At 61.8% G+C, this 111338-nt stretch carries 105 protein-coding genes, 1 tRNA gene and 1 rRNA gene (1 of these 107 running past the window's edge); 51 read left to right on the top strand and 56 right to left on the bottom strand.

What is annotated here, in order from left to right; translation table 11 throughout:
* Nucleotides 1–417: ribosomal RNA gene (locus tag V7Z56_RS03330) — 16S ribosomal RNA — on the bottom strand; the annotation flags it as partial.
* A 648-nt stretch (nt 418–1065) separates the two neighbouring features.
* Here V7Z56_RS03330 and V7Z56_RS03335 point away from each other — a divergent pair.
* A complete protein-coding gene (locus tag V7Z56_RS03335; RefSeq protein WP_334127935.1) occupies nt 1066–2496 on the top strand; it encodes a M23 family metallopeptidase in 1431 nt (476 codons plus the stop codon).
* Between the two features lie 70 nt (nt 2497–2566).
* Here the strand turns inward: V7Z56_RS03335 and clpB are convergent, their stop codons facing one another.
* The 10 genes from clpB to V7Z56_RS03385 form a co-directional block, all read right to left on the bottom strand.
* The gene (gene clpB, locus V7Z56_RS03340) at nt 2567–5155 is read right to left on the bottom strand and encodes an ATP-dependent chaperone ClpB (RefSeq protein WP_334127936.1); all 2589 of its coding nucleotides are present in this window, start codon (nt 5153–5155) and stop codon (nt 2567–2569) included.
* A gap of 262 nt (nt 5156–5417) precedes the next feature.
* Nucleotides 5418–6050, bottom strand: a complete 633-nt coding sequence (locus tag V7Z56_RS03345; protein ID WP_334127937.1) for a DUF4167 domain-containing protein — start codon at nt 6048–6050, stop codon at nt 5418–5420.
* A 235-nt stretch (nt 6051–6285) separates the two neighbouring features.
* Nucleotides 6286–7155 (bottom strand): peptide chain release factor N(5)-glutamine methyltransferase, encoded by an 870-nt coding sequence (prmC, locus tag V7Z56_RS03350; protein ID WP_334127938.1) that lies wholly within the window; start codon nt 7153–7155, stop codon nt 6286–6288.
* Nucleotides 7145–8233, bottom strand: a complete 1089-nt coding sequence (gene prfA, locus V7Z56_RS03355; RefSeq protein WP_334127939.1) for a peptide chain release factor 1 — start codon at nt 8231–8233, stop codon at nt 7145–7147. The genes prmC and prfA overlap by 11 nt, the downstream gene beginning before the upstream one ends.
* 8 nt (nt 8234–8241) lie before the next feature.
* Entirely contained in the window at nt 8242–9492 is a 1251-nt protein-coding gene (hisS, locus tag V7Z56_RS03360; protein ID WP_334127940.1) for a histidine--tRNA ligase, read from the bottom strand.
* A gap of 37 nt (nt 9493–9529) precedes the next feature.
* Nucleotides 9530–10684: a flavodoxin-dependent (E)-4-hydroxy-3-methylbut-2-enyl-diphosphate synthase gene (gene ispG, locus V7Z56_RS03365; protein WP_334127941.1), complete on the bottom strand. Its 1155-nt coding sequence runs from the start codon at nt 10682–10684 to the stop codon at nt 9530–9532.
* A gap of 121 nt (nt 10685–10805) precedes the next feature.
* Nucleotides 10806–12029 carry a RodZ domain-containing protein gene (locus V7Z56_RS03370; protein WP_334127942.1) on the bottom strand — a complete coding sequence of 408 codons (1224 nt, stop codon included), beginning with the start codon at nt 12027–12029 and terminating at the stop codon, nt 10806–10808.
* 188 nt (nt 12030–12217) lie between these two features.
* Complete coding sequence (gene ptsP, locus V7Z56_RS03375) at nt 12218–14482, bottom strand: phosphoenolpyruvate--protein phosphotransferase (protein WP_334127943.1); 2265 nt, start codon at nt 14480–14482, stop codon at nt 12218–12220.
* 15 nt (nt 14483–14497) lie between these two features.
* Nucleotides 14498–15526 (bottom strand): NAD(P)H-dependent flavin oxidoreductase, encoded by a 1029-nt coding sequence (locus tag V7Z56_RS03380; RefSeq protein ID WP_334127944.1) that lies wholly within the window; start codon nt 15524–15526, stop codon nt 14498–14500.
* Nucleotide 15527: 1 nt separating this feature from the next.
* A complete protein-coding gene (locus tag V7Z56_RS03385; RefSeq protein ID WP_334127945.1) occupies nt 15528–16748 on the bottom strand; it encodes an aspartate kinase in 1221 nt (406 codons plus the stop codon).
* Nucleotides 16749–16926: 178 nt separating this feature from the next.
* Here V7Z56_RS03385 and ubiG point away from each other — a divergent pair, with 178 nt between their 5' ends.
* From ubiG to mutT, 3 genes are all read left to right on the top strand, one after another.
* Nucleotides 16927–17688: a bifunctional 2-polyprenyl-6-hydroxyphenol methylase/3-demethylubiquinol 3-O-methyltransferase UbiG gene (ubiG, locus tag V7Z56_RS03390; RefSeq protein ID WP_334127946.1), complete on the top strand. Its 762-nt coding sequence runs from the start codon at nt 16927–16929 to the stop codon at nt 17686–17688.
* 73 nt (nt 17689–17761) lie between these two features.
* Complete coding sequence (gene argJ / locus V7Z56_RS03395) at nt 17762–18994, top strand: bifunctional glutamate N-acetyltransferase/amino-acid acetyltransferase ArgJ (RefSeq protein WP_334127947.1); 1233 nt, start codon at nt 17762–17764, stop codon at nt 18992–18994.
* Nucleotides 18994–19413, top strand: coding sequence for an 8-oxo-dGTP diphosphatase MutT (mutT, locus tag V7Z56_RS03400; RefSeq protein ID WP_334127948.1), 420 nt, complete (start codon nt 18994–18996; stop codon nt 19411–19413). Before argJ ends, mutT begins: the two co-directional genes overlap by 1 nt.
* Nucleotides 19414–19623: 210 nt before the next feature.
* Here mutT and V7Z56_RS03405 read toward each other — a convergent pair whose 3' ends face one another.
* Nucleotides 19624–20040 (bottom strand): hypothetical protein, encoded by a 417-nt coding sequence (locus tag V7Z56_RS03405; protein WP_334127949.1) that lies wholly within the window; start codon nt 20038–20040, stop codon nt 19624–19626.
* Between the two features lie 74 nt (nt 20041–20114).
* On the bottom strand, nt 20115–21008 hold the full coding sequence (locus V7Z56_RS03410) for a methyltransferase domain-containing protein (RefSeq protein ID WP_334127950.1): 894 nt from the start codon (nt 21006–21008) through the stop codon (nt 20115–20117).
* 109 nt (nt 21009–21117) lie between these two features.
* On the opposite strand from V7Z56_RS03410, the gene V7Z56_RS03415 reads away from it, so the two are divergent.
* Genes V7Z56_RS03415 through V7Z56_RS03425 form a run of 3 tightly spaced genes read left to right on the top strand, consistent with a single transcriptional unit; the run spans nt 21118 to nt 23049 of the window.
* Nucleotides 21118–21879 carry a ComF family protein gene (locus V7Z56_RS03415; RefSeq protein WP_334127951.1) on the top strand — a complete coding sequence of 254 codons (762 nt, stop codon included), beginning with the start codon at nt 21118–21120 and terminating at the stop codon, nt 21877–21879.
* A 36-nt stretch (nt 21880–21915) separates the two neighbouring features.
* Nucleotides 21916–22176: a glutaredoxin 3 gene (grxC, locus tag V7Z56_RS03420; protein WP_334127952.1), complete on the top strand. Its 261-nt coding sequence runs from the start codon at nt 21916–21918 to the stop codon at nt 22174–22176.
* A gap of 18 nt (nt 22177–22194) precedes the next feature.
* Complete coding sequence (locus V7Z56_RS03425) at nt 22195–23049, top strand: carbon-nitrogen hydrolase family protein (RefSeq protein ID WP_334127953.1); 855 nt, start codon at nt 22195–22197, stop codon at nt 23047–23049.
* A 15-nt stretch (nt 23050–23064) separates the two neighbouring features.
* Here V7Z56_RS03425 and V7Z56_RS03430 read toward each other — a convergent pair whose 3' ends face one another.
* A complete protein-coding gene (locus V7Z56_RS03430) occupies nt 23065–23517 on the bottom strand; it encodes a class I SAM-dependent methyltransferase (protein WP_334127954.1) in 453 nt (150 codons plus the stop codon).
* Between the two features lie 153 nt (nt 23518–23670).
* Here V7Z56_RS03430 and V7Z56_RS03435 point away from each other — a divergent pair, with 153 nt between their 5' ends.
* Nucleotides 23671–24111, top strand: coding sequence for a DUF1178 family protein (locus tag V7Z56_RS03435; protein WP_334127955.1), 441 nt, complete (start codon nt 23671–23673; stop codon nt 24109–24111).
* A 94-nt stretch (nt 24112–24205) separates the two neighbouring features.
* On the opposite strand, the gene V7Z56_RS03440 is transcribed toward V7Z56_RS03435, so the two are convergent.
* A complete protein-coding gene (locus V7Z56_RS03440; RefSeq protein WP_334127956.1) occupies nt 24206–25216 on the bottom strand; it encodes a peptidylprolyl isomerase in 1011 nt (336 codons plus the stop codon).
* A gap of 331 nt (nt 25217–25547) precedes the next feature.
* Here V7Z56_RS03440 and secA point away from each other — a divergent pair, with 331 nt between their 5' ends.
* The 5 genes from secA to V7Z56_RS03465 all read left to right on the top strand — a co-directional run bounded on the left by secA (nt 25548) and on the right by V7Z56_RS03465 (nt 30885).
* Nucleotides 25548–28226: a preprotein translocase subunit SecA gene (secA, locus tag V7Z56_RS03445; protein ID WP_334127957.1), complete on the top strand. Its 2679-nt coding sequence runs from the start codon at nt 25548–25550 to the stop codon at nt 28224–28226.
* 34 nt (nt 28227–28260) lie between these two features.
* The gene (locus tag V7Z56_RS03450; protein WP_334127958.1) at nt 28261–28722 is read left to right on the top strand and encodes a tellurite resistance TerB family protein; all 462 of its coding nucleotides are present in this window, start codon (nt 28261–28263) and stop codon (nt 28720–28722) included.
* A gap of 115 nt (nt 28723–28837) precedes the next feature.
* Nucleotides 28838–29176, top strand: a complete 339-nt coding sequence (gene fdxA / locus V7Z56_RS03455; protein ID WP_334127959.1) for a ferredoxin FdxA — start codon at nt 28838–28840, stop codon at nt 29174–29176.
* Between the two features lie 273 nt (nt 29177–29449).
* On the top strand, nt 29450–29947 hold the full coding sequence (locus V7Z56_RS03460; protein WP_334127960.1) for a CarD family transcriptional regulator: 498 nt from the start codon (nt 29450–29452) through the stop codon (nt 29945–29947).
* Between the two features lie 122 nt (nt 29948–30069).
* Entirely contained in the window at nt 30070–30885 is an 816-nt protein-coding gene (locus V7Z56_RS03465) for a hypothetical protein (protein ID WP_334127961.1), read from the top strand.
* Nucleotides 30886–30902: 17 nt separating this feature from the next.
* On the opposite strand, the gene V7Z56_RS03470 is transcribed toward V7Z56_RS03465, so the two are convergent.
* On the bottom strand, nt 30903–32414 hold the full coding sequence (locus V7Z56_RS03470) for a M48 family metalloprotease (protein ID WP_334127962.1): 1512 nt from the start codon (nt 32412–32414) through the stop codon (nt 30903–30905).
* Nucleotides 32407–33198 carry a thermonuclease family protein gene (locus tag V7Z56_RS03475; protein ID WP_334127963.1) on the bottom strand — a complete coding sequence of 264 codons (792 nt, stop codon included), beginning with the start codon at nt 33196–33198 and terminating at the stop codon, nt 32407–32409. Before V7Z56_RS03475 ends, V7Z56_RS03470 begins: the two co-directional genes overlap by 8 nt.
* 178 nt (nt 33199–33376) lie before the next feature.
* On the opposite strand from V7Z56_RS03475, the gene V7Z56_RS03480 reads away from it, so the two are divergent.
* The 4 genes from V7Z56_RS03480 to V7Z56_RS03495 all read left to right on the top strand — a co-directional run bounded on the left by V7Z56_RS03480 (nt 33377) and on the right by V7Z56_RS03495 (nt 36728).
* The gene (locus V7Z56_RS03480; RefSeq protein WP_334127964.1) at nt 33377–34123 is read left to right on the top strand and encodes a phosphoadenylyl-sulfate reductase; all 747 of its coding nucleotides are present in this window, start codon (nt 33377–33379) and stop codon (nt 34121–34123) included.
* A 137-nt stretch (nt 34124–34260) separates the two neighbouring features.
* Nucleotides 34261–34575: a DUF2849 domain-containing protein gene (locus tag V7Z56_RS03485; protein WP_334127965.1), complete on the top strand. Its 315-nt coding sequence runs from the start codon at nt 34261–34263 to the stop codon at nt 34573–34575.
* Between the two features lie 16 nt (nt 34576–34591).
* Complete coding sequence (locus tag V7Z56_RS03490) at nt 34592–36244, top strand: nitrite/sulfite reductase (protein WP_334127966.1); 1653 nt, start codon at nt 34592–34594, stop codon at nt 36242–36244.
* Nucleotides 36237–36728, top strand: coding sequence for a DUF934 domain-containing protein (locus tag V7Z56_RS03495; RefSeq protein WP_334127967.1), 492 nt, complete (start codon nt 36237–36239; stop codon nt 36726–36728). Before V7Z56_RS03490 ends, V7Z56_RS03495 begins: the two co-directional genes overlap by 8 nt.
* A gap of 80 nt (nt 36729–36808) precedes the next feature.
* Here V7Z56_RS03495 and V7Z56_RS03500 read toward each other — a convergent pair whose 3' ends face one another.
* From V7Z56_RS03500 to V7Z56_RS03525, 6 genes are all read right to left on the bottom strand, one after another.
* On the bottom strand, nt 36809–37480 hold the full coding sequence (locus V7Z56_RS03500; protein ID WP_334127968.1) for a rhomboid family intramembrane serine protease: 672 nt from the start codon (nt 37478–37480) through the stop codon (nt 36809–36811).
* A gap of 121 nt (nt 37481–37601) precedes the next feature.
* The gene (locus tag V7Z56_RS03505; RefSeq protein ID WP_334127969.1) at nt 37602–38810 is read right to left on the bottom strand and encodes a CaiB/BaiF CoA transferase family protein; all 1209 of its coding nucleotides are present in this window, start codon (nt 38808–38810) and stop codon (nt 37602–37604) included.
* Nucleotides 38810–40906, bottom strand: coding sequence for an acetate--CoA ligase family protein (locus V7Z56_RS03510; protein ID WP_334127970.1), 2097 nt, complete (start codon nt 40904–40906; stop codon nt 38810–38812). The genes V7Z56_RS03505 and V7Z56_RS03510 overlap by 1 nt, the downstream gene beginning before the upstream one ends.
* A 36-nt stretch (nt 40907–40942) precedes the next feature.
* Nucleotides 40943–42751: an acyclic terpene utilization AtuA family protein gene (locus tag V7Z56_RS03515; protein WP_334127971.1), complete on the bottom strand. Its 1809-nt coding sequence runs from the start codon at nt 42749–42751 to the stop codon at nt 40943–40945.
* 4 nt (nt 42752–42755) lie between these two features.
* Nucleotides 42756–43583 carry an enoyl-CoA hydratase/isomerase family protein gene (locus V7Z56_RS03520; protein ID WP_334127972.1) on the bottom strand — a complete coding sequence of 276 codons (828 nt, stop codon included), beginning with the start codon at nt 43581–43583 and terminating at the stop codon, nt 42756–42758.
* A gap of 38 nt (nt 43584–43621) precedes the next feature.
* Nucleotides 43622–44245 (bottom strand): TetR/AcrR family transcriptional regulator, encoded by a 624-nt coding sequence (locus V7Z56_RS03525; RefSeq protein ID WP_334127973.1) that lies wholly within the window; start codon nt 44243–44245, stop codon nt 43622–43624.
* Nucleotides 44246–44449: 204 nt separating this feature from the next.
* On the opposite strand from V7Z56_RS03525, the gene V7Z56_RS03530 reads away from it, so the two are divergent.
* The 3 genes from V7Z56_RS03530 to V7Z56_RS03540 are packed head-to-tail and all read left to right on the top strand — an operon-like array spanning nt 44450 to nt 47922.
* Complete coding sequence (locus V7Z56_RS03530; RefSeq protein ID WP_334127974.1) at nt 44450–45595, top strand: acyl-CoA dehydrogenase family protein; 1146 nt, start codon at nt 44450–44452, stop codon at nt 45593–45595.
* Nucleotides 45596–45606: 11 nt separating this feature from the next.
* Nucleotides 45607–46818, top strand: a complete 1212-nt coding sequence (locus V7Z56_RS03535) for an acyl-CoA dehydrogenase family protein (protein ID WP_334127975.1) — start codon at nt 45607–45609, stop codon at nt 46816–46818.
* A gap of 3 nt (nt 46819–46821) precedes the next feature.
* Entirely contained in the window at nt 46822–47922 is a 1101-nt protein-coding gene (locus V7Z56_RS03540; RefSeq protein WP_334127976.1) for an acyl-CoA dehydrogenase family protein, read from the top strand.
* Nucleotides 47923–47947: 25 nt separating this feature from the next.
* Here the strand turns inward: V7Z56_RS03540 and V7Z56_RS03545 are convergent, their stop codons facing one another.
* Genes V7Z56_RS03545 through V7Z56_RS03560 form a run of 4 tightly spaced genes read right to left on the bottom strand, consistent with a single transcriptional unit; the run spans nt 47948 to nt 54521 of the window.
* Nucleotides 47948–49978, bottom strand: a complete 2031-nt coding sequence (locus V7Z56_RS03545; protein WP_334127977.1) for an NADPH-dependent 2,4-dienoyl-CoA reductase — start codon at nt 49976–49978, stop codon at nt 47948–47950.
* A gap of 19 nt (nt 49979–49997) precedes the next feature.
* On the bottom strand, nt 49998–50807 hold the full coding sequence (locus V7Z56_RS03550; protein WP_334127978.1) for a TIGR03084 family metal-binding protein: 810 nt from the start codon (nt 50805–50807) through the stop codon (nt 49998–50000).
* Between the two features lie 40 nt (nt 50808–50847).
* The gene (locus V7Z56_RS03555) at nt 50848–52842 is read right to left on the bottom strand and encodes an acetyl-CoA carboxylase biotin carboxylase subunit (protein WP_334127979.1); all 1995 of its coding nucleotides are present in this window, start codon (nt 52840–52842) and stop codon (nt 50848–50850) included.
* A 56-nt stretch (nt 52843–52898) separates the two neighbouring features.
* Nucleotides 52899–54521, bottom strand: coding sequence for an acyl-CoA carboxylase subunit beta (locus tag V7Z56_RS03560; RefSeq protein ID WP_334127980.1), 1623 nt, complete (start codon nt 54519–54521; stop codon nt 52899–52901).
* Nucleotides 54522–54788: 267 nt separating this feature from the next.
* Between V7Z56_RS03560 and V7Z56_RS03565 the strand changes: the two genes are divergently transcribed.
* The 3 genes from V7Z56_RS03565 (at nt 54789) to V7Z56_RS03575 (ending at nt 58377) form a co-directional block, all read left to right on the top strand.
* On the top strand, nt 54789–56258 hold the full coding sequence (locus tag V7Z56_RS03565; RefSeq protein ID WP_334127981.1) for a hydroxymethylglutaryl-CoA synthase family protein: 1470 nt from the start codon (nt 54789–54791) through the stop codon (nt 56256–56258).
* A 2-nt stretch (nt 56259–56260) separates the two neighbouring features.
* A complete protein-coding gene (locus V7Z56_RS03570) occupies nt 56261–57466 on the top strand; it encodes an acetyl-CoA acetyltransferase (protein WP_334127982.1) in 1206 nt (401 codons plus the stop codon).
* 107 nt (nt 57467–57573) lie between these two features.
* Nucleotides 57574–58377, top strand: coding sequence for an enoyl-CoA hydratase/isomerase family protein (locus V7Z56_RS03575; protein ID WP_334127983.1), 804 nt, complete (start codon nt 57574–57576; stop codon nt 58375–58377).
* A gap of 9 nt (nt 58378–58386) precedes the next feature.
* Here the strand turns inward: V7Z56_RS03575 and V7Z56_RS03580 are convergent, their stop codons facing one another.
* Together V7Z56_RS03580 and V7Z56_RS03585 are read right to left on the bottom strand one after the other, a co-directional pair.
* On the bottom strand, nt 58387–59928 hold the full coding sequence (locus tag V7Z56_RS03580) for an acyl-CoA synthetase (protein WP_334127984.1): 1542 nt from the start codon (nt 59926–59928) through the stop codon (nt 58387–58389).
* A gap of 42 nt (nt 59929–59970) precedes the next feature.
* Entirely contained in the window at nt 59971–61158 is a 1188-nt protein-coding gene (locus V7Z56_RS03585) for an acyl-CoA dehydrogenase family protein (RefSeq protein WP_334127985.1), read from the bottom strand.
* A gap of 185 nt (nt 61159–61343) precedes the next feature.
* Between V7Z56_RS03585 and V7Z56_RS03590 the strand changes: the two genes are divergently transcribed.
* Nucleotides 61344–62189 carry a crotonase/enoyl-CoA hydratase family protein gene (locus V7Z56_RS03590; protein ID WP_334127986.1) on the top strand — a complete coding sequence of 282 codons (846 nt, stop codon included), beginning with the start codon at nt 61344–61346 and terminating at the stop codon, nt 62187–62189.
* A 52-nt stretch (nt 62190–62241) separates the two neighbouring features.
* Here the strand turns inward: V7Z56_RS03590 and V7Z56_RS03595 are convergent.
* From V7Z56_RS03595 to V7Z56_RS03605, 3 genes are all read right to left on the bottom strand, one after another.
* A tRNA-Arg gene (locus tag V7Z56_RS03595) sits at nt 62242–62318 on the bottom strand.
* 94 nt (nt 62319–62412) lie between these two features.
* Nucleotides 62413–62589, bottom strand: a complete 177-nt coding sequence (locus V7Z56_RS03600; protein WP_334127987.1) for a DUF3012 domain-containing protein — start codon at nt 62587–62589, stop codon at nt 62413–62415.
* 73 nt (nt 62590–62662) lie between these two features.
* On the bottom strand, nt 62663–63535 hold the full coding sequence (locus V7Z56_RS03605; protein ID WP_334127989.1) for an OmpA family protein: 873 nt from the start codon (nt 63533–63535) through the stop codon (nt 62663–62665).
* Between the two features lie 522 nt (nt 63536–64057).
* Here V7Z56_RS03605 and V7Z56_RS03610 point away from each other — a divergent pair.
* Nucleotides 64058–65017: a cation diffusion facilitator family transporter gene (locus tag V7Z56_RS03610; RefSeq protein ID WP_334127990.1), complete on the top strand. Its 960-nt coding sequence runs from the start codon at nt 64058–64060 to the stop codon at nt 65015–65017.
* A 36-nt stretch (nt 65018–65053) separates the two neighbouring features.
* Here the strand turns inward: V7Z56_RS03610 and V7Z56_RS03615 are convergent, their stop codons facing one another.
* From V7Z56_RS03615 to V7Z56_RS03635, 4 genes are all read right to left on the bottom strand, one after another.
* Nucleotides 65054–65464 (bottom strand): hypothetical protein, encoded by a 411-nt coding sequence (locus tag V7Z56_RS03615; protein ID WP_334127991.1) that lies wholly within the window; start codon nt 65462–65464, stop codon nt 65054–65056.
* A 143-nt stretch (nt 65465–65607) separates the two neighbouring features.
* Nucleotides 65608–65826, bottom strand: a complete 219-nt coding sequence (locus tag V7Z56_RS03620; protein ID WP_334127992.1) for a DUF3126 family protein — start codon at nt 65824–65826, stop codon at nt 65608–65610.
* A gap of 16 nt (nt 65827–65842) precedes the next feature.
* Nucleotides 65843–66325: a cold-shock protein gene (locus V7Z56_RS15660; protein ID WP_443023741.1), complete on the bottom strand. Its 483-nt coding sequence runs from the start codon at nt 66323–66325 to the stop codon at nt 65843–65845.
* Between the two features lie 144 nt (nt 66326–66469).
* Nucleotides 66470–67228, bottom strand: coding sequence for a CbiX/SirB N-terminal domain-containing protein (locus V7Z56_RS03635; RefSeq protein ID WP_334127993.1), 759 nt, complete (start codon nt 67226–67228; stop codon nt 66470–66472).
* A gap of 599 nt (nt 67229–67827) precedes the next feature.
* Between V7Z56_RS03635 and V7Z56_RS03640 the strand changes: the two genes are divergently transcribed.
* From V7Z56_RS03640 to V7Z56_RS03670, 7 genes are all read left to right on the top strand, one after another.
* The gene (locus V7Z56_RS03640) at nt 67828–68994 is read left to right on the top strand and encodes an acyl-CoA dehydrogenase family protein (RefSeq protein ID WP_334127994.1); all 1167 of its coding nucleotides are present in this window, start codon (nt 67828–67830) and stop codon (nt 68992–68994) included.
* 27 nt (nt 68995–69021) lie between these two features.
* On the top strand, nt 69022–70233 hold the full coding sequence (locus V7Z56_RS03645; RefSeq protein WP_334127995.1) for a CaiB/BaiF CoA transferase family protein: 1212 nt from the start codon (nt 69022–69024) through the stop codon (nt 70231–70233).
* Nucleotides 70234–70273: 40 nt separating this feature from the next.
* Nucleotides 70274–71815: an AMP-binding protein gene (locus V7Z56_RS03650; RefSeq protein WP_334127996.1), complete on the top strand. Its 1542-nt coding sequence runs from the start codon at nt 70274–70276 to the stop codon at nt 71813–71815.
* Nucleotides 71816–71846: 31 nt separating this feature from the next.
* Nucleotides 71847–72197, top strand: a complete 351-nt coding sequence (locus tag V7Z56_RS03655) for a hypothetical protein (protein ID WP_334127997.1) — start codon at nt 71847–71849, stop codon at nt 72195–72197.
* A gap of 90 nt (nt 72198–72287) precedes the next feature.
* The gene (locus tag V7Z56_RS03660; RefSeq protein ID WP_334127998.1) at nt 72288–73616 is read left to right on the top strand and encodes a deoxyguanosinetriphosphate triphosphohydrolase; all 1329 of its coding nucleotides are present in this window, start codon (nt 72288–72290) and stop codon (nt 73614–73616) included.
* Between the two features lie 86 nt (nt 73617–73702).
* Nucleotides 73703–74815 (top strand): DUF2336 domain-containing protein, encoded by a 1113-nt coding sequence (locus tag V7Z56_RS03665; RefSeq protein ID WP_334127999.1) that lies wholly within the window; start codon nt 73703–73705, stop codon nt 74813–74815.
* Nucleotides 74816–74885: 70 nt separating this feature from the next.
* Nucleotides 74886–75821, top strand: a complete 936-nt coding sequence (locus tag V7Z56_RS03670) for an alpha/beta hydrolase (protein ID WP_334128000.1) — start codon at nt 74886–74888, stop codon at nt 75819–75821.
* Between the two features lie 61 nt (nt 75822–75882).
* On the opposite strand, the gene V7Z56_RS03675 is transcribed toward V7Z56_RS03670, so the two are convergent.
* Complete coding sequence (locus tag V7Z56_RS03675) at nt 75883–76905, bottom strand: Fe(3+) ABC transporter substrate-binding protein (RefSeq protein ID WP_334128001.1); 1023 nt, start codon at nt 76903–76905, stop codon at nt 75883–75885.
* A 162-nt stretch (nt 76906–77067) separates the two neighbouring features.
* A complete protein-coding gene (locus V7Z56_RS03680; protein ID WP_334128002.1) occupies nt 77068–78396 on the bottom strand; it encodes an aspartate aminotransferase family protein in 1329 nt (442 codons plus the stop codon).
* A 158-nt stretch (nt 78397–78554) separates the two neighbouring features.
* Here V7Z56_RS03680 and V7Z56_RS03685 point away from each other — a divergent pair, with 158 nt between their 5' ends.
* Entirely contained in the window at nt 78555–79103 is a 549-nt protein-coding gene (locus tag V7Z56_RS03685) for a cupin domain-containing protein (RefSeq protein ID WP_334128003.1), read from the top strand.
* On the opposite strand, the gene V7Z56_RS03690 is transcribed toward V7Z56_RS03685, so the two are convergent.
* Nucleotides 79100–80170, bottom strand: coding sequence for a quinone-dependent dihydroorotate dehydrogenase (locus V7Z56_RS03690; protein ID WP_443023754.1), 1071 nt, complete (start codon nt 80168–80170; stop codon nt 79100–79102). The two genes, V7Z56_RS03685 and V7Z56_RS03690, sit on opposite strands and share 4 nt — an antisense overlap.
* Before the next feature lie 5 nt (nt 80171–80175).
* Nucleotides 80176–80514, bottom strand: a complete 339-nt coding sequence (locus V7Z56_RS03695) for a DUF952 domain-containing protein (RefSeq protein WP_334128004.1) — start codon at nt 80512–80514, stop codon at nt 80176–80178.
* 166 nt (nt 80515–80680) lie between these two features.
* Here V7Z56_RS03695 and V7Z56_RS03700 point away from each other — a divergent pair, with 166 nt between their 5' ends.
* Nucleotides 80681–81526: a branched-chain amino acid aminotransferase gene (locus V7Z56_RS03700; RefSeq protein ID WP_334128005.1), complete on the top strand. Its 846-nt coding sequence runs from the start codon at nt 80681–80683 to the stop codon at nt 81524–81526.
* A 28-nt stretch (nt 81527–81554) separates the two neighbouring features.
* Here the strand turns inward: V7Z56_RS03700 and V7Z56_RS03705 are convergent, their stop codons facing one another.
* Nucleotides 81555–83144 carry a lysine--tRNA ligase gene (locus tag V7Z56_RS03705; RefSeq protein WP_334128006.1) on the bottom strand — a complete coding sequence of 530 codons (1590 nt, stop codon included), beginning with the start codon at nt 83142–83144 and terminating at the stop codon, nt 81555–81557.
* A 107-nt stretch (nt 83145–83251) separates the two neighbouring features.
* Here V7Z56_RS03705 and V7Z56_RS03710 point away from each other — a divergent pair, with 107 nt between their 5' ends.
* From V7Z56_RS03710 to V7Z56_RS03725, 4 genes are all read left to right on the top strand, one after another.
* A complete protein-coding gene (locus V7Z56_RS03710; RefSeq protein ID WP_334128007.1) occupies nt 83252–86038 on the top strand; it encodes an ATP-dependent DNA helicase in 2787 nt (928 codons plus the stop codon).
* 47 nt (nt 86039–86085) lie between these two features.
* Nucleotides 86086–86493, top strand: a complete 408-nt coding sequence (locus V7Z56_RS03715) for a tellurite resistance TerB family protein (RefSeq protein ID WP_334128008.1) — start codon at nt 86086–86088, stop codon at nt 86491–86493.
* A gap of 86 nt (nt 86494–86579) precedes the next feature.
* Nucleotides 86580–87125 (top strand): NAD(P)-binding domain-containing protein, encoded by a 546-nt coding sequence (locus V7Z56_RS03720; protein ID WP_334128009.1) that lies wholly within the window; start codon nt 86580–86582, stop codon nt 87123–87125.
* An 87-nt stretch (nt 87126–87212) separates the two neighbouring features.
* Entirely contained in the window at nt 87213–88016 is an 804-nt protein-coding gene (locus tag V7Z56_RS03725; protein ID WP_334128010.1) for a sterol desaturase family protein, read from the top strand.
* Nucleotide 88017: 1 nt separating this feature from the next.
* On the opposite strand, the gene V7Z56_RS03730 is transcribed toward V7Z56_RS03725, so the two are convergent.
* Nucleotides 88018–88974, bottom strand: a complete 957-nt coding sequence (locus V7Z56_RS03730) for a CHAD domain-containing protein (protein ID WP_334128011.1) — start codon at nt 88972–88974, stop codon at nt 88018–88020.
* Nucleotides 88975–89060: 86 nt separating this feature from the next.
* Between V7Z56_RS03730 and V7Z56_RS03735 the strand changes: the two genes are divergently transcribed.
* Complete coding sequence (locus tag V7Z56_RS03735; RefSeq protein ID WP_334128012.1) at nt 89061–89891, top strand: FAS1-like dehydratase domain-containing protein; 831 nt, start codon at nt 89061–89063, stop codon at nt 89889–89891.
* A gap of 81 nt (nt 89892–89972) precedes the next feature.
* Here the strand turns inward: V7Z56_RS03735 and V7Z56_RS03740 are convergent, their stop codons facing one another.
* Entirely contained in the window at nt 89973–90545 is a 573-nt protein-coding gene (locus V7Z56_RS03740) for a copper chaperone PCu(A)C (protein WP_334128013.1), read from the bottom strand.
* Nucleotides 90546–90568: 23 nt separating this feature from the next.
* On the bottom strand, nt 90569–91183 hold the full coding sequence (locus V7Z56_RS03745) for an SCO family protein (protein WP_334128014.1): 615 nt from the start codon (nt 91181–91183) through the stop codon (nt 90569–90571).
* A 224-nt stretch (nt 91184–91407) separates the two neighbouring features.
* Between V7Z56_RS03745 and V7Z56_RS03750 the strand changes: the two genes are divergently transcribed.
* Genes V7Z56_RS03750 through V7Z56_RS03765 form a run of 4 tightly spaced genes read left to right on the top strand, consistent with a single transcriptional unit; the run spans nt 91408 to nt 95208 of the window.
* Entirely contained in the window at nt 91408–92358 is a 951-nt protein-coding gene (locus V7Z56_RS03750) for an ABC transporter permease (protein ID WP_334128015.1), read from the top strand.
* Nucleotides 92355–93206 (top strand): ABC transporter permease, encoded by an 852-nt coding sequence (locus V7Z56_RS03755; protein ID WP_334128016.1) that lies wholly within the window; start codon nt 92355–92357, stop codon nt 93204–93206. The genes V7Z56_RS03750 and V7Z56_RS03755 overlap by 4 nt, the downstream gene beginning before the upstream one ends.
* A complete protein-coding gene (locus V7Z56_RS03760) occupies nt 93206–94201 on the top strand; it encodes an ABC transporter ATP-binding protein (RefSeq protein ID WP_334128017.1) in 996 nt (331 codons plus the stop codon). Before V7Z56_RS03755 ends, V7Z56_RS03760 begins: the two co-directional genes overlap by 1 nt.
* Nucleotides 94198–95208: an ABC transporter ATP-binding protein gene (locus V7Z56_RS03765; protein WP_334128018.1), complete on the top strand. Its 1011-nt coding sequence runs from the start codon at nt 94198–94200 to the stop codon at nt 95206–95208. Before V7Z56_RS03760 ends, V7Z56_RS03765 begins: the two co-directional genes overlap by 4 nt.
* A gap of 7 nt (nt 95209–95215) precedes the next feature.
* Here the strand turns inward: V7Z56_RS03765 and V7Z56_RS03770 are convergent, their stop codons facing one another.
* Nucleotides 95216–95701 carry a cupin domain-containing protein gene (locus tag V7Z56_RS03770; RefSeq protein ID WP_334128019.1) on the bottom strand — a complete coding sequence of 162 codons (486 nt, stop codon included), beginning with the start codon at nt 95699–95701 and terminating at the stop codon, nt 95216–95218.
* A gap of 14 nt (nt 95702–95715) precedes the next feature.
* Complete coding sequence (gene msrB, locus V7Z56_RS03775; protein ID WP_334128020.1) at nt 95716–96123, bottom strand: peptide-methionine (R)-S-oxide reductase MsrB; 408 nt, start codon at nt 96121–96123, stop codon at nt 95716–95718.
* Nucleotides 96124–96263: 140 nt separating this feature from the next.
* Between msrB and V7Z56_RS03780 the strand changes: the two genes are divergently transcribed.
* Complete coding sequence (locus V7Z56_RS03780) at nt 96264–96644, top strand: DUF2794 domain-containing protein (protein WP_334128021.1); 381 nt, start codon at nt 96264–96266, stop codon at nt 96642–96644.
* A gap of 7 nt (nt 96645–96651) precedes the next feature.
* On the opposite strand, the gene V7Z56_RS03785 is transcribed toward V7Z56_RS03780, so the two are convergent.
* From V7Z56_RS03785 to V7Z56_RS03800, 4 genes are all read right to left on the bottom strand, one after another.
* Entirely contained in the window at nt 96652–97158 is a 507-nt protein-coding gene (locus tag V7Z56_RS03785; protein WP_334128022.1) for an Mpo1 family 2-hydroxy fatty acid dioxygenase, read from the bottom strand.
* Nucleotides 97159–97195: 37 nt separating this feature from the next.
* Nucleotides 97196–98509 (bottom strand): tetratricopeptide repeat protein, encoded by a 1314-nt coding sequence (locus V7Z56_RS03790; protein WP_334128023.1) that lies wholly within the window; start codon nt 98507–98509, stop codon nt 97196–97198.
* A 3-nt stretch (nt 98510–98512) separates the two neighbouring features.
* Nucleotides 98513–99991, bottom strand: a complete 1479-nt coding sequence (locus V7Z56_RS03795; RefSeq protein WP_334128024.1) for a M81 family metallopeptidase — start codon at nt 99989–99991, stop codon at nt 98513–98515.
* Nucleotides 99992–100116: 125 nt separating this feature from the next.
* Complete coding sequence (locus tag V7Z56_RS03800) at nt 100117–100824, bottom strand: Bax inhibitor-1/YccA family protein (protein ID WP_334128025.1); 708 nt, start codon at nt 100822–100824, stop codon at nt 100117–100119.
* A gap of 355 nt (nt 100825–101179) precedes the next feature.
* Between V7Z56_RS03800 and V7Z56_RS03805 the strand changes: the two genes are divergently transcribed.
* Nucleotides 101180–101407 (top strand): hypothetical protein, encoded by a 228-nt coding sequence (locus tag V7Z56_RS03805; RefSeq protein ID WP_334128026.1) that lies wholly within the window; start codon nt 101180–101182, stop codon nt 101405–101407.
* Nucleotides 101408–101482: 75 nt separating this feature from the next.
* Here V7Z56_RS03805 and V7Z56_RS03810 read toward each other — a convergent pair whose 3' ends face one another.
* Nucleotides 101483–104029: an ABC transporter permease gene (locus V7Z56_RS03810; protein ID WP_334128027.1), complete on the bottom strand. Its 2547-nt coding sequence runs from the start codon at nt 104027–104029 to the stop codon at nt 101483–101485.
* Nucleotides 104022–104744 carry an ABC transporter ATP-binding protein gene (locus V7Z56_RS03815; RefSeq protein ID WP_443023742.1) on the bottom strand — a complete coding sequence of 241 codons (723 nt, stop codon included), beginning with the start codon at nt 104742–104744 and terminating at the stop codon, nt 104022–104024. Before V7Z56_RS03815 ends, V7Z56_RS03810 begins: the two co-directional genes overlap by 8 nt.
* A gap of 42 nt (nt 104745–104786) precedes the next feature.
* On the opposite strand from V7Z56_RS03815, the gene V7Z56_RS03820 reads away from it, so the two are divergent.
* Nucleotides 104787–105425, top strand: coding sequence for an arylesterase (locus V7Z56_RS03820; RefSeq protein WP_334128029.1), 639 nt, complete (start codon nt 104787–104789; stop codon nt 105423–105425).
* Between the two features lie 11 nt (nt 105426–105436).
* Entirely contained in the window at nt 105437–105985 is a 549-nt protein-coding gene (gene thpR, locus V7Z56_RS03825) for an RNA 2',3'-cyclic phosphodiesterase (protein WP_334128030.1), read from the top strand.
* Here thpR and V7Z56_RS03830 read toward each other — a convergent pair.
* Both V7Z56_RS03830 and V7Z56_RS03835 read right to left on the bottom strand, forming a co-directional pair.
* Nucleotides 105951–106568, bottom strand: coding sequence for a class I SAM-dependent methyltransferase (locus V7Z56_RS03830; protein ID WP_334128031.1), 618 nt, complete (start codon nt 106566–106568; stop codon nt 105951–105953). The genes thpR and V7Z56_RS03830 overlap by 35 nt on opposite strands.
* A gap of 10 nt (nt 106569–106578) precedes the next feature.
* Nucleotides 106579–107466: a hypothetical protein gene (locus tag V7Z56_RS03835; RefSeq protein WP_334128032.1), complete on the bottom strand. Its 888-nt coding sequence runs from the start codon at nt 107464–107466 to the stop codon at nt 106579–106581.
* Between the two features lie 82 nt (nt 107467–107548).
* Here V7Z56_RS03835 and V7Z56_RS03840 point away from each other — a divergent pair, with 82 nt between their 5' ends.
* Nucleotides 107549–107845, top strand: a complete 297-nt coding sequence (locus V7Z56_RS03840; protein WP_334128033.1) for a 4a-hydroxytetrahydrobiopterin dehydratase — start codon at nt 107549–107551, stop codon at nt 107843–107845.
* Nucleotides 107846–107851: 6 nt separating this feature from the next.
* Here the strand turns inward: V7Z56_RS03840 and V7Z56_RS03845 are convergent, their stop codons facing one another.
* The gene (locus V7Z56_RS03845) at nt 107852–108613 is read right to left on the bottom strand and encodes a 3-hydroxyacyl-CoA dehydrogenase (RefSeq protein WP_334128034.1); all 762 of its coding nucleotides are present in this window, start codon (nt 108611–108613) and stop codon (nt 107852–107854) included.
* 121 nt (nt 108614–108734) lie between these two features.
* Here V7Z56_RS03845 and V7Z56_RS03850 point away from each other — a divergent pair, with 121 nt between their 5' ends.
* The 3 genes from V7Z56_RS03850 (at nt 108735) to V7Z56_RS03860 (ending at nt 110642) form a co-directional block, all read left to right on the top strand.
* Nucleotides 108735–109127: a YkvA family protein gene (locus V7Z56_RS03850; protein WP_334128035.1), complete on the top strand. Its 393-nt coding sequence runs from the start codon at nt 108735–108737 to the stop codon at nt 109125–109127.
* Between the two features lie 135 nt (nt 109128–109262).
* Nucleotides 109263–109970 (top strand): CoA transferase subunit A, encoded by a 708-nt coding sequence (locus tag V7Z56_RS03855; protein ID WP_334128036.1) that lies wholly within the window; start codon nt 109263–109265, stop codon nt 109968–109970.
* Nucleotides 109971–109997: 27 nt separating this feature from the next.
* On the top strand, nt 109998–110642 hold the full coding sequence (locus V7Z56_RS03860; RefSeq protein ID WP_334128037.1) for a CoA transferase subunit B: 645 nt from the start codon (nt 109998–110000) through the stop codon (nt 110640–110642).
* Nucleotides 110643–110713: 71 nt separating this feature from the next.
* Here the strand turns inward: V7Z56_RS03860 and V7Z56_RS03865 are convergent, their stop codons facing one another.
* Nucleotides 110714–111338: the 3' portion of a DMT family transporter gene (locus V7Z56_RS03865; RefSeq protein WP_334128038.1), read on the bottom strand. It continues 326 nt past the right edge of the window; the window shows 625 of its 951 coding nt (coding positions 327–951); its start codon lies off the right edge, out of view; the stop codon is at nt 110714–110716.

The raw sequence follows: 111338 nt of genomic DNA on the forward strand, positions 1-111338 counted from the left end.
AAAGAGCTTTACAACCCTAGGGCCTTCTTCACTCACGCGGCATGGCTGGATCAGGCTTGCGCCCATTGTCCAATATTCCCCACTGCTGCCTCCCGTAGGAGTCTGGGCCGTGTCTCAGTCCCAGTGTGGCTGATCTTCCTCTCAGAACAGCTAAGGATCGTCGGCTTGGTGAGCCATTACCCCACCAACTACCTAATCCTACGCGGGCTCCTCTCTCGGCGATAAATCTTTGGTCCGTAGACATCATACGGTATTAGCGCCCGTTTCCAGACGTTATCCCGTACCGAAAGGCAAATTCCCACGCGTTACTCACCCGTGCGCCACTCTCCACTGACCGAAGCCAGCTTCTCGTTCGACTTGCATGTGTTAGGCCTGCCGCCAGCGTTCGTTCTGAGCCAGGATCAAACTCTCAAGTTTGATTAGAATTAACTTCTTCCCGTCACAACGTCTAATATATGAGCAGCAAAAACTACCCATACGCTGAACTTAAACCTTACGTATCAGGCTCTCGCCCAATACATAATCTCAAGATACCCGTTGCAACGAAAAGTCGTCTTCCAACAACCCCGCCGCCCAGGCATCCCTTCTCAATCATCAACAATGTCAAACAAAAACCCGAAAGCCCAAAACAAGACCCCCGAAAACCAGCGACCAGAACTCCCTGCCCGCCAGCAAGAGCCGCCTTATAGGACCTCGGAACAAACCAGTCAACACCATAATTTTAAATTTTTTTGCCGGCCATGTTGCTGCCACAAATTTTCCCTAGAAAGCGTCATCCCGGGAGCGGCGAAAGCCATCGCGGGCAATCGGGACATGCGAGCGGAGGCGGCAATGAGGGCCGCCTTTTTGGCGACCTGATTCAGGCGCCGGGCGACCGCTGCGCATTAACGGCGATAATTTAAGAAAAAATTCAGGAATAGTTGACAAAATCTCTATCTCACCGCATCTTTTGACGCGCATTTATGGTTAATTAGCTGCAAGGCAGATAAAACGACACGGGTGGTTTAACGAGTGCAGAAAAAAGTAAAGTCAGGCGCCTTTAAAAGGTCGGCCGCCAAATCCCTGATGATACCTGTTATAACAATGATTGGCGGCGGCGCAGTCGGCGCTCTTCTCGCCACCTTCGTTCTCACCGGCTCAGATGTAAATGTCGAGGCAAGCACCCTCAAAGACGTGCCGGAGATGACAACTCCCGATCTCATGACAGCAGACCTCGGCAATGATGCGCCGGCGGCCCTCGCGCTTAACGCCACCGCCTCCGATCCGCTCGACGAGATCGCCGATGGTGCGGAGGCGGATGAGGAAATCACCGTTGCCGCCTATGTCGCGCCCGCCGCCGAGGCAATCGAGGAGACGACCAAGACCGTCTCCGTCAACAAGGGCGATACGCTGATGACCGTCCTCACCCGGGCCGGCGTGGACCGCAGCGAAAGCCATGAAGCCATCACCGCGCTGAACGAGATTTTCGATCCGCGCAGCCTCAAGGTCGGGCAGGATATCACTCTTTACTTCGGAAACGCCGAAGATACCGAGAGCCGGGACAGTGCCGCGCCGAGCCTGATCCGCGTTGCGCTCAATGAAGATGTTGACCGCCAGCTTGCCGCCGTGCGCACCCCGGGCGCCGGCTTTACGCCGCAGGAAACCATCCTCGAGCTCGACAAGAAAATGACGCGCGCCGGCGGCGTGATCGACAGCTCCCTCTTCCTCTCCGCCGCGCAGGCCGGCATCCCGACCCGCGTGATTGTCGATATGATCCGCATCTTCAGCTATGACGTCGACTTCCAGCGGGAGATCCAGCCCGGCGACAGCTTCGAAGTTTACTTCGAGCGTTTTGCCGATGAAAACGGCAACATCCTTAAAGACGGATCAATCGTCTGGGCGTCGATGACCCTGAGCGGCAAGACGATCACCCTCTATCGCTTCAAGACAACCGATGACGGCATCGTCGATTATTACGACGAGAAGGGCCAGAGCGTTCGCAAGTCGCTGATGCGCACACCGATCGATGGCGCACGCCTCACCTCGAAATTCGGCAAGCGCAAGCATCCGGTTCTCGGCTATACCAAGATGCACCGCGGCGCGGACTTCGGCGCACGAACCGGCACGCCGATCATGGCCGCAGGGAACGGCGTCGTTGAATTCGCCGGCGCGAACGGCGGCTATGGCAACTATGTCCGCATCCGCCACAACGATACCTACAAGACCGCCTATGCGCATATGAGCAAATTCGGCAAGGGGATCCGCAAGGGCGTTCAGGTGAAGCAGGGTCAGATCATCGGCTATGTCGGCACCACCGGCCGCTCCACCGGCCCGCATCTGCACTATGAAGTGCACAAGAACGGCACGCAGATCAACCCGCTCTCGGTGAAGCTGCCGGCAGGGCGCAAGCTCGAGGGCAAGATGCTGAGTGCGTTCAATGCGACAAAGGGAAAGATCGAAAAGGAAGTCGCAAGCGCGGATATGGAAACCCGCCTGGTCGCGAAGCTCAAAGACTGATCCCGTCGCGCGGATAAAACAAAAACGGCTGCCGGAAATGGCAGCCGTTTTCATTTTAAGGAGAGAGCGGTCAGTCGTCCGGGACCGCCTCTCCATTGATCGTCAGGCTATCGCCACTCGCCGATATCTCGACCGTATCGCCGTCGCCAATAGCGCCCTCGAGGATACGCGAGGCGAGCGGGTTCTGCAGATACCGCTGGATCACCCGCTTCAGCGGCCGGGCGCCGTAAATCGGATCATAGCCCCGGTTCGCGAGCCATTCATGCGCCGCGCCGTCGAGATGCAGTGAGATATTCCGGTCCGCCAGAAGCTGTTGCAGATGCGCGACCTGGATATCGACAATCGCCGTCATATTCTCGCGGCTCAGGCGATGGAAAATGATCTGCTCATCCAGCCGGTTCAGGAATTCCGGGCGGAACGCGGCGCGCACCGCCTCCATCACCTGATGGCGGACCAGTTCGTCATCGGCATTATCGGTATTTGCGAGATACTCACTGCCGAGGTTGGAGGTGAGGATGATCAGCGTGTTCTTGAAGTCAACCGTACGCCCCTGCCCATCGGTCAGGCGGCCATCATCGAGAACCTGCAACAGGACGTTGAAAACATCCGGATGCGCCTTTTCCACCTCGTCGAACAGGATCACCTGATAGGGACGCCGCCGCACCGCTTCGGTGAGGACGCCGCCCTGATCATAACCGACATAGCCGGGCGGTGCGCCGATCAGCCGCGCGACGCTGTGCTTTTCCATGAATTCAGACATATCGACGCGCAGCAGCGCCTGCTCGTCATCGAAGAGGAAGGCGGCGAGCGCCTTTGTCAGCTCCGTCTTGCCAACGCCCGTCGGCCCGAGGAACAGGAACGAGCCGATCGGCCGGTTCGGATCCTGAAGGCCCGCGCGGGCCCGGCGCACGGCATTGGAGACGGCTATGAGCGCATCCTCCTGCCCGACGACGCGCCGGCGGAGGTCATTTTCCATGTTCAGCAGCTTCTCGCGCTCGCCCGAGAGCATTTTATCAACCGGGATACCGGTCCAGCGCGAGACGACGCCGGCGATATCATCTTCTTTCACGCTTTCGCTGACGAGCGAGGAGCCTTCTGCCTCTTCCGCTTCCGCAAGCTCTTTCTCAAGCGCCGGGATCACGCCATAGGCAAGCTCCCCCGCCCGCTGCAGGTTGCCCTGCCGCTGCACGGTGACAAGCTCGTTCCTTGCCGCATCCAACTTTTCTTTCACCGACTGCGCGCGGTTGAGCTTTTCTTTCTCGAGCTGCCAGGCTTCGGTCAGATCCGCAGACTGCTTCTCGAGCGCGACCAGGTCCGTCTTGAGTTTTTCAAGCCGCTCCTGCGATGCCTTGTCGGTCTCCTTCTCAAGCGCCGAGGCTTCGATTTTCATTTGCAGGATACGCCGATCCAGCTCGTCAATCTCCTCGGGCTTGCTGTCAACCTCCATCCGCCGGCGGCTCGCCGCTTCGTCGACCAGATCGATGGCCTTGTCGGGGAGGAAGCGATCGGTGATATAGCGGTTCGAGAGCGTCGCGGCGGCGACGAGGGCGCTGTCGGAAATCTGCACGCCGTGGTGAACCTCGTATTTCTCCTTGAGACCACGGAGGATGGAGATGGTGTCCTCGACCGTCGGCTCGGAGACAAAGACGGACTGGAAGCGCCGCGCGAGCGCCGCGTCCTTCTCGATATATTTGCGGTATTCATCGAGCGTTGTCGCACCGACGCAGTGCAGTTCGCCGCGCGCAAGGGCGGGTTTCAGGAGGTTCGAGGCATCCATCGAGCCTTCCGCCGCGCCGGCGCCGACAAGCGTGTGCAACTCATCAATGAAAAGAATGATCTCGCCGCCCGCCGCCGAGATTTCAGAGAGAACCGCCTTCAGCCGCTCCTCGAACTCGCCGCGGTACTTGGCGCCCGCAATCAATTGGCCAAGATCGAGGCTCATCAGCTTCTTGTGCTTCAGGCTTTCCGGCACATCGCCATTGACGATACGCAGCGCGAGGCCTTCGACAATCGCGGTCTTACCGACGCCCGGCTCACCGATCAGGACGGGGTTGTTTTTTGTCCGGCGCGACAGCACCTGGATGGTACGGCGGATTTCCTCATCACGGCCGATAACCGGGTCAAGCTTGCCGCTTCGCGCGACTTCCGTAAGGTCGCGGGCGTATTTGTTGAGCGCATCATAGCCAGCTTCCGCGCCGGCGCTGTCGGCGGTGCGGCCTTTACGCAGGTCATTGATGGCGGCATTGAGATTGTTCGCAGTGATACCCGCGCCGTCCAGGATCTTCGCGGACTCGGTGCCCTTCTCAAGGGCGAGGGCGAGCAGCAGCCGCTCGACGGTGACGAAATTGTCGCCCGCCTTCTCCGCGAGCGTCTCGGCGGAGGCAAAAACGCGCGCAAGCTCCGGGGTCAGCGAGAGCTGCCCTGCCCCGCTGCCGGTCACTTTGGGAAGTTTCCCGATCGCCGCGTCAACGCCCTCCCGGGCACGGCGGGCATCGCCGCCGGCGCGCGCGATCAGCCCGCTCGCCATCCCTTCCTTGTCGTCCAGAAGGGCTTTCAGGAGATGTTCCGGCGTCAGCCGCTGATGATTTTCACGAAGCGCCAGAGTTTGCGCCGCCTGTATGAACCCTTTTGACCGGTCCGTATATTTTTCGATATCCATGCTCGTCCTCGACACATAGGCCGCTGTGTAAGCTGCGCCGCTCACCGGGATCCCGCGAGGCAATCCACATGCAAGCCCGCCAACGGCGTTATTGAACTGAATTACTATGTGGTCAGAGGATGGTTGATTTCAAGGCGGATCCGACACGTCATGACGCCGGGCGAAAGAGAGATCTGCGCGTCTTCTGCGCGCACTCTTTCGCCCGTGAGATTGAGACTGTCATGAGTGGAAGGAGGGCCAAGCCCCTCAATGAGCGGAGCGATTACTCGCTCGTCGCATTTTCCTCCGCTTCCTTGTCGGAAACGTTCCGGCTCGAAGTGCGCCGGCGCAAGGTGCGGGTGCGGCTCACTTTTCGCTTCGGCTTAACCTCCGCCTCGGCGTCGGCCTCCGCGCCGCGCGCCTCGGCGAATTCGGGATCGATCGGCAGCGCGACATCCGGCTGCTCCGCCTTGCTGAGATCAATCGGCGCGTCGTCATCCTCATCGTCGCTGTCATTGTCCTCGAGCGCGACATTGCCGTTCGGCTGCGCGTCGCCGGAGAGCTGGACGACGTCCTCATCGGTATCGCTATCGTCATAGGAGGAGTGGTCGGTATTTTCCGACATCTGCCGGTCGCGGACCGGCACGGAGTTCGCCGCAAGGATGCGGAAATAATGCTCTGCATGCTGGAAATAATTCTCGGCGGCAATGCGATCGCCGGAATTCTGCGCGTCGGTTCCAAGACTGACATACTTGTCATAAACCTGCATTGCCGTGCCGCGAATTTTCCCGTCCGGCCCGTTGCTGTCATAAGACCGGTTCGCGCCGTTAGAGCGGCGGTTGCTCCCTGAGCCCGAGCGATTTCCACCCGTGTTTGCCCGCCCACCGCGGGCACGCCTGTTACTGCTTACTCTCATTATCGCAATGATTCCGTCAATCTAGAGTTCTGTCTAATGCAAGATCATTCAATTCAGGAGCCGAAACATACTCCGCTCCCGGTCCGGGAAGGCATTACCCGAGCGGCTAAGACCTGATTTTGAATTAAATAACGATCACGGACCTTAAGGTGCAGGTCTCATTCTTCAATATGATCGTCAAAAATCCTACCTGCTGTTTTTATAATAATCCATTGTTTTTTTCAAAGAAAGGGCGTTATTTGCGATCTATGGCAGCAATGCAACGCTCTATACCCGCGATATCGCGGAAAAAGCGAACGTCACGCAACCCCGCTTCGGCCAGCAACCGGCCGACATCCGGCGCCTGTCCGGCCCCTGCTTCGAAAATAATGATCCCGTCCGGGCGCAAAAGCCGGCGCGCATCGGCAATGATTGCGCGGTAACAATCGAGCCCGTCCGCCCCGCCGATGAGGGCAAGATGCGGCTCATAGTCACGTACCTCCGGTTGCAGGGAGGCAATCTCCGCCGCCGGGATATAAGGCGGGTTGCTGACGATCAGATCGAACGTCCCCGCAAGCGCCTCCCCCCAATGGCTGCGGATAAAAGTCGCCCGGCGCGCCAGCGAAAGCCGCTCCGCATTTTCCCGGGCGACGATAAGCGCGGCCTCACTGAGATCGACGCCTGTCCCCTCCGCCTCCGGCAGTTCATGCAGTAACGCAAGAAGAAGACAGCCGCTGCCCGTCCCGAGGTCGAGAATATGCCGCGGCGCGAACCCGGCGGCACAATAATCCAGAACCGCCTCGATCAGTGTTTCGCTATCGGGGCGCGGATCGAGAACATCGCCGCTGACGCGAAATTCAAGGCTCCAGAATTCGCGCCGGCCCGTGATATGGGAAAGCGGCTCGCGCGCCGCGCGCCGCGCAACAAGCGCATCGAACGCGGCATGCTCATCCACGGAAAGCCGCCGCTCATTTTCCCGATATATAATACCGATATCACTTTTCAGGAGATGCGCCATCAGCAGCATCGCCTCGCGCCGGGCGCCCTCGATGCCGGCGGCCGAAAGCTGCGCCGCCGCCGCGGTGATGGCGCCTGCGAGCGCCGGCGCGGCAAACTCAGCGGTCACCTTCAATCTCTGCAAGCTGCGCCGCCTGGTCCTCCGCGATCAGTGCCTCGATCACCTCATTGAGCGCTTCGCCCGCCAGCACCTTGTCGAGCTTGTAAAGCGTCAAATTGATGCGATGGTCCGTCACGCGACCTTGCGGAAAGTTGTAGGTGCGCACCCGCTCCGAGCGGTCGCCCGAGCCGACCTGGCCTTTTCGCGCCGCCGATCGCTCCGCCGCGCGGGCCGCCCGTTCGGCCTCGTAAATGCGGGCGCGAAGGACGCTCATCGCCTTCGCCTTGTTTTTGTGCTGCGACTTCTCATCCTGCTGCTGGACGACGATGCCGGTCGGCAGATGCGTAATGCGAACCGCGGAGTCGGTCGTATTGACCGACTGGCCGCCGGGGCCCGAAGCGCGGAAGATATCAATGCGAAGGTCGCTCTCGGCGATCTGCACATCGACCTCCTCGGCTTCCGGCAGAACCGCAACGGTCGCCGCCGAGGTGTGGATACGCCCGCCTGTCTCCGTCTCCGGCACCCGCTGCACGCGATGCACCCCGGATTCAAACTTCAGATTGGCGAAGACATTGCGCCCGGTCACCTTGACGATAACCTCCTTGATACCGCCAAGGTCGGATTCCGAGAGTGACATGACCTCATATTTCCAGCCGAGATGCTCGGCATAGCGCTGATACATCCGCAGGAGATCGGCCGCAAAAAGCGCCGCCTCCTCGCCGCCCGTCCCGGCGCGGATTTCAAGGATCGCGTTCTTCTCGTCCGCATCATCTTTCGGAAGTAGCTGGATCCTGATCGAATGTTCAAGTTCGGGCAGCCGCGCCTCAAGCTCGTCAATCTCAAGCTCCGCCATCTCGCGCATTTCGGCGTCGGTGTCGGGGCTCGTCAGCATCTCGTTCAGTTCCGCGAGCTCTTTTCGCGCCGCGTGAAATTTGCCAATCGCCTCGACAAGCGGCTTGATCTCCGAATATTCCCGGCTCATGCGCACGAAGTCTTCAGGCGCCACCTCGCCCATTTCGCCCGACATCGCCGCTTCCAGCTCTTCCGAGCGCGCGAGGATCAGTTTCAGCTTGTCTTCGGGAAGCATCTGTCTCCTTAACCTCGGCCGAGGGCCGCAAGGGCGGGATCGAGCGCCGTGAGCGCCACCTCTGTCTGCTCGCCCTTATCAAGGTCGCGGAGCGTGCAGACATCGCGGGCAAGCTCATCCTCCCCCAGCAAAATTGCCGCGCGGGCGTTCAGCTTGTTGGCGCGCTTCATTCGCTTCGAGAGGTTGCCCTTGAACGCCATTTCGATGACATGTCCGGCACGCCGCAGCGAATAGGCGAGTTTGAGGGCCGCCGCCTCCGCCGCCTCGCCGACCGGGATGACGGCAATGGGACGGATGGTCTCGGGCGCACCTTCGGCCAGCATCGCGAGCCGCTCGACGCCGCCGGCCCAGCCGATTCCGGGCGTCGGCTTGCCGCCAAGCGCTTCGATCAGGCCGTCATAGCGCCCGCCCGCAATCACGGCTCCTTGTGCGCCAAGCGCCGTCGTGGTGAACTCAAACGCGGTATGGGTGTAATAGTCGAGACCGCGGACGAGCCGCTGGTTCACATGATAGCCGATGCCGAGCAAATCGAGCCCTGCCAGCACCTCGGCAAAGAAGTCCTTCGAGGCGCTGTTGAGATAGTCGGTATAGAGCGGCGCTTTCTCGACGAGGACACGATCGCCCGGATCCTTGCTGTCGAGGATGCGGAGCGGGTTACGCTCAAGCCGGTCGAGGCTGTCTTTGGAGAGGCTCCCCCGATGATCGCCGAAATAGTCGACCAGCACCGCGCGGTAAGCCTGCCGGCTTTCCTGATCGCCGAGGGTATTGATCTCAAGCGTGCAGTCCTTCAGAACACCAAGCGCCTCCAGAATGGCCGCGCCAAGCGCGATCACCTCGACATCGGCGTCCGGTTCGGCCGCGCCGATACATTCCACGTCAATCTGGTGGAACTGGCGCTGCCGTCCTTTCTGCGGCCGCTCATAGCGGAACATCGGACCGGTCGCAAACACCTTAAAGGGCACCTGCTGCTGCAGCCCGTTGCTGATGAAGGCGCGGCAGATGCCGGCGGTATATTCCGGGCGCAGTGTCATGCTCTCGCCGCCGCGGCTCTCGAAGGAATACATCTCTTTCGAGACCACATCCGACGTCTCGCCCATGGTGCGGGCGAACACCTCGGTAAATTCGAAGATCGGCGTCGCCATCTCGAAGTAACCGAAACGGCCAGCCATGTCCCGCGCGATCTGCTGCACACGGGCGTGCCGCGCGAAATCCTCGGGCAACAGGTCATGGGTGCCGCGGACTGGCTGTGGTTGAGACATTTCTTGCTTCCGTAACTGCTGTGGCTGTGGGGAGTATTCAGGCGATGCGCACGGCGGCCGATTTCGCATCATTGGGTGCCGCCGCTTCGGCCGCATCAAGGGCTTCGATTTCCGCTGCCCTCGCCTCGACCAGTTCGACGATGTGATCGACCATGCCGCCGGTGTCGATCCGATGATCGGTGACGCCGCTGAGATATACCATGTGATGGCCCTTGCCGCCGCCGGTCAGGCCGATATCCGTCTCGCGCGCTTCGCCCGGGCCGTTGACGACGCAGCCGATGATCGAGAGGGTGAGCGGCGTCTGGATATGGGCGAGACGCTCCTCGAGAATTTCCACGGTCTTGATCACCGGGAAGGCCTGCCGCGCGCAGGACGGGCAGGAGATGATGGTCACGCCGCGCCGGCGCAGGCCAAAGCTTTTGAGAATTTCATAACCGACCTTGACCTCTTCCACCGGATCGGCGGAGAGCGAGACGCGAAGCGTGTCGCCGATGCCCGACCAGAGCAGCATGCCAAGGCCGATCGAGGATTTGACCGTCCCGCTCGTGAAGCTGCCCGCCTCCGTGATGCCAAGATGCAGCGGATAATCACAGGCTTCCGCAAGGCCCTGATAGGCGGCAACCGAGAGAAAGACGTCGGACGCCTTGACGCTGATCTTGAAGTTGAAGAAGTCGTTGTCTTCGAGGATGCGCGCGTGATTGAGCGCCGATTCCACCATCGCCTCGGGGCAGGGCTCGCCATATTTTTCGAGCAGCTCGCGCTCAAGGCTGCCGGCATTCACGCCGATGCGCATCGAACAGTTATGATCGACCGCCGCCTTCACCACATCGCGCACGCGATCGGGCGAGCCGATATTGCCGGGGTTGATCCGCAGGCAGGCCGCCCCCGCTTCCGCCGCCTCGATGCCGCGCTTGTAGTGGAAATGGATATCCGCAATGATCGGGACGTTGGTTTCGCGGACGATCTCCTTCAGCGCTTTCGTGCTCGCCTCATCGGGGCAGGAGACGCGCACCATATCCGCGCCCGCCGCTTCGAGCGCCAGGATCTGTTCAATCGTCGCTTTCGCATCGGACGTCAGCGTGTTGGTCATCGACTGCACCGTGATCGGCGCATCGCCCCCGACAGGGACATTGCCAACAAAAATCTGCCGGGACTTGCGCCGGATGATCTCTCGATATGGTCTGATGCTCATTGGGTCACACTTCAGCAAAGATGCGTCAACAGGGGCCGAGCCGCCTGTGACGCCTAAAATGACGGCTAATCGTGAAAATTACAAGTAATACCGTCCCGGGTCCGATGGCAAGTCAAAGACGCTATTGCAGCCCGATATTCTCGATCAGGCTGTTCGCGGCAAGCGAAATATCGCGCACGATCTTGCCGGTGCCGCCGAGCGACCTGATTTCCTGCCCGTCGACCAGAATTTCAAGGCCGCCCGCATTGCCGGTCGTCATCTTCAGATCAGGATCGTTCGGCACCATATAGACGTCACCCGGATTGAGAACGCGCGAGAGGACCGGCCTCTGATTGCCGACCCGGACCTCGACCCAGCTCTCTTCCGTTGCCCGCAGCACGACGCGGGCATCCGTATTCTCGACACCAAAGGTCCGTGACAGCGGATTGGCCGGTGTCTCTTCAGAGGCGGGCTGCGCCGCGCTCGCCGTATTCAGGGTATCCTGCGGATAGCCTGCCGTCGCTCCGGCCGCCGCCGCACCGGTACCCGCATCGGATGCGCTCTCCGCCTCCTCCGCTGTGACGCTCGCCGCAGGCGCTGCCTCTGCGGTAACTGACGGCGAGGTTGTCTCCGGCGTCGCCGAGGTCGCTTCTGTCTCCGCGCCGCTTACCGATGCTGTTGTCTCCTCCTCGCTTTCGGAGGCCGGGACATTGTCTGCCACCGCGCTCTCCGCCGTCTCCGCAGCCGAGGATGCAAGCGGCGCCGTCTCCGGCTCACTCGCCGCCGTCTCACCCGCCGGATCATCGCTTGTCCCGGCCTGCGGGGCCGCGGGCGTAATGCCGACGACATTGTTTGGCGCGGTCACGCTGCCCTCTGAACTTGTCGCGGCTGGACGCTCGCTGCCGGTATCTTCCTCCAGGATCTTGCCGGCGAGATGTTCGGGAAGTTCCGCAACCCGCTCGAAATCGAAACTTTCGCTTTCCTGATAAAGGAACCATCCGGCAAGCAGGATCAGGGCGACGACGAAGGTGCCGAGCAGGATACCCGTTCCCGGCATACGCCCGCCGGTTGTGGGCTCGGGGAAGGCAAGAGACGGCGCGCGCAGTCCGCCGCCCGCCTCATTCTTGTACAGCTCGACAATGGCGACGGCATCGAGATTGAGCAGATTGGCGTAGGATCGGAGAAAGCCGGTCACGAATGTCTGCCCGGGCAGGGCGTCGTAATCGCCCATTTCCAGCGCATAAACCTGGCTTGCCTTCAGCCGCAACACATCGGCCACCTGATGCAGGCTGAGACCCATCTCTTCCCGCGCCAGTCGCAGCCGTGCACCGACCGTGAGAGGTTCGTCCCCCTCCGGATCAGTCATATACTCCTCCGTATTTTGAAATGACAGCCTGCTTCCTCGGGATGCGTGCCTGCCAAGCAGATCAGGCTCTCTGGCGCCTTCGCGCCACTTGCTGTCTTTCACCATAATGAAACGCCAATTTTACCGTTGTTTAACTCGCCCAACAGTCTGCCCGCCATTATCGGCAAAAATAAGGAAACTGCAATAATTTATATGATAATCCCGTGATCCTTCGCATACGCCCGGAGTTGGTCGCGTACCGAGTGATCCCGCGAATGGCAGAGCCCGCGCACGAAGCTTTCGAGCCGGCTGATATCGGCGCTGAGGGCCATCTCCTTGACCCGGCCAAGGGCTTCCGCCGACATGGAAAAATTGCGATAGCCAAGGCCGAGCAGCGCCATCGCCTCAAGCGGCCGGCTCGCAATATCCCCACAGACCGAGAACGGCTTGCCCATCACCTCGCAATGCTCGGCAATGGTGCGAAGCAGCAAGAGGAGTGTCGGGTTCAGCGTGTCGTAGCGTTCGGCGACCGCCGGATTGCCGCGATCGACCGCGAAAAAGAACTGCATCAGATCGTTCGAGCCGACCGAGATAAAATCCGCTTCAGTCAACAGATGCGGGAGCTGCCAGACAATCGCCGGAACCTCTATCATGGCGCCGACGCGCACCGACTTCGGCGGTCCGTTCGGGCGTCGCTCCGCTTTCTCAAGCTCCTTTTTCAGGATCGCCTTCGCCTCCACAAACTCGGAGACCTGGGCGATCATCGGGAACATGATCGAGAGATCGCGCCCCGCCGCCGCCCGCACCAGCGCACGCAGCTGACTGCGCAGAAGCGCCGGGCGGTCGAGCCCGATACGGATCGCCCGCCAGCCAAGCGCGGGGTTCTCTTCATCCCATGTCTTGAGATAGGGCAGCAGCTTGTCGCCGCCGATATCGAGCGTGCGAAAGATCACGGGGCTGTCGCCCATCTTCTCGAGCACACGGGAATAAAGCTCCGTCTGCGCGTCGATCTTCGGCAGCTGGGAGCGCACCATGAACTGCAGTTCCGTACGGAAGAGACCGACGCCGTCCGCGCCAAGCTCCGGGAAATGATCGATATCGATCAAGAGACCGGCGTTGACGTTCAGGCTGAAGGGCGTGCCGTCGAGCGAGATATTGGGCTTGTCGCGCAGGGCCGCATATTTCGCCTCGCGCTTGGCCCGCTGACGCTGGCTGCGGGCAAAGGCCTGCTGGACATCTTCGCCCGGCCGGACAAACACCTGGGCATGCTCGCCGTCGACCAGCAGCAGATCGCCCTGCTCGACGTTATCGAGAATATCAGCGCACTGCCCGACAACGGGTACGCCGAGCGCCCGCGCGACGATCGCAACATGGCTCGAGCGCGTCCCCTCCTCCAGCACCACGGCCTTCAGATGCCGGCGGTCATAATCGAGGAGCTCCGCCGCGCCCATGTTGCGCGCGACCACCACCGCATCATGTTCGAGATTGCCCCGGTCAATCAGCGCCCGGCCGTCGAGATGGAGATAGAGACGGTTGGCGAGGTCATCGAGTTCGGAGAGCCGTTCGCGAAGATAGGGATCGGTGATCTCCTTCATCCGCGCGCGCGTATCGTCCTGCACGCGCTTGATCGCCGCTTCCGCCGTGAGGCCGGTTCCCACCGCATCCTGCAGCTTGCGCAGCCAGCCCTTGTCATAGGCGAACATCTTGTAGGCTTCGAAGATATCCTTCGACTCGTCGCTGAACAGATTATCCGTCGCGACCAGCAGCTTGTCGACCGTCGTCTGCATCGCGCTGATGGCGGCATCGAGGCGCTTCAGCTCCGCCGCCCGGTCCTCGGCAATGGTCCGCGTCACCTCGATGCGCGGCTCGTGCAGCATCGCCGTGCCCGCGCCGAGCCCCTCGGCGAGCACGCGGCCGTTGATATGATGCGGCAGCGTTGCGTTGCCGATGGCGTCGGAGAATTCGATCGCCGCGACCATCTGCTCGGAACTGACGAGTTCCGCGACGACCATGGCGACGGTCTGCAGCGCCTCCACCTCTTCTTCGGTGTAGGTGCGGCGCGTCCGGTTCTGCACGACAAGAACGCCGACCACCCGCCCGCCGCGCAGGATCGGCGTGCCGAGCAGGGAGTGATATTCCTCCTCCCCCGTCTCCGGGCGATAGGCGAATTGCGGATGCGACTGGGCGTCGGAGAGATTGAGCGGGCGCGCCCGCGCGGCGATATCGCCGACGAGGCCTTCGCCGAAGCGCAGCCGCGTCTTGTGCACGGCTTCCGGCTTGATGCCGTGGGTGGCAAAAAGTTCGAGAACGTCACCGGCCCGCCGCAGGTAGCAGGAGCAGACCTCGGCGACCATGTTGTTGGCAATGAGAACGACGATCTGGTTCAGGCGCTGCTCGGCGTCGCCGCGCCCCGCCATCACCTGATGGAGCCGGCGTAGCAGCAACCTCGGCGCGCTGATCCCAAGACCGCTCATTGACAATCCGTTCCCTTAGTCTCCATGTTCTGCAAAATACGCCCGCGCCTGGGCCACCAGTTCCTGCATGATCTCGTCGATGGATTGCTCCTTCTTCACCATGCCGACGCTCTGGCCGGCCATCACGGAGCCATATTCCACATCTCCTTCGATCACAGCGCGCCGCAGTGCTCCCGCCCAGTAATGCTCGATCTCAAGGCGCGCGGTCTCAAGATCCACTTCGCCCGCCTTGTATTTTGCAATCACGCGATGCTGCGTTTCGATGAATTTCTGCCCTCCCGCGTTATCGAGCGCGCGCACCGGGATAACCGGAAACATCGGATCCACCTGCACCGTCGTCACCGCATCGCGGGCGTTGGCGCGAATGAAGGCCTTCTTGAAGTCGGGATGCGCGATCGATTCAAAGGAACAGACGAAGCGGGTGCCGAGCTGGCAGCCCGAGGCGCCCATGCGCAGGTAAGACCCGATCGCCTCGCCCCGGCCGATCCCGCCGGCAACGAAAATCGGCACTTCAGTGATATGCGGCAGCACTTCCTGCGCGAGCACGCTGGTGGAAACCGGACCGATATGGCCACCGGCCTCCATGCCCTCGATCACCAGCGCATCGGCGCCGCTGCGCACCAGCTTCTTGCCGAGCGCCAGCGTCGGCGTAAAGCAGATGACCCTGGCCGTGCTTTCACGGATTTTCTCGATCGTTTCCTTGGCCGGGATCCCACCGGCCAGTACCACATGCCCGACGTTGAGCGACAGGCAGACATCGACGAGCCTGTCGAGATCGGGATGCATGGTGATGAGGTTGACGCCGAACGGCTTGTCGGTCAGCGCCTGCGTGCCCTTGATCTCGGCCTCCAGCAACTCCGGCGTCATCGCCCCGCAGGCAATCACGCCGAACCCGCCGGCATTGGAGATGGCGGCCACCAGGTTGCGCTCCGACACCCACGACATCGCGCCGCCGAGAATGGCGTAATCCACACCCAGGAACTCACAGCCGCGCTTCCATGCCTTGTCCAGGCAGTCCGCGCCATTCTTCAATTGCCCGCCCATATTAAGCGGCGTCCAGGCCGAACGCGGTATGCAATGTCCTCACGGCAAGTTCGGTGTATTCCTCCGCGATGAGGACACTCACCTTGATTTCGGAGGTCGAGATCACCTGTATATTGATATTCTTCTCGGCAAGCGCCGCGAACATTTTCTTGGCGACGCCGGCGTGGCTGCGCATGCCCATTCCGACGATTGAAACTTTGACCACATTGGCATCGGGCACGATCGCCTTGCAGGAAACCTTGTCTTTCAGCGTTTCCAATACCGCGAGCGCCTGATCGATCTGCTTGCGGCCGACGGTGAAGGTGAGGTCGGTGGCCTTGCCATCCTCGGAGACGTTCTGAACGATCATGTCGACATTGACATTGGCGTCGGCCAGCGCGCCGAATACAAGGGCCGCCACGCCCGGCCGGTCGGCAACCTGCTGCAACGTAATTTTCGCTTCATCACGGGTATAGGTAACGCCGCTTACGACCTGATGTTCCACGATATCTTCCTCATCTACGACCAATGTTCCGGGTAAATCGTCAAAGCTGGACAGGACCTGCAGCTTGACACGGTACTTCATTGCCATTTCGACCGAGCGTGTCTGCAGGACCTTTGCGCCGAGCGAGGCCAGCTCGAGCATTTCCTCATAGGTGATTTTATCAAGTTTGGCGGCCTTTGTCGCGATCCGCGGATCGGCGGTGTAAATGCCGTCGACATCCGTATAGATATCGCAGCGATCCGCCTCAAGCGCCGCGGCAAGCGCAACCGCCGATGTATCCGAGCCGCCGCGCCCGAGCGTCGTGATCCGGTTATCGGTGCCAAGCCCCTGGAAACCGGCGCAGACCGCGACCTGCCCCTCGGCGAAACGCTTGATAATCTCCGAGCAGTCGATCGCCTCGATCCGGGCGGCGCTGTGCGTCGCGTTGGTTCGCACCGGGATCTGCCAGCCGAGCCAGGAGCGTGCCGAAATGCCGAGATCCTGCAACGCGAGCGCGAGCAGCCCGACGCTGACCTGTTCGCCGCTCGACACGACAACGTCATATTCGCGCGCATCATGCAGCTTGGAAATGCCCGACACCAGATCAACCAGCCGGTTCGTCTCGCCGGACATGGCCGAGACCACGACCGCGACCTCATGGCCGGCATCGACTTCCCGTTTTACCTTTTGGGCGACATTCCTGATCCGCTCGATCGAGCCGACGGACGTTCCCCCGAATTTCATCACCAGCCGTGCCATGGCCGCCTTACCTCTTCCCCCGGCAACTCGCGAGGGTTAAAAATGATATAAAAGTCACAATTACGTTTGGTTCCAAAAGAGCGTATACTTATACTTAACGTGGGGCGCGGGGCAAGCGCCGCTATCAATTTATTACAATAATACTGACTTTTTTTATATGAATAATAACGGGACGAATATGAGCGACGCAGCGCGGGCAAAATCGGTAGACCCTTCGGAAATCGCCAACTTCGCCGCGATGGCGGATGAATGGTGGGATGAGCGCGGAAAATTCAAGCCGCTGCACAAGTTCAATCCGATTCGGATCGGCTATATCCGCGATACCGTTATTGCGCATTTCGGCCTCTCGCTCGATGATGCGGTGATCAGGCTCAGGCCCTTCGAGGGCTTGCACATTCTCGATATCGGCTGCGGCGGCGGGCTTCTCTCGGAACCGATGGCACGTCTCGGCGGCACGGTTGTCGGCGCCGATGCCTCGGAGAAGAATATCCAGATCGCCGCGCTCCATGCCGAGAAATCCGGGCTCACGATCGACTATCGCCACACCACCGCAGAAGCGCTCGCCGAGGCGGGGGAGCAGTTCGATGTCATCCTCAATATGGAAGTGATCGAGCATGTCGCCGATATCGACGGCTTTGTCGCGGCCTGCAGCAAACTTCTGAAACCCGGTGGCATAATGTTTATCGCGACGTTGAACCGCACCGCCAAAAGCTTCGCCTTCGCCATCGTCGGGGCGGAATATGTGCTGCGCTGGCTGCCGAAGGGCACGCACAACTGGCGGAAGTTCCTGAAACCCTCCGAGGTGGCCCGCCTTGTGCGAGCGAACGGCCTTACCCTCCGCGACATGGCGGGGGCGACCTACAACCCGATCGAGGACCGCTGGCGCCTCAGCCGCGACTATTCCGTCAACTATATGCTGGCCGCCGTCAAACCCGAATAACCCCCGCTAACTTCCGAATTGACCGCCCGCCCGTCTTTGCCGTATGGGAGACGTGTATTTATGGAGATCTGCCATGGCGCTTAAAAAATCACCGCTCGCCCCTGCGGCCTTCCCGGATTTTCCCATCATCGACGGCGTGCGTTTCGCGGCCGGCAACTCCGGCATGCGCTACAAGGGCCGAAATGACGTGATGCTGGCGGAGTTTGCGCCGGGCACCAGCGTTGCCGGCGTCTTCACAAAGAACGCCATGCCCGGCGCGCCGGTCGACTGGGGCCGCGAAATCCTGCCCCATGGCAAAGCGCGCGGGCTCGTCGTCAATGCCGGCATCGCCAACGTCTTTACCGGCGCCGCCGGCCGCAAGACCGTGGAAGAGACGGCCGCTGCCGCCGCTGGGCTGCTGCATGCCGATGCGACGGAAATCTATATCGCCTCGACCGGCGTGATCGGCGAGCCGGTCCCGACGGAGAAGATCGTCAATCTGCTCCCGCGCCTTGCCGAGGACCTCTCGGCCGACGCCGGCATGCGTGCCGCGGAATGTATCCTTACCACCGATACTTTTGCGAAGGGCGCGGTCGCGACCGCAACGCTCGGCGGCAGAGAGGTCACCCTCGCCGGCTTTTGCAAGGGCTCCGGCATGATCGCCCCGGATATGGCGACGATGCTGGCCTTTCTCTTCACCGACGCGGCAATCCCCGCGCCGACGCTGCAGGCGCTGCTGCGCGAGGCCAATGCAAAAAGCTTCAACTGCGTGACGGTCGACTCCGATACCTCAACGAGCGACAGCGTGCTTCTTTTTGCGACCGGCAAGGCGGGGAATGCGGAACCTTCGGGAAGCGACGATCCCGCGCTCAATGATTTCCGGCGCGCCCTGCTCGAGGTCATGAGCGATCTTGCGCAGCAGGTCGCGCGCGACGGCGAAGGGGCGAGCAAATTTATCACCGTCCGTGTCAGCGGCGCCGAGAGTGACGCGGCCGCCCGCATCATCGCGCTCGCCATCGCCAACTCGCCGCTGGTGAAAACCGCCATCGCCGGGGAGGATGCCAACTGGGGCCGCATCATCATGGCCGTCGGCAAGTCCGGCGAGAAGGCGGACCGCGACCGGATGAGCCTTCGCATCGGCGGCATTCTTGTCGCCGAAAATGGCGTCAAGGCGAGCGCCTACCGCGAAGCCGATGTCATGCCGCATATGAAGGGCCAGGAAGTCGACATTGATGTGGATGTCGCGGTCGGTGACGGCAGCGCCTTCGCCTGGACCTGCGACCTCACGCATGGCTATATCGATATCAACGCCGATTATCGAAGCTGATGCAGACTGTCATACCGCCCCGTCCGATCGTGCTTGTCGCCGCCGTCGCCCTTGTCGATGACGACAACCGCGTGCTGATCTCCCAGCGCCCTGAAGGCAAGAGCATGGCCGGGCTCTGGGAATTTCCGGGCGGCAAGGTCGAGGCTGCGGAAACCCCGGAAGCGGCGCTCATTCGCGAGTTGAAGGAAGAGCTCGATATCGATGTGACGGAAGCCTGCCTCGCCCCCTTCACCTTCGCGAGCCACGCCTATGAGACTTTTCACCTGCTGATGCCGCTCTATGTCTGCCGCCGCTGGCGCGGCATTCCCTTCCCGAAGGAAGGGCAGACGCTGAAATGGGTGCGCGCAGTGCGGCTTGGCGATTATGAGATGCCGCCGGCGGACGTGCCGCTGATTGCGATGCTGCGCGACCTGCTCTAGCGCGGTAATCTTCGGGGGATAATAGCTGCGGGAAGGGAGGCCGGCTTCTGGACTTTCTCCTCATCCAAAGGCCGGCCTGTGAAAACCTGGCCCCTCACAAGTTGGCAGACGAAAGGGCAGGCACCAGATACCCTGTCATCGTTCAGGTTTACCGGCGAAATTACAGTCAATAATTTGTTGGATAGCAACTCTTTTTGTTACCACAAGTGGTCATTTCTTTGCCCGCAGCGCCTTGAGCTCGCGCTCCACCTCTTCGATCAGGATCCGGGTCTTCTCATACATATCAAGGGAACGGTCAGTATATTTGCGGGTTGGCCGCACGAGAAGGCGGCGTTTGTCCGCGTCATCCTTGTAAAGCTCGATCATTTTATCGCGCTCCATCGCCTTCAGAGTTTTTTGCAGGCTGGACCGCCCGAGGCCGGTCAGGGACGCCAAAGTCTCGATATCCACCTCCTGCTGATGGATGCGGCGATAACCGAGTGCGACACCGACGAGGTCGCGATTCTTGGTCATGTTGGGGTCCCGCTCCCGCTGGACCTCGCGGATGCGGATCCAGAAGCGATTTAGAATCAGATACTCCTCCACGGTCATATCACGACCTTGCAGCATTTCGGCTACTGTTCGCATCTCCCCGGTCTCCCTCTCCATCGGCCGCGCATCGGCCAACCGGTTTTCATCATCTCCGCCGCCCGTCGCAGCGCCTACTCCAGATAGTCCCGCAGTCTCACCCGGCCGCTGCCGGGCGCTAGCGGCTTCTGCTGGCTGTCATGCGGCGCCCATCCCGTCAGATAAATGATCTGGAAGCTCGCCGGGATCCGCCCGTCCGCATCGGCGTAGCGGGCGCTGTAAATCTCGGCCGCCCGCATCATCACATCGCGGCGGGTAAAATTCTTCTGGCGGAGGATGAGCGCGTTGCTCTCGCCCATGCCGCGCAGCTCCTGCATCAGCGCGAACGGGTGATCATATTTCAGCGTGATCACATCGACATCCGTGACCGGCAGGGCAAGGCCGGCCCGCTGCAGCAGGGAGCCGGCATCGCGGACCTCCGTGAAGGGCGAGACACGCGGGCTCGCGCCGCCGGTAACCTCCGCTTCCGCCTCCATCAGGGAGGTTCTGAGTTCAATCAGGCTGTCGATCCCGAAGAGGGCGCCGAGGAACAACCCGTTCGGCTTCAGCGCGCGGGCGGCTTGCGCAAGGGCGCCAGGCAGGTCATTCGTCCAGTGCAGGCTGAGCAGGCTGCCGATCAGATCGAAGGACGCATCGCGAAACGGCAGGAACTCCTCATCTGCAACGAGAAAGCAGGCCTCTTCTGCGCCGCGCATCGCGGCAGTGAGATCGCTGCGGATCACATCGCGCGCCTTGCCCGTGGCAAGCAGGGCATCGCTCAGCGACCCGTCGCGGCCGCCGAGATCAAGCGCCAGATCGAACGAGCGGGTGACATCGAGAAGGCGGTCGGCAAGGCGCGCCGCCACCTCATCAAAGAGAAAGCGATGACGCGGCCAGTCAAGCCCGGCGGCGCGGCGGCGATGCGCGGCGACGGTGCGGCGATCAAACAGGACATGCCCCGGATCGATGGCGGAAAGCGGCTTTTTCATGCGCCTGTTATCGCATCTCCCCGGGCGGGGCACAATGGGAGGCGTGAAGAAAAACGCCCGCCCAACATCCGATAGCGCGGCGTCCGGCTTTCCGTTATAATCCGCCGTCATGACAGCCACTCCCGCGCAACTCCTGCAACAGGTCCGCAAAACCATCCTCGATGTCGTTTTCCCGCCCGGCTGCCTCTCTTGCGGCGAGACGATCGAGACGCCGGGACAGCTCTGCGCCGCCTGCTGGCCGGAGATGAGCTATATCTCCGCGCCCTTTTGCGAGACGTGCGGCTATCCGTTTGACTATGACGACGGGGCCGAGATGATCTGCGCCGCCTGCATCAGGCGCCCGCCCGCCTATTCCCGCGCCCGCGCCGTCCTGAAATATGATGAGGCAAGCCGCAATATGATCCTCGGCTACAAGCATTCCGACCAGACCGACCGCGCCCCCGCCTTCGCCGGCTGGATGATCCGCGCAGGCGATGCGCTGATCCGCGAGTGCGACCTGATCTGCCCCGTCCCGCTCCACCGTCACCGGCTGATCCGGCGGCGCTATAACCAGTCCGCCCTGCTCGCGCTCGAGATTGCCAAACGCACCGGCAAGACCGCCGTGCCGGACCTGCTGCTTCGCACCCGCGCAACGCCGTCGCAAGGCGGGCTGAACGCCCGCGCCCGCTTTCGCAATGTGAAAGGCGCCTTCACCGTCAACCCGGCGCGCAAGGCATGGGCCGAAAAGCGGCGCATCCTGCTCATCGATGACGTGCTGACGACGGGGGCGACGATCAGCGGCTGCGCGGCGGCGCTCCGGACGGCGGGGGCCGCGGATGTGTCCGTGCTCACGCTCAGCCGGGTTGTTCGCCCCGCCAATCCCGCTATATAGAAATGACCGTCCTTTTGTAAAAAGCTGTAAAAAATCATGAAAAAAGTAGAGATCTACACCACCATGTTCTGCCCCTACTGCGCGCGCGCCAAGAAGCTGCTGAAAAGCAAGGGGGTGGATTTCAAGGAAATTGACGTTACAGTTGACGGCGATCTGCGTGAGGAAATGACGCGGCGCGCAAGCGGCGCCCGCACCGTCCCGCAGATTTTCGTCGATGGGAAACATCTCGGCGACAGCGACTATATCCATATGCTGGACGCCGAGGGGAAACTTGATCAGCGTCTCGGCATCGCCTGACCTTTTGGAGTGGAAAACATGTCATTCTTCACCGCCGCCTGCGTTCAGCTGACCAGCACGGGCAACGTCCAGGAAAATCTTGCAACCGCCACCGCCCTGATCCGCGAAGCGGCGGCCGCCGGCGCCGATCTGATCACGACGCCCGAAGTGACAAATATGCTGGAACCGGACAAGGCGAAGGCGCGCGCCCAGGCGCAGCTTCAGGAGGATGATGTAACGCTCCGCGCCTTTCGCGATCTCGCGACGGAGACAGAAACCTGGATCCTCGCCGGATCGCTCGTCATCCGCAAACCGGACGATGAACGGCTCGCCAACCGCTCCTTCCTGATCCGCCCAGACGGCGAGATCGCGGCGCAGTATGACAAGATCCATATGTTCGACGTCGAACTCCATACGGGAGAGACGCATAAGGAAAGCCGCGCCTATGCACCCGGCGAGACGGCACAGCTTGCAGAGACGCCGTGGGGGCTGCTCGGCATGACGATCTGCTATGACGTCAGGTTCGCGCATCTCTACCAGCAGCTCGCGCTCGCCGGCGCGGGCATCCTGACCGTTCCCGCCGCCTTCACGGCAACGACGGGGGAAGCCCACTGGCATACGCTGCTGCGCGCCCGCGCCATCGAGAACGGCTGCTTCGTCATCGCCGCGGCGCAGGTCGGGCAGCATTCCGAGAAGCGCTTCACCTATGGCCATTCGCTGATTATTGACCCGTGGGGAACCGTGCTCGCCGATGGCGGCGAGACGCCCGGCATCATCACGGCAAAGATCGACATGCAGCAGGTGGCGCGGCGGCGTCAGCAGATCCCGAACCTTCGCAACATCCGTGATTTCCGCCTTGAGCTACCGCCTGCGAGTTCCAAAGCCGCCGAATAAGGCGGGGCGGCGCGCCTATGGATGCGGCTTTCGGGCCGCGATCATCTGCCGACAGGCGGGCGCCGGCTCGGCGACATCGCCTTCGAATGCGTCAATAATTTCAAGCGAACGCCCGAACACGCGGGCGAGCTCGCCGGGCGCGAGCAGGAAATCCGGGTTGCGCGGCCGGCCGAACTTCTCATTGCCCTGCATGAAGGTATCATAGAGCAGCACGCCGCCGGGCTTCAGCGCCGCGATAATCTCCGGGAACAGCGGCCGCCAGAGATAATTAACAACGACAATCCCGGCGAAGGACGCGGCCCGGAAGGGCCAGCCATCCCCCTCAAGATCGGCCTCGATGAGCGCGATATCGCCGTGCATCCCGCGCGCCTCGAACCGGCCCGTGTCGATATCCACCGCGATCATGTGATGGCCCATCTCGCGCAAATAGACGCTGTGCCGGCCAGCGCCGCAGGCGACATCAAGCACAACGCCTCGCGGAGGGAACAGATGCGCATATTTTGCAATCCATGGTGAGGCTGCTATCATCGGATTTTTACCCCGAAGAACAAGGGCTTGTGTTTAACGGGAAAACGACTATCTGTTGATCGGACAGTTTGTTTTCGTGATGTTATCAGACAGATGATTAAATACGACCTCAAATGCGATAACGCGCATGTTTTCGAAGCGTGGTTCAAGAACAGCGCCGCCTATGACGAGCAGGTGGCGGCGGGCGATATTCTCTGCGTTGTCTGCGGATCGATGAAGATCGACAAGGCGCCGATGGCCCCCGCCGTGCCGCGCAAGGGCAATACCATTGAGATGCGCCGCGCCGAGCTTGCCCGCAAACAGTCGCAAGAGGCCGCCATGGCCGTCTCGGCGCTTCGCGAACTGCGCAGGCAGGTCGAAGAGAATTGCGATTATGTCGGCCCCCACTTCGCCGAGGAAGCGCGAAAAATCCATTACGGCGAAGTGCCGCGCCACGGCATTTACGGCGAGGCAACGCCGGATGAGCAGCGCGAGCTGATCGATGAGGGGATCGAGGTCACCACTATCCCCTGGCTGCCGACAACGGATGCATGAAGGCGGGCGGCGAAAGCCCGCCCGCACAGCAAATGAAAAAGGCCCGGAAATCTCCGGGCCTTCTGTTTTGCGCATTTCTGCACTTGCAGGCGGGTTAGTCGGAGGCCTTCGGCGTCTCCGTCGCGGGCGCCTCTCCGGATCCCTCGCTGCCGCCTTCGCTTGCCGCACCCTCGCCTTCGGTTTTGGCGGGCTCTTCCGTCGCCGGCGGCGCGGTTACAACGATCTCGGCTTTCTCCTTGAGATCTGCAAGCAGCTTGTCAACGGCGTCATTGGTCGCCTCGGCCCGCAGCTCGCCCTCGACTTCCTCAAATGACGGCGGCTCGGTGTTGCGGCGGCCTTCCGCCTTGATCACGTGATAGCCGAACTGTGATTTGACCGGCTCCCTGCTGTATTCGCCGTCTTTCAGGGCAAAGGCGGCCTCGGCAAATTCCGGCACCATCCGCTCCCGCGTGAAATAGCCGAGATCGCCGCCGCGCGGACCGGCCGGGCCCGTCGAATATTCCTTGGCAAGTTCGACAAAGTCGCTGCCCTCATCGAGAAGCTTGATCATGTCTTTCGCTTCCTGCTCCGTTTCCAGCAGGATATGGCGGGCATGCAGCTCCTCTTCAGGCGTGAAGCCTTCGACGATCTTCTTGTAATCCTCCTGCAGCCGCTCATCGGTCACCGCTTCATCGATCTTGGCGGCGAGATAGACTTCCTGCAGAAGCTGGCTGCGAACGGCGCCGAGCTTTTCCTTGAAGGCGTCGGTTTCATAGTATTTTTCCGCTTCAGCCGCCTGCGAGACAACTTCCATGTTGATCAGCTGCTCAACCAGCTGCGGACGGACCAGGTCGATCGGGATCTGGCGAAACTGCGGGGGAAGCGACTGGTAAAATACCTGCGCATCGGCTTCGGTGATGTTCTTGCCGTTGACGGTTGCGAGCACTTCGCTGTCATCCTCTTCGGTTGCCGCGCTGCTCGTCGCCGCGCTTCCCTCCCCGGAGGCAGTCGCTGCCGGCGTCGCGGTCTGAACCGTCGCCGGGCCGCTTTCCGCACCGAAAAAATAGCCGATCGCGAGGCACAGCACCGCAATCACTGCCAGTGCAAAATAATGTAATGACTTCATAGTTGTTGAATTCCAATCCCTATTTGCGGCCCAGTACCGCGACATTGTTTCTTCCGCGTGCCGGAAGTTGTTGGCAATATAGTAATATTTCAAATCATAACAACATATTCAAAAAGCACAGCCGCGAGATTCCTTATTTTCGCCACGAATCAGGCTGCATTTAGCATTTCTCGGCGCCGGATAGATTGACAGATTAGCGCGGGCCGCTTATCTGTCTTGCATAATCGCAACAAGAGTTTTCTCTGAAACAAAGCTGGTAAGCAGCGTCCGATACCCTGCGATCATCGCCTGTTCGGATAAAGACAACCCTACGACTGGAGCTTAGTCACATATGTTCGGTTCTATCGCCAGAAAGTTATTCGGAACCCCGAACGACCGGACTCTCAAACAGTTACAAGTCAAAGTCAACGAGATCAACGCTCTGGAAGACAGCATCAAAGCGCTGAGCGATGAGGCGCTTTTGGCCAAGACGGCGGAGTTTCGCGGCCGGCTTGAACAGGGCGCCAAGCTTGACGATCTGCTGGTTGAAGCCTTCGCCTGCGTCCGCGAAGCCGCCCGGCGCGCCCTTGGCGAGCGCCATCACGATGTGCAGCTCATCGGCGGCATGGTCCTGCATCAGGGCAAAATCACGGAAATGAAAACCGGTGAAGGCAAGACGCTTGTCTCGACCCTGCCCGCCTATCTCAATGCGCTGACCGGCAAGGGCGTGCATGTCGTCACGGTCAACGACTATCTCGCCCGGCGCGACTCCCAGTGGATGGGACAGGTCTACGCCCGTCTCGGCCTCACCGTCGATTGCGTCGTGCACGGCCGCGACGATCACGAGCGCCGCGCCGCCTATGCCGCCGACATCACCTACGGCACCAACAACGAATTCGGCTTCGACTATCTGCGTGACAATATGAAATATGAGAAATCCGCGATGGTGCAGCGCGGCTTTCATTTCGCCATCGTCGACGAGGTCGACAGTATCCTGATCGATGAGGCGCGTACGCCGCTGATCATTTCCGGCCCGGCCGAGGATTCATCGGAGCTTTACCGCGCCATCGATGCGCTGATCCCGAACCTGCAGCCCAGCGACTATGAGGTTGATGAAAAGACCAAGACCGTCGGCTTCTCCGAGGAAGGCGCCGAAGGCATCGAGCAGGTGCTCGCCGAAGCGGGCCTCATGAAAGGCAGCAATCTCTACGACATCGAGAATGTCAGCATCGTTCATCATCTCAACCAGGCGCTTCGCGCGCATACCCTGTTTGAGCGGGACCGCGACTATATCGTGAAAGATGACAAGGTGGTCATCATTGACGAGTTTACCGGCCGCATGATGGAGGGACGGCGCTATTCGGACGGCCTGCACCAGGCGCTCGAAGCGAAGGAAAAGGTGACGATTCAGCCCGAGAACCAGACGCTCGCCTCGATCACCTTCCAGAATTATTTCCGCCTCTATGAAAAGCTGTCGGGCATGACCGGCACGGCCTCGACCGAAGCAGACGAGTTTTTCGAAATCTACGGCCTTGAAGTGGTCGAGGTGCCGACGAACGTGCCCGTCGCGCGTATCGACTGCGATGACGAGGTCTATCGCACGGTCGAAGAGAAATATACCGCCATCGTCGAGACGATCGAGGACTGCCGCAAGCGCGGCCAGCCCGTGCTGGTCGGCACCGTCTCCATCGAGAAATCGGAAATGCTGTCGGCGCTTCTGAAGAAAAAGAAAATCCCGCACAACGTGCTGAACGCACGCTATCACGAGCAGGAAGCGGAGATCATCAGCCAGGCCGGCCGCCTCGGCGCGGTGACCATCGCGACCAACATGGCCGGCCGCGGCACCGACATCAAGCTTGGCGGTAACGAGGAAATGGCCATCGCCGCCCGCATCGCCGGTCTTACGGACGAGGCGGAAATTGCCCGCGTCAGCGAGGAGGTGCGAAAAGAGATCGCTGCCGAACGGCAGAAGGTGCTGGACGCCGGCGGCCTCTTCGTGATCGGCACGGAACGCCACGAATCCCGGCGCATCGACAATCAGCTGCGCGGCCGCTCCGGCCGTCAGGGCGATCCGGGCACGTCCCGCTTCTTCCTCTCGCTGCAGGACGATCTGATGCGCATCTTCGGTTCCGAGCGGATGGACGGCATGCTGCGCAAGCTCGGCCTTGAAGAGGGCGAGGCGATTATCCACCCGTGGATCAACAAAGCGCTTGAAAAGGCGCAGCAGAAGGTCGAAGCGCGCAACTATGATATCCGCAAGAACCTGCTGAAATTCGACGATGTGATGAATGACCAGCGCAAGGTCATCTATGAACAGCGCATCGAGCTGATGGAGACGAAGGATGTCTCCGAGACCGTCACGACCATGCGCGAAGAGGTTATCGAGGATATGGTGGCCCGGCATATTCCGCCGAAGGCCTATCACGAACAGTGGGACCTCGACGGGCTGGAGCAGTCGGTTGCCCGCATTCTCGGGCTGCAGCTGCCGATCCGCGAATGGGCCGCGGAAGAAGGCATCGCCAATGAAGAGATCGTCGACCGCCTGAAAGATGCGGCAGGGCGCAAGATGGCCGAAAAGGCCGTCCGCTACGGCCCTGAAGTCATGCGCATGGTGGAGAAGAGCATTCTGCTGCAGATCCTCGACCAGGCATGGAAAGACCATCTCTTGCAGCTCGACCAGCTCCGTCAGGGCGTGTCGCTGCGCGCTTACGCCCAGAAGGATCCGCTCAACGAATATAAGAGCGAAGCCTTCAATATGTTCGAGCATATGCTCGAACAGCTTCGCGAGACGGTGACGACCTATCTCTCGCATGTGCAGCTCACCAATCCGGCCGAAGAGGTCCGCCAGCCCGAGCCGCCCCGCGATGATCAGATTACCGCCACCCATCTCGATCCGGTGACGGGCGAGAATGAGCTTGCCGGCGACACGGCGGTTCTCGAAAAAGGCGACAACTGGGGCAAGGTGCGGCGCAACGCTCCCTGCCCGTGCGGATCGGGCAAGAAGTTCAAGCAGTGCCACGGGCGCGTCTGACGCGCCCACTGCCGCCCGGCGAAGGGGGAATGCGATGTTTACCTTTCTGAAATCCCTGCTGTCCCGCGATGCGGATCAACCGCCGCTTCCGCTTGAAGGGCGGGAGAAGGTCGCGACGGCCGCCCTCCTGATAGAAGCCGCGCTTGCCGACGACCATTTCGATGACGTCGAGCGCGAGGCGATTGTCAACGTCCTCGTCCGCCACTATCAGATCTCCGATGCCGAGGCCCGCGAGGTGGTGCGCGATGCCGAGGTCGCGCATCAGGAGTCGGACCAGTTCTTCTATTTCACCCGCACGATCAAGGACAGCTTTCCCTTCGAGAGCCGCGTTCAGATGATTGAAATGCTGTGGGAAATTGTCTATGCGGACGGCAAGCTCGGTGATTATGAAGCCAATCTGGTCCGCCGTATCGCCGGGCTGATCTATGTCAGCGACCGCGACCGCGGCGACGCCCGCAAGAGAGTACTGGTCCGTCTTGGCATCAGCGACGACTGATTTTTACACCCGACGCTGATTTTAGGGTTGTTTTTCATAAATATAAACGATAATCCCTAAGGGAAGAGCCCCGATACGTTGTTGTTGCCCCTGTCATACAGGCTGGAGGATATAAATGCCTTACGTCGTTACTGAAAATTGCATCCGCTGCAAATTTATGGACTGCGTTGAAGTCTGTCCGGTGGATTGTTTCTACGAAGGCGAAAACATGCTGGTGATTCACCCCGATGAATGCATCGACTGCGGGGTGTGCGAACCGGAATGCCCGGCCGAAGCGATTCTCCCCGACACCGAAGAAGGGGCCGACGCCTTCCTCGAGCTCAACCGTGAATATGCCGAGATCTGGCCGAACATCACCCAGAAGGGCCAGCCGCCCGCCGATTCGGAAGAATGGAACGGCAAACCCGGCAAGTATCCGGCGGAGTTCAGCGCGAATCCGGGCGGCGGCGACTGATCCGCCGGCGCCCCTTGAATTCGGGCCTCATCATCACAATCTAAATAACAGCATTAGATTTTTGCACAAAATTGTGCTATAATCCTCTCCATGCACTAGGCTTGGTATCGTAGGGGCGGCGCAGAAGTGGCCAAACGGCTGTTTTTGCGCTCATAATTCTATGGTCTGTTATTTTATGTTTGAACGCAACCTATCTGCAGCACTGTAAATGGAGCTGCTTTTTTTTGCGTCTGATTGATTTGGTAACTCCCACGGTTGATGAGAAGGAAGTAAATGACAAAGGAAATGGAATTTGCGCCGATGGATCATGTGGTCTACCCCACCCACGGCGTCGGGCAGGTTATCAGTATTGAAGAGCAGGAAATTTCCGGGATGTCACTGACGCTCTACGTCGTTGACTTCGCGCATGAGAAAATGACCCTGCGCGTTCCCATCAAGCAGGCGAAAAATGTCGGCATGCGGCCGCTGTCGTCGCCCAAGAAGATGAAATCGGCGCTCGATACCCTGAAGGGTCGGGCCCGTATCAAGCGGACCATGTGGAGCCGCCGCGCCCAGGAATATGAGGCGAAGATCAACTCCGGCGACCCCATCCAGATTGCCGAGGTCGTGCGCGATCTGCATCGCAACGAGGATCAGCCCGATCAGTCCTACAGCGAGCGGCAGATTTATGAAGCGGCGCTTGTCCGCCTCTCCCGCGAGCTCGCGGTGGTCGAGCAGATCGAGACGGAAGCAGCCGCAGAGAAGGTTCAGAAGTTCCTGAAGGTCGCCTGATTTCCGGCACCCTCAAAGGTCGCGTTGAAGCCCGGAAGAAATTCCGGGCTTTTTGTCTAAATTTACGGCAATTTTTCTCTACCTCTTGCCAAGCCCGTCCCGAGGTTTCATTGTAAACAACCATGAAAACAACGAAATACAATGAAAAATTCGGCTGCCTGGCGTGCGCAAAACGGGTCTGGGCCGTCGCCTCGATCCACGGGGAGGCCGAGGCGCTGAAGGCGCTGCATGACGAGATCGCGCGGCGCTGGAAATCCGGCGACCGGCTTGTCTATCTTGGCAATTATCTGGGGCGCGGCGGGGCGGTGCGCGAAGTGCTGGACGAGCTGCTGTCATTTCGCATCAACCGGCTCTGCCTGCCCGGCATGATGCCCGAGGATATCGTCTTCCTGCGCGGCGCACAGGAGGAGATCTGGCGCGGCCTGCTGCAGATCCAGCTTGCCCCGCAGCCCGCGAGCCTGCTCGAATGGATGCTCGCCAATGATGTCGGCGGTGCGCTCGCGGCCTATGGCGAAACCGCCGAGAACGCCAAGCGGCATATTCGCGAAGGCATCCTCGCCACCACCAAATGGACCAATCGGCTGCGCGAGCAAATGCGCGCCTATCCCGGCCATAATGACATCTTCATCGCGCTCCGCCGCGCCGCCTACACCGAGAATGGCGAGCTGCTGTTCGTCCATGCCGGCCTCGATCCGGCGCGCCCCGTGATTGAGCAGAATGATGATTTCTGGTGGGGCCATCCGCGGTTCAAATCCCTCGACAAATCCTACTACGGCTTCGCCAAGGTCATCTGCGGCTATGAGCGGCAGCATCGCGGCCTGACGGTGATGCCCTATACGGTCACCATCGACGGCGGCAGCGGCTTTGGCGGCGAGCTGCTCGCGGCCTGCTTCACGATGGACGGCGAGATTGCCGATCAGATCGCCATTCCCACCTGAGCCGCGCCCGCCGCGAGTCAGCCTCCATATTGCACGGACTTGTATTTCTCGCCCACCGCCGGCATGCCTCGCTCGAACGCGGGGTTGAGCAGCAGGAACAGCGCCTTCCTGTCCTGCACCACGCCCGCCATGCGCCCGACGATCGCATCAAGCGTATCCCCCTCTCGCACCGTATCGATCGTCATCACCGCGGGCCGGATCTGCGCCGCCTCCGCCTCGCTCATGGCGCGGAAGCTGCTGAAGCTTTCGGTGAAGCGGGCGCTCAAGGCATTGTCGGCCGATGTCGCCTGATAGATGAAGCGCGCGACGCGGCCGCCGCCAAAATCAATGGCTGCAACCGTCAGATAGGCGCGCGCGCCGTCACGGTTGAGCACAAAGCGAGAGACCGCCGCGGGCCGGCCGCCGACCTCTACCGCCGAGACCGAGGGGACATTGATTTTCGCGAGCCACTCCCTTGTCAGATAATGCGACATGGACTGCCCGCTCGTGCGCTGCGTTCCCAAATCGAACACCATCTGGTTGCCACCCCCGTCGACCGCATAGACGGCCTTGGCGGAATTGATCAGCTGAAAGCCTTCCGGCGCCATAAATTTGAAGCGAAGTGCGGGGTGGAGAAACTCGCGCCCGCGGATGATCCCCTCTTTCGGATCATCGCCATAGAGCATGCCGTTGATGCTGTCGAGAAAACGCCCCTTCTCATAGTCGCGCGCGAGGTTATCGGCCTGCGCATTGGCGGCGCTGGCGGCGCGGCTCACCCGGTCGCCCGTCTGCGGGTGGGAGGCGAAGAAGTCGAAGCTGCCGCCCGCCTGGTTGCCGGTCAGCGCCGCCATGTATTTGGTCTGCGCCTCCATGCGCCTCAGGAAATCGGCCATCGCGTCGCGCGGATAACCCGCAAGACCTAGATAGCGGACGCCGAGCTGGTCGGCTTCATATTCCTGATCGCGCGAATAGCCGGCGACATACATGCCGCCAAGCTGCTGGCCGAGCTGGCCGACGACGGAGCTGCCGGTCAGAATACCGGCAAGTGCGCCGAGGAGGCCGATACCGGTCGCCCGCGACTGCCGCGCCGCCCCGTGCCGCGCCGTCACATGGCCGATTTCATGCGCCAGAACGCCGGCCACCTCCGCCTCGTTATTGGCGAGGGCCAGCAGGCCGCGGGTGATGTAGACATAGCCACCCGGCAGCGCGAAGGCGTTGACGACGGGCGAGTTCAGCACCGTAAAACGCCACGGCAGATCGCGCATCTCGGAGACGAAGGCGAGCCGGAGCCCGATGTCGAGAATATAGTCATTGAGGCCGGGGTAGATATATTCACCGCCATATTGCGCAACGACCTGCTCATGATGCTGCGCGCCTACCTCGCGGTCATTGCTCGGCTCGAAGATGGAAAATACATTGTCAAGCAGATCCGCCCGCGCCGGCGCGGCGGTGGGGAGCGCCGAGGCCAGGCCAAGCGAGAGCGCCGCCGCGGCCCCCACAAGGCGATAAAATGCTTTCGCTCTCCCTCCCCGACCTTCTCCATCACTCATGCGCGACCGCTCCTTCAATCTCCATCTGCTCTGTGAAATCAACTTCCATATAGGGGCCGTTATAAAAGCGCACCGGCCCCCGTATCATTATTGATTTATCTCGCAGCTCCGACAACTTCCACTCCCCGGCTTCAAATTTTCTCCGCGCCTTTGCGGAAATCGCCACGGTGAAGTCGGTTTTCCAGTCATCGCCGAAGTTGAGATAGGTGCGCGCAGGCGTGCGGGCGACATCGCGCACGACGCCCCTTGCGATGACGAACTGGCCCCGCCAGTAGGTCTTCGGCGGGTTGTTCGCATCGAGCAGCCGTTGCGTCTGCCAGAGCCCGGCCCTCTCAAGCCGGGCGAGCCGCTCCGCCGCCAGAAGCCTGATGCGCCAGGCGGCCGGGAAGCCCGCCATGGCGCTCCAGACGCCAAGGCCGCGCAGGATCAGCTCCTCCTGCAGCGACATGCCGTCACTGCGAAGGATGAGGCCGAGCCGCTCGCCGTAGCGATTCTCCCCCTGCCCCGCCTCGGCAAAGTCGGTCCCATCAAAAATGAGACTTGCATCGCGAAGGGCGGCATTAAGAAAAGCCTCGCCCGCGGCCGCGCTCCTTGCATCCTCCTCCGCTGTCACAAGCCTGACGCCGGCGAGGAGATAGGCGCGCCCCGCCCCGTCATAAAGCCGCTCGCCGTCGATGCGAACGACTTCAAGCGGCTCGGACGCGTGGGCCACGGGCGCGGCAGGCCCGAGCAAAAGCGCGAGCGCCAGCCCCGTAATACAGCTTTTCAGGATCGATCCCGCCATCTGCCCTCCCCTTTTCGAATCTGTCGGAAATCGGCGGGACGATCAACCGGTTAACGCGCCGCTCCAGAGCCCTTATTATACATATAATATATGTGTTAATATTTTTATTACATCTTCTATTGATATTTTTGATTAAACTACGTAACTATTGCAGGGCACAGTCAATCGGATAGAAAATATGTCGGCACTCGCATCGAAAATTTATCCCGAATCGGAAGCTGCCCGCCTGCAGGGCCTCTATGGACACCTCTCCGGGCGCCCGCTTCTTGAGGCGCTGATCGAGAACGGCCTGCGCGGCCAAATTTTGTTATCGTCCTCTTTCGGGGCCGAGTCGGCGGTGCTTCTCGATCTCGTCGCCGAGGTCGATCCGACGATCCCGGTCATCTTTCTCGACACCCGCCGCCTCTTCGGTGAGACGCTTCGCTACCAGAAACAGCTCACCGAACTTCTCGGCCTCAAGGATGTGCGGATCATCTCCCCGGACGCCGAAACGCTCCGCCGCGTCGACCCGGACGATATGCTCTTCAACGAAGATCCGGACAAATGCTGCCATATCCGGAAAGTCGCGCCGCTTGATAACATTATGACAGAGCTTGCAAATTCCGGTTTCAAGGCATGGATAACGGGGCGTAAGCAGTTTCAGTCGGCAACCCGGAGCGCGCTTCCGACCATCGAACAGGACGGCGACTTCATCAAGATCAACCCGCTCGCCGACTGGACCAATGACGACATCAGGAACGCGTTTCGCGCCCGCAATCTGCCGCCGCACCCGCTCGTCGCCGATGGCTTCAAGTCGATCGGCTGCATGCCCTGCACAAGCCGCGTCGCCGACGGCGCCGATCCCCGCTCGGGCCGCTGGGCCGGGCGCGCCAAGACCGAATGCGGTATTCATACCGCCCGCCGGGCCGGCCTCAGCGCCGCTTAATTCACAGTAAGAGTATGTTAATATAAAATTATATACATTTCTATTGAGTTATTTGTACTATTTATTTAAAGATAGCAGTCAAAGACAGTTTGCCCCGCATCATCGCGATACCCGGGTTACAGAAAAGGAGACCTACAATGGCATTGCAAGTCTACACGGCGTCCCTGTTGAAGGAAGGTCTGGTCGCATATCTCTGCCTTGATAACGGGCATGCTTTCTGGACGACGGATCTGCGCAAGGCGACGGCCCGGGCGGCCGATGACATCGAGGCGCTTAAAATCGCCGCCGAACAGGCCGAGCAGGACAACATCGTCATCGCGCCTTACGCGATGGACGTGATCGAAACAGCCGAAGGCCTTGCCGCGACCACGCGGCGCGAGGAGATTCGCGCCTCCGGGCCGACCTTCGTGCTTCCGCATGACAATATTCGCGCGGCCCGCAAGGCCGCCTGACACTTCGGGACCCACCATGTATCAATATTCAGAACAGGATCACCAGCTTCTGCTGGAGCGGGTGACGCAGTTCCGCGACCAGGTCGGCCGCCGCCTCAAAGGCGAGCTTTCGGAAGAGGAATTCCGCCATCAGCGCCTTCGCAACGGCGTTTACCTGCAGCTCAACGCCTATATGCTGCGCGTCGCGGTGCCCTATGGTCTGCTGTCGTCAGAGCAGATGCGCACCCTCGCCTATATTGCGCGCAAATATGATCGCGGCTACGGCCACATCACGACGCGCCAGAATATCCAGTACAACTGGCCGCAACTCGTCGACCTGCCGGACATCCTCGATGATCTCGCCAAGGTCGAGATGCACGCCATCCAGACGAGCGGCAACTGCATCCGCAACACGACGTCCGACCCGCTGGCCGGCGTCGCGCGCGATGAGCTTGAGGATCCGCGTCCCTATTGCGAACTGATTCGCCAATGGTCGACCTTCCATCCGGAATTCAACTTCCTGCCGCGCAAGTTCAAGATCGCCGTCAGCGGCGCCCAACAGGACCGCGCCGCCGTCGCCATCCACGACATTGGCCTGCGCCTCGTGAAGAATGACGCCGGCGAGACCGGGTTCGAGGTTCATGTTGGCGGCGGCCTAGGCCGCACGCCGATGATCGCCAAGCTGATTCGCCCCTTCGTGCCGAAGGCGCATATGCTGACCTATCTCGAGGCGATCCTGCGCGTCTACAACCAGCTTGGCCGGCGCGACAATATCCACAAGGCGCGGATCAAGATCCTTGTGCATGAGATTGGCGAGGAGAAATTCCGTGAGCTGGTCGAAGCAGAATGGGCGAAGATCAAGGCGACCGGGCTGATGCTGCGCGATGAGGATTTTGCGTGGATCAAGGGCTTTTTCAACGATCCCGACTATGAAACCCTGCCCGATTTCGATCCGGCTTTCGAGCAGCTGATGCTGAAAGACTGGGAGTTTGCCCGCTGGGTCAGCAAGAATGTCGAGTTGCACAAGCAGCCGGGCTACCGCATCGTCTATCTCTCGCTCAAATCCGCGCATCAGCCGCCGGGAGACGTGACCGCCGACCAGATGGACGCCGTCGCCGATCTCGCCGACAAATACAGCCTTGGCCATCTGCGCACGACGCACAGGCAGAATCTCGTCCTCAGCGACGTGCGCCTTCGCGATCTTCCGGCGCTCTGGCGGGAGCTGGTGGAGCTCGATCTCGCGACACCGAACTATAATCACCTGACGGATATTATTTCCTGCCCGGGGCTCGATTACTGCTCGCTCGCGACCGCGCGGTCCATCCCGATCGCGAAAGCGATCACCGACCGCTTTGATGATTACGACTTCATCAACGATCTCGGCGATCTCAGCATCAATATTTCGGGCTGCATCAACGCCTGCGGGCATCACCATGTCGCCAACATCGGCATTCTCGGCGTCAACAAGAAGGGCACCGAGGTCTATCAGATGACGCTCGGCGGCAGCGCGCGCGAGGATGCCTCAATCGGCAAGATCATCGGCCCGGCGTTCGATTCGGAACAGATCGTCGATGCCGTGGGGCAGGTCCTGTCGGTATATCTTGAAAATCGGGAAGATTCGGAAGAAACTTTCCTCACCACCTATCGGCGCATCGGCGCCGACCCGTTCAAGGAACGGCTCTATGGATAGATATATCAGGGACCAGCGGATCGAAACCGACGAGTGGACGCCGTTCACCGGGCTCGAGGACGAAGCCTCGCTGCCGTCGGGCGATATTTACGTGCCGCTTGAGGAGTGGGTGAAGGTCCGCGACGTGCTGCTGACGCGCAACAGCCGCCTTGGCGTTGCGCTTCGCAACACGGACGATCTCGCGCTCCTTGCCGAGGATCTCGACCGGCTCGACCTGATCGTGCTGGAATTTCCGAAGATGGCGGATGGACGCGCCTTTACGCAGGCGCGGCTGCTGCGCGAGCGCTACGGCTACAAAGGCGAAATCCGCGCCACCGGCGATGTCCTCTATGACCAGCTCTACTATATGCAGCGCTGCGGCATCAACGGCTTCAAGCTGCGCGAGGATCAGGATCTGGAGAAGTCGCTGCATGCCTTCCATGTCATGTCGGTGACCTATCAGCCGGCCACGGATGAAGAGTTTCCGATCTGGCGCCGCCGCTAGAATATATCTGACATAAAAGATGCAACGCGCATCTTTTTGTAAAGCACCTGGTTCTCGCTCCCCCGCAGCCAGGTGCTTTTTTATGCGCGGCGCGGCCGCTCCAGCAGGAGATAGAGGAGCGCGACGATCACGCCCACCGCAAAGCCCGCCATATGCGCGACCCAGGCAATCTCCGCGCCGGCGCCCGCGAAGAGCGCACCAAGCGGCGTTGCGCCGATGACGATGTTGAGACCGAGCAGCACGGCAATCATGATGACGACGCCGCGCACGCCGTAGCGCGGCGCGAGCACGATCATCGCCGCGCCCATCGCGCCAAAAACCGCCGCCGAGGCGCCGTAGAGGATGACATTTTCAAACGGCGGCGCGATCAGATATTCGATCCATGCCCCCGCCCATCCGGCAAGGAAATAGAGGATCAGGAAACGGAGCGCCCCGAAGCGCCGCTCGCTGAGCGATCCGAACGCGAGCAGCATGCCCGCATTGAGCGCCATATGCGTCCAGTCATGATGCAAAAAGAGATGGCTGCAGAGCGTCAGCAGGATATGCAGCGCCCCCTCCACCGAGGGCGCATCCAGTATCGCCGCGACGATGGCGGGGCGGAAGGCGAAATAGCCATAGGCCCAGTTCAGCGTCGCATCCGTCGTGACGCTGAGCAGGATGTGCAGGCCAAGGATGGCGACAACCAGGTAAAGGGTGGCGGGCGGAACGTTGAAGGCCGGCACGCGGCCCCTGTTGTCATAGTCGTCAGTCACAGTCACCCGGCCCGATTACGCAAGAAGCTCGCCGGAACATAAATTCAATGCCCGCCAAACACAAGAAGACATTGACGCCGTGGCGCGCCGGGCCCGCGCCGGGCCCGCCTTTCGCCCCCGCTCAGGCCTTGTTCAGTGCGAGGATTCTCCCGATCTCGTCATCGCCGAAACCAAGTTCCTTCAGCACCTCCCCGGTATGCTCACCGATCTCGGCCGGCGGGTGGGCGCGGTTGATCGGGCTGTCCTCATTGGCGATGAAGGGAATACCGACAAGGCGCATGGCGTCGTCAAAGCCCGCGATCCCCTCCGCCTCGACGATGATGCCGCGGTGCTCAAGCTGGTCGTCCGACGTCGCCTCGGCGAGGGTGCGGACCGACTGCGCGGCGATGCCGATCTTGCCCATCAGCTCCAGCCATTCGGCCAGCGTCTTCTGCTTCATCGTCGCGCCGACCAGTTCGATCCCCTCCTTCAGATTGTCGCGGCGCGCATCGGGCGTCGCGAATCGCGGATCCTCCAGAAGATGGCCAAGGCCGATGGCGCGGAACACGATATCGTTATGCTCCGACGTCAGCACGGCGAGCAGGATCTTCTTGCCGTCCTTGGTATCATAAACCCCCGAGGTCGGCTGGCGCGTCGGCGACTGGTTGCCGATCAGCGGCGGGACGTTGCCGCGCACCATGAAATCGGACATCTGCGGCCCGGCCAGCATCAGGGCGCTGTCATACATGGCGACATCGAGATACTGCCCCGCGCCCGTCCGTTCGCGGCGGAACAGCGCGGAGGAAATGGCGAACGCCGCGTTGATGCCGGTAAACATGTCAATCGCCATGATGCCGATGCGGGTCGGCCCGGTCTCCTCATGGCCGTTCAGCATGAAAATACCGGCCGCGGCCTGAATGGCGGAATCATAGGCCTTGTCGTTGCTGCGCGGTCCCTTCTGCCCGTAACCGCTGATCGAGCAGTAGACGATGTCGGACTTGCGCGCCTTCAGCGCCTCGTAATCGACGCCGAGCCGCTTGGCGACGCCGGGGCTGAAATTCTCGACCACCACATCCGCATCTTCCAGCAGACGATAGACGATCTCCCGTCCCTCCTCCGACTTGAGGTCAATGGCGAGGCTGCGCTTGTTGAGATTGACGGTGAGAAAGGCGGGCGAGAGCCGCTTGGCGATCATTTCCGGATCCGAGAGCGTGCTGCGGAGCTGATCGCCCTTCCCCGGCGCCTCGATTTTCACCACATTCGCGCCGAGAAGCGAGAACATCTGCGTGGCCACCGGCCCCGCCAGAACCTGCGTGAAATCCAGAACCTTTATACCTTCAAACGCTCGCATTATTTTTTTCCTTTCGGCACAATCAGTGCATCAACCGCAACGGCCCCCTCGGGCAGGACGATGAACGGATTAACGTCAATCGTTTCGATCCTGTCCGCATTTTCCGCCGCAAAAACCGATAGTTTCGAGAGCGCCTCGGCCAGCGCCGCGATATCCGCAGGCGGCGCGCCGCGCACCCCGTCCAGCATCGCCCGGCCCGCAATCTCATCAATCATCCGATGGGCCTCGTCCACGCCGAAGGGCGCAAGACGGAATGTCACATCTTTCAGCACCTCGACGAAAACGCCGCCAAGGCCGAACATCACCGCCGGGCCGAAGACGGGATCGCAGACAACGCCTATCACCGTCTCCACGCCGCCCTTTACCATCTCGGCGACGATCACGCCATCGATCCGCGCGCCGGGCGCCGCCTCCCTCGCCCGCTGCATCAGCAGTGCAAAGCCGTCGGCAACCGCATCTTCGCCACTCACGTTCAGCAGAACCCCGCCGATCTCCGTCTTGTGCGCGATATCGGGGGAGGCGATCTTGAGAACCACCGGACCGCCCATCTCGCGCCAGGCGGCGACCGCCTCTTCTGCGGAACACGCAAGACGCTCGCGCGTGACGGGGATGCCATTACTTGCGAGGATCGCCTTCGCCTCATGCTCCGCGACTGCCTCGGCCGGGGCAGGCTTCGTCCCGTCGGGGAGCGCCGGCGGAGATTGCGGGCGGCCGCGCGCGAACACCTCGCTGAAATGCACCAGCGCCGCCATCGCCCGCACGGCGAGCGAGGGATCCTCGAAGCAGGGCAGGTTCATCTGCTCGTAAATGCTCTCCACCTCGCGCGGCGCAATGATGCTCATCAGCATCACCTCGTCGGGATATTTTTCCCGCAGCGCGCTGAAAAGCTCGATACACACATCACGCGTGAAGGGCGAGGATGCGACGCTCGACAGATAGACGATATGGCTGTCGAAATCGGCCTCGTCGATGGTCAGCTCGACATTCGCTTTCATCAGCGAGGGCTGGTTGAGCGCCTGGGCGGTGAAATCGACCGGGTTGCCGACGCCGGCGAAGGGAATGATCTCCTTCAGCTTGCGCTGCGTCTCTTTGGGGAGCGGCGTGACCTCAAGGCCGTATTTGACAGCCGCATCCGCCATCTGCACGCCGACGCCGCCGGAGACGGTCTGCAAGCTGATCTTGCGTCCTTTCGGATACTGCCCGAACTGGCAGGCATAGCCGATGTCGATGAATTCCTCGGTGGTTTCGGCGCGGTAAACGCCATACTGGCGGAACAGCGCATCATAGACCGCATCCGCCCCGGCGAGGGAGGCGGTGTGCGATGCCGCGGCCGCCGCACCAGCCGCCGTCTTGCCGACTTTCATGAAGACAACCGGCTTTTCCGCATCGCGCGCCATCTCCAGCGCCTCGCAGATGCGATCGGCATTCTTCATCCCTTCCGCATAGGCGAGGATGACCTTCACTTCCGGGTTCTGCGCGTAGTAGCCGATGACCTCGGCGACATCGACATCCGATTCGTTCCCCGTCGTCACCCAGTAGTTGGAGCCGAGGCCGCGCGCTTGCGAGACCGTGAACACATGCCCGCCATAGGCGCCGCTCTGGCTGACGATCCCGATCGGGCCGGGCGGCAGCTTCAGAACCGAGGGGGCGTTGCTGAAGGTGCCGTACCAGCCCGCCTCGATATTGAGAGCGCCAAGGCAGTTGGGGCCGAGGATGCGCATGCCGCACTCGCGGGCGATGCCGGCAATCTCCGCTTGCGCCCGCGCGCCCTCGTCGCCCTGCTCGGCAAAGCCGGAGGTAAACATGATCGCGCTTCTGACCCCGCGATCGGCGCAGTCGCGCATCGCCTGCACGGCAAGCTTTGCGGCGACCGCGATAATCGCGCAGTCGATCCCTTGCGGAACCTCGTGGATGGAGGCATAGGCCGGGAGGCCCTGGATGACCTCATGGTTCGGGTTGACCGGATAAATGTCGCCCCTGAACCCGCCGACCTGCATGGCATGGATCGGTCGTCCCCCGATCCGTGACGGTGTGTTCGATGCACCAATGATCGCAACGGACTGCGGCCGCAGCATCGGCTCGAGTGGATGGGTCATTTTCTCCCTTGTTACCTCCCTGTCAGACCGCTTTCGTTAGTTGAGGCTTTCGGCGACCTCCTTCGGCACGCGGATCGGCAGCGCCAGCAGCTGCTGCGCATAGGTTTTCGCGAGGTTATCAAGATGCAGCGTCGAGGTGCCGCCGCCGCCGAGCGTGTCGGTCAGCAGGAAGTTGACGGCATCCATCCCCGGCAGATCGAAGCGGTAAACCGTCCCCTTCAGCACATGGCCAAAATAGTCGGCAACGGCCGCCTCGGTCGCGCTTGCCTTGATCCAGGGCAGATATTCCGCCTTGCGGGCGATGACGCCGATATTGGCGTTATTGCCCTTATCGCCGCTTCGCGCCGCGGCAAGTTTGATCAGCGGCACTTCCACCAGCTCGCCCGCCGGCGTCTCCTGAGGCTCCGTCGGCGCATGCTGCATTTTCGGAACGGGGGAATATTGCGCAGGTTTTGGTATATCCACATTAACCGGTTTATTGTTGATATACACCTTCGGCTCGATCCGCGCCTTGTCAATCTGGAAGGCGAACTGCGCGACCACTGGCGTCACCTTCGGCCGCCCCGAGGCGCCTCCCGAGCAGCGCCCGGTCGTCATCGAAAGGCCGACGCCCGTTGTCTCCTTGGAGAAGAGTTCGAGCGCCTCCTTCTCATCATGGCGGACATCGATGCGGGTGATGATCTCGCGGGTCTGCGCCGCGCTCGGCTGCGCGTTCGAGCCCCAAAGCGTTTCCGCGCCGATCAGATGGATCGCCGTCTCGCGGTAGTCGCCGAGGTTACGCTCCAGGAACAGCCGGCGCGTGCGCTTCAGCAGGGCCTCCGCATAGGCGCGCCCCTTCTCCACCACGTCAAAGCCGGTAATCACCGTCGTTGCGGTCGCGCGGAAGCCGTCTTTGTAGGTGCCGGAGACTTTGTAGGTCGAGGTCGGCGCGCGGCCTTTGGCGTTGGCGATCTCCAGCCAGTCCTTCTTCGTCTCGGTCAGTGTCACGCCCGAGAAATCGCAGATCACGTCCGGCATGATATAGGCCGTCGGATCGCCGATCTCATAGAGGATCTGCTCGCCCACCGACAGGCGCGAGACGATGCCGCCGGTGCCTTCGGGCTTGGTAATGGCAAAGGTGCCGTCAGCGCGGCAGACCGCGATCGGGTAGCCCATGTCGTCCCAGCCATCGACGGTATCGCGCCAGTCGGTGAAGTTGCCACCGGTCGCCTGCGCGCCGCATTCGAGGATATGCCCCGCGAGCGAGCCCGCCGCGAGCCGGTCATAATCATCCACCGTCCAGCCGAATTCATGAATCAGCGGGCCCAAAGTGACCGCGCTGTCGACGCAGCGGCCGGTAATCACCACATCCGCGCCGTTATCGAGCGCGGCGGCAATCGGGAAGGCGCCGAGATAGGCGTTGGCGCTGATCATCCCATCAGGCATCGGCTTGCCGGAAAACATTTCCGAAATCCCTTCGCCGCGGAGCGCCTTCAGGTCGTCGGAGAGGTTGTCGCCATCGACGGTGCCGATCTTGAGATCGACGCCCGCTTCCGCCGCGACTTTGGCAAGCGCCGCCGCGCAGGCCTCGACATTGACGCCGCCGGCGTTGGCCACGACCTTGATGCCGCGCGCCTTGATCTCATGCAGCAGCGGCTTCATGGCGAGATCAACGAAATCGCGGGCATAGCCAAGCTCGGGCGATTTCTGCTTCGCCCGCACGAGGATCGACATGGTCACTTCGGCAAGATAATCGAAGACGAGATAATCGACATTGCCCTTCATCACGAGCTGGCGCGGCGCGTCCTGGGAATCGCCCCAGTAACCCGAAGCGCCGCCGATACGGATTGTCTTTGCACTGCTCATTGGATCATCCTTTCGCTTTCTCGGCCTCGACCTGCCAGGCGGGCTTGCGTTTCTCGGCGAAGGCCGACTGGCCTTCCTTGCCTTCCGGGCCGCGGTTGAGCTCGGAGAATTTGCGCGCCGAGAAGGCGACCATCTCCTCTTCGGGCAGCGTGCCGACCGTCAGCATAATCTCCTTCGTCGCAGCGTTGGCGAGCGGGCCGCACTGCAGCACCTTGTCGACGACCTTCTCAAGCGTTGCGTCGATCTCGCTGTCGGGCGCAAGATACTGCGCGATCCCATATTCATAGGCCTTGCGGCCATCGAAGCGCTCGCCGGTCAGGGCGAGCTGGCGGGCGCGGGTGAGGCCGATGCGCTTCACGACAAAGGGCGCGATCTGCGCCGGGGCAACGCCGAGCGTCGTCTCGGGCATCCCCATGCGCGCGCCCTCGGCGACAATGGTGATATCGGCCATGCAGGCATAGCCCATGCCGCCGCCAAAGGCCGAGCCCTCAACGACCGCTATCGTCGTCTGCGGCAGCCGTTCGAATTTCATGAAGGCGAGACCGGCCTTGCGGTTGCGCTCCATGATCGGATCGTGATCGGGCGTCACCACCTCTTCGGCCATGCCGCGCCGCTCCTTGATGTCGCCGCCGGCGCAGAAATGCCCGCCGGCGCCGCGCAGCACCACGAGGCGGATTTCCGGTGTCTTTTCGAGCCAGTCGAGAACGGCGGCAAATTCCGAACCCATCTGGGTGTTGATGGCGTTGCGCTGATCGGGACGGTTGAACGTCAGGTTGAGACGCGGCCCTTTGACTTCAAGTTTGAGACATTCGCATTGTGGAATTGTATGCATTTTTTCTTCTTTCTTGTGCTGCATTTCCCCCGCCCGGCTCATTCGGTGAGGTATTTTTTGAACATAGCTTTGAATTGATCGATTTGCACCGAAACTTTATCGCTGTCCCCCGATATCATATTTGTCAGCGCCAGGCCGCGCAGCGTGATCAGCAGCGTCTGACGCCAGGATTTTATTTCCTCCCTGTTCCGCCTACTATCGGCAAAAACTTTCTGCCAGACAATATCTCTTTCTTGCTCGAGTGGTTTGAGCGCCGCCTGTATCGCCTCTTCAAACTCGCTATCCTGTCGCCCGCGCACCGCAATTTCGATAAAGGCCGTATAATTCGCGCCGCGAAAGCCGGCCCAGTATTCATCGATCACCCGATCGATCCGCTCATCGAGCGGCAGGCGGGTCAGCTCTTCGGCATCGAGATAGCGGCTGAGGCGGCGGGCGATCTCATCGACGCAGGCAACGAGAAGCGATTTCGGGCTGTCAAAATGATACTGGATGGCGCCGCGGGTCAGCCCCGCCTCGCGCGCGACCTCCTCCATGGTGAGCTGCGCCGCGCCGCGCTCGTTCAGCAGCGTGATGGTCGCATCGACGAGCCGCTGGCGGGTTTCGAGCCGCCGCTCCTCCTGCCGCCGCCGCCGCCGCTCATTCCGCCCCGGATTTACCAGCACGGACCCACCTTGCGCCGGAAATGCGCCGCGCGCGCGCCGCGCCGGCCCGCCTCCCGTCCCGCCGCGTGAGCGCTTTTGTTGCGCGAATACGAATATTGATTTGTAACATTCATTCATGCATGTTAGTGTAAGGACCATCAAAAGACAATCCCGCAAAATGCGGTTTGCCGGATAATAACAAGAACCGGGATAAGGCGAAAAACAATGATACTGACCCAGGAACATCGCGAACTTTCGGACAGCCTGAAGAAATTCATCGAGGCGGAAATCAACCCTTATGTTGACGAATGGGAGGAAGCGGAACAGTTCCCCGCCCATGAGCTTTTCAAGAAGATGGGTAACCTCGGCTTTCTCGGCATCAGCAAGCCCGAAGCGTTCGGCGGCAGCGGGCTCGACTATTCCTATGAAGCCGTCGCCTCCGAAGCGCTCGGCTATATCAATTGCGGCGGCGTCGCCATGGCGATCGGCGTGCAGACCAACATGTGCACCCCGGCCCTCGCCCGCTTCGGCTCGGACGAGCTGCGCCGCGACTATCTCGCGCCCGCCATCGCCGGCGATATGGTCGGCTGCGTCGGCGTGACGGAAGCGGCCGCCGGATCGGATGTTGCAAGCCTCAAGACCACGGCGCGCAAGGACGGCGATGACTACATCATCAACGGCTCCAAGATGTTCATCACCAACGCCCTGCAGGCCGACTGGATCTGCCTCCTGTGCAACACCGGGGACGGCCCGGTGCACAAGAACAAGTCGCTGATCATCGTGCCGATGGACAGCCCCGGCATCACCAAGCACAAGATCCGCAAGATCGGCATGATGTCCTCCGACACGGCGCAGCTCTTTTTCGATGATGTCCGCGTGCCGCAGCGCAACCGCATCGGCGAGGAAAATCTCGGCTTCATCTACCAGATGAAGCAGTTCCAGGAAGAGCGCCTGTTCGCCGCCTCGCGCGGACCGCGGGTGATGGAGGAGGCGATCAAGGAAACCATCGCCTACACGCGCGAGCGCAAGGCCTTCGGCAAGTCCATCCTCGATAACCAGGTCGTGCATTACCGCCTCGGCGAATTGCAGACTGAGGTCGAGGCCCTTCGCGCCCTCACCTATCACGCGGTCGAGCGTTACATCAACGGCGAGGATGTGAGCCTGCTCGCCTCCATGGCGAAGCTCAAGGTCGGCCGCCTGCAGCGCGAGGTGATGGACAGCTGCCTGCAGTACTGGGGCGGTCAGGGCTATATGTGGGAAAGCTCGATCTCCCGCAAGTTCCGCGACTTCCGCCTGACCTCCATCGGCGGCGGCGCCGATGAGGTGATGCTGAAAGTCATCACCAAGATGATGGGCATTTCTCCGGACTAAAGGACACGGCAATGGATCTCGCCGATCGGGCGGAACACAAGGCTTTCCGGGCGGAAGTCAGGGAGTTTATCGCGACCCACGGCCATCTGGCGCCAAAGGATACAGCCGATTCCTATCGGCTGCAGCCGCGCAAGTACGCCGCCGATGTCAAGGCATGGCAGAATCTGCTGATTGATCACGGCTATGCGAGCCGCACCGTGCCGAAGGAATATGGCGGCTTCGGAGCGGAGCCGGATATCCTGAAGTCGAAGATCATCACCGATGAATTCTTCAACGCCGGCCTGCCGCCCGGGCTTTACAGCCAGGGCATCTCCATGCTGGTGCCGACCCTGCTCGAGCACGGGACGGAGGAGCAGAAGAAGCAGTGGATCGAGCCTACCATCCGCGCTGATATTTTCTGGTGCCAGGGCTATTCCGAACCGGGATCGGGCTCCGATCTTGCCAGCCTGAAGACCCGCGCCCATGAGGACGGCGATGATTTCGTCATTAACGGCTCGAAAATCTGGACCTCGGGCGCGCATGTCGCGGATATGATTTTCTGCCTCGTGCGAACGGAACTCGAGGCCGGGAAATATGACGGCATCAGCTATCTCATCTTCTCGATGGACACCCCCGGCATCGATATCCGCCCGCTCCAGACCATGACCGGGCACCCCTCCTTCAACGAGGTGTTCTTCACCGATGTGCGGGTGCCGAAAACGCAGGTCGTCGGCGGGCGCGGCAAGGGCTGGAAGGTCGCCAACAGCACCCTCGCCCATGAGCGCGGCATGCTCTCGAGCGCCAATCACGCGGCGGGGCGGCTGCAGAAGATTGCTGCACTGCTGAAAAACGAAACCATGGGCGGGGAGCCGCTTTTCTCCAACCCCGTCCTGATGGACCGCTTCATTCGCCTGCAGGCGCGGGTGCAGGGTATGCGCCTGCATGAGATGCGGCTGATCACCGAGGCGGCGAGCGGCAAGCCGCGCAACATCGCCGACATGGTCTGCAAGCTGCTCGGCTGCGAGCTCAATCACCAGATCGACGCCTTCGCCATCGATATCCTGGGCGAAGTCGGCATTCTTTACGACGGCGTTCCCTCCATCCATCACGACAGCATCTGGCAGCAGCTCTATATGTATGATCTCGGGCTGATCATCGGCGGCGGCACGGCGCAGATCCAGAAAAACATCATTGCCGAACGCGGCCTCGATATGCCGCGCGAGCCGAAACTCGCGAAAGGATAGCCCATGTTTTTCGGTCTTTCGGAAGAACAGCTTCTCATTCAGGAAAGTTTTAAAGGCCTGCTCACGCGTGCCGTCGATCTCGATCGCCTTCGCAAAAATGCCGCGGGCGGCCACGGCACGGATGCGGCGCTTATGCGCGAGCTTGCCACGCTCGGCCTCCCCGGTCTTTTAATTTCCGAGGAATATGGCGGCTCCGGTCTCACCCTCATCGAGGCGGCGATTGTCGGGATCGAGCTTGGCCGGGCCGCCGCGCCGGTGCCTTTTGCCGGCACGGCCGTGATGGCGCCCCGCGCGTTATCCTGTGCGGGAAGTCCTGCGCAGCAGCAGGAATGGCTGCCAAAACTGGCGTCGGGCGAGATCACCACCATTGGCATTGCGGTTGCGGAATATGCGGCGGGCGCGCGCCGGGACGCTACCGTAAAATCACAAAATAACCGGTTAAACGGAAAAGCATCTTTCGTGCTCGACGGCGCGGATGCCGCCGCCTTCATCATCGCGGACAGCGCTGGCAACCTCTATCTCCTTCGCGGCGATGCCCCGGGCGTCAAGAAGGACGTTCTCCCGAGCATCGATCCGACCCGCCCGCTCGCTGAACTGACGCTTGAGGATGCGCCGGCCGAGCCGCTCCCGAACGGGACGCCGGCGATGCTGGACGCGCTCATCAACGCCGGGCGCGTCATTCTGGCGGCGGAGAGTTTCGGCGCGGGCGAGGAGATGCTCCGCCGCGCCGTTGACTATGCGAAGGAGCGCCAGCAGTTCGGCCGCGTCATCGGCTCGTTCCAGGCGGTCAAGCATATGTGCGCCGAAATGGCGGCGGAGTTGCAGCCCTGCCAGTCGCTCGTCTGGTATTCGGCTTACGCCGCCGATCACCTGCCGGAGGACGCCGCGCTTTCCGCCCTGCTCACCAAGTCGCATATGGACGAGACGGGCCGTTTCGTCGCCCGCACCGCCATCGAGGTGCATGGCGGCATGGGCTATACGGATCTGATGGGGCTGCATTACTGGTTCAAGCGGATCGGCTTCAACCGCGCCACCTTCGGCGGGCCGGAGATTATCCGCATGAGGGCGGCAGAGCTTCAGGGATTTGTTGCAGGCGCGGCGTAACGATCCGCACCTGCACGCTCCTTTGTTACACCGCGGCGGCGAGATAGCTCGCCTGATTGATCGCCCGCTTGGCGTCAAGCTCCATCGCCTCATAGGCGCCGCCGACCAGCTCGGCATCGACGCCGCGCTCGACCAGCGCATCATAAAGATCACGAAGCGGCAACTGTCCGGCGCAGATGACAACGGTATCGACGTCAAGCGTCTCGGGCTGGCCGTCGATAAGAAGATGCAGCCCCGCATCGTCGATACGCAGATATTCAACCCCGCTTATCATCTTCACACCGCGCCGCGACAGGGCGAGCCGGTGCGTCCAGCCCGTCGTCTTGCCAAGGCCGCGCCCGACCTTTGATGTTTTCCGCTGCAACAGCGTCACTTCCCGGTCGGCGCTCGCGACCACCGGTTCCACCCCGGTCACGCCGCCCCGCGGATGGTTCCTGAAGTCGATGCCCCATTCCTTTGCGAAGACATTGACATCGAGCGAGCCGGGCGTGCCGCTGTGGGTGATCTTCTCGGCGACGTCAAAGCCGATGCCGCCCGCGCCCATGATGGCGACCTTCCGCCCGACCGGCTTGTTGCCGAGGATCACGTCGATATAGCTCACCGCTTTCGGATGCGTGATCCCGTCGATATCCGGAACGCGGGGCGAAATGCCAGTTGCGACCACCACCTTGTCGAACCCCGCCGCCGCCAACATATCCGCATCGACGCGGGTATTCAGATGTAGCTCGATGCCGAGCTTCTCGATCATCCGGTTATAATAGCGGATGGTCTCGTAAAACTCCTCCTTGCCCGGGATGCGCTTGGCGAGATTGAACTGCCCGCCGATCTCCGGCGCCGCATCATAGAGCGTGACCTTGTGCCCGCGCCCCGCCGCAACCGTCGCATAGGCAAGCCCGGACGGCCCGGCACCCACGACCGCGATCCGCTTCGCCGCTGTCGCCGGCCTGTAATTCAGGATCGTTTCGTGACAGGCGCGCGGATTGACGAGGCAGCTTACCTCCTGCCCGGTATAGGTATGGTCAAGGCAGGCCTGGTTGCAGGCGATGCAGGTGTTGATCTCATCCTCGCGGCCGTCGAAGGCCTTTCTGACAAGCTCGGAATCGGCGAGCATCGGGCGCGCCATGGAGACGATATCCGCGTCCCCGCGCGCCAGGACCGCCTCGGCGACATCCGGCATGTTGATGCGGTTGCTGGTGATCATCGGGATGTTCAGCTCCTTGCGGAGCCGTCCCGTGACCTGCGTGAAAGCCGCACGCGGCACCATGGTGGCAATCGTCGGCACCTGCGCCTCATGCCAGGTGAAATGCGTCGAGATGATATTGACGCCGATTTTCTCAAGCGCCTTGGCGAGCATCACCACTTCGTCCCATGCCATGCCGCCCTGCAGCATGTCCATCGCGGCGATGCGGAAGATCAGGATGAAATTCGGCCCCACCGCGGCGCGGATGCGGCGCATGATCTCGAGCGGGAAGCGCATCCGGTTCTCGAAAGAGCCGCCCCATTCATCGGTCCGCCGGTTGGTATGCTCGACGAGAAACGTGCTGACGAGATAGCCGGCGGAGCCGATCACCTCGACCCCGTCATAGCCCGCTTTCTGTGCGCAGACCGCGCAGTTCACGATATCGCTGATCTGCTTTTCGATCCCCTCGGCATCGAGCTCGCGCGGCGGCCGCTTCATGATCCGCGAGCGGACCGGCGACGGCGCAACGGGATCATCGGGCGCGAGCGGCCCGCGGTGCAGGATCTGCATGCAGATCTTGACGTCCGGGTCCGCGGCATGCACCGCCTCGGTGACGATCCGGTGTTCGGCGACCTCGGCATCATTGGAGAGCTTCGCGCCCTTGCCCCCTTCCATGTTGGGAGAGATGCCGCCGGTGATGATCATCCCGACGCCGCCCCTCGCCCGCTCGGCGAAATAGGCGGCAAGGCGCTCGAACCCGTTCTCGGCCTCCTCCAGCCCCGTATGCATCGATCCCATCAGGGCGCGGTTCTTGAGCCGTGTGAAGCCGAGATCGAGCGGCGAGAAGAGATGCGGGTATTTCGGATGAGCAGTCATCGGATCCGGCCTCCCCGCGTTACGCGCTTTTACGGTTGATTACGCGGGTGCCGGGTGTGGGCGGGGTGCGCGGCACGCCGGCGAAGCATTGCGCGACCGCCATCCAGCGCGTCGCGACATCGCCGCTGACCCGAAGGCTGGTATCGGCGACATTGCGGGTCTGCGCCACCACCTGGCAGAATTCCGCCGCCTCGCCTTCGATCCTGTCATTCGTATTCTCCGGGTTCCATTCCCAGATGGCGCCCGACGGCGCGGTCAGGCGGACATGCGGCACCGGCCCCGGGATCGGTTCCTTGCGGTTGATGAAGGTCCAGTTGAAGGTGTTCATGCCGATGACCACGATGCTGCGGATACGGTCGGTATTCTCCCGCTCGACGCCAAGGACATCATAGACCTCCTGCGCATGGGACCAGGTTTCCATCAGCCGCGCCGAGATGCTGGAGCGCGCGCTCATCGTCGGGCCAACCCAGATCAGGCGGCGCTTCGGGTCCTCCTGGGCGAATTTCTCGGCCATCTCGATGTAATATTCGCGCCACGCTTCGCGAAGCGCCTTGCCTTTAAGGCCCTTCAGCATCTCATTCGTGGCGATGACGAGCGAATCGGTTTTCGTCCGGATCTCCGACATCGCCGCGTAAACGCGCTTGAATTCCTCCTCATCGATGCGGGTCAGATCCGCTGCATAATTGAAAAAATGCAGATGCTGCAGAACGTCGTTGATCGTCCAGTCCTTGAACAAGGTGACGCGCTCGTAATCTGCGTCCTCAAGCGGCTCAAGCAGCTTGTAGAGCGCTTCGCTTTCGTCCCGGAAATCATAGGCTTCTGTCAACATTTTACGGATCTCCCCATATCATTGTCGTTATTTTATAAGGTCACGCGTCCGCCGGCGTGATTTCGAACAGCATGTCGCCGAGCGATACCTGATTGGCGGCGACGGCGAAAACTTCCGCCACCTCGCCGTCGATATCGGCAAGGATGTCATGCTGCATCTTCATCGCTTCGAGGACCGCAAGCCGCGTTCCGACGGTGACGCTGTCGCCCGACTTCACAAACACATCAAGCAAGGTGCCGTGCATCGGCGCCGCGACATGGCCGCTGCCCGCCGTCGCCTCGGCGCCCAGCGGGAAGGCCAGGCGGTTGACGAGGCGATAGGTCCGCCCCTCGTGGGTGAGCCCGATGATGCCCTCTTCCGCCGCATCGAAATGCACCCGCTGGCGCTTGCCATCGACGGTGAGCTGCGCGCGATTGGCGCCGCGATTGACAACTTCAATCGTGACCTTGTTGCCGCGCACGGTGACCTCATAGCTGCCGTCGCTCTGCGGGGAGACGGTCGTGTCGATCGCCTCCTCCACCGCATCGAAAATATAGCGGCTGATCAGCGGGCTCGCGCTTGACCAGTTGAGCAGCTCCGCATCGACGAAAATCGCCGCCTCGCGGGCGCGGTTGCGCTCGACCTCATAGAGCAGCACGGCGGCCATTGCGACCTCGCCGTCGGCGGGCGCCTTCGCGGCCAAGCGGCTCTCATCGAACAGCTCGCCGATAAAGGCCGTCGTCGCCTCGCCGCGGGCGAATTTCTCTTCCGCGAGGATATCGATCAGGAAGCCGCGATTGGTGGTCAGGCCAAAGAGGACCGTCTCCTTCAGCGCCTCGATCAGGCGATGGCGCGCCGTCTCGCGGCTGTCGCCATAGGCGATGACCTTGGCGATCATCGGATCATAGAAGGGCGAGATTTCCTGCCCGGTGCCGATGCCGCTGTCGAAGCGCACGCCGTCAAGCTCCGCCGGCAGCCAGCGCGTGATGCGCCCGGTGCAGGGCAGGAAGTCCTGCGTCGTGTCCTCGGCATAGAGCCGGACTTCGATGGCATGGCCGGTGAGGCGCACATCCTCCTGCGCAATGCCGAGCGTCTCGCCCTGCGCGACGCGGATCTGCAGCGCGACAAGATCGAGGCCGGTGATCATTTCGGTGACCGGATGCTCCACCTGCAGGCGGGTGTTCATTTCGAGGAAATAGAATTCCCCCGCCGCATCGAGCAGGAATTCCACCGTGCCGGCGCCGCGATAGTTGATGCTGCGCGCCGCCTCGACGGCCGCCTGACCCATGCGGGCCCGCAGCTCCTCCGTCATCACCGGGCAGGGCGCTTCCTCGACCACCTTCTGGTGGCGCCGCTGCACGGAGCAGTCGCGCTCGCCGAGATGGATGACGTTGCCGTGGGTATCGGCAAAGACCTGCAGCTCGACATGGCGCGGCTCGATGATCGCTTTTTCCAAAATCAGCTCGTCCGAACCGAAGGCGTTGAGCGCTTCCGAGCGGGCGGAACCGAGCGCCGCGACAAGATTTTTCTCATCCTGCACGAGGCGCATGCCGCGCCCGCCGCCGCCAGCGGCCGCCTTCACCATGATCGGGAAGCCGATCTTCTTCGCCGCCGCGATCAGCGTCGCGTCCGACTGGTCCGGATCCTCATAGCCCGGGACGCAGGGCACATTCGCCGCGATCATGCGCCGCTTCGCCGCCGCCTTGTTGCCCATCAGGTCGATGGCTTCGGCGGTCGGGCCGATGAAGACGATCCCCGCCGCCTCGCAGGCGCGGGCGAAATCCGCATTCTCGGAGAGGAAGCCATAGCCGGGATGGATCGCCTCCGCCCCCGTCGCCTTTGCGGCGGCGAGGATTTTCTCCTTGTCGAGATAGGACTGCTGCACCGGCGCCGCGCCGATCAGCACCGCCTCGTCGGCCATCGCGACGTGCAGCGCCTTGGCGTCCGCCTCGGAATAGACGGCAATCGTCCGATAGCCGAGGCTTTTCGCCGTGCGCATCACCCGAACCGCGATCTCGCCCCGGTTGGCAACCAGTATACTATTGAATTTTCTCATTTTACGGGCCTGTCTTTTCTTTGATCTTTATTATACCGCGAAGAGGACTGCATGCATCACAGCCGGCCGACGCCGAAGCTGTTCGGCTGCACGGCGCGATGACGCGCTTCCCAGCAGGTCTGCAGGGCGAAACCGATCACCTTGCGGCTGTCGCGCGGATCGATAACCCCCATGTCGAGCAGCCGGCCGGAGGTGTAGAAGGCATCGGCCTGGCTGTCGAAATGATCAATCAGCCGCTGCTTCTGCGCCGCCAGCGCCTCCTCATCGACAGGAACGCCTTTGCGCTCGGCGCCGCTGCGGGCGACCTGGTCCATGGTGAGCGCGGCCTGCTCGCCGCCCATCACACCGGTTTTCGCATTCGGCCAGGCAAACAGGAAATCCGGATCATAAGCAAGGCCCGCCATGCCGTAGTTGCCGGCCCCGAAGCTCGCCCCGATATAGAGCGTGATCTTCGGCACACGGACGTTGGAGACGGCCTGGATCATCTTTGATCCATGCTTGATCATGCCCTTCTGCTCATATTCCTTGCCGACCATGTAGCCGGTGATGTTGTTGAGGAAGATGAGCGGGATATTGGCCTGATCGCAAAGCTGGAAGAACTGCCCGCCCTTCGCCGCCCCGTCCGGATCGATCGGGCCGTTGTTGCCGACGATGCCGCAGGCATGGCCGAAGATGGAGGCTTGCAGGCAGACCAGCGTCGAGCCATAGCGCGGCTTGAACTCCTCGAAATCCGAGCCGTCGACGAGCCGGGCGACAACCTCGCGCACGTCATAGGGCTTGCGATAATCGACCGGCACCACGCCCGCGATCTCATCGGGGCTGTAGACGGGTTCCTGATAGCTGCGGATATTTGGCTTCGGGCAATGCTCGTTCCAGCCGAGGCGGCCGATGATGTCGCGGGCGATGGCGAGGCCATGCGCGTCATCTTCGGCGAGATATTCGACGAGGCCGGTGACCGAGGCGTGCATCTCCGATCCTGCAAGCTCTTCTTCATCCGAGATCTCGCCGGTTGCCGCGCGCACCAGCGCCGCGCCGCCGAGAGAGGCGCGGCCGCGCCCCTTGATGCCGATCACATAATCGCTCATGCCCGGGAAATAGGCGCCGCCCGCGGTTGACGGGCCATGCAGCACCACCAGCGTCGGGATACCCGCCGCGCTCAGCTTGGCAAGGCGCTGGAAACCGCCGCCGCCATGCGCCCATGATTCCACCTGGTATTTCAGAAGGTTCGCGCCCGCGCTTTCCACGAGATGCACGAAGGGCAGCTTCTTGGCGATGGCCATATCCTGGCAGCGGCGCAGCTTCTCGCCCGATTTCTGCGTCATCGCGCCGGCGTTGATGCCGCTGTCGCTGGCGTAGACCATGCAGCGCACGCCCTTGATAAAGCCGATCCCGGCCAGCGCGCTGGCGCCCGGGATGCTTTTCTCGCGGTCCGGCGTATCGACGGTGTAGTTGGCAAGGCCAAAGAGTTCGAGAAACGGCATCCCCGGATCGAGCAGGCGCACCATGCGCTCGCGCGGGGTAAGCTGGCCGCGCTCTTCAAACACCTTGCGGCGCTTTTCAGAGAGCTGCGTCGCCCGGTCCTTCAGGGCCTGCAGGTCGTCGACCAGCGCCAGCATCTCGCGACGGTTGGTCGCAAAAGCATCGGATGAAGAGACGATTTTAGAAGAGAAGACGGTCATTCATGACTCCACATTTATTTTTATTTTTCACCTTGATAGCATATGCGGCACAAAAGGGTTAAGCGAAAAATCCCCGATTTTCGCGTATTGGACTGTTAATTTTTCTTTGCGTCCACAATAATTTCTGGCAATGACATATGGCACGCTCTAGACTGCCGGAAGAGCGTTAAGTGTCAGCGCAGCAAAAATGGAAAAAAACAGTTTCCTGCGCTAAAGGTAACGATATAGTGAGCGGCATCAAGAAATAAGAATAAGGAGCCTATCCAAATGGAAGTAGGAATATTGGCCTACGGGGGATATATCCCGCAAAGCCGATTGCAACGCAGTGAGATCGCCAAGGCGCACGCCTGGTTCAACCCGGGCCTGAAAGGGCTGGCCAAGGGCGAGCGCGCCATGGCCAACTGGGACGAAGACAGCGTCACCATGGCCGTTGAAGCGGCACGCGACTGCCTGACCGGTTTTGATCGTGATCAGGTCACGGCGGTTTACATGGCCTCAACCACTTTCCCCTTCGTCGACCGTCAGAACGCCGGCATTGTCGCCGACGCGCTCGCGCTTCGCAGCAATCTGCAGACGCTCGACTTCGCCTCCTCGCAGCGCGCCGGCAGCGCGGCTCTCGCCGTTGCCCTGCAGGTCGCCAAGGGCGGCAGCGGCCCGATCCTGTTCACGGCATCGGAAAAACGCAAAACCCTGGCCGCAAGCCCGCTTGAGCTGACCTCCGGTGACGGCGCCGCGTCGTTCCTCGTCGGCACCGGCAAGGTCATCGCCCGGCTGCTCGGCAGCCACACGGAAGCCGTTGACTTCGTCGATCATTTCCGCGGCGAAAACGAAGATTACGACTATTCCTGGGAAGAGCGCTGGATCCGTGACGAAGGCGTCGTGAAAATCGTTCCGGCGGCGGTCAATGCCGTTCTCGAAGCGACCGGCGTGAAAGCTGCCGATATCACCACCTTCTGCTTCCCGCTTGCCGCCCGCGGTTCGGCCGCAGCGGTTGCCAAGAAAGTCGGTATCCCGGAAAGCGCGGTTGCCGACAACCTGCAGGCCAACGTCGGCGAAGCCGGCACGGCGCATTCCATGGTCATGCTGGCGCATGCCCTCGAAAGCGCGAAGCCGGGCGACAAGATCCTCGTCGCCAGCTTCGGCCAGGGCAGCGATGCGCTGCTCTTTGAAGTGACCGACGCGATCACCTCGCTGCCGGCCCGCCGCGGTGTTTCGGGCTATCTCAAGCGCCGTTATGCGGAAACCAACTACAGCAAATTCCTCGCTTTCCACGATCTTGTGAAGATGGAACGCGGAATTCGCGCCGAAACGGACAAGAAAACCGGCCTCACGACACTATATCGTAACAAGGAGATGGTGCAGTCGATGATCGGCGGCGAATGCTCCCAGTGCGGTACAGTGCAGTTTCCGAAGTCCCGGATGTGCGTCAACGAGAACTGCGGCGCCATCGACACGCAGGAGGATTACCCCTTCGCCGAACGGAGTTCCAAGGTCAACTCCTTTACCGCCGACCGGCTCACCTATTCGCCCGATCCGCCCGCCTATTACGGCATGGTGCAGTTTGAAGGCGGCGGCCGGCTGATGAGCGACTTCACCGACGTTCCGCCGGATATGGAAATGGCGGTGGGAACGCCCATGCGCATGATGTTCCGTGTCAAGGATTACGACAACAAGCGCAACTTCAGGCGCTATTTCTGGAAAGCCGCTCCGGACGGGGCGGCGAAAAAAGGAGAATAACGATGGCCTCAGGGATTAAAGATAAAGTTGCCATTCTGGGTATGGGTTGCTCGCGGTTTGGCGAACGCTGGAATGACAATGCCGAAGACCTGATGATCGAGGCATATGTCGAGGCGCTCGCCGATGCGGGCATCGAGAAGAGCCAGATCGAAGCGGCCTGGCTCGCCACGGGCATCGAGGAAGAGCATGTCGGCAAGTCCGCCGTGCCGCTCTCGATGGCGCTGCGCCTGCCGAATATTCCGGTAACGCGCGTTGAAAACTACTGCGCAAGCGGCTCGGAAGCCTTCCGCGGCGCCGTCTACGCGGTTGCCTCCGGGGCCTGCGACATCGCCCTCGCGCTCGGCGTCGAGAAGCTGAAGGATACCGGCTACGGCGGCCTGCCGCAGCGTAACCGCGGCTCCGTCAACGACCTCTTCTGGGCCAACGCGTCGGCGCCGGGCAACTTCGCCCAGCTCGCCTCCGCCTATACCGCCCGGCACGGCGTCAACAAGGACGACCTGAAGCGGGCGATGGCGCATATCTCGGTCAAGAGCCATGACAACGGCGCGAAAAACCCGAAGGCGCACCTGCGCAACAAGATCGACATCGACAAGGTGATGAACGCCCCGATGATCGCGGAGCCGCTCGGCCTCTTCGATTGCTGCGGCGTGAGTGACGGCTCGGCCTGCGCCATCGTCACGACCCCGGAAATTGCCCGCTCGCTCGGCAAAACCGATCTCGTCACCGTGAAGGCGCTGCAGCTTGCCGCCTCCAACGGCCGCGAAGCCCAGCATAACTCCTGGGATGGCAGCCATTTCGTCACCACGCGGGCGGCCGCCAACCGGGCCTACAAGGAAGCCGGCATCACCAAGCCGCGCGACCAGATCAGCATGTTCGAAGTGCATGACTGCTTCTCCATCACCGAGCTGGTGACGATGGAAGACCTGTTCATCTCCGAAGAAGGCCGGGCAGTCAACGACATCATGGACGGTTTCTATGATGCCGACGGCAAGATCCCCTGCCAGATCGACGGCGGTCTGAAATGCTTCGGTCACCCGATCGGCGCCTCCGGCCTTCGCATGATCTATGAGATGTATCTGCAGATGCAGGGCCGCGCCGGTGATCGCCAGCGCAAGGAGCAGCCGGTATTCGGCATGACCCACAACCTCGGCGGTTTCCCGCATCAGAACATCTGCTCGATCGCCATTGTCGGTATGGAAGGCGCCTGATCGGGGCCCCTTTCACGACAATCTGAGCCAAGCATTCCAACCGGCCTCGCGCCGGTTGGTTTTTTTAAAGCCCCTCTCAAACAACAATAACAGGGAGAATAGATAGAATGTCCGGACAACCAGTCGCCACCATGACGGTCGTGGATGGCATCGCCACCATCACCCTCAGCCGCCCCGAGCGGCGCAATCCCTTCTCGCAGGAGCTGCAAAGCTATCTCGCAGCCGCCGTCAGCGATATTTCCAGCCGCGACGATATCGACGCGCTGATCCTGACCGGCAGCGGCGGCTGCTTCAGCGCCGGCGGCGACATCAAGGGGATGCTGGAAAACCAGCCCAAAGACGGCGAGCCCGGCGCCGATTACCGCAAGCGCATCTATGCCATCAACGACTGGATCGGGCGCCTGCGCAACCTGGAAATTCCGGTGATCGCCGCGGTTGACGGCGCGGCCTATGGCGGCGGCTTCGCGCTCGCGCTCTGCGCCGATTTCATCCTCTGCAGCCCGACGGCGCGCTTCTGCTCGGTGTTCGGCCGCATCGGTGCGGTGCCGGACTGCGCCATCATGTACACCCTGCCCCGCATGATCGGCATGCAGCGCGCGAAGGAGATCATGTTCACCGGCCGCCCGGTCCTCGCCGAGGAGGCAAAGGCCATCGGCATCGCCTTCGACGTGCATCCGGCGGAGGAGCTCGCCGACGCCGCCCTCACCCTTGCAAAGCGGTTGCAGCCGGCAAGCCGGCAGGCATTCGCCCTCACCAAGCGGATCACCAACCAGTCGCTCGACCTCGACGCCACGTCACTGCTCGAGATGGAGGCCTCGGCGCAGGAGATCTGCTTCAAGACGGAGTATAACCGCGACGCGGTCGCGCGCTTCGTCCGCAAGGAGCCGCTCCGCTTCAACTGGGAGGCCTAAGCCCCTTCCCTACCCGGCGGCCTCAAGGTCGCCGAGTTCTTCCTTCAGCACCCGCTTCAGGACCTTCCCGGTCGCATTGCGCGGCAGTTCTTTCATGAACACGACATGTTTCGGGATCTTGAAGCGGGCCAGCTTGTCGCGGCAATAGAGAATCACGTCATCGGGCGTCAGCGTCTTGCCGGGCGCCAGCACGATGGCGGCGCAGCCAACCTCGTCCCAGCGCGGGTCGGGGACGCCGAGAATGGCGACATCGGCAATCTCCGGCATCTTGAACAGCACGCTCTCGACCTCCGCCGGATACACATTCTCCCCGCCCGAGATATACATATCCTTCCAGCGATCGACGACATAGTAATGCCCGTCCGCATCCATGCGGCAGGCATCGCCGGTATGCAGCCAGCCATCGGTGAAGGAGTCGATATTCGCCTCGGGCCGGTTCCAGTAGCCGGGCGTGATATTCGGTCCCTTCACCCACAGCTCGCCGATCTCCCCGCGCGGCACGTCCTCGCCATTCTCATCGACGATGCGCGCCTCGGCATTGAGCGCGAGCTTGCCCGCCGATCCCGGTTTCGAGAGCGCCATGACCGCATCCTGCACGAACACGGTCGGGCTCGTCTCGGTCATGCCGTAGCCCTGTTGCAGCGCGCGGCCGCGCGCCTTGTAGGTCTCCAGAAGCGGCACCGGCGTCGGGGCGCCGCCAACGCCCGAGCAGGCGAGGCGCGAGAAATCGGTCGTCGCGAAATCGGGATGCTGGCTCATGAAAAGATAGTTCGCCGGCACGCCGAAGAAATGGGTAAGGCCAACCGACGGGTCATTGATCAGGCGCAGGCACTCGCCGGGATCAAAAGTGCGCATCACAAGGCTCGTCCCGCCGAAATAGAGCACCACGGACGTATAGCAGTTGAGCCCGCCGGTGTGGAAAAGCGGCAGGATCGTCAGGCTGCGCGCCGACGGCGTGATATGCGCCGGCCCGCCAAGGTTGACTGCATTGTAAAAGGCCATGCCATAGGTATTCAGCGCGCCCTTCGGCCGCCCCGTCGTGCCGGAGGTATACATGATGGTCCAGACATCATCATGGGTCATCCGCGCAAGCACAGGCGTCTCGCTTGCCGCGGCGATGGCGGCCTCATAGGGTGTCTCCCCGCCCGCACCGCTCGTCTCCAGCGTATAAGGCACGCCCGTCGATTTTTCGAGCGACGCGACCTCATCCGCAAACTGGCTGTCATGGATCAGGACTTTCGGCGCCGCATCGCGGATGATGAAATCCAGCTCACTCACCGTGAGCCGCCAGTTGAGCGGCAGGAAGATCGCGCCGATCTTGGCGCAGGCCGCCTGAATTTCCAGCATGTCCGTGGAATTCATGGCGAGCACGCCGACCCGATCCTCCCGGCCGATGCCATAGGCGTCCTGAAAATGGGCGGCGAGACGGAGCGCCCGCTTATTGGCCTCGGCATAGGTGAAAGCCCGGTTGGAATGCAGGTCAACCCACGCTTCCTTGTCCGGGGTCCGTTCCGTATGATGGGCCAGCCAGTCATAATGCACGACGCTCATAGTCTCTTTTCTCCCTGTTTTTACATAACTTAGCTCTCTAAGTTATATCGACATCTGGCGGGCCGCAAGATCTCTCATGATCTCCTCCGAGCCGCCGCCGATGGCCATCACCCGGACCTCGCGATAGATCCGCTCGATCCGGCAGCCCCGCATGTAGCCCGCGCCGCCCATGATCTGCATCGCCTCCCGCGCGCAGAATTCCATGGTCTGCGACGCCTGCACCTTCAGCAGCGAGAGATCGGCGACCGGCCGCTCTCCCGCCATGACGCGGACGGCGCATTGTTCGAGATAGGCCTGCGTCACATTGATGTGGCGGGCCATCTCGGCGAGCTTGTGGCGAATCACCTGATGATCGGCGAGGCGCTTGCCGAAGGTTTTCCGCTCGCGCGCCCAGGCAATGGCATCCTCGAGGCAGACGCGCGCATAGGCCGTTGCCCCCGCCGCGATGCCGAGCCGCTCGCTGTTGAAGTTGCTCATGATCCCCTTGAAGCCCTCATTCTCCGTGCCGATGAGGTTTTCCACCGGCACGCGCACGTCATCGAAATAGAGCGCCGCGGTGTCCGAGACCCACCAGCCCTGCTTTTTCAGCGGCGTGCGGGTGAAGCCCGGGCGGTCGCGCTCGATCAGCAGCAGCGAGACGCCGCCCCGCCCCGGCTCGCCGGTCCTGACGGCAACCGTGTAGTAATCGGCGCGCATGCCGCCGGTGATGAACATCTTTGATCCGTTGACGACATAATGATCGCCGTCGCGCACGGCGCGGGTCTGCAAATTCGCGACGTCCGATCCGCCCGAGGGCTCGGTGATGGCGAGCGCATGGATCTTCTCGCCTGCGAGCACGGCCGGGGCGACGCGTTTTTTCAGCTCCTCCGATCCGATCGCGAGGACCGGCGGCAGGCCGATGGTGTGGACCATCAGGCTGGCATGCAGGCCGCCCGCGCCCGTGCGCGCCATCTCCTCGGACGAGATCATGCGGAAGAAAACATCGACGGGCGTGCCGCCATATTCCTCGGGAAAGCCCATGCCGAGGAGGCCGATCGCGGCGGCCTTTCTGTAAAGCTCACGCGGGAACTCGCCCGCCTCGTCCCAGTCGTTGACATGAGGCATGATTTCCTGCTCGATGAACGCGCGCAAGGTCGCCCGCCAGGCGCGATGATCCTCTGTGTAATGCGGCCCCTGATAGCGATGATTGAAATCAAACGGGTTGGCGCCGTCGGTAAAACCGGAGGTCATGGGTATCCTTCTCTGCTATTTTTAATTCGTGATTATACGCGGATTGATTTTGCTATCATGCCTATTTTGGCGGAGCGCGCAAAGGGTTTCGCGCAGGCGTTAAGTTGTTTGAAACTCGCCCCCGCCCGCCGTAAGATAACTCCGGCCGCGATCACCCGCGCCGCAACAACAAGGGAGAGGTATCCGTGAGCCACAGCTGTTTCGACGTTCAAATCGACAAGAAAATCGCCCATATCATCCTGAACCGGCCGGAGAAGCGCAACAGCATGATCCCCGCCTTCTGGCGCGAGCTGCCCGAGATCGTCCGCGATATCGACGAGAACGCAAAGGCGCGGGTGATCGTCCTCTCCTCGACCGGGCCGCATTTCAGCTCGGGCCTCGATGTCAGCTCCTTCCAGCAGGCGGAGATCACGGATCCGGCGGCAAAACGCGCCGCGCGCATCACGGCAGGCGCAGATTTCTACGGCATCATCAAGAATATGCAGCAATCCTTCACCGCGCTTGAGGAATGCCGCCTGCCGGTCCTTGCCGCGATCCAGGGCGGCTGCATCGGCGGCGGCGTCGATTTGATTACCGCCTGCGACATGCGCTATGCGACGGAGGATGCCTTTATCACGATTTTCGAGACCAATATCGCCATGACGGCCGATGTCGGCACCTTCCCGCGTCTCTCGAAGCTGATCCCCGACGGCATCGCGCGCGAGCTCGCCTACACCGGGCGGCGCATGGCGGCGGCGGAGGCGCGCGAGGTCGGGCTCGTCAACCGCGTCTATAAAAGCCATGCGGAGATGCTGGCGGGCGTCATGGAGATCGCGGCAGAGATCGCCAGCAAGGCGCCGCTCGCCGTTATGGGCTGCAAGCGGATGATGAACTACGCCCGCGATCACAGCGTCGCCGACGGGCTCGACTATATCGGCATCTGGAACGCGAGCATGCTGCAGCGGGAGGAGATTTTCGAGGCCATGCAGGCCAACGCCGAGAAGCGCCCCGGCAACTTCGTCGAGCTGCCGCCGATCCGCAAGCATATCTGAGCCAAGGGGAAAATAGACGCCTGCGCGTCCGGCGCGGGCGGGACGCGCAAGGTGGCGATCCCGACAGGACTCGAACCTGTTACCTCAAGATTAGGAATCTTGCGCTCTATCCTGATGAGCTACGGGACCCGTCCACCTCGTTCGGATGTAGCAGAGTGGCCCGCCGCTCGCCATAAAAAAATGCGCCGGAGGGGCCCCGGCGCATGTCGCAATGCTCAAAAACCTATTCGGACGTCAGCACGCAGTTCTTGGCGAAATCGGCGGCTTCATTCACCGACCAGTCCGCTTTCGGCTTTTCCTTCATGGCCTGGCACCATTCCTTGCTGCCAACCTCGGGCTCGCAGGCGGCAAGACCGAACGCGAGCATCGGAAGAAGCGCGAAAAGAGCAATTTTCTTCATCTCGAAATCCTCGTGAAAAGGCACAAAAAAAGACGGGGCGTTGGCCACCCCGTCTTCTTTCAGTGCATCGTGATTATTTCTCTTCGACGGTAATCACAACGCGGCGGTTCGCAGCGTTCCGGACACCGTCAGCCGTCTGGACCTTCAGGTCCTTCTTGCCGTAAGAGCGCATGATGATGCGGTTTGCTTCCATGCCCATATCCATGCCCATGAAGGCAACGGCTTCGGCACGGCGCTCGCCGAGCTTGTCGTTATATTCAACGGTACCGACCGTGTCGGTGTAACCGGCAATGGTGATCTGCGGGTTGTTCAGCGTCTTCATATAGTCGGTAGCTGCACGAACCTCAGCTTCGGAACCCGGAAGCGGCGTTGAGGAGTCAAAGTCGAAGTTCACTTCGAAGGACTTCGGAGCGATCATCTCCTGCTTCTTCTCGATGACGACAACCTTCTCTTCGGTCACAACCGGAGCGAGACCGGTTTCAATGCCTTCCATGGCAAGAACAAAGGCATCACGGCAGGCCGCGATGTCTTCGGGCTGGAAGTTTTCTTCCTGCTGCTCGACCCAGCAATCAAAGCTGGACTGAGCTTTGGCGGCCTGCAGCGGCATTTTATCGGCAGCGCCGGCATTCAGGGCGGCCATCAGGCGCTCGCGTGCGCTTACGAGGACCGGCTCCCGGTCTGCCGGAAGTTTCCATTCTTCGGGTTTGTAAGGCTCAACCGTTTCGCCGCGCGCAACTGCCATTGCCCGCTCGGCATACCGGTCGGAGTCACGATAGTCACCGCCCGAATATTCATATTTTGCAAGGTCGATGTAGTTCGCATAGAGCGCCTGCTGGAATTCGGTGCCGGTCGGAGTCACCTTCTCCGCCTGTTCCAACTTCATACCGCAAGCTGCGAGCACGAGCGACGTAGCACCGACAACCGCGAACCTAAATGTGTTTTTCATAATCTTCCCCTCAACCCTTTGTTTGTGACGCGATGGGATTCGCATCAGGTTCGGTTAATACTAGTACGTAGCAATATTGCAAACAACAGGAATTGCAATCAATGTCCGAAATAGAGGACTTCCGGGTGATTTCAACACCTATAGTGCAAATACTTGACGAAAACTACGAGGCAAAATTGTCGTAAATGCGGCAGCCTCCGTCCAATATTGCAGAATATATATACGCCGAAGGCACCGGAAAGGCAGATTTTCAGCAGTCCGAGCCCCATTATCCCCCGGTTACGGTGATTTTTTTCACACAGATGTTGCGTAAATGATACATTCTTAGGCATGACAGATGAGCGCCCGGGATGGGGCGGCCGCCATTTCGCCCGCACGCCCTGCCGGAGCGCCGACGGGCCTTGAATCGCCTTAATTTCAGGATCTTTGGCGCGGCCCCTGACGAGGCAGTTGACGATGCGGTTGCAGAGCGGCGCGAACACTCATATGTTTACTTTGAGGAAGCAAAGTAAAGCATAATATATGGCGCATTTTCATCCCCACGGCGATGCTCACGACCACGGGCCGGGGCACGCGCATGATCACACGCCGACCGTGACCGCGGACAGCGAGCGGCGGCTCTTCCTCGTGATGTGGCTGACCGGCGGCTATCTCGTCCTGCAGGTCGCGGGCGGCCTCGCGGCGGGGTCCCTCGCGCTGCTCGCCGATGCGGGGCATATGCTCTCCGATACCGCCGCCCTCGCGCTCGCCTGGTTCGCCTTCCGCCTCGCCTCGCGCCCGGCCGATGCCCGGCGCAGCTACGGCTATCACCGCTTCCAGATCCTTGCCGCCTTCACCAACGGCCTCAGCCTCTTCTTTATCGCCGCCTGGATCCTCTTCGAGGCGGTAACGCGCCTCATCACCCCGTCCGAGGTGATGGGCGGGCTGATGCTGGCTGTCGCCTGCGGCGGCCTCCTCATTAACGCGCTCGGCTTCTATCTCCTGCACCGCGGTGATCGGGAAAATGTCAATATGCAGGGCGCGCTCCTGCATGTGATGGGCGACCTGCTCGGCTCCGTCGCGGCGATCGTTGCGGCCGTTGTCATCATGCTGACGGGCTGGATGGCGGCCGATCCGCTGCTCTCGATCCTGGTCGCGCTGATTATCCTCAAAAGCGCCTTCTCGCTCGTTCGTCGCTCCGGCCATATCCTGCTCGAAGGGACGCCCGAGCATCTCGATACCGAGCTGATCCGCGACAAGCTCCTCGCCTATCATCCCGAGGTGAGGGGCGTGCATCATATGCATATCTGGTCGCTGACCGCCGAAAAGCCGCTGCTGACCATGCATGTGGAGATCGACCCGGCGGCCGAGCCGCAGCGGACCTTGCGGGCGCTCAATGCCTTCCTGCTCTCGGAGTTCGGCATCGATCACGCGACCGTGCAGATCGAGCATAGCCACTGCGCCGCGGACGGCAGCCTGCTGGCGGGCCATCCGGTCACCTGAAAATATCGCGAATAAAGGAGAGTTGCGCGGCGCGGCTTATTGCCAGAGCGGGCGCGCGGCGCTTGCCACGCCCTGCGGCTCGCCCCACGGGCCGGTGCTGGTAATCGTCAGCCAGCGAAAGGGCGGCGGGCTCGCCTGCTCCATTTCGATCCGTCCCTCGCGGGTGATGCGGGCCGTCAGCCCGCGCATCGGGCCGGCCGTCTTGCTGAAGCTGCAGCGCACCGCATCGCCCGGCAGCCAGTATTTGGCGGGCGCCGTGCCGTTCAGGCGATAGCGCCGCTCGGGCAGCTTGCCGGAGGAAAGCCGGCAGTCGCCCGCGAAGCCGACGCCGGCATCGCCGAGAATTTCAAGCTCGATCATGGCGCTGCCGCCCGCACGCAGCGGCGCGGCGCTGGCGAGAAAAATCAGCAGGCAGGCGAAAAGAAGGGCATAAAAACGTCCGGACATGACCGCAAGGCTACGCGCCAAGCGTTAACAAAATGCTTATCCGGGGCGCGGAGGCGGGCGCGATGCAGGCTAAAAGCGCGCCTGCCCCGCCTCTTCTCATCTCAAATGGCGGAAAAGAAGATAGATACCCGCGACGAGCGCCCTCAGGACGTGGACGGCAAATCCATGTCGAGGATGGTCATGTGGAAGGCGAAGGAGACCTCGCCCTCATCCTCGTCACGATAGACAACGCCGATAAATTCGTCCCCGAGCAGCACCTCGGCGGTGCCGTCGGAGGGGCGTCTTTCTCTCACCTGGAAGGTGTCGTTGTCGAATTTTTCACGCAGGTAGCGCTGTACCCGCAGGGTTTCTGTTCTGGTCATACTTCCTCCGCGCCGGCTAGAGGAGTTCGAGCGAATCGGCGATCGGCCCTTTCACTCCCATCCGGACAACGCATTTGACCCGGCTTTTCAGCTTCACATCCGCCGGATCGATATCTGAGCGTTCCAGCATCTTGACGTGAATGAACACATCCTCGCCGCCGCCGTCGGGCGTGACGAAACCGTATTTATGTTCCGGCACATATGTCGTCACAACGCCGGCGATCTCAAACTCGTCCGGCGCATCCGCCGCCTGATCCTCCGTCGGCTCGTGAATGGCGACGACCTGCTGGCCGCGATCACCATCGGCGAGGTCGCAAACGATCTGCATCCCCTCGCGCAGTTCATTATAGGAGGTGTTGTGCAGGACCGAGATATGAACGAACGCGTCCGGCGATCCGTCTGCGGGGGAAACGAAGCCGAATCCCTTTGCTTCATCAAAAAATTTTACGGTCGCCGAAATATTTTTCCGAACGGCCCGGTGTGGCTTGCGATCATTCATCCTACAGGAACCTCATTCCTTCCTAATCTTGCGGCCCGGACCCAAAGCGGATCTCGAACCAGTCTGTCGACGGGTTTTTTATCAGATCATGACGGCGCTGTCTGTAGCGATTTACGGGCGCCGCCCTCCCCGCAGTTTATCCCCTCAGTCGAAGCGCCGGCGCGTGCGGGCAATACTCCGTTCGATGAGGCCGGCAATTTCCGGGCGCGGGCCGATGGCGCCGGTATACTGCACCCTGCGCCGCGCCCCCGTTTCCCTTTGCCATATATGCAAAATCTCCGGCACATCAACAGCGGCATGCGGCCCGTCGGCGGAAAAAAGCCCGACGACGACGAGCGGCCCCGCAGCGTCGCCCTCCGCCCGCAGCCAGTCGGCGAGATAGGGCGGCTCACTCAGAAACGCAAGCGAGACGGCGGCAAATTCGCGCCGCGCCTCCAGCGCCTGGCGGTGACGCTCCGCCGCGAGGCGCGAGGCGGGTGACTTTCCGGAGCCATGCGCGACGAACAGCAGATGCGCCGCCGCCGCGCCCGCCCCCATCTCCGCCGCCGCCTCCCGCCCGACCATGGACAGGATATCGGCGAGCGCCGGATCCTCGCCGAGCGCATCGCAGAGGAATACGCGGCCCGCCGCCCCGACGCGGAGACGCCCCTCAAGGCCGAAGAGCGCCGGAATGCGCGTGGCGACGAAATAGCCGCTGCTCATGAAAAGCGGCACAAGGAACACATCGCCCGGCGGCACGGGCGGCGCCGTCTCCTCCGCGCGGGAGAGAAAGCAGACCTCCACCTGGCCATATCTGCCGCTTTCGCGAAGCGAGCGGGCATGCTCCAGCGCCGCCGCCTCCGCATCCCGGGAGATGCCGGAACCGTGGGCGACAAGAATGACCGAGGGGGGCGAAGAAACCATGGGGCGACACAATCGGGCAGCATCAGAATATCAACGTGATGCCGCCAAGCTTACCCGCCGCCGCCGCCAAATAACAGGATAATCAGAACGCGCAGAATCAGCGATCAACATGAACAGAATTTGGAGTTTAAATTTCGGGTCTTTAAAGGGTCTTCAATCCGTTTTGTGAAAATTCGGGGTGGTAGCAATAATGTTTATTCAGTGCTGGGGTTGAAAAGGAGCGGATTAATTGCAAAATTCTATCAATCTAAGGGTGAATTTAATGAAAATGGCCATTGGTTCGTGAAGCCATAATTCTAGCGCTTTGATGGGTATTTGTCAACTATTTAAGGTAGTATTGAAATATCCCCGCCGAGATCCCGACGCCCGGCATGGGAACGCCGCGCCGTCACGCTGGGCGATTGATCGCATCGCCCCCGCCCGCGGTCCCGCGCCGACGCCTTCCGCCGCGCCCGGAGCCGTCTCCGTATCGCGCGCATTTCTTTACGGCTTTCCCGTGCTTTGGATTGTCTGGCCCGCGCAAACACGCTAGACTGGCGCGAGCGGGCCCCTGTCCGGCTCCTGAGAATAGCAAAAAAGAATAACAAGGAAGAAAATAAATGGACTTCACGCTGACCGATGAACAGCAGGCCATCATTGAGAATGTCGCGGCGCTCTGCGCCCGTTTTGATGATAATTACTGGCGCGAGAGAGACCGCACGGGCGAATTCCCATTCGATTTTCATGCCGCCATGGCGAAAGCGGGCTGGCTCGGCATCACCATGCCGGAAGAATATGGCGGGGCGGGCCTCGGCCTGACCGAAGCCGCGCTGATGATGCATGAGGTCGCCAAGTCGCCGGGCGGGATGTCGGCCGCCTCGGCGATCCATATCAATATCTTCGGGCCGCACCCGATCGTTGTCTTCGGCACGGACGAGCAGAAGCAGCGCTGGCTGCCGGCCTTTATCAATGGCGAGAAGAAGACCTGCTTTGGCGTCACCGAGCCGAACGCCGGCCTCAACACCACCGCGATCGAAACCCGCGCCGAGAAAACCGCGACCGGCTATCTCGTCAACGGCCGCAAGATCTGGACGACGACCGGCCAGGAAGCGGACAAGATCCTGCTGCTCGCGCGCACCACACCGAAGGACAAATGCCGCAAGCCGACGGACGGCCTCTCGCTCTTCTTCACCGATGTCGACCGCACCAAGATGGATATCCGCGTCATCGAGAAGATGGGCCGCAAGGCCGTCGATTCCAACGAGGTGTTTATCGACAATCTCGAGGTGCCCGAGGAGGACCTGATCGGCGAAGAGGGCAAGGGTTTCTATTACCTCCTGCACAGCCTCAACCCAGAGCGCGTTCTGATCGGCATGGAGGCCATCGGCATTGGCAAGAATGCGCTGGCCCGCGCCGCGCAATATGCGCGCGAGCGTGAAGTGTTCGGCCGGCCGATCGGCATGAACCAGGCGATCCAGCATCCGCTTGCGGAAAACTGGATGGAGCTGGAAGCGGCCTATATGATGGCAATGCGCGGCGCCTTCGCCTATGACTCGGGGCAGGACGCCGGGCTTTACGCCAACTCCGCGAAATATCTTGGCGCCGAAGCCGGGTTCAAGGCCTGCACGCAGGCGGTGATGACCCACGGCGGCATGGGATATGCCAAGGAATTCACCGTCGAGCGCCTGTTGCGCGAAGTCATGATCTGCCGCATCGCGCCGATCAGCCCGCAGCTCATCCTCTGCTATATCGCCGAAAAAGCGCTCGGTATGCCGAAGTCCTACTAAGCGCGCTTTTCCCATAAGGATTGTATCATGAGCAAAGCCAAGAACGGCCCGCTTACAGGCATTCGCATTGCCGATTTGACCTCTGTCCTGCTTGGCCCCTACGCCGCCCAGATTCTCGGCGACATGGGGGCCGATGTGATCAAGGTCGAAGGGCCGGAGGGGGACACCACCCGCGATCTTGGGCCGCGCCGCTCGGAAGGGATGGCGGCCGTTTACCTCACCGCCAACCGCAACAAGCGGGCGCTCGGCATCGATCTGAAGTCTAGGGAAGGCCACGCGGCCTTCCTGAAGCTGCTCGGCACCTGCGATGTGTTCCTGCACAATATGCGCCCCTCGGCCATCAGGCGGCTCGGCCTCACCTATGACGAGGTGTGCAAAGTGCGCCCCGATATCATCTATTGCGGGGCCTATGGCTTCAGCCAGAACGGGCCTTACGCCAACAAGCCCGCCTATGATGATATGATCCAGGGGGTGAGCGGCCTTGCCGCGACGCAATCGGCGGTGATGGGGCGGCCGGGCTATATCCCGACCGTTCTTGCCGACAAGGCGACGGCCCTCAGCGCCGTCTATGCCATCGCCATGGCGCTCTTCCACCGCGAGCGCACCGGCGAGGGGCAGGAGATCGACGTGCCGATGTTCGAGACGATGGTGCATTTCCATCTGCTGGAGCATCTTTACGGCGGCAATTTCGTGCCGCCCATGGGGCCCGTCACCTATCCGCGCGCCATGTCGCCGGACCGCCGCCCTTACGAGACGAAGGACGGCATGATCGGCGTGCTTCCTTACGTCGACAAGCACTGGCGGGCGTTTTTCGAGATGGCGGGCGAGCCGGAGGTTATGCAGGATCCGCGCTTTGCCACTATCGAGGCGCGGCTCGCCAATATCAACGTGGTCTATGCCAAGCTCGCCGAGATCATCAGGACGCGCACCACCGACGAGTGGATGAAGGATCTCGATGCCGCCAACATCCCGGCGGTCAAGATCAACCGGACGGAAGACCTGATGGATGATGAGCATCTCAATGCCATCGGCTACTGGCAGACGATGGATCATCCGACGGAGGGCGCGCTGAAATTCCCGGGCATCCCGGTGCAGTTTTCGGCAACCCCCGGCACGACGCGCCTGCCGGCGCCGCACCACGGCCAACATAACCGCGAGATCATGGCCGAAGCGGGCCTCTCGGCGGCGGAGATTGACGCGCTGATCGCGGCGGGTATTCTTTGCAATAAAGCCGGCTGAAAGACCGGCGGACGTTAGAAAAAGCATAAACGGGGATTCAATGCATATTCGGGACTTTGCCGAGAGATTGCGGGACAAGCCGGCCATCATCATGGCGGGCAGCGGAAAGACGGTGACGTATGGGGAGCTGAACGCGGCATCGAACCGCGGGGCGCAGTATTTCCGCGCCCAGGGCCTTAAAGTCGGCGATCATATCGCGCTGCTGATGGAGAATAATCCGCAGTTCTTCCAGGTCTGCTGGGCGGCGCAGCGGGCGGGGCTTTATTTCACCTGTATCTCCTCGCGCCTGACGGCGGACGAGGCGGCCTATATCATCAATGACTGCGGCGCGCGCATCTTCATCACCTCGAAGGCGAAGGCCGATCTCGCGGCGGAGCTGATCGCGCGGACGCCGAAGCTCGAAGCGCGGCTGATGGTTGACGGGACGATTGACGGCTACGCCTCCTATGAAGACGCCGTCGCCGCCTTCCCGCCGACGCCGATCGCCGATGAATGCGAAGGCAACGACATGCTCTATTCCTCGGGCACGACGGGCCGCCCGAAGGGCATCAAGCCGACCGTCATCGGCAGCCCGATCGGCACCGAGGATACCCTCTACAACACCATGCGAACGCGCTATAACGGCTCGGAGAAGATGGTTTATCTCTCGCCCGCGCCGATCTATCACGCCGCGCCGATGCGCTATAACATGCGCGTTCACCGCATGGGCGGCACCAGCATCATTATGGAGAATTTCGACGCGGAGGAGTATCTGCGCCTCGTCGAGAAATATCGCGTGACGCACTCGCAGCTTGTCCCGACGATGTTCGTGCGGATGCTGAAGCTGCCCGAAGCGGTGCGGCGGAAGTATGATGTGAGCTCGCTCGAAGTCGCGATCCACGCCGCCGCCCCCTGCCCGGAGAAGGTCAAGCGCGAGATGATGGACTGGTGGGGGCCGATCCTGCATGAATATTACGCCGGCACCGAGGGCAACGGCTACACCGCCGCGACGCCCGAAGAATGGCTCGCCCATCCCGGCACCGTCGGGCGCGAGGTGATGGGCGAGGTGCATATCCTCGATGAGGAGGGCAACGAGCTGCCGGCGGGGCAGATCGGCGTCATCTATTTCTCGGGCGGGCGCGAGTTCGCCTATCACAACGACCCGGAGCGGACGGCGGAAAGCTTCAACGAGAAGGGCTGGAGCACGCTCGGCGATGTCGGCTATCTCGATAAGGACCGCTTCCTCTATCTGACCGACCGGCAGACCTATATGATCATCTCCGGCGGCGTGAATATCTATCCGCAGGAGATCGAGGACCTGCTCGTCACCCACCCGAAGGTCTATGACGCGGCGGTGATCGGCGTACCGAACGAGGATTTCGGCGAGGAGGTGAAGGCGGTGGTCCAGCCCATCGACATGCGCCTTGCGGGGCCGGAGCTCGAGAAAGAGTTGATCGACTTCTGCCGCAGCCATATCAGCCATATCAAATGCCCGCGCTCGGTCGATTTCGACCCGGAGCTGCCGCGTCACCCGACGGGCAAGCTCTACAAGCGCCTCCTGAAGGACCGCTACTGGGCCGATCGCGGCTCGCGCCTCGTCTGAGCGGGCTGGCCGGGGCGGAAGGGGAAGAGAGATGCCGGAACAGCATTTTCTGACGCTGCTTAAAGACGCCATCGGCTACAACCAGCTCGAGCGCTATTTCGAGGGCGGGGCGGCGTTGATCGAGCGGGCGGAAAGCCCCGACGACCTCCGCCCCGATCTTGCGGCCATTGCGGCCGACCTCAAGGACCCGGGCGGCCTTAAGCTCTCGCATGCGCAGCGGCGGATGCTGACCGTCCTCGTCGCGCTCTGGGACGGCGGGGCGGCGGATCGCCTGTTCGGCGAAGGGCTCGGCAGCCTGTCGCGGATCATCGGCGCCATGGACCGGGGGAACCGCAAACGGCTCGCCGACATCATCGTGGCCTATCCCGGCTGGGGCGGGTAACCACGCGAAGCCACCGGGGCAGTTGAATTTTCCCGCGGGCAACAGATATTCACAGTATGGTAAACAGTTTTAGCGTAGCCTGATCCCATGATGGATTGGACCCGACTACTTTCAACGCGCCGCTTCGGTCAGGATCATAACGATCCGGTCATCGCCTCGCGCAGCCCGTTCCACAAGGACCAGGACCGTATCGTCTTCTCCTCCGCCTTCCGGCGGTTGCAGGACAAGACGCAGGTCCACACCCTTGCCGAAAGCGATTACGTGCGCACCCGCCTCACCCACTCGATGGAGGTCGCCTCCGTCGGCCGCTCGCTCGGCGCCAATGCCGGGCAGGTCATCATCGACCGCCATCTCAGGGGCAGCGACTACACCCCCGCCGACTTCGGCCATATCGTCTCCGCCGCCTGCCTCGCCCATGATATCGGCAACCCGCCGTTCGGCCATTTCGGCGAAGAGGTGATCCGCCACTGGTTCGCCAGGGGCCGGGACGCGATGTGCCGCGCCGATGGGCTGACGGAGGCGCAGATCCGCGATTTCGAGATGTTCGAGGGCAACGCGCAGGGCTTTCGCGTCCTCACCAAGCTGCAGAACTGGCGCAATTCCGGGGGCCTCCGGCTGACCTACGCGACGCTTGGCGCCTTTACGAAATATCCGCGCACCTCGATCATCGGCGAGCTTGCGCCCGGCGACAGCGGCGCCAAGAAATTCGGCGTCATGCAGTCGGAGATCGAGATGTTCCGCGAGATCGCCGCCGAACTCGGCCTCCTGAAGCGGAGCGAGGATTACTGGTGCCGCCACCCGCTTGCCTATCTCGTCGAGGCGGCGGACGATATCTGCTACACCATCGTCGATATCGAGGATGGCTTCAAGCTCGGCCGGCTCAGCTTCAACGAGGTCGAGGATATCCTGATCCGCATTCTCGGCAGCCCGCCGAAGCGCTATAACGAGGTGGAGGCGCCGTCCGAGCGCATCTCCTATCTGCGGGCGAAATGCATCGGCCGGCTGATCGGCGAGGTTTCGGATATTTTTAAAGATCATGAAGCGGTGATCCTTGCCGGCAATTTCAAGGGCGACCTGCTCGATCACTCGCGGCGCGCCGATATCTTTAAAGAGATCCACACCCTCTGCCAGCGCGAGATCTACCGCCATCCCGAACGGATCCGCGTCGAGCTTTCGGGCGCGGAGATATTGACGACGATCCTCGATGCCTTCTATGAGGCCAATCTCGACCGCGAGACGGCGCACCGCACGGGCAGCGCCCTGCCGCCGCGCTCGGAGGTTCTGATGACCCTCTTCCCCGACGGCGCCGATGCCCCGCGCCCGCGCTATGACTGGCTGCTCGATATCACCGATTTCGTCTCCGGCATGACCGATTCCTTTGCCGTGCGCCAGTTCCGGGAAATTCGCGGCATCGCGTGAGGCCGCGCCCCGCCCGCCCCGCCGCTTACCTTCTATTAACCTATCGGCCGTAGACTGGCGTTTGTTTGTTCGGGTTGATGACGCGGATGCAGGTTGACACTTCATTACACGGCGAGCGGATCGCCGCAATGTTCTCTGCCATGCCGGCGCCCTCGCGGCTGAATGCCGCCCGCACCGCCGCGCAAGGCTTCGCTGCGCAGGAAATGGCCGCCGAGGATCTGGAACTGACCGAGGCGGTTGTCGGCTATTTCGCCGCCGACGAGGATGCCACCGTCCGCCAGACCGTCGCCGAGGCGGTCAAAAGTTGCGAATTTCTCTCAAACGCCATCGCGCTCAAGCTCGCGCTCGATGATGACGAGATCGCCCTCCCCGTTGTTGAACAGTCGCCCGCGCTCCGCGATGAGGATCTCCTTCTCGTCCTTGAGAGCGCGAGCAACGCCAAGCAGACGGCCGTTGCCGGGCGCGCCCATCTCGGCCTCAAGCCGACCGGCTGGATCGCCGAGCATGGCTGCTATCCCGCGATCCGCGTCTGCCTTGAGAATGAGACGGCGATCATCGGCAAGTCGGGTTATCAGCATATCATGGGGCGCTTCGGCGATGTCGATCCGATCCAGCGGCTGCTGGTCGAGCGGCCGTATCTGCCTGCCGAAACGGTCGCCCTGCTGCTCGATTTCATCACCGAGGAGCATCGCGATATCCTGATCGAGCGCAATCCCGTCACGGATACCACCTCGGTCCACAAGATCCTTGCGGCGCGCGAGAAGAGCCTCGCCAAGAGCCTCGAGCGGCGGATGACCGATTATGAGCAGAAGAAGCAGTGCCTTGCCCTTGCCCGCGAGGGGCGGCTCTCGCCGACGCTGATGCTGCGCACGCTCATTCTCGACAATCACTCCTTCTTCGCCGCGGCCCTCTCCCATGCGTCGGGGATTTCGAAAAAGCGCGTGATCTCCCTCACCTTCGAGCGGGGCTATCTCGGCTTCCAGCGGCTTTACGAGCGCGCCGGCCTGCCGCCCTATCTCTATACCGCCTTCCGCACGACGCTTGAGGAATACCGCCGCGCGCGCCAGTATCATCCGCGCGCCGACCGCCAGACATTTTTCCAGCGGATCATCGATCGCATTGCCGCAACTTACGGCTTTGACGAGGAAATGACGCTGGATGAGCTGATGGAAAAACTGCTTCCCAAACGCCTGCATTGATCCTTAAACTACCTCTGCGCGCGCGGAAAGGTTTCGCGCCGCCAGGAAACAGGGAGGATAAGGGAGAGACATGACGTTGGATCCGCAGGCGCAATGGGTGATTGACCTTGCCGAAAAGAGCGGTCAGCCGCCGCTTGACAAGCTGACGCCGGAGGAGGCCAAGAGGGCCTATGAAGATCGCGCCACCAAGCTGACATTCAAGGATGTGCCGATCGGGCGCAGCATCGATCTCGATATTGCGGGGCCAAACGGGGCCATTCCCCTTCGCATCTATCAGCCGACGGGCATGACGGGCGTGCTGCCGACGGTGGTCTATTACCACGGCGGCGGCTGGGTCATCGGCAGCCGCGACACCCATGACAGCCTCTGCCGCCTGATCGCCGAGGGGGGACCGTTCGTCGTCGTCTCCGTCGACTATCGCATGGGGCCGGAGCATCCCTTCCCCGCCGCCGTCGAGGATGCCGTCGCGGCCTATGACTGGACGCAGGCGAATATCAAAGCCTATAGCGGCGATGCGGCGAGGATCGCCGTTGCGGGCGACAGCGCGGGCGGCAATCTCTCGGCGGTGGTCGCCCTGATCGCGCGCGATGAGAAGAAGGCCCCGCCCCGCTTTCAATGGCTGATCTATCCGGCGACGAAAATGGAGATGTCGACGCCCTCGCATCAGAAATATGCAGAAGGCTATTTCCTGACGCGCGACCTGATGGAGTATTTCCAGGGCCATTATCTCAAGAACCCGGCGGATCGGCTGGACTGGCGCGCGTCGCCCCTGCTTGCGACAAGCCTTGCGAACCTGCCGCCCGCGCTTATCCAGACGGCCGGCTTCGACCCGCTGCAGGATGAGGCGATCGACTATGCCGCGCGCATGAACCGCGAGGGCAGCGTCGCGACGCACAGCCACTACGGCGGCATGATCCACGGCTTCATCAATCTCGGCGGGGTGATCGACGCGGCCCGCGACTGCATCGATGAGGGCGTCGCCGCGCTGCGCAGGGCGTTCGCTTAAAACACGGCCCGCAGAAACAAAAAAGGGGCCCGAAGGCCCCTTTTCATTTTCGCCGTTTTGCTTAGCGCCAGCCGGCGCGGTCGAAGATCTTGACGGCTTCGGCCTGCGCATCGGCGACCTTGCCGAGGCTGACCTCATCCATCTTGAACTCGCCCCAGCCGGCAACCGTCTCGTCAAGCTCGACATCGGCCTTTACCGGGAATTCATAGTTGGTGGAGGCGTAGAATTCCTGCGCCTTGTCTTCGGAGAGATATTCGATCAGCCTGATCGCCGCATCCTTGTTCTTTGCCGATTTCGTCACCCCGGCGCCCGAGACATTGACATGCGCGCCGCGCCCGTCCTGGTTCGGCCAGAAGAGCGCGACCTTCTCTGTCACCGCAACCTCTTCGGGGTCTTTCGAATTCTGCAGGCCGCCGTAATAGTAGGTGTTGACGATGGCGATATCGCACTCCCCGGCCGCAACCGCCTTGAGCTGATCCCGATCACCGCCCTGCGGCTTGCGGGCGAGATTGTCCTTGATGCCGTTCGCCCATTTTTCCGCCGCTTCCGCGCCGTCATGCACGATCATGGCCGCGAGCAGCGACTGGTTATAGGCGTTGCTGGAGGAGCGCACGCAGATGCGGTCCTTCCATTTCGGATCGGCGAGATCCTCGTATGTGGAAAGCTCGGACGGATCGACGCGGTCTTTTGCATAGAAGATCACGCGGCTCCGCGCCGACAAGCCGTACCATTCACCGTCCGGATCGCGGAAATGCTCGGGGATGTTTTTATCCAGCACGTCGGACGAGATCGGCTGCAGCACGCCCGCTTCCTTATGCGCGGCGAGGCGGCTGATATCGACGGTGAGGATCGCATCGGCAGGGCTGTTGTCGCCTTCCGCCTTCAGCCGCTCCAGCGTGCCTTCCTTGGCGAACACGACATTGACCTTGATGCCGGTATCTTTCTCGAACTCGTCGAGGATCGGCCGGATCAGGCTCTCCTGACGCGAGGAATAAAGGTTCACTTCGTCGGAGAGAGCGGGCGTCGCCGTCACACTCACCGCGAATGCCGCCGCCAGAAACGCCGCGGAATGTATCAAGCGCATGAAATCTCCTTCTATGGAATAATCCCTGGAAAAGGAGTCATAAACCGATCTCCCTGCATATGCAAGTCATTATCATTACGAATTTGATAATGAAAAGAGCGCGGGCGCAAGCCGCCGGGAGAGGCTTCCCTTCCGGCGGAAAGCGAGATCAGAACGGCAGGATCAGTCGAGTTCTTTCAGCACGCCTGCGAGCAGGCCGAACATCTCGTCGATATGCTGCTTCTCGACGATGAGCGGCGGCGAGAGCGCGATGATATCGCCGGTCGTGCGGATGAGCAGCCCCTTCTCGAAGCATTTGAGGAAAGCCTCGAACGCGCGCGCCGTCGGCTTGCCGGGCCGGGATTCCAGCTCGATCGCCCCGATAAGGCCGAGGTTGCGAAGATCGACCACATGCGGCAGGCCTTTCAGCGAATGCACGGCGTCTTCCCAATAGGCGGAAATCTCTCCGGCGCGCTCAAAGAGCTTGTCTTCCTTGTAGCAGTCGAGCGTTGCAAGCCCCGCTGCGACGGCGACCGGATGGCCCGAATAGGTGTAGCCGTGGAACAGCTCGATCATATTGTCCGGGCCGGTCATGAAGGCGTCATAGATCTCGCTGCTGCAAACAACGGCGCCCATCGGCATGGTGCCGCTGGTCAGCCCCTTCGCAAGAGTGACGAGATCGGGCTTCACGCCGAAGAAATCGGTCGCAAAGGGCGAGCCGAGCCGCCCGAATCCGGTGATGACCTCATCGAAAATCAGCAGGATGCCGTGCTTGTCGCAGATGGCGCGAAGGCGCTCGAGATAGCCCTTCGGCGGCAGCAGCACGCCGGTCGAGCCGGCGACAGGCTCGACGATCACCGCGGCGATGGTCGAGGCGTCATGCAGCGTCACCAGCCGCTCCAGCTCATCGGCAAGCTCCGCCCCATGCTCGGGCTGGCCGCGGGTGAAGGAATTTTTCTCCGGCAGATGGGTGTGCGGCAGGTGATCGACGCCCGTCAGCATGGTGCCGAAGGTGCGCCGGTTGGCGACGATGCCGCCGACCGAAATGCCGCCGAAACCGACGCCGTGATAGCCCCGCTCCCGGCCGATCAGGCGGGTGCGCGTCCCCTCGCCGCGGGCGCGGTGATAGGCGAGCGCGATTTTAAGCGCGGTATCGACCGACTCGGAGCCGGAGTTGGTGAAGAAGATATGATCGAGCCCGGCCGGGAACATGCCGGTGACCCGCGCCGCCAGCTCGAACACTTTCGGGTGCCCCATCTGGAAGGAGGGGGCGTAATCAAGCTCGGCGATCTGTTTTGAGACCGCCTCGACGATGCGCCGGTCCGAATGGCCGGTGTTGCAGCACCAGAGGCCAGCCGTGCCATCGAGAATCGGCTTGCCATGCGCGTCCGTGTAATACATGCCCTTCGCGCTGACCAGCATCCGCGGGTTGGCCTTGAACTGGCGGTTGGCCGTGAACGGCATCCAGTAGGCATCGAGATTGTTCGGCGAAGAAGCGGCGGTTCCTGACATGTCTGTCCTCCCAGAAGGTGCGTTTCAGACAGCCTAGCTGTATGGATAATTTACACAAGCGCAAAATTAATCGCGAGATTTCTGCCCTTTCTATTTGGTGGCGCTGATTTTTATGTTTAGAATAATGAACAGGCATCCGAATCATAAGGAAGGCAGCGATGGAATTCGATCTCGGCGCGCGCCTGCGCAGCCTGCGCGAGCAGCATGGCCTGTCGCAGCGCGAGCTTGCCAAACGCGCGGGCGTCACCAACGGCACCATCTCGATGATCGAGCAGAACCGGACGAGCCCGGCGGTCGGCTCGCTCAAAAAAGTACTCGACGGCTTTCCCATCGGCCTTGCGGAGTTTTTCGCAAGCGACTTCCCCGCGCCGCACAAGATTTTCTATGAGCAGGGCGAGCTGACCCGCCTCGCGGAGGGGAAAATTTCCTATCGCCAGGTCGGGCGGGATCTCACGGGCAAGGCGCTGCAGGTGCTGCATGAGGTTTATCAGCCGGGGGCCGACACCGGGCGCAGCATGCTCTCGCATCAGGGCGAAGAGGCGGGCGTCGTGATAAAAGGCCGCCTGGAGGTCACCGTCGGGACCGAGCGCAAGGTGCTGAAAGCCGGCGATGCCTATTATTTCGAAAGCCACCGCCCGCACCGCTTCCGCGCTATCGGCGAGGAAGAGGTGGTGGTGGTGAGCGCCTGCACGCCGCCGAGCTTTTAAGCGAGCGGCGTATCGACGCCGACGGCGTCACGAACGCTATTAAAGCCGTCGGCGCGAAGCCGTTTGGCGAGGCCCCTCGCAATCTCCTCGGCGAGATAGGGGCCTTTATAGACCATGGCGCTATAAAGCTGGATGAGCGAGGCGCCGGCGCGGATCCGCGCATAGGCGTCCGCCGCATTCTGAATGCCGCCCGCGCCGATCAGCGGGATCTCGCCCTTTGTCGCAACGTAAAGCTCTTTCAGCGTTTGCAGCGCAATCGGCTTCAGCGGCTGGCCGCTGAGACCGCCCGCCTCCCCCTTCGCGGCGCTGCGGAGCGAGGTCGGCCGGGTGATGGTGGTGTTGCCGCAGATCAGCGCATCGATGCCCAGTTCGCGCACCACGGCGGCAATATCGGCGATATCCGCCTGGGTGAGATCGGGTGCGACTTTGAGGAAGATCGGAAAGGGCGCCGTGCCCGCCGCGATCATCGCGCGGCGCGTCTCCGTCAGCCGGCCGAGCAGCTCTTCCAGCTCCGCCCGCCCCTGCAGCGCGCGAAGGCCGGGCGTATTGGGCGAGGAGATATTGACGGTGACGTAACTCGCGAGCGGGGCAAGCCGTCGCATCCCCGTCACATAATCGGCGATGCGATCGGGGCTCTCCTTGTTCGCGCCGAGGTTGGCACCGACGATGATACCTTGCGGGCGGGCGGCGAAATTTGCGGCGGCAACCTCCAGCCCCTTGCTGTTGAAGCCGAGCCGGTTGATGACGCCCGCATCCTCGACAAGGCGAAAGACGCGGGGCTTTGGATTGCCGGCTTGCGGCCTTGGCGTGATGCTGCCCGCTTCAAGAAAGCCAAAGCCCAGCCCTTTGAGGCCGGCCAGCGCCTCGCCGTTTTTGTCATAGCCCGCGGCGAGGCCGACCGGGTTCGGGAAATGCAGGCCGAAAAGATCAACGCCAAGGATCGGATCGGGCGCATTGCCAACGGCAGGAAGCAGGCCATTCTTCAGCGCCTGGAGGGAGATGCCATGCGCCTTTTCCGCATCAACACAGAACAGAAGCGGCCGGGCGATCCGGTAAAGTGTCATCACCAAGTCTAAAGCTCCGGGAAAATATGTCGGTTGTCCGGGCCGAGCGGCAGCGGCGTCACGGACTGGACAAGCGCGGGGTCAAGCGCGCCGTAAAGATGCGGGAAAAGGATGCCGCCGCGCGCCGGCTCCCACTTCAGCGCCGCCCCGAGCCGCTCCGCCTCGATCGCGATCAGCAGCAGGTTTGGTGCGCCCGCGCGGTGCTTCGCCGCGCTCTCGACAACCGTTTCGGCGGTTGAAAAATGAATGAAACCATCGGCGATATCATTGGCTGTCCCGGGGTAGCTGCCGCGCTCCACCGCCCGCTCCCAGTCAGATCGCTCCGCCATATGATAGATAATCGTCATGTCCCTGCCCGGTAATTCTGCTGCCGCATACCTACAGGATCGCACCGCTTTTGAGAAGAAGAATCCCGCCCTGTGATGGCGCGCACGCCTGCCGGGGGTTGCCCGCGCCGCGCAATCTCTGCTAGAGATCAGGTGAAGGAGAATCTGATCACGAGGAGGATCAACCATGGCAGGCGTTTTTTTCTACGATGGCAAATGGTATGACGAGAGCCCGCGCATTACCGGGCCGATGGACCATGCCTTCTGGATGGCCTCCACCGTGTTTGACGGGGCGCGCGCCTTTCAGGGCATGGCGCCCGACCTTGACCGGCACTGCGCCCGGCTCGGCCGCTCGGCCCGGGCGCTTGGCCTGACGCCAACGCTGGAGACGGACGAAGTCATCGAGCTTTGCAAGGAAGCGGTGCGCAAGCTGCCGAAAGAATCGGAGCTTTACATTCGCCCGATGTATTTTGCGCGCGGCGGCTTCATTGATGCGGAGGCCGACAGCGCCGAGTTTATCCTCGCCGTCTATGACAGCCCGATGCCGGAGGCGGGCGGCTTCTCCGCCCATTTCGCCAAGGAACGCCGCCCGGCCCGAAATATGGCGCCGACAGACGCCAAGGCGTCCTGCCTCTATCCCAATTCCGGGCGCGCCGTTGCCGCCGCGCGAAACGCCGGGTTTGACAATGCCATCCTGATGGACGCCAACGACAATGTCGCGGAGTTTGCCACCTCCAACCTCTGGATCGTCCGCGATGGCGTCGCGCAGACCCCGGCGGCGAACGGCTGCTTCCTCGCCGGCATCACGCGCGAGCGGGTGAAAAGCCTCGCTGATGCAGCCGGGATCAAGGTCGAGGAAATCGCCATGACGCGCGAGGATGTCATGGGCGCGGACGAGATTTTCAACAGCGGCAACTATGGCAAGATCATGCCGCTGACCCGCATCGAGGAGCGCGAATTGCAGCCCGGCCCCATCGCCGCAAAGCTGCGCAAGATGTATATGGATTTCTCCCGCGACAGCCAGCTTTTCTAGGCTTACCGCTTTGAGCTGCCGGCGCGGATTAGTCCGCGCCGAGATCCTCACCCGCCAGCACCCGTTCGATCAGGGCGATAGTCTCCTCGACGCCGTAAAGCGCGATGAAGGAGCCCATGCGCGGCCCCTGCGACTGACCGAGCAGCGTCTCATAGAGCGCCTTGAACCAGTCACGGAGGTTCTCGAACTCATTCTCGTTGCCGACCTTGAAGACCTCATTCTGGATATCGGTCGCATCGGCGCCATCGGGCAGCGCTTTCAGCAGATCCACAAGCTGGAGAAGCGCCGCCCGCTCCTTCTCCGTCGGCAGGCGATACTGCTTCGTCGGCTTCACGAAATCGCGGTAATAGGCGATGGCGTAGCCAACGAGCTTGTCAAGCTCGGGATTGCTTTCGGGCGTTGCGCCCTTCGCATAGCGCGAGATAAAGCCCCAGAGTACCGACGGCTCCTCGGCATTTACGACAGCGGCGAGATTGAGCAGGATGCCGAAGGTGATCGGCAGCCCTTCGGACGGCGGATTGCCGTTATGGATATGCCAGACCGGGTTGGCATATTGCTGCTTCGCCTCCTGCGCCGGGAATTTTTCCAAAAACGAGAAATATTCATCGACCGCCTTCGGGATCACGTCGAAATGCAGCCGCTTTGCCTTCCGCGGGTTCTGATACATGTAAAGCGACAGGCTCTCGGGCGAGGCGTAAGTCAGCCATTCCTCGATGGAAAGGCCGTTGCCCTTGGATTTGGAAATCTTCTTGCCGTCCTGATCGAGGAAGAGTTCGTAGTTGAACCCCTCCGGCGGCTGCTTGCCGAGGATGCGGACAATCTTGCTCGACAGGGTCACGCTGTCGATGAGGTCCTTGCCCGCCATTTCATAATCCACATCGAGCGCATGCCAGCGCATCGCCCAGTCGGCCTTCCACTGCAGCTTGCAATGCCCGCCAGTGACGGGAACGGTCACTTCTTCGCCGGTTTCGGGATCATTGTAGGTGATGGTGGCGGCGGCTTCGTCGCGGCGGATCACCGGCACCTGCAGCACGACGCCGGTGCGCGGGCAGATCGGCAGGAAGGGCGAATAGGTCGCCTGCCGCTCCGCCCCGAGCGTCGGCAGGATGACATTGATGATGGCGTCATAATGCGTGAGGACCAGCCGCAGCGTCTCATCGAACATCCCCGATTTGTAGCATTCCGTCGCCGAGCGGAATTCATACTCGAAGCCGAACTGGTCGAGGAAGGCCTGAAGCCGCGCGTTGTTATGCGCGCCGAAGCTCGGATGCGTGCCGAAGGGGTCCGGCACCTCGGTCAGCGGCTTGTTGAGATTGGCCGCGAGCAGCGCCTGGTTCGGCACATTGTCCGGCACCTTGCGAAGCCCGTCCATATCATCGGAAAAGGCTATCAGCCGCGTCGGGATATCGGAGAGGAGATGAAAGGCGTTGCGCACCATCGTCGTGCGCGCGACCTCGCCGAAGGTGCCGATATGCGGCAGGCCGGAGGGGCCATAACCGGTCTCGAACAGCACATAGCCTTTCGCGGGCGCGGCTTTCGCATACCGGTCGACAAGCTTTTTTGCCTCGACAAATGCCCAGGAGTTGCTCGATAGTGCGATTTCCGCGTCCGGTGACATGGGGTAGCCTCATTGGATATTTAGTGCGATAGAAAGCGCGGAATGTAGGCTCACAAACAGGTGGCGTCAACGATGGCAGCGCAAGATTCGCCTGTAAACGGGAAATAATGAACGGAAGACGCGACATAGGCGCCGCAAATGGCGAGATCAGGCTGCCCGACGCCCCGGTGCTGGTGTTGTCGGCGCTGCAAGGCCACTGGCTGACGCCGGACGGCGAGATGCTGGCGACCTCGCTCGAGGAGACCGCCATCCGCGCCGCGCAGGCGCCGCCGCTGCTGGTCCACCGCCTGAACTCGGCCAGCCGGCTCGGGATCAATCCGTTTCCGGCCTTCGACCTTCTGGAGCTCTACGCCTTCGTCCACCCGGCGCGCGCCGCCCTGCCGACCGTGCGCGGCATTGCGCGCGCGCTTGATCTCGCGATTCCTGCATCGCCGGACGAGCAGACGCTGCTGCTGTTCGAGGTGGCGAATTCCCTTTTATCGACATTAACCGGTTTAAGCGCAAAAGAGAGAAGAAAAGCCGCGCCGATCGCCATAACGATGAGCGCCGCGGGCTGGAACTGGGGGCCGTTCGTTCTCGCGGCGCTTGGCGATTTTACGTCGGAGGCGGGGCGCTTCGGTGGCATGGATAGCTGGCGCGATCTCGCAGAATGGCCCGATTACGCCCCCGAGCCGCCGCCTGATGATATCGCCGTCAGCGAGCTTGAGGCGCGCGAGCGGCTGAAGGAGATGCTGGGCCGCGGCTCCGAGGCCCGGCCGCAACAGTCCGACTACGCCGCCGCCGCGTCGCACGCCTTTGCGCCGCGCAATCAGGTGGAGGCGCCCAATCTCGTCCTCGCCGAGGCGGGCACGGGCACGGGCAAGACGCTCGGTTATATCGCGCCCGCGAGCCTCTGGGCGGAGAAGAACGGCGCCGCCGTCTGGATCTCGACTTACACGAAAAATCTCCAGCGCCAGATCGACAATGAGCTGGACCGGCTCTATCTTGATCCGCGGGAGAAGGCGGAGAAGGCGGTTGTCCGCAAAGGGCGGGAGAATTATCTCTGCCTGCTCAATTTCGAGGAGGCGTTGCAGGGCGGCGCGGCGGCGCGGGGGGATCAGATTTTCCTCGGCCTCGTCGCCCGCTGGGTGGCGGCGACGCGCGACGGGGATATGGTGGGCGGCGATTTCCCAAGCTGGCTTGCCGGGCTTGTCGGGCGCGCCAACCCGTCGCGGCTTGCCGACCGGCGCGGCGAATGCATCTATTCCGCCTGCCCGCATTACCGCAAATGCTTTATCGAAAAATCAGCGCGCAAAGCGCGCAAAGCCGACCTCGTCATCGCCAACCATGCGCTTGTCATGATCAACGCCGCCGCGCGCCCCGATGATCCGAACCTTCCCAAGCGCTTTGTCTTTGATGAGGGGCATCATCTCTTCGATGCGGCGGACAGCGCCTTCTCCGCACAGCTCACGGGGTTTGAGACGGCCGAGCTCCGCCGCTGGGTCGCCGGCAGCGATACGGGCCGCAAAAGCCGGATGCGCGGCCTTGAAAACCGCATCAGCGACCTGCTCGGCGAGGATGAGGCGGGATATGAGGCGCTGCAGGAGGCGATGCAGGCGGCGCGGAAACTGCCGGGAGAGGGCTGGCGCGAGCGGGTGCGCGGCGGCGGCGGCCAGGGCCCGATGGAGGAGTTTCTCATTCATCTGCGCACCCAGGTGCTGGCCCGCTGCCAGCAGCCGGACAGCCCTTACTCCATCGAATGCGGCGCGGAGGATCCGGTGCCGGGGCTGCCGGAGGCGGCGAGCAAACTTGAGGCGGCGCTCGCCCGCCTTGCCGCGCCGCTGACGCAGCTTGCCAGGCTGCTGGCGGAGCGGCTCGACAGCGAGGCGGAAGAGCTCGACAGCGCGACGCGGCTTCGCATCGATGCCGCCGTGCAGGGCCTGACCCGGCGCGTCGCCATGGGCATCGCGCCGTGGCGAGCGATGCTGAAGGAGATCGCCGCGCCGACGCCGGAGGGGTTCGTTGACTGGTTCGGCATCGAGCGCATCGCGGGGCGCGAGATTGACCTCGGCTACTACCGCAGCCATATCGATCCGACCCTGCCCTTTGCCGAGACGCTGCTGAAATCCGCCCACGGCGCGGTCATCACCTCGGCAACGCTCCGCGACAGCTACGATGATGCGGAAAGCTGGCAGACGGCGGATATGCGCACGGGGGCGCATCATTTGATCCTGCCGCCGCGGCGCGCGCATTTCTCCTCCCCCTTCGATTTCGCGAACCAGACCCGCGTGATTGTCGTGACCGACGTGCGCCGCGATCATATGAAGGAAGTCTCGGCCGCCTGTCGCGAGCTGTTTCTTGCCAGCGGCGGCGGTGCGCTCGGGCTTTTCACCGCGATCTGGCGCCTGCGCGCCGTGCATGAGAATATCCGCGCGCCGCTCGCTGCGGCCGGATATGATGTCTATGCGCAGCATCAGGATGCGCTCGATACCGCGACGCTCGTCGATATTTTCCGCGAGGAGGAAAACTCTATCCTGCTCGGCACCGATGCGGTGCGCGACGGCGTTGACGTGCCAGGCCGCTCGCTCCGCCTGCTCGTTTTCGATCGCACGCCCTGGCCGCGCCCCGATATCAAGCACCGCGCCCGCAAAAAGGCCTTCGGCAGCAGCAAATATGATGACAAGCTGACCCGCTTCAAGCTGAAGCAGGCCTACGGGCGGCTGCTGCGGCGCGAGAGCGATTTCGGCGTGTTCGTGATGCTCGACAGCATGCTCCCCTCCCGCCTCGCCTCCGCCTTCCCGCCCGAGGTGGAAATCCACCGCCTCGGCCTCCGGGACGCGATTGCGATGACCCGCAACTTCATTGCCGAGAAAGAACGGGCGCTGATAAAAATATCATTGGATAAACGGGACTGATGCCCATATCCTTGACCGATCGTTAACCAGACCGGAGATACTGTCGTATGACGCTTAATCTGCATACCGCGCTCATTTCAACCATGGTGATCGTCTCGGCGGCGGACCGCGAAATGACGGATCGGGAGCTGTTCACCATCGGCGAGATCGTCCGTACCCTGCCGGTCTTCAACGGATATGACGATGAACATCTGCCGGGCGATGCAGCGGCCTGCGTCGATATGCTGAACGGCGACCATGCGCTCGACCAGATCATCGCCAAGATCCGCGCGGTGCTGCCCAAGAAGGTCTATGACACCGCCTATGCGCTCGCCTGCGATGTTGCCGTCTCGGACGGGCAGCTCAGCCAGGAGGAGCTCCGCATCCTCGAAATTCTCCGCCACGGCTTCGATGTCGACCGGCTGACGGCGGCGGCGATCGAACGCGGCGCGGCGGTCCGCTACGTCCGGGTCTGAGGCGGCGCGCCTTCCTTAACTAACAATTTGCCAAATAACCGCTATCCGCTAATATTCCTTTAGCTAACAAAAGATAAGGAAAATGGATGGCAAGTCTAACAGGGGTATCCGTCGGCTTTCTCGGCCTCGGTGATGTGGGGAGGCCGGTGTTGCGGCGGCTCATTGCGCGCGGCGCTGACGTTTATGCAAGCAGCCGCTCGCCGGCGTTGCGCTATAAAATGGCGCGCGATGCGGCGCATCTTTACAAGACGCCGGGCGAAGTCTGCGCGCATATCGGCAACGGCGTGATTTTCGTGATGCTGTCAAAGGAAGCGCTGATCGATGCCTTCATGGAGGGGAAGGACGGCGTCCTTGCCAATATCGCCCCCGGCACCCTCATCGTCGATCTCGGCCAGACCTCGGACGCCACGACGGCGAAATTCGCCCGCGCGGTTCGCGAAAAAGGCGCTCACTGGCTCGCCGCGCCGGCGCTTGGCGACGAGCAGGCCGCGACCGAGGGCCGCCTCGCCGTTGCGGCACGGGGGGAGCGCGCCGATTTCGATCGCGCCCTGCCGCTGCTTCAGGAGATCGCCCGCGAAATCGGCTATGACGGCGCCATTGGCGACGCTGCCGCAGCGCAAGGCGGGCGCTAGCTATCACGCGGGGGCGGGAGCGGCGCGCAAGCGGGCGCTGGCCCCCGCGCCGCCCCTGCCGCCTTTTAGCGAAGAAAATATCGGACGATGCTTGAGATAGTCACTGCTCACGAGCCGGCAGTCCGCCTCGGCGCCTTTATCGGGGTCGCGGTGCTGGTCGGCCTCTGGCAGACGCTCGCGCCCCGCCGGCCGGCGCGGAGTTCCGTGCTGTGGCGCTGGAGCAATAACTTCGCCATCACTCTTCTCAATACCCTAATGCTGCGCCTGCTGTTCCCGCTGCTTGCCGTCGGGCTCGCGGCGATCGCGGCGGAGCGCGGCTGGGGCCTTCTCAACATCATCGATATCCCGTTTCCGCTCGCCCTCCTTGTCGCGCTCATCGTGCAGGACCTTGTGATCTATGCGCAGCATGTGATGTTCCATCACGTCGGCCTGTTCTGGCGCTTTCACAAGATGCATCATGCCGATATCGATTTTGACCTGTCGACCGGCGTGCGCTTTCACCCGGTCGAGATTGCGCTATCGATGCTGATCAAGCTCGCCGTTGTGCTCCTGCTCGGGCCGCCCGTGGTCGCGGTGATCCTGTTCGAGGTGATATTGAGCTCGCTCGCGCTCTTCAATCATGCCAATGCCGGCCTGCCGCCCCGGCTTGACCGGATCATCCGCAAAATCATCGTGACGCCCGACATGCACCGCGTCCATCATTCGGTCATCCGGGCGGAGCATGACAGCAATTTCGGCTTCAATCTCGCCTGCTGGGATTATCTGTTCCGTACGTATCGGGCCGCGCCGGAGGCGGGCCATGAGGGTATGACGATCGGCCTCGACGCCTATCAGGAGAACCGCCGCCAGAGCCTCCTCTGGATGCTGCTGCTGCCGTTCCGGCGCGGCTGATTCAGGACCGCGGCAGGAGATCATCCGCGCCGAGGGTATATGTCTCATAGCGGCGCCAGAGCGCGAGGAAGGCCGCGTAATTTTCCGCCGCATGGTCGCTCGCATCCGCATAGACATGGGCGTTGAAGCGCAGCGTCTCGGCGAAGCAGTCGGAGCGGATCGACGCGCTCAGCCGGCCGAGAATGACGATGCCTTCCTTCACGTCATTGATCAGGCCGAGATAATCCTGCATCGGGATCAGCAGGGCGAAACCTTCGGCGATCTTGTCCTCGCGGAACAGGCTTGCAAAAAAGCGTAAATGATAGCGCGATCGCTTCACATATTTGCGAAGGTCATGCAGTTCGCCGACCGAGAGCGCCCCGACATCCGCACCGCGATTGAGCAGCTCGATATTCCCCTCCTCGATCACCTTGAGGGCGAAGGGCGCAATGGGCTCACGGAGCAGCGCCCGCCCCGAGCGGCCAAGCTTGTCCGACCAGTCGCTCGCCAGCCATTTGTCGAAGGACTTTGCGAAATGCTCGAAATGGCCGCCCGCAATCTCATGGGTGATCAGGTCATATTCGCGCGCCCGCGTCGCCTCGCCGGCGCGGAGCAGCTCGCGCGAGACCTTCCGGAATGCCGGCTTCTCCGTATCCGGCCGCAGCACGCCGTTCAGAAAAACGTCCATGTTGCGCGCCTCACCCAAAAGATCGCCGAAATAGCGGCATTCGCGGTTGAAGGTGCTGCGCACCCCTTTCGGAATGACGGCGCGGAAGATTTGCAGCGCGACCCGCATTCGCCGCATGCCGATGCGCATCTGCATCAGCGCCATCGCATCCCCCGTCTCGCGGAAGCGGTGGAAATTTACATTGAGATGCGCCGTGCAGCCGGCGAAGACGGTTTTCGCCGCCGTCTCCACATCCATGGATCCGTCGAGCGGGATGATTGAGAGTTTCTGGACGCGGGCAGTGGACGGCATGGCATACTCTGACTGGAAAAATTCTCCATTCCAGACGAACATATGCTAATCAGATCAACAACGCAAAAAAACCTAGAGACTAGCGAATGACAAAAATAGAAGACTGGATCGGAAAACAGGAAACACGCTCGGAACGCATTCACCAGCAGTCGCTGAACGGCTTCGCCGCCCTGATGGACGAGGCGGGGCCGACCTCGGACGTGGTGCCGCCGGGCGGCCACTGGATGTATTTCCTGCCGACCGACCGGCAATCGCGCATCGCCGCTGACGGCCACGGCATGAAGGGCGATTTCCTCCCCCCCGTCGCGCTGCCGCGCCGCATGTGGGCGGGCGGGCGCCTGACCTTTCACGCACCGCTTCGCGCCGGCGAGATGGCGACGAAAATCTCCACCATCAAAAACGTCACGGAAAAGACGGGGCGGACCGGCAGCCTCGTTTTTGTCACGGTCGAGCATCTCCTGAAGAATGAGGCCGGCCTTTGCATCACCGAGGAGCATGATATCGTCTACCGCGAGGCGGCAAGCGCCGACGGCGGGGCGAAGAAAGAGCCGCAGCCCGCCCCGGCGGATGCGGCATGGGAGACGACGGTGACGCCCGATCCCGTCCTGCTGTTCCGCTATTCGGCGCTCACCTTCAACGGCCACCGCATCCATTACGACCGCGACTACTGCCTGAAGGAGGAAGGCTATCCGGGGCTTGTGGTGCATGGGCCGCTGCAGGGCACGCTGCTGATGCGGCTCGCGGTTGAGAAGATGGGCGGGCGGGATTTGAAAGAATTCCACTTCCGCAACTTCAGCCCGATCTTTGACACCGCGCCCTTCACGCTCGCCGGCCGGCCCGACGGGGCGGATGGCTGCACCGTCTGGGTGCGCGGCCCGAACGGCGAGCTCGCGGTCGAGGCGACGGCCCGCTTCTGATACGCGTCACGGCAGAGATACCGGCGCATAAAAAAAAAGGGACCCAAAGCGGTCCCTTTTTGATGCGTGCGGTGCGGCGTCTCAATGTTTGTGCGTATGACCGGCGCTCTCGCCGTCCTTGTGGTCGTGGTTGTGGTCGTGGCTGTGACCATCGCTGTCACCGTGCCCCTCGCAGTCGCCTGCCGCCCCCATGGCGCCCGCTTCTTTGATCTCGACCGTCACCTCGATCTTGCCGGCATGGGCAAATTCGAGCGTCAGCGGAAAGCTTTTGCCTTTTTCCAGCGTCTCTTTCAGGCCCATCAACATAATGTGATATCCGCCCGGCTTCATCTCGATCTTCGCGCCGGCGGGAATTTCGACGCCCTCAACCTCGAACATCTTCATCACGCCGTCTTTCTCGGCGACGTTATGAATTTCCACCTTCTCGGCAACCGGGCTGGAGGCGGCGACGAGCATATCGGCCTCAGTCCCGTTGTTATGGATCGCGACAAAGGCGCCGCCCATCTTGATGCTGGCCGGCCGCTCCCGCGACCACGCATCGCTGACCGTGATTCCCTGCTTTGCCGGCGAATGGGCAACCGAAGGTCCAGCGACCAGCATCACCGCCAGCACACCCATCGTCAGGGCGGCAGACAGGCGCTTCACAATTTTCATTCTCTCCTCCTTAACCTGTTACTTTATAGATTTTCGCGAATTTTGCGTGTCATCTCCTCCGGCGTGACGCCAAAGGAAAAGACCGTGATCAACTCCCCGTCGCGCCCCATCAGATAGGTGTAGGCGCTGTGATCGACGAGATAATATTCCTTATCCTGCTCATCGCGCTTTTGCGCATAGACGCGGTATTTCTTCATCACCTCGCCGATCTCTTCGGGCGTGCCCGTGAGGCCGACGACGGAGGGGTGGAAGGCTTCCACAAACTCGGCCATCAGCGGCACCGTGTCGCGCTCGGGATCAACCGTGATAAAGAGCGGCACAACCTCCGCCGCATCCTCGCCTAGCGCCTCCATCGCGACCGAGATTGTCTGCAGTTCCGTCGGGCAGACATCCGGGCAATGGGTGAAGCCGAAAAAGACGAGCGCGAGCTTGCCCTTGTAATCCTCATCCGTCACTCGCACTCCCTCATGGTTGAGCAGGGAGAAGGAGCCGCCGATCTGCGGCACGCCGACAACGAGGGTTGATCTGCTGCCGCCCTCTTTGCCCGGCGTCGGCAGCGCCCCGGCCATCCAGAGGCCGATTGCGGCCGCGCCCGCGAGCAGAAACACAACGATGAGAACAGTAAAAACCTTATTCATTGCCTATCCGTCCGATATATCGGGCTTTTCACATACAAACTGCCATGGATAGACTGCGCCCGTCCCGCCGACAAGTATTATCAGAAAGATGCGACAATGTGGCACATTTGCGGCACCCGCAGGCCGATACGTGATTGACCCTTCATAAAACTGACGATACCTTTCTGGCGGACAGGTAAATCAACCCGCGATGCGCGTCATGATGAGGGTGCGTAAAGAACCATATGAGTGTTTTTATAGCCAAACGTGTTATGACGCTGATTGCGACCCTGATCGGCGCTTCCATCGTTATTTTCATCGTCATGGAAATTCTGCCCGGAGACCCGGCGCTGGTTATCCTTGGCGTCGATGCCTCGCCCGAGGCGGTGCAGGCACTGACCACCCAGCTTGGCCTCGACCGCCCGCCCGTTGAGCGCTACTGGGCCTGGATATCGGGCCTGCTGCAGGGCGAGCTTGGCAACAGCTACGCCTATAAGGTGCCCGTCTGGGAGCTGATCGAAGGCGCGCTTCTCGTCACCGTGCCGCTTGCCTTCCTCGCCATCACCCTCAGCATCATTCTCGCGCTGGTAATTGGCCTTTACGCCGCCGCCAACCATAACAAACTGGGCGACGTCACGCTGATGGGGATCAGCCAGCTTGGCATCTCGGTGCCGAATTTCTGGCTGGCGATCCTCCTGATCATCCTGTTTGCGATCGAGCTCCGCTGGCTGCCCTCGGGCGGCTTTCCGGGCTGGAGCGAGGGCATCTGGCCGAATATCCGGGCGATGATCCTGCCCTCCGTCGCGCTTGCGACCGTGGTCGGCGCCATCCTCGCCAGAATCACCCGCTCCTCGGTGCTGGAAGTCTTTCGCGAGGATTATGTCCGCACCGCCCGCGCCAAGGGACTCAGCCAGCGCGCGACGCTGTGGCGGCATGTCCTTCGCAACGCCCTCATCCCGGTGATGACCATCACCGGCATCCAGTTCGCCGCGCTGCTGACCGGCACGGTAGTGGTGGAAAACGTCTTCCGCCTGCCCGGGCTTGGCACGCTCGTCCTCAAGGCGATCAACAACCGCGATACGATCGTGGTGGAAAATGTGGTGCTGCTGCTCGCCGCCATGATCATTATCGTCAATTTCGTTGTCGATGTCCTCTATGCCGTCATTGATCCAAGATTGAAGGCACATGACATATGAGTGATTCCCGTTTCAAGTCGTTTCTTCGGCGCTGCCGGAAAAGCCGCAGCTTTGTGGTTGGCGGCCTGCTGACCGCCTTTCTGTTGCTGAACGCGCTCATCTCGCTGTTCTGGACGCCGGGATCGGCCTATGACATCGTCATCGCCAACCGCTTCCTGCCGCCGTCCTCGCAGCATTGGCTCGGCACCGACCAGTTCGGCCGCGACATCGTCTCGATGCTGATGACGGGGACGCAGAATTCCATCATCGTCGCCCTCGTCGCGGTCTCGATGGGGCTTTTCGCCGGTGTCAGCCTCGGCCTCCTTGCCTCCGCCCGGCGCGGCTGGACGGAAGAGCTGATCATGCGCCTCTCGGATTTCTCCTTTGCCTTTCCGGCGATCCTCTCGGCGATCATGCTGACGGCGATTTTCGGCCCGGGCGGCGTCAATTCGATCATCGCCATCGGCATTTACAACATTCCCGTTTTTGCCCGCCTGACGCGCGGCTCGGCCAACGCCATCTGGGCGCGCGAATTCGTCATGGCGGCGCGCGCCGCCGGCAAGGGGCGGCTTCGCATCACCTTTGAGCATATTTTGCCGAATATCCTTTCGATCATCATCGTGCAGGCGACCATCCTTTTCGCCATCGCAATCCTCGCCGAGGCTGCGCTCTCCTATCTCGGGCTCGGCACGCAGCCACCGGAACCCTCATGGGGGCGGATGCTGAACGAGGCGCAGAAGCTGATGTTCCTGAAACCGATGCTCGCCGTCTATCCCGGCCTTGCCATCGCCATTGCGGTGTTCGGCCTCAACCTGCTCGGCGATGGCCTGCGCGACGTTCTGGATCCGCGCCTTTCGAGGAAACGCTGATGAGCCTTTTGCATGTCAAGGATCTGAGCATCATCCTCTCGACCAATGACGGGCCGGCGCGGGCGGTGCGTCACCTCAGCTTCAAGCTCGGCAAGGGCGAGACGCTCGGCATCGTCGGCGAGAGCGGCTGCGGCAAGTCGATGACGGCGCTTGCGCTGATGGGCCTGCTGCCGGAGATGAGCCGGACGGAGGGGCAGATCCTGCTGGATGGCGAGGACCTCCTGCAGAAGACGGAGGCCGAGATGTGCCGCGTCCGCGGCAACCGCCTCGCCATGATCTTCCAGGAGCCGATGACCTCGCTGAACCCGGTGCATACCATCGGCCGGCAGATCATGGAGCCGCTGAAGCTGCATCTTGGCATGTCGGATGCGGATGCGCGGGCCGAGACGCTGCGCCTTCTCGATCGCGTCGGCATCCCCAATCCGGAGCGGCGCATCGACGCCTATCCGCACCAGCTTTCGGGCGGCCAGCGCCAGCGCGTGATGATTGCCATCGCGCTCTCCTGCAAGCCCGATATCCTGATCGCCGACGAGCCGACGACCGCGCTCGATGTGACCATTCAGGACCAGATCCTCGAGCTTATCCAGACCCTCGTGCAGGAGGAGGGGATGGCGCTCATCCTCATCTCCCACGATCTTGGCGTGATCTCGGAGAATACCGACAACATCCTTGTCATGTATGGCGGCGCAGCCGTCGAGATGGGCCGCACGGAGCGGATTTTCGATGAGCTGGTGCATCCCTATACGCAGGGGCTGTTCGCCGCCATGCCGAAGCTCGGCCGCGCCCGGAGCGCGCGCCTTGTCACCATTCCCGGCACCGTGCCCGATCTGATCAACCTGCCGGTCGGCTGCACCTTTACCGACCGCTGCCCGCTTGCGACCGAGCTCTGCCGCGACGTGCCGCCGCCGCCGGTGGAAGTTGAAGCGGGGCATATGGTCGCCTGTCACCACCGCGAGGAAGCACGGCGGCGCAAGACCGAGGAGCTTTTTTCATGAGCGATGAGAGCCGCGACATTCCGGTGCTGGAGGTGCACGACCTGGTGCGCCACTACCGCCTGCCGCGCGAGAGCCTGATGCGCGAGCCGGGCTTCGTTTATGCGCTGAACGGCGTGTCGTTTGAAATATACAAGGGCAAGAGCTTCGGCATCGTCGGCGAGAGCGGCTGCGGAAAATCGACGCTGGCGCGCAATGTCATGGCGCTCGAGGAGACCAATTCAGGCTCGGTCAAAATTCTCGGCAAGGAGGTTGTCGGCCTCGGCTTCGACCGTCTCCGCCCGCTCCGCCGGCATTTCCAGATGGTGTTTCAGGACCCTTACGGCTCGCTCGATCCGCATCACAATATCGGCCGCATCGTCGCCGAGCCGCTGGCCGCGCTCGGGCGTCTCTCGAAAAAGGAGAAGGAGGAGCGGGTCCGCGACGTGCTGGTCTCGGTCGGGCTGAAGCCGCATGACGTGGACAAATACCCGCATGAGTTTTCCGGCGGGCAGCGCCAGCGCATCGCCATCGCCCGCGCGCTCATCACCCACCCGGAGCTGATCGTCGCCGACGAGCCGGTCTCGGCGCTCGATGTCTCGGTGCAGGCGCAGGTGCTCAACCTGATGAAGGACCTGCAGCAGAAGTGGGGCGTCACCTATATGTTCATCAGCCACGACCTCGCCGTTGTCGAATATCTCTGCGACGAGGTGGCGGTGATGTATCTTGGCGAGATCGTCGAGCGCGGCCGGACGGAGGATATGTTCAAAAGCCCGGCGCATCCCTATACGCGCATCCTGCTCGATGCCGTCCCCAAGCCCGGGCGCGGCAAGAAGCGCGACCGCATCAAACTCGCCGGCAACGTCACCGGCCAGACGGAGCGGCGCATCGGCTGCCCGTTCCAGGACCGCTGCCCGATGGTGCAGAGCGTCTGCCGCGAGATCAAGCCGCCGCTCGCGCCGGTTGGCGATGCGCATATCGCGGCCTGCCACTTCTCGGCCGAGGTGATGGCGAAGGCGCCGCCGGTCTGACGCGGCCCTAGTAGGGCCGGCCGTCTTTATGCGTGAACTGCCACTGCCCGTCCGGCCCGAGAACGGCCTTCAGATCATCCGCGGGGTAGCTTCCCGCATCGCCCGGGCTGCGATCGCCAATCTCGAGATAGACCACATCCGCGTCCGTGCGGTTGACGAGCTGATGCGCCGCGCCCCCGGCCGGGAAGCCCGCGCAGTCGCCGGGCTGCATCAGCGCCTCGCCGCTGTCGGTCACCAGCGTCGGCGTCCCCTCAAGGATATAGATGAACTCATCCTGCTTTGTATGGCGGTGCAGGAGCGCGGATTCGCCGCCGGGCGCAAGGCGCGTGAGGTTGACGCCGAAATTCCTGAGCCCGAAGAGATCGCCGAGCGGATGCTTCACCCGCCGCCCCATGCGACTGAAAAAGGGCTCGGGATAGTTCGAGGGTTTCACGCGCGGCGGCGCATCCACGGCCCGGATGGTGAGCGGCGGCGCATTGCTGTCCGTTGTCATGGGTAACCTCTCGCTCAGGAGCCGGAAGGTTTTTTGCGAAAATCGAGCGAGGCCGAATTCAGGCAGTACCGCAAGCCCGTCGGCTCCGGCCCGTCGGGAAAAACATGGCCAAGATGCGCATCGCACTTCTTGCAGACCGCTTCGATCCGCTGCATGAAATGGCTGTTGTCCTCCACTTCGCCGATCTTGTCGGGATCGATCGGCTCCCAGAAGCTCGGCCAGCCGGAGCCCGATTCATACTTCGTCTCGGAGGAGAAAAGCGGCTCGCCGCAGCAGACGCAGTGATAGGTTCCGGTTTCCTTGTTATGGTAGTAGCGGCCGGTGAACGGGCGCTCGGTGCCTTTCCTGCGGGTGATCGCATATTCCTCGGGCGAGAGCTGCGCCCGCCATTCCGCGTCGGTTTTCGTGATTTTTTTACTCATCTCTTAATCCTTTTCCGCGCCCCGCGAGCCGGCAGCGGCCGGCCCTTCCTAAACATAAGTCGGGCCGGTGATTTTCTCAATACTTGACGAAAATAGCCGGGTGACCGACAATGACCTCAAGGGTATTGCGGGAGAATGTCTTGAACGAAGTTGTCAGCTTCGACGATCACTACCTGGCCCGGTCCACCAATCGGAGCGGACCGGGGGCGCAACAACCGAATATCTTTTTCAACCGGACGGAACTCGGCCAGATCCTGCAGGTCTATGGCCGCATGGTCGCTACGGCGGAATGGCGCGACTATGCCATTGGCGAAACGAAAAACGCCTGCATCTTCGCCATCTTTCATCGCACGACCGACCGGCCGCTTTTTCGTATCTATAAGGAGCCGCGCCTTGCCGCCAAGCAGGGCGCCTATGCGGTCCTCGCCCAGAACGGCCGCGTGCTGAAGCGCGGCAAAAGCCTCGCGCAGGTGCTGAAAGTCTTTGAGGCGCGCCGCTTCCAGACGGTGGAAGCGGATTGACCGGCGCTTAGACCGGCAGGCCGAGTTTGCGGTAGATAAAGCTCATCAGCCACGCCGGCCCGATCAGCAGGAACTGCACATCCTTGAAAAAGGACGGCTTTTTCCCTTCGATCTTGTGACCGATAAACTGGAAAATCCACGCAATCACAAAAACGCCGATGGCAAACTGCCAGAGCGGCAGGCCGAAGAGCGGCGCCGCGAGATAGGCCTCGATCAGCGCGAAGCAGAGCAGCGTGAACAGCACCATGCCGATGGCGAGCGGCCAGGAGAGCGCGAAATAATAGATGACGGTGAGGAGAAGCGCGAGCGTCGCCCAGTTGAGATAGGGCACCGCCGCGAAGGCGTCCGGCACCGGCGCGGCCCAGAGCAGCGCGACGATGGTCCAGAAGATGGCCGGCACGGCAATCCAGTGGATCAGCTTGTTGGTCGCGTTCCGGTGGCTCTCGCCATATTCGGCGAGCAGCGCGTGAATGCGGCGATTATCTCCCTTTTCGGCGATACCGGATCTCATCATGGCTCCCTCCCCTTGCCGCCGATCGAATGAAGCGGCGCTAGCGGCGCACGCCCGCCCGGGCCAGCAGCCGGGCATCCATCGGCACATTGTGACGGAATTTGGCGCGCGCTTCAAGCACGGGGCGCGCCCGCTCCTGCTCGCCCGCCTCGATCAGGCTGGTCAGCCAGGCAAGCTCGAAAAGGTCGCGCTGCGCATGGCTGCCGCCGATCTCCTGATAGCGCGGCCGGGCGCCGTCGAGATGGCGAAGCGCGGCGCGGTGATCGCCCTCCGCGATGGCGATAAAGCCGCGCGTCGCGGGCAGCGCCACATCGGCCCAGGCGCCGCGCACCACGTCCGGCGCCTCGCGCGCCATGCGCTCAAGGCCCGCCATCAACCGCTCAAGCGCCGCCGTCTCGCCGGCGCGGGCGAGCGCATAGCCGTAATGCATGTCATAGAACGGCTGGTCGTTATAAAGCTCCCGCGCCGCCACATGCGCGCCGATATCCAGCCAGCGGTCCCCGACATCGACGCCGAGCTGTTCCAGCCGCCAGAGCAGCGAAATGGCGTTCACCTGATCGAGGCTGTAGCCCTTCTCGACGCCCCAGACGCGGGTGTCATAAAGCATGAGCGGCGTCTCAAAATCCTCCAGTTCCAGATGAAAGAGCGCCTGATGCCACCAGTTGTGGGTATACATGAAGCTGTTGCGATCTTCCCATTCGCTGGCAAGATCGCGCATCCAGCGGATGCCCTCCTCATGCCGCCCGGTTGTCAGCATGACATGGGCGACGGCGTGATGCGCCCAGGGCTCCTTCCGCTGCATCTCGGTCGCGCGCCGGCCATCCTCCTCGGCGAGGTCCAGCAGGCTCGACTGCTCGCGCGCGAAGGCCCGCATCCCGTAGGCATAGGCAACGTCGCGATGCTCGCCGATCACGCTATCGGCAATCCAGAGGAGCGTCGCGTCATCGCCGATGTTGAAAAAGACATTCTGCGCGAGCTTCGCCGCAAAGAGATCGCGCGGGAAGCTCTCGACATGACGGCGAAGTGTCGCCATCAGCCGTTTCAGCTCCCCGTCATGCAGGTCGCGGACGATGGCGACGAAGGATTGCTCGCGCGCCGTCGCGCCTTTTTGCGCATCCATCATCCGGGCGTAATATTTCGCCGCGATCCGCCGCCCTTCCGAGTTTTCAAAAAAGACGCCGAGCAGGCAGGCATAGGCCGCGGCGATAGGGGACGCCGGTTCCGCATCGGAGGCCTCAAAGATATCGAGGAAATCCGTTCCGAACCCGATGAAGCTCTCCATAAAGCGGTTGATCACCGCCAGCGTGTGATCGGAGCTGCTGCTCACCGGGTTGCCGAACATATCCTCGCGCATTTTCTACGCCTCGTTCAGGAGATCGAGCGGATAAATCGGGCGGCGCACTTTCTCGTAGCGCAGCAGGCGATTATCCGACGTGGTGACGCCCTTGCCATCCAGCGTCAGCGTCGCCTTGCCAATGGGCGCGAAGCCGGCGCGGTAATGGATACGGCTCTTCAGGATAAGATAGCGTTTATATTCGGGCTGGATACCCACCGAGCGGAAAACGCCGGTATCCCACGGCTCATGGTGGTTGGAGACGATGACAATCTCCATATTCCCGGTATCGAGCACGGCGGTCGGGCCCATAAAGACCTTGACGCCGGTATACATCGGGCCGCGCACGATCCACTCGCCATTGGTCAGCGTCTTGACAACGCCGGTCACGGTAAGTGGCTCGCCGACCTCGCCGATGGAGGGCATGTCCGTCTTGCCGCCAAGCTTCAGGGTGATCTTGTTGCCGATGCCGGCCTTCTGCATCTCCTGCACGGCGGCGGGGTCCCAGACGGCGGCGACGGCGACATCCTCCAGCCCCTGGCGCAGCACTTCGGCGATCACCGTCATCACATCCTGCGTCGCGCCGGAGCCGCAGTTATCGGCATGATCGAGCAGCAGGATCGGCCCGTCGGTCATCGCTTTCGCCTTCGCCACCTGCTCTTCGAGCGGCGTGTGCTGATAGATGAACTCCTCCTTCAGCGTCCAGATTTTGGCGAGGATGCGATCGCGCACCTCATCGGCCTTGGCCTGATCGCCGTTGGTGACGACAATGACGGAGTTGCCGGCATCCTTCATATCGGCAAGGGCGAAACCGCCGAAGGCCGTCGCCGCGATGACACCCGGCTCCTTCTCCGCCTCGCGGCACATGCGGATGAGCGTCGCCATCGGCTCATCATCGGTGCCCTGACGCAGCGTCTGGCTGAGGAGCGGCGCATTGCCCCAGGACATCACCGGCCTGATCTTCCCGGCCATGCTGTCGAGCAGCGCCTGCCCGATCTGCGTGCCGACCTCATACATATCGACATGGGGATAGGTTTTATAGCCGATCAGCACCGTGCAGTTCTCGACCATTTTCGCCGTGAGGTTACAATGCAGATCGAGGGTGACGGCGATCGGGAGATCGGGATCGATGGCGCGGATCTTTTCAAGCAGCGTCCCCTCCCCATCGTCGGTCGCCTCCGAGACCATCGCGCCGTGCAGATCCAGCATCGCCGCATCGACACCTTTTCGCACCTCATCGAGAATGGCGTTCGACATCAGCTCATAGGCCTCGCGCGTGACGGGGCCGGACGGCATCGCCTCGGCGGCGACCGGTGTCACAATCTCGGCGCCGGCCTTGCGGGCGAGATCGACGTAAGCGGCAAAGGGCATACCGGTGCCGTCATAGGCCTTCAGTGCCGCCTCCCCGAGATGCGCCCCCCAATCCTGAAACCGCTTCCAGTCCGCGACAATCGGCGAGAAGGTGTTGGTTTCATGTTTCATCATGGCGATAAGGATACGCATGGAGAAGGCCTCGTCTGATTTTTGTAATGGCTGTTTGTTTGCAAACAAGTTTAGCCATTTCGTTTTTTCAGACAACAAAAAACCCGGCGCGATGGCCGGGTTTTCCGTTTTCTATTCGAAAGCGCTTATTCGCGGTTGCCGAGCAGGCTCAGCAGCATCATGAACAGGTTCAGGAAGTTCAGATACATGGAGACGGCGCCCATAACGGCCCCCTTCTCCAGCACTTCGTCGCTGTAGCCATGATAGAACTCGGACTTGATGCGCTGCGTATCGAAGGCGGTGAGGCCGGTGAAGATCAGCACGCCGAGAACCGAGACCACGAAATGCATCATGCTGGAGGCGAGGAAGATATTCACCACCGACGCGATGATGATACCGATCAGCCCCATGAACAGGAATGCACCGAACCCGGTCAGGTCGCGCTTCGTCACATAGCCATAGAGGCTTGCGGCGCCGAAGGTGGCCGCCGTGATGAAGAAGACCCGGACCACGCTTTCCGCGGTGTAGACCTGGAAGATGTAGGAGATGGAGACACCGAAGGTCGCCACCATGATCCAGTAGAGAAGCTTCGTCGTGCTGGCGCTGGTACGGGACATTGCAAACAGCAGTCCGAGCGGCGCGAGCATGACAACCCACTGCAGCGGCGTACCAAAAACGGCATTGAAAAGAGCCGGCGTGGATGCTGTCAGCGCGGCGGTAATCCCGCTGAGCGCAAGGCCGGAGGCCATGTAGTTATAGACCTTCAGCATATAGCTGCGCAGACCCTCATCGAGGACGGCCTGATCGCGCGCACCAACTCGTGTCGTCTGATACTTGGGATAGTCTGTTGCCATATATATTACCTCTGCGGTGTGACTTTGCCAGTATATCGTATTCATCCGGCAGTATTTCAAGAAACCTCCCGATAAAATAAAGCATTAGCACCAATTAGTAAAGCAAACGCCCGCCCGCCCGAGGATCACGATTTGTTGTACGCCGCGGCCCGGTGGCGGGCTGTCAGTCGGCCCGCGTCAAAATATTTCCTTCATCAGGCCCAATTGGCGGCATGTTGCCGCCACAATAGCCGATCAGATTCATCCTCAGAACGTCAGCGAGCGGATCCCTAAAGGGTCGCCGGGTTTGGCTGTTCGACGGACATGCATCGGTAGGTACTGCCGGACCGTCCAACATAACGAAACGGAGCTTATTATGAAAAAACTCATTATTTCTGCCGCCACTGTAACTTTCCTTGCTGCTGCACCTGCAATGGCGGCGGGCCCTGACTTTACAGCAGTTGATACTGACGGCGACGGGTCGGTCACATATGAAGAGCTTGCCGTTGTCATGCCGGATGTAACAAAGGAGCAGTTCAACTCCGTCGACAGCGATGAAGACGGTGTTCTCTCCAAGGATGAGTATGAAGACGCCGTTGAATAATATTCTGATTTAACGGATCATACACTTCCGAATTGAGGCCGCGCCGGGATCGCCCGCGCGGCCTCTTTTCTTGGGCTATTCCGCGCGGAGCGTCGGCGCGACCTTCTCGCCGAGCGCCCGCCACGAGCCGAGCAGCCCGAAGAGAAGCGTCACAGCAACGCTCACAACGACCGTCGCGAGCACCGTCAGCGGCAGGTTGACCCATGTCGCCTCAAGGATGCGCGTCACCACCATATAGGCGGCGAACCAGCCGGTCGCTGCCGCGATCAGCGAGGTTACGAGGCCAAGCAGCGCATATTCGAGCAGGAAGGTCGCGAAGATATCCCGCCGCGTCGCGCCGAGCACTTTCAGGATGACGGCGTCATAGACGCGCTTGCGATGCCCCGCCGCGAAGGCGCCCGCCAGCACCAGAACCCCCGTCACCAGCGTCACAGAGGAGATAGCGGAGACGGCGAGCGAGAGCTGTTCGAGGATCCGGCTGACCGTCTGCAGCGCCTCTTTCATGCGAATGACGGAGACATTGGCGAAGCTGTCGGTCACGGCGCGGAAAAGCGCGTCCTCCGCCGCGCCGTCGGCGCGGGCGGTCGCAAGATGCGAATGCGGCGCGCCGGTCAGGCTGTGCTGATCGAACACGAGGACGAAATTTATCGACATGCTCGACCAGTCGATCTCGCGCAAATTGGCGATTTTCGCCTCGATCTCGCGGCCCATGACGTTGACGGTGAGGGTATCGCCGATGCCGATATTCATTCCCTTCGCGATCTCGCGGTCCAGGCTGACGAGCGGCGGCCCGGCGTAATCTTCCGGCCACCAGCTTCCCTCGACAACGACCGCGCCTTCGGGCGGCGCGGCCGAATAGGTGATGCCGCGATCCCCGCGGAGCGCCCAGCGCGCCTCCGGCGCCACCTCGACCCGCTCCGCCGGCACGCCCGCAACCGCGACGATGCGTCCGCGCATGTTCGGCACATGGTTGACCTCGCTGACATCGGGGATCGCCTCGGCAAGCGTCACGAAGTCATCGAGCTGGTTCGACTGGATATCGATGAAGAAGAAGGCCGGCGCGCGGTCGGGTAGCTGGTCCTGCACCTGCTCCCTGAGGTTGCCCTCGATCAGCGCGACCGTGACAAAGAGCGTGAGGCCGAGCCCCATCGAGAGGACAACGCTGATCGTCGCCGCGCCGGGGCGATAGAGATTACTGATGGCAAGGCGCAAGGACGGCGCCCGCGGCCGCGGCGCCTTGCGCGCGACGTATCTTATGCCATAGCCGACGAGGATGAGCACGCCGAAGATGCCGATGATCGAAAAGGTGAAGATGAAGGCGAACCACGTCTCGCGCGCCGTCAGGATGGCGAGCGCGACAAGCGCCAGGAAGCAGATCGCCAGCAGCGCGAGATAGAAAGCTTTCGGCTTTTGATGGGCCGCGACGATATCACGAAAGAGCGCCGCCGCCGGCGTCTCCCGCGCCCGGGCGAGCGGCCAAATGGTAAACAGCGTCGCCGTCAGCAGGCCGTAGGCGAGCGCGAGCAGCAGCGGCCCGGGCGTGACGATCAGTTCCGGTGGCACCGGCAGGGAGGAGGAGAGAAACTCCGCCGCCACCGCCGATCCGCCAACACCGAGGATGAGCCCGATGAGCGATCCGGCAAGCGCGAGGAACAACACCTGAAGGTAATGCACGCGGAAAATGAAGCCGCTGCTCGCGCCAAGGCATTTCAGCGTTGCGATCGTGGTGATCTTGCCATCGAGATAGGCGCGCACCGCATTGCCGACGCCAACGCCGCCGACGACCAGCGCCGTCAGCCCGACGAGGGTAAGGAAGAGCGCCACGCGGTCAACAAAGCGCTTGATCCCGGGCGCGCCGTTCGAGGCATCCTGCACGCGCCATCCGGCATCGGGAAAGGCCGTCTTTACGGCGTCATGGAACTCGGCCACCGTCCGCCCGGGATCGAGCGCGATGCGGTAATGATAGCGAAGCAGGCTGCCGGGCTGGACCAGCCCGGTCTTGGCCAGCGCCTCGGTCGAGATGATCGTGCGGGGGCCGAGCGCCATGCCTTGCGAGGCCTTGTCGGGTTCGCTCTCGATCACGCCGCGCACCTCGAAATCCAGATCGCCGATGCGAAGGCGGCTGCCCGTTGCAAGATCGAGCCGGTTCTCAAGGCTGCCCTCGACCAGCACGCCGTAAAGACCGTCCTGCGCCTGCAAAAGCGGCGTCGGCGGCGCGGCGGCGCCCTCATCGCCAAGGCGGAGCGCACCGAACAGCGGATAGGCGTTATCGACAGCTTTGAGTTCGGAGAGCGTGCGGGCATCGTTGTCAAGATTGCGCACCATCGCGCGCAAGGTCTGCACCTCGGCGACCCGGCCTTGCGCCGCCATAAAGGCGCGCTCCTCCGCCGTTGCGGCGCGGTGCGTCAGGCGGATATCGATATCGCCGCCGAGAATGACCTGCCCGTTGGCCTTGAGGCCTTCGGTGATGGAACTCGCGAGCGTGCCGACGCCGGCAATGGCCGCGACGCCAAGGATGAGGCAGGCGAGAAAGATCCGAAATCCCTTCAGATTGCCGCGCAGGTCGCGCCGTGCAAACTTCATGGCGAGCGCGAGCGATTCCGCCCCTTTGTCGTTACGCACCGGCGATCGCCTTTTCCATCGCCGCGCTGTTGGCAACAACCCGCCCGTCCTCGATCCGGATGCGGTGCGTGCAGCGCGCGGCGAGCGCCTCGTCATGGGTGATCAGCACCATCGTAGTCCCCTGCTCGGCCTGCAGGCGGAACATCAGCTCGATGATCAGATCGCCCGTGCGCCCGTCAAGATTGCCCGTCGGTTCATCGGCAAGCAGGATTTTCGGGTTCGTCGAGACCGCCCGCGCCAGCGCGACCCGCTGCTGCTCGCCGCCGGAAAGCTGCGCCGGATAGTGACTTTGCCGATCGCCAAGCCCGACGGACTCAAGCCGCGCCGCCGCCGTCTCGAACGCCGCCTTATCGCCCGCAAGCTCCAGCGGAATGGCGACATTTTCAAGCGCGGTCATGGTCGGGATAAGGTGAAAGGACTGAAAGACGATGCCGATATTGGCGCGGCGAAAGCGCGCGAGGGCGTCCTCATCCATCGTCTCAAGCGCGGCGCCGGCAATGCGGACGGAGCCCTGCGTCGGCCGCTCCAGCCCCGCCATGATCGCCATCAGCGTCGATTTCCCCGACCCCGACGGGCCGACGATGCCAACCGTCTCGCCCGCATGGACCGTCAAATCTATCCCGCGCAGGATATTGACCGGACCCGCATCCGACTTAAGTGTAAGATGAATATCGTGAAGTTCGATGATAGCTGTTCGGGGCACCGGCGGATCCATGTGTAAACGACAATTGTAAAGTCTGGATATGGCAGGTTTGGAATGAAAATCAACGTTTTGGCCGTGATTATTGCGGTTTTCTGCCTGCTGCCCTCCGCGCGGGCGGAGGAGGCGCTGCGCATCGTTGCCATTGGCGACAGCCTGACCGCAGGCTATGGCCTGCCGACGGGCGAGGATTTCGTCACCCGGTTGCAGGCGGCGCTGCAGAAGAAAGGCCTGAACCTGCGCATCGAGAATGCCGGCGTCTCGGGTGATACGAGCGCCGGCGGGCTGCAACGGCTCGACTGGGCGCTCGGGACAGACAGCGTGAGCGCCGTTATCCTCGAGCTTGGCGCCAATGATGCGCTCCGCGGCATCGACCCGGCGGAGACGCGGCGCAATCTCTCGCAGATTATCGAGACCATTCAGGCGAAGGATATTCCGGTCTTTCTCGCCGGGATGCGCGCGCCGCCCAGCATGGGCGCGGAATATACGCGCGCCTTTGATGCGATCTTTCCCGAGCTCGCGGAAAAATACGACACCGGCTTCTATCCCTTCTTCCTTGAAGGCGTCGCCGCCGACCCGGCGCTGAACCAGGAGGATTATATCCATCCCAACGCTAAAGGCGTTGAGGTGATCGTCGAGAATATACTACCCTACGTTACGGAGTTTCTGGCACACAGGGTTGCAACTTCTCGCTAAAGGACACGACCATGCGTCTTTTCGTTGCCATTGATCTGCCGGGGGAGATCAAGGCTGAAATCGCCACTCTTCGGGGTGGCATCCCGGATGCCCGCTGGATCGCGGCGGAAAACGCCCATGTCACGCTCGCCTTCATCGGCGAAGTCCAGGGTCCGATGATGATGGATATTTCGCTGGCGCTCGGAAAAATCCGCTACCCGGCGTTCGATCTCGACATCGAAGGCGTCGGCGTGTTCGGCAACAACAGGCGCCCGCGCCTGCTGTGGGCCGGGGTGCGGCCGACGCCCGAGATCACCTTGCTGCATCAGAAGATCGTCACCGCCATTGAAAGCGTCGGCGCGCGGGTTGACGAGCGGCGGTTCCACCCGCATATCACCCTCGCCCGCGTTCACAAATCGCCTTATGAGAAGGTGCGGCATTTCCTCGTCGATCATGCGCTGTTCAAGGTCAAGACGCTGCCGGTGACGAGTTTTTCGCTCTTTTCAAGCCATCTCTCCTCGTCGGGCTCGATCTACAATGAGGAAGTCAGCTATGACCTGCCGGCGCCGGTAGCTTCATAAAGACGTCATAGCGCGTCGATTTGCCGACTATCTGGTGCGAGGGCGCGGGGAGACCCGGCAGCAGTGCCGCCCGGCGCGGCCATTTCAGCACCACGCGTTTTGACGTACAGGCAAGGGCGACCCGCATCAGCTCGGCGCAGTCGGGATCGCTGCCGACCAGATCGCGAAGCTGCCGCATCTCGGCTTTGACGAGCGCCGATTTGCCGCGCGGCGGGTGCATCGGATCGATCAGCACCGTCTCGGGCTTGAGCGATGGCAAGATCTCCCGCGCATCGCCCAGGATCAATGTCATACGGGCGATGATCTCGCCATGCAGCGGGCTTTCCGCCGCCGCCCGCGCCATCGCCTCGGCAAGCAGCCGGTGCATCGTCTCGTTCCGCTCGATCAGCGTCACCCGCGCGCGGAGGGAGGCGAGCAGAAACGCATCCCGGCCAAGCCCCGCCGTCGCATCCACCACATCCGGCGTGACGCCCTTGCGAAAGCCGAGGGCCTTTGGCAACGCCTGCCCCCGCCCGCCGCCCTGCCGCCGCCGGTAATCGACGGCGCCCGAGATGAAATCGACTTTGAGCGGCGCGTCAGCCATCCTGCCTGCCTTAAAAGCCGAGGCTGGTGCGCCACCAGGTCGGCAGCGCGAAGGACGCCCGGTGCAGCTCGGGGTTATAATGCCGGCCCGTCAGCTCCGCGACCGGGGTGGAATAATCATGCCCGTCGAGGCTGTAGAGGAAGAAGCCGAACTCCGCCGCCGGATAAAGCTGGACGATGGAGCGATAGGCCGCAACATGGGGCAAAAGCCGCTCGCGCTGCATGATGGAGACGAGATTCTGGTCCTTGTCGCCGCACAGCTCCTGCAGGAAATAGGCACGCTCCTTACCGACGAAAATGCTGTCGCTGTCGAGCACAACGCCGGTCGGCTTGACGCAGGCCGAAAAATCCTCGCAGAAAGCACGGGTGAAAACGCTTGAGGACGGGCCGACCGGCTCGCTGAGATCGAGGATGATGAGATCGAATTTGTCGCCGCGGGCGCGCGCTTCGCGCATATAGTCGGCCGCATCGCCGATCACCAACTCGGCGCGCGGATCATCATAGTCGCCATTGATACCGAGATATTCTTTCGACAGCTCAACCACCCGCCGGTCGATCTCCACCATCACGACGCGGGTGACAAAGTCATGGCGCAGCACCTCGCGCAGAATGCCGCCATCGCCGCCGCCGACGATCAGCACCTCCGCCGCCTCGCGCTTGCGGCCGAGCAGCGGCACATGCACGGCCATCTCATGATACATGAACTCATCGGCATGGGATGCCTGTACCAGCCCGTCGAGGGTCAGCACCCGGCCGAACACTTTATGCTCGAAAATCTCGATCTTTTGATACGGGCTCTGCTCGGCATGCAGCAGCTCCATATCCATGGCATGGGTAAAGGCGATGCCTTCCGTCTCTTCATGCCACCAGTTCCGGCTGATCTCGCTGATTTTTGTCATCGGGTCTCTACTCGCTCTGGACTTGCAAAGGGTCTCTCAACATAGTTACGAGGGGTCATAATAGAGTTTCGGGAGAATATCCATGACAGAAAAACTGAGCGCGGAAGAAATTGCTGCGGCGCTCGAGGCGATCGACGGATGGGAGCGCGCCCGGGGGCGTGAGGCGATCACGAAAAGCTTCCGCTTTCGCAGCTTCAATGCGGCCTTCGCCTTTATGACCCGCGTCGCGCTCGAGGCCGAGAAGATGGATCACCATCCCGAATGGTTCAATGTCTACAACCGGGTCGAGGTGACGCTCGCCACCCATGACGCGGGCGGGCTGACCAGAAAGGATTTCACGCTCGCGGCCTTCATGGACAAGGCCGCGAACGCGGCGTGACGCGGCTTACTTCGGCGCCATGCGGATCGCGCCGTCGAGGCGGATGACCTCGCCGTTCAGCATCTGGTTCTCAACGATCTGACGGGCAAGCTGCGCATATTCGGCGGGCTTGCCAAGCCGGCTCGGGAACGGCACCGAGGCGCCGAGCGCCGCCTGCACATTCTCGGGCAGGCTTTTCAGAAGCGGCGTCTCGAAGAGGCCGGGCGCGATCGTGACAACGCGAACGCCAACCGAAGCGAGATCACGCGCGATGGGGAGCGTCATGCCGACGATGCCGCCCTTTGAGGCGGAATAGGCGGCCTGCCCGATCTGCCCGTCGAACGCGGCGACCGAGGCGGTATTGATGCAGACGCCCCGCTCGCCGCTTTCCATCGGCTCATGGCCCGCCATCTCGGCGGCGGCGCGGCGCAGGCAGTTGAAGGTGCCGATCAGATTGACCGAAATCACCTTCTCGAAGGTATCAAGCGGATGCATCCCCTTGCTGGAATAGGTTTTCGCCGCCGGGCCGATGCCGGCGCAGTTGACCAGGATGCGGACCGGGCCATGCGCCTCCCGCGCCTTTGCAAAGGCCGCGTCGAGCGAGGCATCATCGGCCACGTTCGCCGCGCAGGCAACGCCGCCGATCTCGGCCGCTATCGTCGCCGCCTGATCCGCATTCATATCGAGAATGGCGACCTTCGCCCCGGCCGCGGCGAGCATCCGCGCCGTCGCCTCCCCAAGCCCCGAGGCGCCGCCCGTCACAATCGCCGCTTTTCCAGAAATATCCATTATGTTCTCCAGTTTTTTTCAAGGGAATATCCGAATTTCAGCATTTTCTTTATACCGTCGCGGTGAAAATGTGAAGATTGAGCTTCTTGTAATAATCAAAGCGCCGAACCATATTCACCCCATGACGCAAACGCCCGATGATGATCTCTCCGCCTTCGATGCGGATAAGCTGGAAAGCGACAAGCGCCTCGTGATGCGCGAGTTTGCGCACAAGCTCCGCCGCAATGTCGGGCGCATTCCCTTCGCCGAAGATGTGACCTCCAGCTTTTACTGCGCGGTGGACAGCAAAAGCCCGGCGTTCGTCAAGGCGGTGCTGTTCGGCGCGCTTGCCTATTTCATCCTGCCGACCGACGTTATTCCCGATTTCCTTGCCGGCATCGGCTTTGCCGATGATGCGAGCGTCCTTCTCGCGGCGATGAACACGGTGCGCAAACATGTGACTGACGAGCACCGGGAGAAGGCGCGGGTATTCCTCAAAAAAGAAACCGCGGAAGAATCCGTCGCGTCCGACTGACGCTGCCCTTGAGCCATTCAACATCCCTTATTGCACAAACGCGCCAGAAGTCTTAGGAATTGAGATAGAGGGCATTTATTTGCTATATATCCTCAATCGATTCTGATCTCACGCGCTGACAATAAGGAACCCCGAATGAGTGACAGGAAAATCTACCCCGATGCCAAAGCGGCGCTGGAGGGCATTCTGAAGGACAATATGACCCTGATGTCCGGCGGCTTCGGGCTCTGCGGCATCCCCGAAACGCTAATCGAAGCGGTCAAGGAAGCGGGCGTCAAGGGACTGACGGTTATTTCTAACAATGCGGGTGTCGATGGGATCGGTCTTGGCGTGCTGCTGGAGAGCAAGCAGATCAAGACGATGATCTCGTCCTACGTCGGCGAGAACAAGATGTTCGCCGACCAGTTCCTGAAGGGCGAGCTTGAGGTGATCTTCACGCCGCAGGGCACGCTCGCCGAGCAGATTCGCGCCGGCGGCGCCGGCATTCCGGCCTTCTTCACCAAGACCGGCGTCGGCACGCTGGTTGCCGAGGGCAAGGAAGTGCGCAATTTTGACGGCGAGGATTATGTGATGGAGCGCGGCCTTGTCGCCGATGTCTCGCTGGTCCATGCCTATATGGCGGACAAGGAAGGCAACCTCGTCTTCCGCAAGACCGCCCGCAACTTCAATCCGATGATGGCAACCGCCGGCAAGATCACGGTCGCCGAGGTGGAGCATCTGGTCGAGCCCGGGGAGATTGACCCCGATCATATCATCGTGCCCGGCGTCTTTGTGCAGCGGATTGTGCATGTGCCGAACCCGGTCAAGCATATCGAACAGCGCACGACCCGCCCCCGCAACTGATTGCCAAGACAGACAGAGGATAACAATATGGCCTGGACGAGAGAACAAATGGCGCAGCGCGCCGCCCGGGAACTGCAGGATGGATTTTATGTCAATCTTGGCATCGGCATCCCGACGCTGGTCTCCAACTATATCCCCGAGGGGATGGAAATCATGTTTCAGAGCGAGAACGGCATGCTCGGCATGGGCCCCTTCCCCTTCGAGGGCGACGAGGACCCGGACCTCATCAATGCCGGCAAGCAGACGGTGACGGAGCTTCCGACCACCAGCTATTTTTCGAGCGCCGACAGCTTCGGCATGATCCGCGGCGGGCATATCAACCTTTCCATCCTCGGCGCCATGCAGGTTGCCCAGAACGGCGATCTCGCCAACTGGATGATCCCCGGCAAGATGGTCAAGGGCATGGGCGGCGCGATGGATCTCGTCGCCGGTGTGAAGAAGGTGATCGTGGTGATGGAACACACCGCAAAGGGCGAGCCGAAGCTGCTGAAAGCCTGCACCCTGCCGCTGACCGGCAAGGGCGTCATCGATATGGTGATCACCGACATGGCGGTCTTCAAATTCGACAAATCGGGCGCGACGCCGGTGATGAAACTGGTCGAGCTTGCCGACGGCATCACGCTCGATGAGGTGAAGGCGGCGACGGAAGCGGAATTCGAAGTCAGCCTCTGATTTTGCAGATGTAAAAAAAGCTCCGGATGAACGTCCGGAGCTTTTTCTTTTGTGCGCCGCGCGCCCGCCCGTCACGTCGGGCCGATGCGCGTTTCCGCCTTGGTCCTTGCCAAAACTTCCCTCTCCGCCTTGCTTTTCTTCGCCTCGCGGATGGCAATATAGATGGAGGACGCGAAAATCACCGCCGCGCCGATATAGGTGAAGATATCCGGCTGCTGCATGAAGAAGATGAAGCCGATCAGCGCCGAAAAGATCAGGCGGAAGAAATCGAACGGCATCACGACGGTGGCATCGGCGAGCGCGTAGGCCTTGGTGAAGCAAAGATGCCCGAGCGTCGCGAGGAAACCGATCATCAGGATGGCGATGATCTGCTCCGTTGTCGGCATCTCCCAGACGAAAATCGCAGGAATCAGCGACATCGGCAGGATCAGGATCTGCGTCCAGGCGACGATGGCGGCCGGCCGCTCGGTGCGCGAGAGGAGTTTCACCATCATCACCGCGAACGCCATGGTGAGCGCCGAGAAAATCGCCGCATAGGCGCCGAGGCTAAGTTCGGTAAAGCCCGGGCGGAGAATGATCATCGCGCCGGAAAAGCCGACCAGCATGGCAAGCGTGCGGCGGATACCGACCATCTCTTTCAGGACGAAGACGGCGAGAATGGTGCCGAAGATGGGGGCGGTGAAGTTGAGCGCCACC

Origin of the sequence: Sneathiella sp. (assembly GCF_036844445.1) — a bacterium.
In the GTDB taxonomy this organism is placed as follows: domain Bacteria; phylum Pseudomonadota; class Alphaproteobacteria; order Sneathiellales; family Sneathiellaceae; genus Sneathiella.

What these genes read in the sequence shown, in the direction of transcription:
- V7Z56_RS03790 (WP_334128023.1), bottom strand. Translation starts at nt 98,509, where the DNA reads ATGCGCGAGGATATGTTCGGCAACCCGGTGAGCAGCAGCTCCGATCAC.
- V7Z56_RS15660 (WP_443023741.1), bottom strand. Translation starts at nt 66,325, where the DNA reads ATGAATGATCGCAAGCCACACCGGGCCGTTCGGAAAAATATTTCGGCG.
- V7Z56_RS03380 (WP_334127944.1), bottom strand. Translation starts at nt 15,526, where the DNA reads ATGGGCGGGCAATTGAAGAATGGCGCGGACTGCCTGGACAAGGCATGG.
- V7Z56_RS03515 (WP_334127971.1), bottom strand. Translation starts at nt 42,751, where the DNA reads ATGAGCAGTGCAAAGACAATCCGTATCGGCGGCGCTTCGGGTTACTGG.
- V7Z56_RS03385 (WP_334127945.1), bottom strand. Translation starts at nt 16,748, where the DNA reads ATGGCACGGCTGGTGATGAAATTCGGGGGAACGTCCGTCGGCTCGATC.
- V7Z56_RS03580 (WP_334127984.1), bottom strand. Translation starts at nt 59,928, where the DNA reads ATGAGCGTCGTGCATTATGACTGGCTGGCCCATCATACGGAACGGACC.
- V7Z56_RS03335 (WP_334127935.1), top strand. Translation starts at nt 1,066, where the DNA reads ATGATACCTGTTATAACAATGATTGGCGGCGGCGCAGTCGGCGCTCTT.
- argJ (WP_334127947.1), top strand. Translation starts at nt 17,762, where the DNA reads ATGGCGCTTAAAAAATCACCGCTCGCCCCTGCGGCCTTCCCGGATTTT.
- V7Z56_RS03730 (WP_334128011.1), bottom strand. Translation starts at nt 88,974, where the DNA reads ATGCCGTCCACTGCCCGCGTCCAGAAACTCTCAATCATCCCGCTCGAC.
- V7Z56_RS03585 (WP_334127985.1), bottom strand. Translation starts at nt 61,158, where the DNA reads ATGACCTCCGGTTTTACCGACGGCGCCAACCCGTTTGATTTCAATCAT.
- V7Z56_RS03485 (WP_334127965.1), top strand. Translation starts at nt 34,261, where the DNA reads ATGGCATTGCAAGTCTACACGGCGTCCCTGTTGAAGGAAGGTCTGGTC.
- V7Z56_RS03685 (WP_334128003.1), top strand. Translation starts at nt 78,555, where the DNA reads ATGGAATTCGATCTCGGCGCGCGCCTGCGCAGCCTGCGCGAGCAGCAT.
- V7Z56_RS03555 (WP_334127979.1), bottom strand. Translation starts at nt 52,842, where the DNA reads ATGAGAAAATTCAATAGTATACTGGTTGCCAACCGGGGCGAGATCGCG.
- V7Z56_RS03665 (WP_334127999.1), top strand. Translation starts at nt 73,703, where the DNA reads ATGCAGGTTGACACTTCATTACACGGCGAGCGGATCGCCGCAATGTTC.
- V7Z56_RS03760 (WP_334128017.1), top strand. Translation starts at nt 93,206, where the DNA reads ATGAGCCTTTTGCATGTCAAGGATCTGAGCATCATCCTCTCGACCAAT.
- V7Z56_RS03345 (WP_334127937.1), bottom strand. Translation starts at nt 6,050, where the DNA reads ATGAGAGTAAGCAGTAACAGGCGTGCCCGCGGTGGGCGGGCAAACACG.
- V7Z56_RS03415 (WP_334127951.1), top strand. Translation starts at nt 21,118, where the DNA reads ATGACAGCCACTCCCGCGCAACTCCTGCAACAGGTCCGCAAAACCATC.
- V7Z56_RS03725 (WP_334128010.1), top strand. Translation starts at nt 87,213, where the DNA reads ATGCTTGAGATAGTCACTGCTCACGAGCCGGCAGTCCGCCTCGGCGCC.
- clpB (WP_334127936.1), bottom strand. Translation starts at nt 5,155, where the DNA reads ATGGATATCGAAAAATATACGGACCGGTCAAAAGGGTTCATACAGGCG.
- mutT (WP_334127948.1), top strand. Translation starts at nt 18,994, where the DNA reads ATGCAGACTGTCATACCGCCCCGTCCGATCGTGCTTGTCGCCGCCGTC.
- V7Z56_RS03550 (WP_334127978.1), bottom strand. Translation starts at nt 50,807, where the DNA reads ATGTTGACAGAAGCCTATGATTTCCGGGACGAAAGCGAAGCGCTCTAC.
- V7Z56_RS03460 (WP_334127960.1), top strand. Translation starts at nt 29,450, where the DNA reads ATGACAAAGGAAATGGAATTTGCGCCGATGGATCATGTGGTCTACCCC.
- ispG (WP_334127941.1), bottom strand. Translation starts at nt 10,684, where the DNA reads ATGAGCATCAGACCATATCGAGAGATCATCCGGCGCAAGTCCCGGCAG.
- V7Z56_RS03370 (WP_334127942.1), bottom strand. Translation starts at nt 12,029, where the DNA reads ATGACTGATCCGGAGGGGGACGAACCTCTCACGGTCGGTGCACGGCTG.
- V7Z56_RS03540 (WP_334127976.1), top strand. Translation starts at nt 46,822, where the DNA reads ATGTTTTTCGGTCTTTCGGAAGAACAGCTTCTCATTCAGGAAAGTTTT.
- V7Z56_RS03850 (WP_334128035.1), top strand. Translation starts at nt 108,735, where the DNA reads ATGACGCAAACGCCCGATGATGATCTCTCCGCCTTCGATGCGGATAAG.
- V7Z56_RS03435 (WP_334127955.1), top strand. Translation starts at nt 23,671, where the DNA reads ATGATTAAATACGACCTCAAATGCGATAACGCGCATGTTTTCGAAGCG.
- V7Z56_RS03425 (WP_334127953.1), top strand. Translation starts at nt 22,195, where the DNA reads ATGTCATTCTTCACCGCCGCCTGCGTTCAGCTGACCAGCACGGGCAAC.
- V7Z56_RS03560 (WP_334127980.1), bottom strand. Translation starts at nt 54,521, where the DNA reads ATGACCGTCTTCTCTTCTAAAATCGTCTCTTCATCCGATGCTTTTGCG.
- V7Z56_RS03600 (WP_334127987.1), bottom strand. Translation starts at nt 62,589, where the DNA reads ATGAAGAAAATTGCTCTTTTCGCGCTTCTTCCGATGCTCGCGTTCGGT.
- V7Z56_RS03565 (WP_334127981.1), top strand. Translation starts at nt 54,789, where the DNA reads ATGGAAGTAGGAATATTGGCCTACGGGGGATATATCCCGCAAAGCCGA.
- V7Z56_RS03660 (WP_334127998.1), top strand. Translation starts at nt 72,288, where the DNA reads ATGGATTGGACCCGACTACTTTCAACGCGCCGCTTCGGTCAGGATCAT.
- V7Z56_RS03750 (WP_334128015.1), top strand. Translation starts at nt 91,408, where the DNA reads ATGAGTGTTTTTATAGCCAAACGTGTTATGACGCTGATTGCGACCCTG.
- V7Z56_RS03530 (WP_334127974.1), top strand. Translation starts at nt 44,450, where the DNA reads ATGATACTGACCCAGGAACATCGCGAACTTTCGGACAGCCTGAAGAAA.
- V7Z56_RS03655 (WP_334127997.1), top strand. Translation starts at nt 71,847, where the DNA reads ATGCCGGAACAGCATTTTCTGACGCTGCTTAAAGACGCCATCGGCTAC.
- V7Z56_RS03830 (WP_334128031.1), bottom strand. Translation starts at nt 106,568, where the DNA reads ATGGCTGACGCGCCGCTCAAAGTCGATTTCATCTCGGGCGCCGTCGAT.
- V7Z56_RS03805 (WP_334128026.1), top strand. Translation starts at nt 101,180, where the DNA reads ATGAAAAAACTCATTATTTCTGCCGCCACTGTAACTTTCCTTGCTGCT.
- V7Z56_RS03860 (WP_334128037.1), top strand. Translation starts at nt 109,998, where the DNA reads ATGGCCTGGACGAGAGAACAAATGGCGCAGCGCGCCGCCCGGGAACTG.
- hisS (WP_334127940.1), bottom strand. Translation starts at nt 9,492, where the DNA reads ATGTCTCAACCACAGCCAGTCCGCGGCACCCATGACCTGTTGCCCGAG.
- V7Z56_RS03840 (WP_334128033.1), top strand. Translation starts at nt 107,549, where the DNA reads ATGACAGAAAAACTGAGCGCGGAAGAAATTGCTGCGGCGCTCGAGGCG.
- V7Z56_RS03505 (WP_334127969.1), bottom strand. Translation starts at nt 38,810, where the DNA reads ATGCGAGCGTTTGAAGGTATAAAGGTTCTGGATTTCACGCAGGTTCTG.
- V7Z56_RS03700 (WP_334128005.1), top strand. Translation starts at nt 80,681, where the DNA reads ATGGCAGGCGTTTTTTTCTACGATGGCAAATGGTATGACGAGAGCCCG.
- V7Z56_RS03820 (WP_334128029.1), top strand. Translation starts at nt 104,787, where the DNA reads ATGAAAATCAACGTTTTGGCCGTGATTATTGCGGTTTTCTGCCTGCTG.
- V7Z56_RS03755 (WP_334128016.1), top strand. Translation starts at nt 92,355, where the DNA reads ATGAGTGATTCCCGTTTCAAGTCGTTTCTTCGGCGCTGCCGGAAAAGC.
- V7Z56_RS03405 (WP_334127949.1), bottom strand. Translation starts at nt 20,040, where the DNA reads ATGCGAACAGTAGCCGAAATGCTGCAAGGTCGTGATATGACCGTGGAG.
- V7Z56_RS03470 (WP_334127962.1), bottom strand. Translation starts at nt 32,414, where the DNA reads ATGAGTGATGGAGAAGGTCGGGGAGGGAGAGCGAAAGCATTTTATCGC.
- ptsP (WP_334127943.1), bottom strand. Translation starts at nt 14,482, where the DNA reads ATGAGCGGTCTTGGGATCAGCGCGCCGAGGTTGCTGCTACGCCGGCTC.
- V7Z56_RS03695 (WP_334128004.1), bottom strand. Translation starts at nt 80,514, where the DNA reads ATGACGATTATCTATCATATGGCGGAGCGATCTGACTGGGAGCGGGCG.
- V7Z56_RS03510 (WP_334127970.1), bottom strand. Translation starts at nt 40,906, where the DNA reads ATGACCCATCCACTCGAGCCGATGCTGCGGCCGCAGTCCGTTGCGATC.
- prfA (WP_334127939.1), bottom strand. Translation starts at nt 8,233, where the DNA reads ATGCTTCCCGAAGACAAGCTGAAACTGATCCTCGCGCGCTCGGAAGAG.
- V7Z56_RS03610 (WP_334127990.1), top strand. Translation starts at nt 64,058, where the DNA reads ATGGCGCATTTTCATCCCCACGGCGATGCTCACGACCACGGGCCGGGG.
- V7Z56_RS03835 (WP_334128032.1), bottom strand. Translation starts at nt 107,466, where the DNA reads ATGACAAAAATCAGCGAGATCAGCCGGAACTGGTGGCATGAAGAGACG.
- V7Z56_RS03640 (WP_334127994.1), top strand. Translation starts at nt 67,828, where the DNA reads ATGGACTTCACGCTGACCGATGAACAGCAGGCCATCATTGAGAATGTC.
- V7Z56_RS03650 (WP_334127996.1), top strand. Translation starts at nt 70,274, where the DNA reads ATGCATATTCGGGACTTTGCCGAGAGATTGCGGGACAAGCCGGCCATC.
- V7Z56_RS03620 (WP_334127992.1), bottom strand. Translation starts at nt 65,826, where the DNA reads ATGACCAGAACAGAAACCCTGCGGGTACAGCGCTACCTGCGTGAAAAA.
- ubiG (WP_334127946.1), top strand. Translation starts at nt 16,927, where the DNA reads ATGAGCGACGCAGCGCGGGCAAAATCGGTAGACCCTTCGGAAATCGCC.
- V7Z56_RS03720 (WP_334128009.1), top strand. Translation starts at nt 86,580, where the DNA reads ATGGCAAGTCTAACAGGGGTATCCGTCGGCTTTCTCGGCCTCGGTGAT.
- V7Z56_RS03645 (WP_334127995.1), top strand. Translation starts at nt 69,022, where the DNA reads ATGAGCAAAGCCAAGAACGGCCCGCTTACAGGCATTCGCATTGCCGAT.
- V7Z56_RS03710 (WP_334128007.1), top strand. Translation starts at nt 83,252, where the DNA reads ATGAACGGAAGACGCGACATAGGCGCCGCAAATGGCGAGATCAGGCTG.
- V7Z56_RS03815 (WP_443023742.1), bottom strand. Translation starts at nt 104,744, where the DNA reads ATGGATCCGCCGGTGCCCCGAACAGCTATCATCGAACTTCACGATATT.
- V7Z56_RS03795 (WP_334128024.1), bottom strand. Translation starts at nt 99,991, where the DNA reads ATGCGTATCCTTATCGCCATGATGAAACATGAAACCAACACCTTCTCG.
- V7Z56_RS03520 (WP_334127972.1), bottom strand. Translation starts at nt 43,583, where the DNA reads ATGCATACAATTCCACAATGCGAATGTCTCAAACTTGAAGTCAAAGGG.
- V7Z56_RS03535 (WP_334127975.1), top strand. Translation starts at nt 45,607, where the DNA reads ATGGATCTCGCCGATCGGGCGGAACACAAGGCTTTCCGGGCGGAAGTC.
- V7Z56_RS03450 (WP_334127958.1), top strand. Translation starts at nt 28,261, where the DNA reads ATGTTTACCTTTCTGAAATCCCTGCTGTCCCGCGATGCGGATCAACCG.
- V7Z56_RS03465 (WP_334127961.1), top strand. Translation starts at nt 30,070, where the DNA reads ATGAAAACAACGAAATACAATGAAAAATTCGGCTGCCTGGCGTGCGCA.
- V7Z56_RS03680 (WP_334128002.1), bottom strand. Translation starts at nt 78,396, where the DNA reads ATGTCAGGAACCGCCGCTTCTTCGCCGAACAATCTCGATGCCTACTGG.
- V7Z56_RS03545 (WP_334127977.1), bottom strand. Translation starts at nt 49,978, where the DNA reads ATGACTGCTCATCCGAAATACCCGCATCTCTTCTCGCCGCTCGATCTC.
- V7Z56_RS03670 (WP_334128000.1), top strand. Translation starts at nt 74,886, where the DNA reads ATGACGTTGGATCCGCAGGCGCAATGGGTGATTGACCTTGCCGAAAAG.
- V7Z56_RS03745 (WP_334128014.1), bottom strand. Translation starts at nt 91,183, where the DNA reads ATGAATAAGGTTTTTACTGTTCTCATCGTTGTGTTTCTGCTCGCGGGC.
- V7Z56_RS03765 (WP_334128018.1), top strand. Translation starts at nt 94,198, where the DNA reads ATGAGCGATGAGAGCCGCGACATTCCGGTGCTGGAGGTGCACGACCTG.
- V7Z56_RS03570 (WP_334127982.1), top strand. Translation starts at nt 56,261, where the DNA reads ATGGCCTCAGGGATTAAAGATAAAGTTGCCATTCTGGGTATGGGTTGC.
- V7Z56_RS03770 (WP_334128019.1), bottom strand. Translation starts at nt 95,701, where the DNA reads ATGACAACGGACAGCAATGCGCCGCCGCTCACCATCCGGGCCGTGGAT.
- secA (WP_334127957.1), top strand. Translation starts at nt 25,548, where the DNA reads ATGTTCGGTTCTATCGCCAGAAAGTTATTCGGAACCCCGAACGACCGG.
- V7Z56_RS03855 (WP_334128036.1), top strand. Translation starts at nt 109,263, where the DNA reads ATGAGTGACAGGAAAATCTACCCCGATGCCAAAGCGGCGCTGGAGGGC.
- thpR (WP_334128030.1), top strand. Translation starts at nt 105,437, where the DNA reads ATGCGTCTTTTCGTTGCCATTGATCTGCCGGGGGAGATCAAGGCTGAA.
- V7Z56_RS03635 (WP_334127993.1), bottom strand. Translation starts at nt 67,228, where the DNA reads ATGGTTTCTTCGCCCCCCTCGGTCATTCTTGTCGCCCACGGTTCCGGC.
- V7Z56_RS03740 (WP_334128013.1), bottom strand. Translation starts at nt 90,545, where the DNA reads ATGAAAATTGTGAAGCGCCTGTCTGCCGCCCTGACGATGGGTGTGCTG.
- V7Z56_RS03440 (WP_334127956.1), bottom strand. Translation starts at nt 25,216, where the DNA reads ATGAAGTCATTACATTATTTTGCACTGGCAGTGATTGCGGTGCTGTGC.
- V7Z56_RS03495 (WP_334127967.1), top strand. Translation starts at nt 36,237, where the DNA reads ATGGATAGATATATCAGGGACCAGCGGATCGAAACCGACGAGTGGACG.
- V7Z56_RS03475 (WP_334127963.1), bottom strand. Translation starts at nt 33,198, where the DNA reads ATGGCGGGATCGATCCTGAAAAGCTGTATTACGGGGCTGGCGCTCGCG.
- V7Z56_RS03785 (WP_334128022.1), bottom strand. Translation starts at nt 97,158, where the DNA reads ATGATGAGATCCGGTATCGCCGAAAAGGGAGATAATCGCCGCATTCAC.
- V7Z56_RS03675 (WP_334128001.1), bottom strand. Translation starts at nt 76,905, where the DNA reads ATGCGCTTGATACATTCCGCGGCGTTTCTGGCGGCGGCATTCGCGGTG.
- V7Z56_RS03490 (WP_334127966.1), top strand. Translation starts at nt 34,592, where the DNA reads ATGTATCAATATTCAGAACAGGATCACCAGCTTCTGCTGGAGCGGGTG.
- fdxA (WP_334127959.1), top strand. Translation starts at nt 28,838, where the DNA reads ATGCCTTACGTCGTTACTGAAAATTGCATCCGCTGCAAATTTATGGAC.
- V7Z56_RS03800 (WP_334128025.1), bottom strand. Translation starts at nt 100,824, where the DNA reads ATGGCAACAGACTATCCCAAGTATCAGACGACACGAGTTGGTGCGCGC.
- msrB (WP_334128020.1), bottom strand. Translation starts at nt 96,123, where the DNA reads ATGAGTAAAAAAATCACGAAAACCGACGCGGAATGGCGGGCGCAGCTC.
- V7Z56_RS03605 (WP_334127989.1), bottom strand. Translation starts at nt 63,535, where the DNA reads ATGAAAAACACATTTAGGTTCGCGGTTGTCGGTGCTACGTCGCTCGTG.
- V7Z56_RS03735 (WP_334128012.1), top strand. Translation starts at nt 89,061, where the DNA reads ATGACAAAAATAGAAGACTGGATCGGAAAACAGGAAACACGCTCGGAA.
- V7Z56_RS03845 (WP_334128034.1), bottom strand. Translation starts at nt 108,613, where the DNA reads ATGGATATTTCTGGAAAAGCGGCGATTGTGACGGGCGGCGCCTCGGGG.
- V7Z56_RS03410 (WP_334127950.1), bottom strand. Translation starts at nt 21,008, where the DNA reads ATGAAAAAGCCGCTTTCCGCCATCGATCCGGGGCATGTCCTGTTTGAT.
- V7Z56_RS03715 (WP_334128008.1), top strand. Translation starts at nt 86,086, where the DNA reads ATGACGCTTAATCTGCATACCGCGCTCATTTCAACCATGGTGATCGTC.
- grxC (WP_334127952.1), top strand. Translation starts at nt 21,916, where the DNA reads ATGAAAAAAGTAGAGATCTACACCACCATGTTCTGCCCCTACTGCGCG.
- V7Z56_RS03615 (WP_334127991.1), bottom strand. Translation starts at nt 65,464, where the DNA reads ATGTCCGGACGTTTTTATGCCCTTCTTTTCGCCTGCCTGCTGATTTTT.
- V7Z56_RS03575 (WP_334127983.1), top strand. Translation starts at nt 57,574, where the DNA reads ATGTCCGGACAACCAGTCGCCACCATGACGGTCGTGGATGGCATCGCC.
- V7Z56_RS03705 (WP_334128006.1), bottom strand. Translation starts at nt 83,144, where the DNA reads ATGTCACCGGACGCGGAAATCGCACTATCGAGCAACTCCTGGGCATTT.
- V7Z56_RS03480 (WP_334127964.1), top strand. Translation starts at nt 33,377, where the DNA reads ATGTCGGCACTCGCATCGAAAATTTATCCCGAATCGGAAGCTGCCCGC.